This window comes from Paenibacillus sp. IHB B 3415 (genome assembly GCF_000802655.2).
GTDB lineage: Bacteria > Bacillota > Bacilli > Paenibacillales > Paenibacillaceae > Paenibacillus_AQ > Paenibacillus_AQ phytohabitans.
Map to the genome: position 1 here is coordinate 1 of NZ_JUEI01000007.1, position 115,343 is coordinate 115,343.

The 115,343-nt window shown below is 48.1% G+C and carries 124 protein-coding genes and 1 pseudogene (1 of these 125 running past the window's edge); 25 read left to right on the forward strand and 100 right to left on the reverse strand.

Annotation, left to right across the window (positions count from 1 at the left end; genetic code table 11):
• Positions 1-281 precede the first annotated feature (281 nt).
• The 8 genes and pseudogenes from QW71_RS37745 to QW71_RS04080 all read right to left on the reverse strand — a co-directional run bounded on the left by QW71_RS37745 (position 282) and on the right by QW71_RS04080 (position 7,499).
• A complete protein-coding gene (locus QW71_RS37745) occupies positions 282-1,283 on the reverse strand; it encodes a toll/interleukin-1 receptor domain-containing protein (protein ID WP_052769883.1) in 1,002 nt (333 codons plus the stop codon).
• Positions 1,284-1,504: 221 nt separating this feature from the next.
• The gene (locus tag QW71_RS38475; protein ID WP_039293663.1) at positions 1,505-2,593 is read right to left on the reverse strand and encodes a DUF1648 domain-containing protein; all 1,089 of its coding nucleotides are present in this window, start codon (positions 2,591-2,593) and stop codon (positions 1,505-1,507) included.
• Between the two features lie 92 nt (positions 2,594-2,685).
• Positions 2,686-3,375, reverse strand: coding sequence for a hypothetical protein (locus QW71_RS04060; RefSeq protein WP_152679692.1), 690 nt, complete (start codon positions 3,373-3,375; stop codon positions 2,686-2,688).
• 28 nt (positions 3,376-3,403) lie between these two features.
• Positions 3,404-3,664, reverse strand: a complete 261-nt coding sequence (locus QW71_RS04065) for a helix-turn-helix domain-containing protein (RefSeq protein WP_039293668.1) — start codon at positions 3,662-3,664, stop codon at positions 3,404-3,406.
• A gap of 13 nt (positions 3,665-3,677) precedes the next feature.
• A complete protein-coding gene (locus QW71_RS04070) occupies positions 3,678-4,670 on the reverse strand; it encodes a hypothetical protein (protein ID WP_039293669.1) in 993 nt (330 codons plus the stop codon).
• Between the two features lie 391 nt (positions 4,671-5,061).
• Positions 5,062-6,870 carry a copper amine oxidase N-terminal domain-containing protein gene (locus QW71_RS04075; protein WP_039293672.1) on the reverse strand — a complete coding sequence of 603 codons (1,809 nt, stop codon included), beginning with the start codon at positions 6,868-6,870 and terminating at the stop codon, positions 5,062-5,064.
• Positions 6,871-7,044: 174 nt separating this feature from the next.
• A pseudogene (locus QW71_RS42170) lies at positions 7,045-7,179 on the reverse strand (DUF255 domain-containing protein).
• 47 nt (positions 7,180-7,226) lie between these two features.
• Positions 7,227-7,499 carry a DUF6809 family protein gene (locus tag QW71_RS04080; protein ID WP_235441384.1) on the reverse strand — a complete coding sequence of 91 codons (273 nt, stop codon included), beginning with the start codon at positions 7,497-7,499 and terminating at the stop codon, positions 7,227-7,229.
• Positions 7,500-7,622: 123 nt separating this feature from the next.
• Here QW71_RS04080 and QW71_RS04085 point away from each other — a divergent pair, with 123 nt between their 5' ends.
• Entirely contained in the window at positions 7,623-7,847 is a 225-nt protein-coding gene (locus tag QW71_RS04085; protein WP_039293678.1) for a helix-turn-helix domain-containing protein, read from the forward strand.
• 298 nt (positions 7,848-8,145) lie between these two features.
• Here QW71_RS04085 and QW71_RS04090 read toward each other — a convergent pair whose 3' ends face one another.
• From QW71_RS04090 to QW71_RS04170, 17 genes are all read right to left on the reverse strand, one after another.
• The gene (locus QW71_RS04090; protein ID WP_039293681.1) at positions 8,146-8,679 is read right to left on the reverse strand and encodes a VanZ family protein; all 534 of its coding nucleotides are present in this window, start codon (positions 8,677-8,679) and stop codon (positions 8,146-8,148) included.
• Positions 8,680-8,702: 23 nt separating this feature from the next.
• Complete coding sequence (locus QW71_RS04095; RefSeq protein ID WP_039293684.1) at positions 8,703-10,037, reverse strand: HAMP domain-containing sensor histidine kinase; 1,335 nt, start codon at positions 10,035-10,037, stop codon at positions 8,703-8,705.
• Entirely contained in the window at positions 10,037-10,699 is a 663-nt protein-coding gene (locus tag QW71_RS04100; RefSeq protein ID WP_039293686.1) for a response regulator transcription factor, read from the reverse strand. Before QW71_RS04100 ends, QW71_RS04095 begins: the two co-directional genes overlap by 1 nt.
• 675 nt (positions 10,700-11,374) lie before the next feature.
• Entirely contained in the window at positions 11,375-11,530 is a 156-nt protein-coding gene (locus QW71_RS39710; protein WP_235441385.1) for an NUDIX domain-containing protein, read from the reverse strand.
• Positions 11,531-11,621: 91 nt separating this feature from the next.
• Positions 11,622-12,149 carry a hypothetical protein gene (locus tag QW71_RS04110; RefSeq protein ID WP_039293689.1) on the reverse strand — a complete coding sequence of 176 codons (528 nt, stop codon included), beginning with the start codon at positions 12,147-12,149 and terminating at the stop codon, positions 11,622-11,624.
• Positions 12,150-12,457: 308 nt separating this feature from the next.
• The gene (locus QW71_RS04115) at positions 12,458-12,919 is read right to left on the reverse strand and encodes a GNAT family N-acetyltransferase (protein WP_039293694.1); all 462 of its coding nucleotides are present in this window, start codon (positions 12,917-12,919) and stop codon (positions 12,458-12,460) included.
• Positions 12,920-12,934: 15 nt separating this feature from the next.
• The gene (locus tag QW71_RS04120) at positions 12,935-13,915 is read right to left on the reverse strand and encodes a MerR family transcriptional regulator (protein WP_235441393.1); all 981 of its coding nucleotides are present in this window, start codon (positions 13,913-13,915) and stop codon (positions 12,935-12,937) included.
• 204 nt (positions 13,916-14,119) lie between these two features.
• Positions 14,120-14,815: a hypothetical protein gene (locus QW71_RS04125; RefSeq protein ID WP_039293696.1), complete on the reverse strand. Its 696-nt coding sequence runs from the start codon at positions 14,813-14,815 to the stop codon at positions 14,120-14,122.
• Between the two features lie 346 nt (positions 14,816-15,161).
• The gene (locus QW71_RS39715) at positions 15,162-15,311 is read right to left on the reverse strand and encodes a hypothetical protein (protein ID WP_152679697.1); all 150 of its coding nucleotides are present in this window, start codon (positions 15,309-15,311) and stop codon (positions 15,162-15,164) included.
• A gap of 859 nt (positions 15,312-16,170) precedes the next feature.
• A complete protein-coding gene (locus QW71_RS41205) occupies positions 16,171-16,389 on the reverse strand; it encodes a hypothetical protein (RefSeq protein ID WP_039293702.1) in 219 nt (72 codons plus the stop codon).
• Between the two features lie 676 nt (positions 16,390-17,065).
• Entirely contained in the window at positions 17,066-19,642 is a 2,577-nt protein-coding gene (locus QW71_RS04140) for a glycosyl hydrolase (protein WP_039293705.1), read from the reverse strand.
• 197 nt (positions 19,643-19,839) lie between these two features.
• The gene (locus QW71_RS04145; protein WP_152679693.1) at positions 19,840-20,691 is read right to left on the reverse strand and encodes a MurR/RpiR family transcriptional regulator; all 852 of its coding nucleotides are present in this window, start codon (positions 20,689-20,691) and stop codon (positions 19,840-19,842) included.
• Between the two features lie 61 nt (positions 20,692-20,752).
• Positions 20,753-21,805 (reverse strand): DUF871 domain-containing protein, encoded by a 1,053-nt coding sequence (locus tag QW71_RS04150; RefSeq protein ID WP_039293708.1) that lies wholly within the window; start codon positions 21,803-21,805, stop codon positions 20,753-20,755.
• Between the two features lie 27 nt (positions 21,806-21,832).
• On the reverse strand, positions 21,833-23,251 hold the full coding sequence (locus QW71_RS04155) for a PTS transporter subunit EIIC (protein ID WP_039293710.1): 1,419 nt from the start codon (positions 23,249-23,251) through the stop codon (positions 21,833-21,835).
• A gap of 26 nt (positions 23,252-23,277) precedes the next feature.
• Entirely contained in the window at positions 23,278-24,165 is an 888-nt protein-coding gene (murQ, locus tag QW71_RS04160; RefSeq protein ID WP_039293714.1) for an N-acetylmuramic acid 6-phosphate etherase, read from the reverse strand.
• Between the two features lie 211 nt (positions 24,166-24,376).
• Positions 24,377-25,534, reverse strand: coding sequence for a copper amine oxidase N-terminal domain-containing protein (locus QW71_RS04165; RefSeq protein ID WP_039293717.1), 1,158 nt, complete (start codon positions 25,532-25,534; stop codon positions 24,377-24,379).
• A gap of 127 nt (positions 25,535-25,661) precedes the next feature.
• Complete coding sequence (locus tag QW71_RS04170; RefSeq protein ID WP_052769885.1) at positions 25,662-26,771, reverse strand: Gfo/Idh/MocA family protein; 1,110 nt, start codon at positions 26,769-26,771, stop codon at positions 25,662-25,664.
• Positions 26,772-26,899: 128 nt separating this feature from the next.
• On the opposite strand from QW71_RS04170, the gene QW71_RS04175 reads away from it, so the two are divergent.
• Positions 26,900-27,286, forward strand: a complete 387-nt coding sequence (locus tag QW71_RS04175) for a helix-turn-helix domain-containing protein (protein WP_047013617.1) — start codon at positions 26,900-26,902, stop codon at positions 27,284-27,286.
• A gap of 85 nt (positions 27,287-27,371) precedes the next feature.
• Here the strand turns inward: QW71_RS04175 and QW71_RS04180 are convergent, their stop codons facing one another.
• The 5 genes from QW71_RS04180 to QW71_RS04200 form a co-directional block, all read right to left on the reverse strand.
• Positions 27,372-27,731 carry a hypothetical protein gene (locus tag QW71_RS04180; RefSeq protein ID WP_039293719.1) on the reverse strand — a complete coding sequence of 120 codons (360 nt, stop codon included), beginning with the start codon at positions 27,729-27,731 and terminating at the stop codon, positions 27,372-27,374.
• A gap of 229 nt (positions 27,732-27,960) precedes the next feature.
• On the reverse strand, positions 27,961-28,878 hold the full coding sequence (locus QW71_RS04185; protein WP_039293723.1) for a hypothetical protein: 918 nt from the start codon (positions 28,876-28,878) through the stop codon (positions 27,961-27,963).
• A 41-nt stretch (positions 28,879-28,919) separates the two neighbouring features.
• Positions 28,920-29,522 carry a phosphotransferase enzyme family protein gene (locus QW71_RS04190; protein ID WP_039293725.1) on the reverse strand — a complete coding sequence of 201 codons (603 nt, stop codon included), beginning with the start codon at positions 29,520-29,522 and terminating at the stop codon, positions 28,920-28,922.
• A gap of 44 nt (positions 29,523-29,566) precedes the next feature.
• Complete coding sequence (locus QW71_RS04195) at positions 29,567-29,830, reverse strand: hypothetical protein (RefSeq protein WP_039293728.1); 264 nt, start codon at positions 29,828-29,830, stop codon at positions 29,567-29,569.
• Positions 29,831-29,854: 24 nt separating this feature from the next.
• The gene (locus QW71_RS04200; RefSeq protein ID WP_039293732.1) at positions 29,855-30,241 is read right to left on the reverse strand and encodes a hypothetical protein; all 387 of its coding nucleotides are present in this window, start codon (positions 30,239-30,241) and stop codon (positions 29,855-29,857) included.
• A gap of 161 nt (positions 30,242-30,402) precedes the next feature.
• On the opposite strand from QW71_RS04200, the gene QW71_RS04205 reads away from it, so the two are divergent.
• Entirely contained in the window at positions 30,403-30,894 is a 492-nt protein-coding gene (locus QW71_RS04205) for a GNAT family N-acetyltransferase (RefSeq protein WP_268794599.1), read from the forward strand.
• Positions 30,895-30,958: 64 nt separating this feature from the next.
• On the opposite strand, the gene QW71_RS04210 is transcribed toward QW71_RS04205, so the two are convergent.
• Positions 30,959-31,327 (reverse strand): MerR family transcriptional regulator, encoded by a 369-nt coding sequence (locus QW71_RS04210; RefSeq protein WP_039293735.1) that lies wholly within the window; start codon positions 31,325-31,327, stop codon positions 30,959-30,961.
• Positions 31,328-31,404: 77 nt separating this feature from the next.
• Here QW71_RS04210 and QW71_RS04215 point away from each other — a divergent pair, with 77 nt between their 5' ends.
• Entirely contained in the window at positions 31,405-31,686 is a 282-nt protein-coding gene (locus QW71_RS04215) for a hypothetical protein (protein WP_039293736.1), read from the forward strand.
• Between the two features lie 63 nt (positions 31,687-31,749).
• On the opposite strand, the gene QW71_RS04220 is transcribed toward QW71_RS04215, so the two are convergent.
• The 7 genes from QW71_RS04220 to QW71_RS04250 all read right to left on the reverse strand — a co-directional run bounded on the left by QW71_RS04220 (position 31,750) and on the right by QW71_RS04250 (position 36,184).
• Positions 31,750-32,520, reverse strand: a complete 771-nt coding sequence (locus tag QW71_RS04220; RefSeq protein ID WP_235441386.1) for a hypothetical protein — start codon at positions 32,518-32,520, stop codon at positions 31,750-31,752.
• Positions 32,521-32,836: 316 nt separating this feature from the next.
• Positions 32,837-33,478 (reverse strand): HAD family hydrolase, encoded by a 642-nt coding sequence (locus QW71_RS04225; RefSeq protein WP_039293739.1) that lies wholly within the window; start codon positions 33,476-33,478, stop codon positions 32,837-32,839.
• Between the two features lie 10 nt (positions 33,479-33,488).
• Positions 33,489-34,112 carry a class I SAM-dependent methyltransferase gene (locus QW71_RS04230; protein WP_039293741.1) on the reverse strand — a complete coding sequence of 208 codons (624 nt, stop codon included), beginning with the start codon at positions 34,110-34,112 and terminating at the stop codon, positions 33,489-33,491.
• Between the two features lie 20 nt (positions 34,113-34,132).
• Positions 34,133-34,765: a pyridoxamine 5'-phosphate oxidase family protein gene (locus tag QW71_RS04235; RefSeq protein ID WP_039293744.1), complete on the reverse strand. Its 633-nt coding sequence runs from the start codon at positions 34,763-34,765 to the stop codon at positions 34,133-34,135.
• 66 nt (positions 34,766-34,831) lie between these two features.
• Positions 34,832-35,224, reverse strand: a complete 393-nt coding sequence (locus QW71_RS04240) for a VOC family protein (RefSeq protein WP_039293747.1) — start codon at positions 35,222-35,224, stop codon at positions 34,832-34,834.
• A 46-nt stretch (positions 35,225-35,270) separates the two neighbouring features.
• Positions 35,271-35,735: a GNAT family N-acetyltransferase gene (locus QW71_RS04245; protein WP_039293750.1), complete on the reverse strand. Its 465-nt coding sequence runs from the start codon at positions 35,733-35,735 to the stop codon at positions 35,271-35,273.
• Complete coding sequence (locus tag QW71_RS04250) at positions 35,726-36,184, reverse strand: hypothetical protein (protein ID WP_039293753.1); 459 nt, start codon at positions 36,182-36,184, stop codon at positions 35,726-35,728. Before QW71_RS04250 ends, QW71_RS04245 begins: the two co-directional genes overlap by 10 nt.
• 207 nt (positions 36,185-36,391) lie before the next feature.
• Here QW71_RS04250 and QW71_RS04255 point away from each other — a divergent pair, with 207 nt between their 5' ends.
• Positions 36,392-36,763 carry an iron chaperone gene (locus QW71_RS04255; RefSeq protein WP_039293756.1) on the forward strand — a complete coding sequence of 124 codons (372 nt, stop codon included), beginning with the start codon at positions 36,392-36,394 and terminating at the stop codon, positions 36,761-36,763.
• A 77-nt stretch (positions 36,764-36,840) separates the two neighbouring features.
• Here the strand turns inward: QW71_RS04255 and QW71_RS04260 are convergent, their stop codons facing one another.
• The 5 genes from QW71_RS04260 to QW71_RS04280 all read right to left on the reverse strand — a co-directional run bounded on the left by QW71_RS04260 (position 36,841) and on the right by QW71_RS04280 (position 42,382).
• Entirely contained in the window at positions 36,841-37,338 is a 498-nt protein-coding gene (locus QW71_RS04260) for a YcxB family protein (RefSeq protein ID WP_039293759.1), read from the reverse strand.
• A 98-nt stretch (positions 37,339-37,436) separates the two neighbouring features.
• Positions 37,437-38,558: a PTS transporter subunit EIIC gene (locus QW71_RS04265; RefSeq protein WP_039293762.1), complete on the reverse strand. Its 1,122-nt coding sequence runs from the start codon at positions 38,556-38,558 to the stop codon at positions 37,437-37,439.
• Between the two features lie 115 nt (positions 38,559-38,673).
• Positions 38,674-40,230, reverse strand: a complete 1,557-nt coding sequence (locus QW71_RS04270) for an ABC-F family ATP-binding cassette domain-containing protein (protein ID WP_039293764.1) — start codon at positions 40,228-40,230, stop codon at positions 38,674-38,676.
• Between the two features lie 160 nt (positions 40,231-40,390).
• The gene (locus QW71_RS04275; protein WP_039293766.1) at positions 40,391-41,302 is read right to left on the reverse strand and encodes an aminoglycoside phosphotransferase family protein; all 912 of its coding nucleotides are present in this window, start codon (positions 41,300-41,302) and stop codon (positions 40,391-40,393) included.
• Between the two features lie 195 nt (positions 41,303-41,497).
• Positions 41,498-42,382, reverse strand: a complete 885-nt coding sequence (locus QW71_RS04280) for a LysR family transcriptional regulator (RefSeq protein WP_039293769.1) — start codon at positions 42,380-42,382, stop codon at positions 41,498-41,500.
• 149 nt (positions 42,383-42,531) lie between these two features.
• Between QW71_RS04280 and QW71_RS04285 the strand changes: the two genes are divergently transcribed.
• On the forward strand, positions 42,532-43,119 hold the full coding sequence (locus QW71_RS04285) for a LysE family translocator (RefSeq protein WP_039293770.1): 588 nt from the start codon (positions 42,532-42,534) through the stop codon (positions 43,117-43,119).
• Here the strand turns inward: QW71_RS04285 and QW71_RS04290 are convergent.
• The 8 genes from QW71_RS04290 to QW71_RS04325 form a co-directional block, all read right to left on the reverse strand.
• Positions 43,116-43,652, reverse strand: a complete 537-nt coding sequence (locus QW71_RS04290) for a hypothetical protein (protein ID WP_039293772.1) — start codon at positions 43,650-43,652, stop codon at positions 43,116-43,118. The genes QW71_RS04285 and QW71_RS04290 overlap by 4 nt on opposite strands.
• A gap of 134 nt (positions 43,653-43,786) precedes the next feature.
• On the reverse strand, positions 43,787-44,599 hold the full coding sequence (locus QW71_RS04295; protein ID WP_039293775.1) for an ABC transporter permease: 813 nt from the start codon (positions 44,597-44,599) through the stop codon (positions 43,787-43,789).
• Positions 44,596-45,627, reverse strand: a complete 1,032-nt coding sequence (locus QW71_RS04300; RefSeq protein WP_039293777.1) for a daunorubicin resistance protein DrrA family ABC transporter ATP-binding protein — start codon at positions 45,625-45,627, stop codon at positions 44,596-44,598. Before QW71_RS04300 ends, QW71_RS04295 begins: the two co-directional genes overlap by 4 nt.
• 181 nt (positions 45,628-45,808) lie before the next feature.
• Positions 45,809-46,333, reverse strand: a complete 525-nt coding sequence (locus QW71_RS04305) for a hypothetical protein (RefSeq protein WP_052769887.1) — start codon at positions 46,331-46,333, stop codon at positions 45,809-45,811.
• A 22-nt stretch (positions 46,334-46,355) separates the two neighbouring features.
• Positions 46,356-46,865, reverse strand: coding sequence for a hypothetical protein (locus QW71_RS04310; protein ID WP_235441387.1), 510 nt, complete (start codon positions 46,863-46,865; stop codon positions 46,356-46,358).
• A 60-nt stretch (positions 46,866-46,925) separates the two neighbouring features.
• Positions 46,926-47,798, reverse strand: coding sequence for a hypothetical protein (locus QW71_RS04315; protein ID WP_039293785.1), 873 nt, complete (start codon positions 47,796-47,798; stop codon positions 46,926-46,928).
• Positions 47,799-48,040: 242 nt separating this feature from the next.
• The gene (locus tag QW71_RS36900) at positions 48,041-48,661 is read right to left on the reverse strand and encodes a DUF2185 domain-containing protein (RefSeq protein WP_047013618.1); all 621 of its coding nucleotides are present in this window, start codon (positions 48,659-48,661) and stop codon (positions 48,041-48,043) included.
• 109 nt (positions 48,662-48,770) lie between these two features.
• Positions 48,771-49,652 (reverse strand): AraC family transcriptional regulator, encoded by an 882-nt coding sequence (locus QW71_RS04325; protein ID WP_039293788.1) that lies wholly within the window; start codon positions 49,650-49,652, stop codon positions 48,771-48,773.
• Between the two features lie 222 nt (positions 49,653-49,874).
• On the opposite strand from QW71_RS04325, the gene QW71_RS04330 reads away from it, so the two are divergent.
• Positions 49,875-50,408, forward strand: coding sequence for a CDP-alcohol phosphatidyltransferase family protein (locus QW71_RS04330; protein ID WP_039293791.1), 534 nt, complete (start codon positions 49,875-49,877; stop codon positions 50,406-50,408).
• A gap of 95 nt (positions 50,409-50,503) precedes the next feature.
• On the opposite strand, the gene QW71_RS04335 is transcribed toward QW71_RS04330, so the two are convergent.
• The 7 genes from QW71_RS04335 to QW71_RS04365 all read right to left on the reverse strand — a co-directional run bounded on the left by QW71_RS04335 (position 50,504) and on the right by QW71_RS04365 (position 55,431).
• Positions 50,504-51,028 carry a DNA topology modulation protein gene (locus QW71_RS04335; RefSeq protein WP_039293794.1) on the reverse strand — a complete coding sequence of 175 codons (525 nt, stop codon included), beginning with the start codon at positions 51,026-51,028 and terminating at the stop codon, positions 50,504-50,506.
• Between the two features lie 38 nt (positions 51,029-51,066).
• Positions 51,067-51,810 carry an N-acetylmuramoyl-L-alanine amidase gene (locus QW71_RS04340; RefSeq protein WP_235441388.1) on the reverse strand — a complete coding sequence of 248 codons (744 nt, stop codon included), beginning with the start codon at positions 51,808-51,810 and terminating at the stop codon, positions 51,067-51,069.
• Between the two features lie 164 nt (positions 51,811-51,974).
• Positions 51,975-52,328 (reverse strand): multidrug efflux SMR transporter, encoded by a 354-nt coding sequence (locus tag QW71_RS04345; protein ID WP_039293796.1) that lies wholly within the window; start codon positions 52,326-52,328, stop codon positions 51,975-51,977.
• A gap of 3 nt (positions 52,329-52,331) precedes the next feature.
• On the reverse strand, positions 52,332-52,655 hold the full coding sequence (locus QW71_RS04350) for a multidrug efflux SMR transporter (RefSeq protein WP_039293799.1): 324 nt from the start codon (positions 52,653-52,655) through the stop codon (positions 52,332-52,334).
• A 12-nt stretch (positions 52,656-52,667) separates the two neighbouring features.
• A complete protein-coding gene (locus tag QW71_RS04355) occupies positions 52,668-53,201 on the reverse strand; it encodes a TetR/AcrR family transcriptional regulator (RefSeq protein ID WP_039293802.1) in 534 nt (177 codons plus the stop codon).
• Positions 53,202-54,058: 857 nt separating this feature from the next.
• Positions 54,059-55,180, reverse strand: coding sequence for an SGNH/GDSL hydrolase family protein (locus tag QW71_RS04360; RefSeq protein WP_039293806.1), 1,122 nt, complete (start codon positions 55,178-55,180; stop codon positions 54,059-54,061).
• The gene (locus tag QW71_RS04365; protein ID WP_039293813.1) at positions 55,177-55,431 is read right to left on the reverse strand and encodes a hypothetical protein; all 255 of its coding nucleotides are present in this window, start codon (positions 55,429-55,431) and stop codon (positions 55,177-55,179) included. Before QW71_RS04365 ends, QW71_RS04360 begins: the two co-directional genes overlap by 4 nt.
• 181 nt (positions 55,432-55,612) lie before the next feature.
• On the opposite strand from QW71_RS04365, the gene QW71_RS04370 reads away from it, so the two are divergent.
• Positions 55,613-57,493, forward strand: coding sequence for an LTA synthase family protein (locus QW71_RS04370; protein ID WP_039293816.1), 1,881 nt, complete (start codon positions 55,613-55,615; stop codon positions 57,491-57,493).
• Between the two features lie 257 nt (positions 57,494-57,750).
• On the opposite strand, the gene QW71_RS04375 is transcribed toward QW71_RS04370, so the two are convergent.
• Positions 57,751-58,125 (reverse strand): MerR family transcriptional regulator, encoded by a 375-nt coding sequence (locus QW71_RS04375; protein ID WP_039293820.1) that lies wholly within the window; start codon positions 58,123-58,125, stop codon positions 57,751-57,753.
• 172 nt (positions 58,126-58,297) lie between these two features.
• Here QW71_RS04375 and QW71_RS04380 point away from each other — a divergent pair, with 172 nt between their 5' ends.
• A complete protein-coding gene (locus tag QW71_RS04380; RefSeq protein ID WP_039293822.1) occupies positions 58,298-59,239 on the forward strand; it encodes an SDR family oxidoreductase in 942 nt (313 codons plus the stop codon).
• 65 nt (positions 59,240-59,304) lie between these two features.
• On the forward strand, positions 59,305-60,102 hold the full coding sequence (locus QW71_RS04385) for a lipase family protein (RefSeq protein WP_039293825.1): 798 nt from the start codon (positions 59,305-59,307) through the stop codon (positions 60,100-60,102).
• 30 nt (positions 60,103-60,132) lie between these two features.
• Here QW71_RS04385 and QW71_RS04390 read toward each other — a convergent pair whose 3' ends face one another.
• The 19 genes from QW71_RS04390 to QW71_RS04475 all read right to left on the reverse strand — a co-directional run bounded on the left by QW71_RS04390 (position 60,133) and on the right by QW71_RS04475 (position 81,086).
• The gene (locus tag QW71_RS04390; protein ID WP_039293827.1) at positions 60,133-61,404 is read right to left on the reverse strand and encodes an ABC transporter substrate-binding protein; all 1,272 of its coding nucleotides are present in this window, start codon (positions 61,402-61,404) and stop codon (positions 60,133-60,135) included.
• A gap of 78 nt (positions 61,405-61,482) precedes the next feature.
• Entirely contained in the window at positions 61,483-63,084 is a 1,602-nt protein-coding gene (locus tag QW71_RS04395; protein WP_039293829.1) for a response regulator, read from the reverse strand.
• Between the two features lies 1 nt (position 63,085).
• Positions 63,086-64,885, reverse strand: a complete 1,800-nt coding sequence (locus tag QW71_RS37755; RefSeq protein WP_160311773.1) for a sensor histidine kinase — start codon at positions 64,883-64,885, stop codon at positions 63,086-63,088.
• Positions 64,886-64,977: 92 nt separating this feature from the next.
• A complete protein-coding gene (locus QW71_RS04405) occupies positions 64,978-65,790 on the reverse strand; it encodes a carbohydrate ABC transporter permease (protein WP_039293832.1) in 813 nt (270 codons plus the stop codon).
• Positions 65,791-65,803: 13 nt separating this feature from the next.
• Positions 65,804-66,727 (reverse strand): carbohydrate ABC transporter permease, encoded by a 924-nt coding sequence (locus tag QW71_RS04410; protein ID WP_052769889.1) that lies wholly within the window; start codon positions 66,725-66,727, stop codon positions 65,804-65,806.
• 98 nt (positions 66,728-66,825) lie between these two features.
• Positions 66,826-68,136: an ABC transporter substrate-binding protein gene (locus QW71_RS04415; protein ID WP_039293834.1), complete on the reverse strand. Its 1,311-nt coding sequence runs from the start codon at positions 68,134-68,136 to the stop codon at positions 66,826-66,828.
• A gap of 281 nt (positions 68,137-68,417) precedes the next feature.
• Positions 68,418-69,968 (reverse strand): family 16 glycoside hydrolase, encoded by a 1,551-nt coding sequence (locus QW71_RS04420; protein ID WP_160311774.1) that lies wholly within the window; start codon positions 69,966-69,968, stop codon positions 68,418-68,420.
• Entirely contained in the window at positions 69,934-70,068 is a 135-nt protein-coding gene (locus tag QW71_RS41795; RefSeq protein WP_268794600.1) for a hypothetical protein, read from the reverse strand. Before QW71_RS41795 ends, QW71_RS04420 begins: the two co-directional genes overlap by 35 nt.
• 138 nt (positions 70,069-70,206) lie before the next feature.
• Positions 70,207-71,976 (reverse strand): glycoside hydrolase family 2 protein, encoded by a 1,770-nt coding sequence (locus tag QW71_RS04425; protein WP_039293838.1) that lies wholly within the window; start codon positions 71,974-71,976, stop codon positions 70,207-70,209.
• A gap of 146 nt (positions 71,977-72,122) precedes the next feature.
• A complete protein-coding gene (locus QW71_RS04430; protein WP_306766026.1) occupies positions 72,123-73,067 on the reverse strand; it encodes a transcriptional regulator in 945 nt (314 codons plus the stop codon).
• A gap of 145 nt (positions 73,068-73,212) precedes the next feature.
• On the reverse strand, positions 73,213-73,953 hold the full coding sequence (locus QW71_RS04435) for an MOSC domain-containing protein (protein ID WP_152679694.1): 741 nt from the start codon (positions 73,951-73,953) through the stop codon (positions 73,213-73,215).
• Between the two features lie 20 nt (positions 73,954-73,973).
• The gene (locus QW71_RS04440) at positions 73,974-74,285 is read right to left on the reverse strand and encodes a hypothetical protein (RefSeq protein ID WP_039293841.1); all 312 of its coding nucleotides are present in this window, start codon (positions 74,283-74,285) and stop codon (positions 73,974-73,976) included.
• A gap of 33 nt (positions 74,286-74,318) precedes the next feature.
• Positions 74,319-74,609: a hypothetical protein gene (locus QW71_RS04445; protein WP_039293844.1), complete on the reverse strand. Its 291-nt coding sequence runs from the start codon at positions 74,607-74,609 to the stop codon at positions 74,319-74,321.
• A gap of 222 nt (positions 74,610-74,831) precedes the next feature.
• Entirely contained in the window at positions 74,832-76,778 is a 1,947-nt protein-coding gene (locus tag QW71_RS04450) for an FtsX-like permease family protein (protein WP_039293846.1), read from the reverse strand.
• Positions 76,775-77,530: an ABC transporter ATP-binding protein gene (locus QW71_RS04455; protein ID WP_039293850.1), complete on the reverse strand. Its 756-nt coding sequence runs from the start codon at positions 77,528-77,530 to the stop codon at positions 76,775-76,777. Before QW71_RS04455 ends, QW71_RS04450 begins: the two co-directional genes overlap by 4 nt.
• Before the next feature lie 100 nt (positions 77,531-77,630).
• A complete protein-coding gene (locus QW71_RS04460) occupies positions 77,631-78,635 on the reverse strand; it encodes a sensor histidine kinase (RefSeq protein ID WP_039293853.1) in 1,005 nt (334 codons plus the stop codon).
• Complete coding sequence (locus tag QW71_RS04465; RefSeq protein ID WP_039293856.1) at positions 78,632-79,321, reverse strand: response regulator transcription factor; 690 nt, start codon at positions 79,319-79,321, stop codon at positions 78,632-78,634. The genes QW71_RS04460 and QW71_RS04465 overlap by 4 nt, the downstream gene beginning before the upstream one ends.
• 32 nt (positions 79,322-79,353) lie before the next feature.
• Positions 79,354-80,034, reverse strand: a complete 681-nt coding sequence (locus QW71_RS04470; protein ID WP_152679695.1) for a hypothetical protein — start codon at positions 80,032-80,034, stop codon at positions 79,354-79,356.
• A 92-nt stretch (positions 80,035-80,126) separates the two neighbouring features.
• Positions 80,127-81,086, reverse strand: coding sequence for a LacI family DNA-binding transcriptional regulator (locus tag QW71_RS04475; RefSeq protein WP_039294048.1), 960 nt, complete (start codon positions 81,084-81,086; stop codon positions 80,127-80,129).
• Positions 81,087-81,270: 184 nt separating this feature from the next.
• Here QW71_RS04475 and QW71_RS04480 point away from each other — a divergent pair, with 184 nt between their 5' ends.
• Positions 81,271-81,768, forward strand: a complete 498-nt coding sequence (locus tag QW71_RS04480) for a hypothetical protein (protein WP_039293859.1) — start codon at positions 81,271-81,273, stop codon at positions 81,766-81,768.
• Positions 81,769-81,854: 86 nt separating this feature from the next.
• Here the strand turns inward: QW71_RS04480 and QW71_RS36905 are convergent, their stop codons facing one another.
• From QW71_RS36905 to QW71_RS04495, 3 genes are all read right to left on the reverse strand, one after another.
• Complete coding sequence (locus QW71_RS36905) at positions 81,855-82,319, reverse strand: cupin domain-containing protein (RefSeq protein ID WP_083442427.1); 465 nt, start codon at positions 82,317-82,319, stop codon at positions 81,855-81,857.
• A gap of 46 nt (positions 82,320-82,365) precedes the next feature.
• Positions 82,366-82,812, reverse strand: coding sequence for a DUF1801 domain-containing protein (locus tag QW71_RS04490; RefSeq protein ID WP_047013620.1), 447 nt, complete (start codon positions 82,810-82,812; stop codon positions 82,366-82,368).
• A 177-nt stretch (positions 82,813-82,989) separates the two neighbouring features.
• A complete protein-coding gene (locus QW71_RS04495) occupies positions 82,990-83,730 on the reverse strand; it encodes an SDR family oxidoreductase (RefSeq protein WP_039293862.1) in 741 nt (246 codons plus the stop codon).
• 160 nt (positions 83,731-83,890) lie between these two features.
• Here QW71_RS04495 and QW71_RS04500 point away from each other — a divergent pair, with 160 nt between their 5' ends.
• Both QW71_RS04500 and QW71_RS42175 read left to right on the forward strand, forming a co-directional pair.
• Positions 83,891-84,475, forward strand: a complete 585-nt coding sequence (locus tag QW71_RS04500) for a TetR/AcrR family transcriptional regulator (RefSeq protein WP_039293867.1) — start codon at positions 83,891-83,893, stop codon at positions 84,473-84,475.
• 152 nt (positions 84,476-84,627) lie between these two features.
• Positions 84,628-84,819 (forward strand): DUF6199 family natural product biosynthesis protein, encoded by a 192-nt coding sequence (locus QW71_RS42175; protein WP_373604760.1) that lies wholly within the window; start codon positions 84,628-84,630, stop codon positions 84,817-84,819.
• Between the two features lie 86 nt (positions 84,820-84,905).
• Here the strand turns inward: QW71_RS42175 and QW71_RS04505 are convergent, their stop codons facing one another.
• Complete coding sequence (locus QW71_RS04505) at positions 84,906-85,244, reverse strand: hypothetical protein (RefSeq protein WP_039293870.1); 339 nt, start codon at positions 85,242-85,244, stop codon at positions 84,906-84,908.
• A gap of 161 nt (positions 85,245-85,405) precedes the next feature.
• Between QW71_RS04505 and QW71_RS04510 the strand changes: the two genes are divergently transcribed.
• Together QW71_RS04510 and QW71_RS04515 are read left to right on the forward strand one after the other, a co-directional pair.
• A complete protein-coding gene (locus tag QW71_RS04510; protein ID WP_039293872.1) occupies positions 85,406-85,987 on the forward strand; it encodes a LysE family translocator in 582 nt (193 codons plus the stop codon).
• Between the two features lie 20 nt (positions 85,988-86,007).
• Positions 86,008-86,781 carry an AraC family transcriptional regulator gene (locus QW71_RS04515; RefSeq protein WP_039294054.1) on the forward strand — a complete coding sequence of 258 codons (774 nt, stop codon included), beginning with the start codon at positions 86,008-86,010 and terminating at the stop codon, positions 86,779-86,781.
• 50 nt (positions 86,782-86,831) lie between these two features.
• Here QW71_RS04515 and QW71_RS04520 read toward each other — a convergent pair whose 3' ends face one another.
• From QW71_RS04520 to QW71_RS04540, 5 genes are all read right to left on the reverse strand, one after another.
• The gene (locus tag QW71_RS04520) at positions 86,832-87,281 is read right to left on the reverse strand and encodes an SRPBCC domain-containing protein (protein ID WP_039293875.1); all 450 of its coding nucleotides are present in this window, start codon (positions 87,279-87,281) and stop codon (positions 86,832-86,834) included.
• A gap of 17 nt (positions 87,282-87,298) precedes the next feature.
• The gene (locus tag QW71_RS04525) at positions 87,299-88,564 is read right to left on the reverse strand and encodes a DUF5050 domain-containing protein (RefSeq protein ID WP_039293877.1); all 1,266 of its coding nucleotides are present in this window, start codon (positions 88,562-88,564) and stop codon (positions 87,299-87,301) included.
• Positions 88,565-88,867: 303 nt separating this feature from the next.
• Complete coding sequence (locus QW71_RS04530; RefSeq protein ID WP_235441389.1) at positions 88,868-89,554, reverse strand: hypothetical protein; 687 nt, start codon at positions 89,552-89,554, stop codon at positions 88,868-88,870.
• Positions 89,555-89,722: 168 nt separating this feature from the next.
• Complete coding sequence (locus QW71_RS04535; protein ID WP_039293883.1) at positions 89,723-90,283, reverse strand: polymer-forming cytoskeletal protein; 561 nt, start codon at positions 90,281-90,283, stop codon at positions 89,723-89,725.
• Positions 90,284-90,484: 201 nt separating this feature from the next.
• Positions 90,485-91,021, reverse strand: a complete 537-nt coding sequence (locus tag QW71_RS04540) for a GNAT family N-acetyltransferase (RefSeq protein WP_039293886.1) — start codon at positions 91,019-91,021, stop codon at positions 90,485-90,487.
• A 164-nt stretch (positions 91,022-91,185) separates the two neighbouring features.
• On the opposite strand from QW71_RS04540, the gene QW71_RS04545 reads away from it, so the two are divergent.
• The 3 genes from QW71_RS04545 (at position 91,186) to QW71_RS04555 (ending at position 93,795) form a co-directional block, all read left to right on the forward strand.
• Complete coding sequence (locus tag QW71_RS04545) at positions 91,186-91,680, forward strand: RNA polymerase sigma factor (RefSeq protein ID WP_039293888.1); 495 nt, start codon at positions 91,186-91,188, stop codon at positions 91,678-91,680.
• Positions 91,681-92,673 carry an anti sigma factor C-terminal domain-containing protein gene (locus QW71_RS04550; protein ID WP_039293891.1) on the forward strand — a complete coding sequence of 331 codons (993 nt, stop codon included), beginning with the start codon at positions 91,681-91,683 and terminating at the stop codon, positions 92,671-92,673. It abuts the gene before it with no gap.
• 177 nt (positions 92,674-92,850) lie between these two features.
• A complete protein-coding gene (locus tag QW71_RS04555) occupies positions 92,851-93,795 on the forward strand; it encodes a serine hydrolase (protein WP_039293894.1) in 945 nt (314 codons plus the stop codon).
• 930 nt (positions 93,796-94,725) lie between these two features.
• On the opposite strand, the gene QW71_RS04560 is transcribed toward QW71_RS04555, so the two are convergent.
• Both QW71_RS04560 and QW71_RS04565 read right to left on the reverse strand, forming a co-directional pair.
• Positions 94,726-95,484, reverse strand: a complete 759-nt coding sequence (locus QW71_RS04560; protein ID WP_039293896.1) for a CPBP family intramembrane glutamic endopeptidase — start codon at positions 95,482-95,484, stop codon at positions 94,726-94,728.
• Between the two features lie 161 nt (positions 95,485-95,645).
• Complete coding sequence (locus tag QW71_RS04565) at positions 95,646-96,134, reverse strand: AAA family ATPase (protein ID WP_039293899.1); 489 nt, start codon at positions 96,132-96,134, stop codon at positions 95,646-95,648.
• A gap of 179 nt (positions 96,135-96,313) precedes the next feature.
• On the opposite strand from QW71_RS04565, the gene QW71_RS04570 reads away from it, so the two are divergent.
• Complete coding sequence (locus QW71_RS04570; protein ID WP_039293902.1) at positions 96,314-96,682, forward strand: hypothetical protein; 369 nt, start codon at positions 96,314-96,316, stop codon at positions 96,680-96,682.
• A gap of 83 nt (positions 96,683-96,765) precedes the next feature.
• Here QW71_RS04570 and QW71_RS40875 read toward each other — a convergent pair whose 3' ends face one another.
• From QW71_RS40875 to QW71_RS04585, 4 genes are all read right to left on the reverse strand, one after another.
• On the reverse strand, positions 96,766-96,939 hold the full coding sequence (locus tag QW71_RS40875) for a hypothetical protein (RefSeq protein ID WP_171716245.1): 174 nt from the start codon (positions 96,937-96,939) through the stop codon (positions 96,766-96,768).
• Positions 96,940-97,018: 79 nt separating this feature from the next.
• Positions 97,019-99,010, reverse strand: coding sequence for a chemotaxis protein CheA (locus tag QW71_RS04575; protein ID WP_235441390.1), 1,992 nt, complete (start codon positions 99,008-99,010; stop codon positions 97,019-97,021).
• A gap of 15 nt (positions 99,011-99,025) precedes the next feature.
• A complete protein-coding gene (locus QW71_RS04580; protein ID WP_039293905.1) occupies positions 99,026-99,451 on the reverse strand; it encodes a chemotaxis protein CheW in 426 nt (141 codons plus the stop codon).
• Positions 99,452-99,474: 23 nt separating this feature from the next.
• On the reverse strand, positions 99,475-101,064 hold the full coding sequence (locus QW71_RS04585) for a methyl-accepting chemotaxis protein (RefSeq protein WP_039293908.1): 1,590 nt from the start codon (positions 101,062-101,064) through the stop codon (positions 99,475-99,477).
• A 318-nt stretch (positions 101,065-101,382) separates the two neighbouring features.
• Between QW71_RS04585 and QW71_RS04590 the strand changes: the two genes are divergently transcribed.
• Both QW71_RS04590 and QW71_RS04595 read left to right on the forward strand, forming a co-directional pair.
• Positions 101,383-102,720, forward strand: coding sequence for an MFS transporter (locus tag QW71_RS04590; protein WP_039293910.1), 1,338 nt, complete (start codon positions 101,383-101,385; stop codon positions 102,718-102,720).
• 44 nt (positions 102,721-102,764) lie between these two features.
• Complete coding sequence (locus QW71_RS04595) at positions 102,765-103,520, forward strand: PIG-L deacetylase family protein (RefSeq protein WP_039293912.1); 756 nt, start codon at positions 102,765-102,767, stop codon at positions 103,518-103,520.
• 100 nt (positions 103,521-103,620) lie between these two features.
• Here QW71_RS04595 and QW71_RS04600 read toward each other — a convergent pair whose 3' ends face one another.
• Genes QW71_RS04600 through QW71_RS04610 form a run of 3 tightly spaced genes read right to left on the reverse strand, consistent with a single transcriptional unit; the run spans position 103,621 to position 106,732 of the window.
• Positions 103,621-104,433 carry an alpha/beta hydrolase gene (locus QW71_RS04600; RefSeq protein ID WP_039293914.1) on the reverse strand — a complete coding sequence of 271 codons (813 nt, stop codon included), beginning with the start codon at positions 104,431-104,433 and terminating at the stop codon, positions 103,621-103,623.
• Positions 104,430-105,485, reverse strand: coding sequence for an ABC transporter substrate-binding protein (locus QW71_RS04605; RefSeq protein ID WP_039293917.1), 1,056 nt, complete (start codon positions 105,483-105,485; stop codon positions 104,430-104,432). Before QW71_RS04605 ends, QW71_RS04600 begins: the two co-directional genes overlap by 4 nt.
• Before the next feature lie 41 nt (positions 105,486-105,526).
• On the reverse strand, positions 105,527-106,732 hold the full coding sequence (locus QW71_RS04610; RefSeq protein ID WP_039293919.1) for a helix-turn-helix domain-containing protein: 1,206 nt from the start codon (positions 106,730-106,732) through the stop codon (positions 105,527-105,529).
• An 880-nt stretch (positions 106,733-107,612) separates the two neighbouring features.
• Between QW71_RS04610 and QW71_RS04615 the strand changes: the two genes are divergently transcribed.
• Positions 107,613-108,791, forward strand: a complete 1,179-nt coding sequence (locus tag QW71_RS04615) for a hypothetical protein (RefSeq protein WP_039293922.1) — start codon at positions 107,613-107,615, stop codon at positions 108,789-108,791.
• 341 nt (positions 108,792-109,132) lie between these two features.
• A complete protein-coding gene (locus QW71_RS04620) occupies positions 109,133-109,558 on the forward strand; it encodes a GNAT family N-acetyltransferase (RefSeq protein WP_047013621.1) in 426 nt (141 codons plus the stop codon).
• 297 nt (positions 109,559-109,855) lie between these two features.
• Here QW71_RS04620 and QW71_RS04625 read toward each other — a convergent pair whose 3' ends face one another.
• Both QW71_RS04625 and QW71_RS04630 read right to left on the reverse strand, forming a co-directional pair.
• Complete coding sequence (locus QW71_RS04625; protein ID WP_083442430.1) at positions 109,856-110,701, reverse strand: GNAT family N-acetyltransferase; 846 nt, start codon at positions 110,699-110,701, stop codon at positions 109,856-109,858.
• Between the two features lie 14 nt (positions 110,702-110,715).
• Entirely contained in the window at positions 110,716-111,639 is a 924-nt protein-coding gene (locus QW71_RS04630; RefSeq protein ID WP_052769892.1) for an MBL fold metallo-hydrolase, read from the reverse strand.
• 182 nt (positions 111,640-111,821) lie between these two features.
• On the opposite strand from QW71_RS04630, the gene QW71_RS04635 reads away from it, so the two are divergent.
• Positions 111,822-112,859, forward strand: coding sequence for an asparaginase (locus QW71_RS04635; RefSeq protein ID WP_042138440.1), 1,038 nt, complete (start codon positions 111,822-111,824; stop codon positions 112,857-112,859).
• 172 nt (positions 112,860-113,031) lie between these two features.
• Here the strand turns inward: QW71_RS04635 and QW71_RS04640 are convergent, their stop codons facing one another.
• Together QW71_RS04640 and QW71_RS04645 are read right to left on the reverse strand one after the other, a co-directional pair.
• Complete coding sequence (locus tag QW71_RS04640; protein WP_235441391.1) at positions 113,032-114,447, reverse strand: cell wall metabolism sensor histidine kinase WalK; 1,416 nt, start codon at positions 114,445-114,447, stop codon at positions 113,032-113,034.
• Complete coding sequence (locus QW71_RS04645; protein ID WP_039293929.1) at positions 114,447-115,151, reverse strand: response regulator transcription factor; 705 nt, start codon at positions 115,149-115,151, stop codon at positions 114,447-114,449. Before QW71_RS04645 ends, QW71_RS04640 begins: the two co-directional genes overlap by 1 nt.
• Positions 115,152-115,309: 158 nt before the next feature.
• On the opposite strand from QW71_RS04645, the gene QW71_RS04650 reads away from it, so the two are divergent.
• Positions 115,310-115,343 carry the 5' portion of a hypothetical protein gene (locus tag QW71_RS04650; protein ID WP_039293931.1) on the forward strand. 668 nt of this gene lie beyond the right edge of the window, so the window shows 34 of its 702 coding nt (coding positions 1-34); it begins with the start codon at positions 115,310-115,312; the stop codon falls past the right edge of the window.

Sequence of the window (115,343 nt, forward strand, 5' to 3'; positions counted from 1 at the left end):
TTCATCGGAGTTATCCACATTTTTTTGCATTGTATAATTTCCTATACAAGCACAAAAACAAGCTCAGTGGCGAATCACATGAGCTTGTTTTACGTTAGAGCCATCACTTCAATCTGATGCATTGGTTCCTCCCTATTCCAATAAGGGGTTTCCCATTTTATTGATTATAAAGGTGATCCTTATGGTCATCTGGTATTCCTTAATATATGCAAAACGGATTAACTACGAGCTTACACACATTCTACCAACTTCAAGCGCCAAGAGTATACCAGTTGTTATCTTCAAATGAGTTCTTCATTTATGCCTCTTAATTTTTTAATTAAAATATCAATAATTTCTTCGATACAATTTTCTCTCAAATCAAGATAACCAACCGTTGGCAAAATCCCTGGTATCTCAGTGTCATCCAAAATTAATGGCAGAATGTATTCTCTATTTTCTTTAAATGCCCTAGCTTGAGCAGCAAGCCTTTCATGCTTGGTCCAAAACTTTCTTGAGTAATGCTCCGAGATAATCATTAAACAATACTCTCCTTTGTCTTTATATAGCTCTGATAAATAGCTATACAAATCCTTTCCCCACAATTTGTCTTTTTCAAATTCATCGTAAAAAACTGTATATCCAGCTTGAGTAACTCGAGTTGCGATTTCTTTCGCAATTCTCCTATCTTCGCCAGCAAAAGATATAACAAGATGATACTTCTTTAAATTTCCATGAACAAATTCCCATTTAATTAAATCGTGCTTTACCCATAATCCCTCAAAATAAGTTCCAATTAAATGAGAAAGAGTATTATAACCGAAATGAAATCTTTGATCATTCCATGAAGCATTATCAAAAGGTGGAGACTCTTTGTCATGACAATTTATTAACGCGGTTAATAGAACCTCATCATCTAGTAATACACTCTTTCTATCTTGCATTACCCTGAAACACTCTATTAATAAATAGCTTCTTTCATCATTATTATTTTCATCTAAAGAATATCCATCATCTCCATAAAAATATCTAAAACCACCCTCCTTTCTAGCTTTTATATTAAGATTTCCCATTAAAAATTCAATAGATTCGAAAGAATTCCCACCGTACTTATCAATAATATTTCTAATTTTTTCAGACTCAATTAATAAAAAAGCAAATAAGTCCTTATGAAAAATAGATACATCATATTTTTCACACATTTCTTCTGCTTGCTGAAACACTCTTAAACATTGCTTTGTTATTCGGATATTATTTCCTTTTAGAATCATCAACAAATTGTGTATTACTTCTTTTGATTTCATAATTTAATAAATCACCACCATATCCTTCAGCGTTTTACCTAATGCGTAATGGTTGGGTTTGTCCTTTTTTATTACAAAGATAATATTCCCTGCTTCACCTTTGGACAGATTAGTAAGTTGCAGGTTGTCGTCATTTGCATAGCTGTATAACACTAGATAATCATAGTAGTCAGTTTTCTTATCCTTAACAATCAATCCAGCATTGAAAAGCCTTACCCTTCTTACCGCACCACAACCAACAATACAATAATTCCGACACAAATCAGCCAGACGACGGGGTGACCGAAATTTAATCCCCAGCCGACTCCGAACCTTTTCTCGACGATTAGGTTTGGATCTTTGCGATTGAAATAAATCATACCTAATCGCCATTTATCATCATCATGGACAGGTCTGACATTGGCGCTTTCGGCAGATCGCTCCAAGCGGCTTTCGCTCTGACCCGCCCAGAACGATAAGGCGAAGGCGTATAGGATGATAAAGGCTATTATGATTAGGATAACGGGGATAGCGAAATTGGTGTTAAGCAGAGATATCATGCTTAGTTGCACGACCGAGAACAGGATAACTAATAAGAAGCTTGCTGTAATCATAAAATATGACCAAGCACGGCGGAAGGTTACGTCTTGTCTGATGGAACGGTTAGGATCAGTGGGTTGAACCTGCTGCTTCACTCTGCGAATACTCCAATTCTCAAATATGAACAAAAGTGTTATGAACACTTGTATTATCGCAGGCATAAACACAAAACTATACGATTTAGCTGCATAGCGGTCTACGTCCCAACTGCTGTTGAAATGGATCGGAATCTGATCTGGAATCAGATCGTAGTGGCGTAGCACAGTTACAATACTAACAACAATAATCAAAACATGAATGAGGAACCAATAACTAGACAAGCCAATGTTTCTTTTTCGAAATCCAGTGTCCACTGCCATGATCGATGGTTCCGGAGCAATAGGTAGCATAGGTAGTAAACTTTTCATTTTGAAATGATAGCTAATGTTTATTACTAGGGAGATTACGATCATGGCGAGTGAATAAATGATAATGATCCAACTTTGTTGCTTGAAATGTTCATCACCGTACATTAGGCAGATGATACAAACAATGAATAGGATGGTGTGTAAGGTAGCACTAATCCTAGCATATGACATCCGCATCTGGCGCAGAGGCTCACTGTGGAATTGTTCAGCACTGATGGTGACACCAAAACTAATCGTCTCTCTTGTTACATAAGGCATGCTTACCATGAGTACGATGGCAGGTACAAATACAAAGATCATTACTATAACAGGCATTATCGTCATATCATTCGCCTCCTCCTATAAAACAAAAAACCCCCCACCAATATTTATTAGCAGGTGTTTTATGAATTGATTCACGCAAACAAGATATAATATTATCTTACATAATCCTCAAAAGAGATCTTATACTCAGAATATTTTTCAGGATTACTCTTTTCAAATATTTTTAAAGAAGCTGGTTCTCGAAAATCTATATCATTTACTGCGAAATAGACACTCTTAATATCTCCATCCTCATTATTTTCAGTCTTATATGACTCTATTATTTCACCATCCTGTTTCAATTCGATGGCTAACATCTTAGCCCATCCACTCATCAAATAAGCAGAAAATGAAATATGATCATAGTTGATAATGCTCGAAACTTCTTCTAGTGATGACGTCCTATCATACTTCGCGTATTGATTACTTGAATAGATTGCCACAAATCTGTAAGGTGTGTTAATAAATATATCCATGTAATCAAATGTACTATCATTGCTGGTCGATGATAATAAGGGTAATTTGAAGTCTTCACCAAAATAAGCACTATCTTTTTCCCCTTCATTGATCGCCTTCATGATTTGATCATCCGTTAAACTATAGATATATCCGTAACCAGATTTTACTTTTGCTTCTATGTCAACTTTATTTTCTGTTAATTTCAATGAATCTGCTGCCATACTTGTTTTAGGTAATTGAGTACTTCCTTTCTCAACTAAATCATATTTAGATAATCCATAAAATATCACAGCATTTATTGCTAATGAAATTGTCAATAATACAAATAGAATCTTAACCTTCATTATATAAGCCACCTTCAATTTCTTAACATTATAAAACATCTATAGCTTCTTTAATTTGCGGGATAGATAAACCGTTCGCTTTCAGCTCTTTTATCCAAATAATGCGTGCGACGGTTTCCTCTCTTCTATATCTGCGTGTTAAATTCTCTTCAGCCTGTTCAAAGGGCAGCATACCTTCTTCGGTGTAATGTTTCAATGTGCTATAACGGGAACCTGTAATTCTTACCAATTCACCTATAGACACATGCTCTGAGGCCAGTAACGCCTCCATGGAACGTTGCCTGGACATGGATACAACTCCTTTACAGTGGGCGCTTCGGAACAAGACGCACACCTTGAATCGGTACTTTCATCATCACAAAATGCGGCATCGCATCGTATAACAAATTATCTATTTGGATGGTCGCAATTGATCCTCCCTCAATCACCTTAACTTCATGTCCATAGGACTTTAGCCTTGTAAGGACCGAGTTTAGCCTTTTATTAGAATTATCGAACCAAGCCTCTGTCTCTACAAAGACAGCTTGTGACCGCTCAAGGAAAGGGAAGAAAAAATTGATACTGCTGCCCGCATATGTCTTCACAAACGTCGACTTCATTTGCAGGAACTGTTTGACCCCTAACTCAATTCCATGATGGATTTGGATCCGAAACAATGACTTTGCCCATAAGTTACTACGGTATAGATCGTGCATTGTGGTATTGATCTTCTCCAGTTCATTCCGTGAGAAGAAATCATGCATACATCCGCTTTCGCGAAGCTGCCACAGCATGCAAATGATCTCATCCGTTACCGTTCCCACTTCCAGAATTTCTGCCCGAAGGTTCTCTGTAATGCTTGTATAAACCCCATTATGGCTGTGATAGACTTTCATTTCAACACCCGCTGAATCGAAATACATGTCGCTCCCTAACAGACTCGGGATTTCTTCCAACACATTCATTGCCTTTAGATAATCTGATATCGCGATTTCAAACTTCTTTAATTTTTTGTTAGGCAGCATGGAAGCTTTTTTCAGCCACCATTCCAGATCGCCTTGTACCTCAGCATGATTATGGAGCAAGGGTAATAGAACAGTTTCTCTGTATAGCGTTGAACTGGACTTTTCAAGAACTTCTTTGCGGAAAGTTAGCTCGTTATCAGTTTGTGTAAAACATCCCTCTAAGTAGGCCTCCAAAATAACCGCAGCAGCCATAGAACGTAAAGACACTTTCTTCGCATTAGTCATGTAAAGACTACTCTGTGCATTTAATGCGATCAGCGCAAAGCTTTGTGCTAATTTCAAATCCATCATAGCCATCCACCCCTACCCATGATTTAGATAAGCCGGTTCTTAATTCGTGTGTATGAAGAACCTTTTGAAATCGTTTTACTTACTACTTACTACTTATGACTTACCGCTTACAGTACCCATTTTCAAAATATTGTCAAGGGTGTTATTCCACGCTTCGTTCAATCGAAAAAGTATTTAAACACAACAAATGCCCCACGGAAAATTCCACAGGTTCAAGTACCATTTATATGCTCCTTGGCTAATCTATTGGGTATGGTATGGTCTGTTGTCACCCACTAGCAAAAGAAAACCCATGTCTATATGACATGAGTTTATATCAAATCTTACTACTCAAACGCCGAACAAATACAACGAATCCTTACACAGGGTATCGGGCTATATTGACATCAACCTATAAATCGAAAGCGCTGATCTTCCATTGTCCGTCTTTCATCCGCTTAATTGTAAAATGATTTGTTATTTCTTTATCCATTATGGCTTGATTTTCTTGAAAATATTGTTGATTTCGTTGTACAGTTTCCACAATCATTTCATCTTTACCGACGGCTTTAACAGAGATGGATTTAACATCATATATTTGTTTAAAACTTTGGTGAGTTCCAAGAAGTTTTGTAACTTTCAAATTCAAACTATTGCTTGGAACTAAGGAATTTTTTATCTTAATCTCATCTCCCTGTTCAATTTGAAGCAAAAATCGTTCAACTGCGTTTTGAGAAAGACTAGATGTTGTGCCTAATCGAGCTTCTTTTATACTTGGGTCCCATTCCATTGCCAACCCTGATACTTCTGCAACGATTTGAAGGGGAATATAAATGGTTCCACTGTGACTCTCTGCTCCAACTGCAAGTTTTCGCTGTTTACCATTAAGATATATAGTAGTATCCCCTGGCTTAAATCGAATTTCCTTACTTGCCATTTCCGCTATGATTTCATGTGTTTTCTTGTTCTCTACCACTTTAAAGCCCAATCTTTCAAGTAAATCGCGATAGGGTACCAATACAACTCCACTTTTCACAATAGGCGAATAAGGGAGTTTGAATAATTCTCCATGAATACGCATTGAAGCTTTTCGCAGACCTATTTTGAACATACCGATATTATCTGTAATTCCGATTAAGTCATCCTCATTGTTCACAAGTAATTCAGTAAGGGTAATCTCTGAATTATTTCGTAACAAACAGAACATCTCATTTCCCATCTCGTCTAATCCATAAATATTACCGTTGCTATCCGAAAAAAACACATGTCCTTTAGAATTCGTGACAATATTTTCAGGTGGTCCATATTTTCTTAATTTATAATTCCATTTTATTTTCTTCGATAAATCCCTTGCGATGAGAACTGCACCTTCACCAGCTTCATAGGAACCGCCTTTCCATGTATCAGAAAAATCGTAATTCGTGAAAGTGCTTGGTAACTCCACCGCTTCTCCCTCGATTTTTACCGATTTTCCTTGATCATCCAATAAAATCTTCTTATTGCCTATCTCAACAAAGAGATATCCGTTTAAATCAGAAAAATAAATATTGTCCACATTTGTTGTTGTGCCTAAAAGACGATCCTGCGAAACCAAAATGTCTGTTTGATAAGTCCAATTTTTCTGTCCCTTTTTATTGTAAGAAACTATTCCTGTTTGTTCCAATACAATTAAATTCCCGTTATTATCCAACCAATAAATATCTGAGAAAGGACTATTAGGTTTAACAAAGGTTAGTGTTGCCCGAACGGTTTCATCGGAATTGTATATTTTCAAAGATCCATGTTCCGTAATCGTTTTTGATTCTTCATCAATAATCTGAAGGGTACTTGTTTGATCATAAAATGTAGAAATAAGCGTACCATCCGCAGTCCGAGACACATTTGCTCGTTCATCAAAGAACATCCAGTTTCTCTTTCCCTCTCCATCAATTGCTGTATAAATGTCATTATAGTCCTGATAATAAACCATATTGTTCGAATATTTATCAAAGCTAAAATGGTTTGCACTGCGAATCGTCCATTTCCATTCGTATGTACCGTTGGTCAGAAAATTCAACGATGTGTTTTCTTTCTTTCCATAACTATCATAAAATGTTACTGGGGGTACGATACTCTGTTCTTTGGTTAAATATTTTGATTTTGGACTGGCTTCTGAAATTCCCACCTCTGAAAAACTAATAAATATCATACAAAAAATAAGAAATCCTATTCCTTTTCTCATAACTATCGTCCCTTCAAAATGTATCTTATCACTTTATCTATTCGGGACTTTAAAACAATCCCCTCTTTTTAACATCCTTAATTATTATGAAATAATGTTCCTTGCCCGACTCGACACCAATGACAGGTACGTGTGAATCAACAACTAGCTATACTCAATAGATAAGAAGACCGGCTAGTTGTCGCGCTGGGCGATCTCAAAAGCTTCTTGCCGACCAAGAGAACCAGGTCACCGGGTGTTATGCACGTGTTGCAGCAGATACGGCGACTTTTCCTTGGCTAATTTATTGGGTAAAAACAATTCCTGCAAGGCCGTATCTAATCCCGCCCCGGTTCTGCCACGATTATTATTCACTTTCATTTCAGAGATCCGCTGTCTCCGTTTAACACCTCAATCATCATTAATGCCCCCATTCTGTAGCCTTGGATAAACGATATTGCTGATTGCAAAGAGTTCGAATCGCTTTGTAAATCGATCAGCTTTTCAACTTGCTCAAATTCCTCTTCGGAAAATTGCTCTTTGAGCATTCGTAAGGATTCGGTGATTTTCTGATTAATTTTCTGGAATTCCGGATCACTCGGCTTAACTAACTCATTCGGGCACAACCTTCCATAATAAAAATCCTCCAAAATGATTCATTAGGCCTCCCTTCGCAGATTAACAATCTTTCCATGTATAAATTTTATGCGAAAACCGCATAAATATAAATATGCAATTTTCGCATAAAGTAAACTTGGCTTGGGTGATGAGCATTGTATAAGAGAATCCGTGACTTACGCGAAGACAAAGACCTGACGCAACAACAAATGGCTGTGCTTTTACATATCACACAAGCCACTTATTCCCGCTATGAGAATGGAAATTTGGATGTCCCGAGCGCCGTTTTAATTACTCTAGCCAATTTCCATAAAGTAAGCATCGACTATATTCTAGGTCAGACAGACAACACCAAGCGTAATCCTGGTAAAAAAGAATAATCCGCAGCAAAAACAAGCACGTGTGACGAACCACATGAGCTTGTTTCCCGTTAACGCCACCGTTTCATTCTGAATGCCTGACCGATTGTGAAAATCGCATTCTACAGTGATCAGTCTATCCTCTCTATGTCCACAACCACCATATTGTGATATTCTATCCATTGCCTAAAATGCAAAAAAGCTCCCGCTAATACTAAACAGGAACTCCAATTTAATAATGAGTAGGAAGGCTAAGTGAAAAAGGCAACTCAAACCTTCAATGCGGTTTGCCTGCCAGTGATAAGTATGGATGCCTACATCAGCGATATAGAGTCCTCATGACAAAATGGCTGAGATAAAACAACTGGACGAAACGCAATACCACACAAACAGTTACTGCCAAAACAAATATATTCATAATCTTAACGGTCCTGTTTTTGAGAATCTTGAATAATATGGCACCCATACCGATGCCGATTATCCCTCCAAGCGTATTGCCAAGTATGTCGGTTACATCCGTTATTCCCATTGCAAAAATGAATTGTATAACTTCAAACGATAAGGTCAAAGCGATAACCGGAAGAACTTTTTTCCTAAAAGGCCATTCACTTTTCAACATGCGGATATAGATGCCGAGCGGAATAAAAAGAAGGATATTATAAATAATTTCATCCAAGAGTATACATCCATTTTCATCGAAAGACCCCTGAAGCGGAATCAGGCTAATGACTCGTATCCCGTTTGATATTTTGTCAGAATAAAAGGGGAGTTTGAAGAGGATAATTCCTGTCAACAGCAGTATATATACTATGAACAACGTGATTGTAAGCGTGTTTTGCTTTTGCAGTTTCATTTCCTTGTTCTCCTTATGGCTACTTACGCCTTCGGCAAGTTCATCCTGAACAGAACACCGTCCACGGTGTTTTCCAAAGTGAAGTCCATGTTCATGGCTTCCAGCGTTTTCTGCACGATGGTCAACCCCAAGCCGCTCCGCCCGCTTTTCCGGCTCCGCGCCTGATCCACCCGGTAGAAAGGGTCATATAGCTTCGGTAATACCGCATCGTCAATCCTCGCTCCCGTGTTTAGTACGCAAAGGCAATATTGTTCAGCCACAGGCTCGCTCCATATCCGAATCTCGCCGCCATTGGGCGTATTCTGCACCGCATTCAATAGAATGTTGGAAAGCGCCTTTTGGAGCATTTTGGGATCGGAAACACAGGTTTGCCCGTCAGTAATATCCATAACAATACGTTGGCCGTTTGCCTCAGTCAATACCTGAAAGTCAAGCAGTATTTCGAAAACAGTATGCCTGACATCCAGTTTTCCAGGAATGGGCACGATTTTCCCGTTGCTCAAGTTGACAATCTCCAGTATCTCGGAAATGATCTTGTCTTGCGCGTCCATCATCTTCATACATTCGCGCAAATATTTAGGGTGGTCTTTGTAATCGCCTATATTTTCCAGCATCCCCTCCAACAAGATACTCGCCGCCGCGATAGGCGTTTTTAACTCATGGGAAGCCGCAGAGAAGAAATATCGCTGTGTTTCCTCTAATTCACGCTCACGCAGGATTTCGCCCTCTAAATTGGTGATGGTTTCCTTCAGCTTGACGTACATAGAATAAACGTCGCGGGCTAATGTGCCTAGTTCATCTTTACGCTCGAGCGGTGGTGGAACTTCTTCGAGATGGGTCATTCTCCCAGCGCTGTCCGCAAGGCGTTTAATCGGTTTGGTCATCTGCCGCGCAAAGACAAAAGCGCAGACGAGACAGAGCGCAAGCATTATGGCAAACACGCCGATTGCCCGAATGATTAAATCACGATAAAACGATCCTAAACCCGTCTTATTTTGAGCAATAATGGAAAAGTCCCTATCGTTATGCACAACATATAAAAAATCGCCGTCAAAACGGTCCGTGGTGTCGGCATTCGGCGTAGCGTATATCGATCCGCCGTCTTTATCCACAATATAGAACTCATAAGATTGGTTGTTCTCGTGAAAGCGCCACGCCAATACAGCAATGTCGTAGTTATGGTTTTTTTGAATCCGTTCCACCAAAGGCTGATAGGAAGCTACGATTTGCCGAGCTTGTACCGTTCTGTAGAATGACATAAACTGTTGCGAAAATAGAGCCGCCGTCACGCCGACGAGCAACAATATTGAGATTATTGTATAAGTAAATACCTTAATAAAAATCCCGCGATTTTTCATCAGGATTCTTCCTCCAATCGGTAGCCCACCCCCCGTACCGTTTTGATGATGTTTTCCGGCAGTTTCGCCCGCAGATTCTTGATGTGGGTATGTACTGTACTACCGTCTCCGTCAAAATCATAGCCCCAAACGCGGGATAGGATAATTTCATGAGACAGCGTTCTACCCCTGTTCTGAAGCAATAACATAAGGATTTCAAATTCTTTGAGAGTCAAAACAATTTCCTCGCCGTTATATGTAACTTTGAAATCTTCCGGCAGGAGCGTCAGCTTGCCATAACGGACTTCCTTTGCCAACGCGCCGCTTCGCCGGAGCAGGGCTTCCACACGTTTCAGCAAAAGCTGAATCTTGAACGGCTTTGTCACATAGTCATCCGCTTCCGAGTCAAACGCCTTGATCTGATTCTCATCATCGGAAAGCGCGGTCATCATCAGAATAGGGGTATTGTTAATCTTGCGGAACTCCTGCAAAAGCTCATGCCCGCTCAATCCCGGCAGCATGATATCGAGAATGACAAGCTGATAGGGGTTTTCATAAAACTTGGTATGCGCTTCGTCGCCGTCCAGACAGGCATCGACCTTATATCCGGCATCGGATAAAAAGGCTTTGACTGTATGGCAGATATGCTCATCGTCCTCGACAAGCAGAATTTGAATGGCCATAATCATTCCTCCACAGAAAGGATAAAGTGGCAATCTGTATTTTCCCTGTAGTCCTAAGATTATTTCGTTCGGATTTCAGGAATCTCGCAGTGATGGAAGACGTTGGTAATAAAGCTTAGTAGTATTTTACCCAAATGGGTGGGGAAAGTCGCCATGGGATTTAGAATTGTAACTCCTGAAGAACGTTACTTCAAAAGAGCTTGGTAATTTGGATGGATTCAAGGAAAGTGTATTCATTTATGTAACCTGCCCGTTTAACAAATAAAAAACAGCTATCGAAGCAACCGCTTTCCACGTTAGTCAGTACGTTGCATTCTAGGGCAGACAGATAATCCTAAGCGCTATCCCGGAAAGAAAAAATAATTTCAGAGCAATGGCTTCCATGCTTCATTTCCTCTACTCACTATACTTCAGGTAATACTTAATCCCCGCCCGATCAACATCAGAGAAATCTAGTGGATTCGCTATATATAATTTATTTAATTCCTTAATATTAATCCATTGGATATCTGCTGTTTCGTCACCCGCTTCCAGGGGTGTGCCCTTTGCCTTACGTCTAAAATAATACCCGACGGAATCGACCGGACCTTTAACCGTTTGATACGCTGCGAATGGTTTAAGGCATTCCACCTCAAATTCCGGATTAATCCCTATGGTATCAATTCTTGTCTCATTTCAATCTATTTCGTATACATCTAATCCAGTCTCTTCTTTAACCTCTCTGATCAGTGCTTGGATCAATGACTCAAAGGGTTCAATTCTCCCCCCGGGAAGTTCGAACCCACCCTTTCTTAGATATGTGACACCTATTTTTCGAACAGCCAATAGCACTAGGCCCCATCCACAATAATACCGGATGGGTTTGACTCACACGAACATCTCACCCACGGCAAGTAAAATCGTTACGATTCTCAATAAATCATTAGCTGCCAAACTTTGCTTCCCATTGCTCTAACCAAGCTTTATAACTCATAGAATGCACTTCTTCTAATGTTCTTCCATCTAATGACCATACGCCGCCATCCATGGCCTGATCGATTACTGGATAAGAATGTCCGCCTACTGCCTGGTTATCAACGACATAGATCCAAATTGCGGTTTTCCCTTTAGATTTAACAATATTCTCCGGTTTGGCGCTTGTGGATTTCCAGTTATCCAATGGATGGTTTGTTACTATGAACTTCTGTACGTTAACCTCTTTGTCCAGATAAACACTGGGATCTTCGGTTTGCAGCCCCCAGTAATTGGAATATGGTAAATTCATTAACTTTTCTTTTGTTAAGGTGTAGACTTCACTGGAGCCTTCATTCGAAGAGACCTTGTAACCCTTAGATTTCAAATAATCTTTTGCCGCTATTCCATTTTGGTCTGATATTTTGACATTTTGTGAAGCAGAACAGCCAGTCAAGCTGAATAGAAGCGTCATTAATGTTAAGACAATTTTAACCAAAGCGTCCCCTCCTCCATTGATTTCTCGAATCTGCTCTCTAAATGGGAACCATTACTCATTGAATATAACGAAATGAATTCAGCTTTTGTTACATGTACGCAGATATATATGGAGTAGGTACTCAGGGATTGGGAGGTTTACACAGATAATATGGGGGCTTGAAGGTCTATCGTACGTAAGAGGAAATACCGAGTGGAATTCACTGGCGCGTTGTTCTATAATATCTGCGGTTATAATCAAAGCCGTATAGTTATGCAGGTCAAGTACACACCAATTATAACCGCCCATATAATACGCTTTCAATTTTATTAATTACCAGGCATACACTTCTCGTAAATGAATAAACCATGTTCTTCTTTGATTTTGACATAACCATTTTTTTCATAAAAATAATGATTACTTATACTCCAGTTTGGCGTATCCAACCACCATTTCTGCACCTCAGGGTATTTAGCTTCTATAAGCTTCATAACTTGGTGACCAATCCCCTGGTTTTGATGACTTGGGTCAATATAAATTCTGCCCAAATTGTATACTAAGCTATCAATCACATAAACTATCACACCACCAACAATTTCATTAGCCTTTAAAATTTTATAGTAATGAGCCTGTTTCATAAATTCAATTTGTGAATCTATAGAATCGTATCCCTCAGGACCACCTGGCTCATTATTGTTATACGTTCTCGACTCATCATCAAAACTGTCTCTCTGAATTTTAGCTAAAAGTTCAGCATCATCGATATTAGCTTTTTCGACAAAAACCTTCACTTTCACCCTCCTTGGTTAACCGCCAAATGATGTCTCCTTAATCGGAAACAATAAATCAAGCTGTAAATCGTCCATTTTTCCGCCTTTTTGTACGTAATTATAAAAATTCAACGTTTCTTCAAATCCTTGCCCCGCAACCGTTTCCGGCGATGTCCAGCGCGGAGAATCCCAATCATTATCATATTTATTGCTTGCGTTAACCCATTCTTTTAATAAACGCCAGTCCTCAAAGTCCCATGCCCTGAGCACATGTGCGGCATATAACCCGCCGTCAAACGTTCGTTTGACTAAAGGCGAGGGAACCTCTGTCTCGTCCGGAATGGATACCCACACCTCATATACATGGGAGGGTTCTCCGATTCCTGCTGCCCCCTTAGAGCAGTCAAAACCAAAACTCCGGGCGTCGGGTTTAATTGTTAGCAATCCGCTTTCTGTTACAAATTGCGTGATCATATCCAGCGCTTTGCCTTCGCAGCCTTCTCCCGTTGCATAAGCAGCAGCCACAGTCATGGGCGGCAGATAGACAATCCGCACATCTTTGTCCGCCAACTTGTTTAAATTTTCATTTGCCTTGTTTAATTCTTCCATTGACTTTTCCTCCTTGAAGTTGATTTTCGAGACAGTCAAGGAATCCACAACCTCCAGTAAACTTGCGTCGTCAGGCAGCGCGAATTTCGCACCTCTGAGATTCAGATATTCGACAAAGGCTTTGATGACACTGCGAATGGTGGAGAGCGCGGTGATCTCGTCCTCAATATCCGCAAGGTTACGCTCAAAAGCTTCGATTGCAACACGCGCTTCCGCGCTTTGCAGAATTTCGGCAATCTGTTTGAGCGGAATCCGCAGTTTACGCAGAACGATAATCTGACGCAGACGTGTGATGGCTTCGGGATCGTATGCGCGGTATGCGGAATCTTCCTTTTTCGCAGGAGTAATCAACCCGATTTGCTCGTAATACCTAAGGGTACGGGTGGAGACTGAAAAGTGCTTTGACACCTGACTGATGGTTTGCAGTTCGATGACTATCCCTCCTTCTGAGAGTAAATATACAGGTTTACGCGACGTTAGAGTCAAGAGAGAAACCAATAAAAACCGTTTAAAAAACGCACGAAAAACCGATTATATTAGCGTGCAGATAATATAATCTTTCGTCAAATTAGGTACTGGAAGCTTATGTAATTATCTTCAAGTATTACGATGTTACTCTACTTTCATCCATAGAGCATTCTGCCGGTCATCTGGACTTGATAAAACTATCATCCCAGATGGATAACCTTCAGGAATTAAGAATCCAACCCAACCGTGGAAAGGCTTTCCTTCGGATACGCTGGGAGAATATTTGGAGAACATAAAAGAAGGGGTTCTCTTTAAAGTTACCCCGTCAATATACTCAAACCTATAATTATTTATTGATAGCGATGCCCCAGGTTTTTCAGATGCTAAGATTTCAAGGTTCACTTTTACAAGAACATAGGTATAACCGCTTGGAGCAGTTCCTTTTTTCTCCTCAAGGTTTTTCAAAACATCCTTTCCCGTATTCGCTTCTTCGATAGAGACTGAACCAATGAATTTATCAAAATTTTCATTCATTTCGAAATATGCTTTTGAACCAAAAATTAATGGATTGGACTCATTGTACCCGCCGTACATACTTATATCTCTTCTCAAAATACTAATTGTATTCGACTCAGGCATGACATGATATGACCCTCCCATCCCTTCAATAACTGTACGCAAAGGTACATAGGTCACTCCATCAATGACTTTAGCTTCCCCTTTAATGGCAGCCCCGTTTACCCTTAAAGAGTATGCTGCAGTGGCTGCATAGACCGTAATGGATAGACATACCACTGAAAACATGATAAGAAAACTAGACACTATAAACTTTTTGTTCACTATTGGCACACTCCCTGACCGATTTGCTTCCCATTAATCTTTTTAATATTCGACAATATCCCCCTCTGCCCTTCCAAAAGAACTTCCCCCATGTGATTTTTTTCCAACAAAAAAACCGAAGCTTTATTTTCACCCCGGTTTCCATTACTAACGTACTATAGACCTTCGTAAACAGAATCTTTGTCACTAAATACATCGATCATCATTAAAGCTCCTATTTTATAGCCTTGGATAAAAGATAACGCTGAATGCAACGAGCTTGAGTCACTCTGTTTATATTTGCATCTCAATTGTAATATATCCTCTTTAAATTCAATTCTTTGTGTATCTAAAATCAATTACTCGCTCAAGTTTCTTTGCTGAGAACCAACTCCTCAACCACAATATCCTTACATCGGATAATAAGTTCAGGCATTCCTTCCCCTGCAAAAAGCACATGGACTTCAAATCCATCATCCACGCGGTGGTGTTCATTATATAACCAAATGCTCCCGATTAACCAATAATTGCACTTCCGAGAAGGACCTGTTCTTGCCCAATATCTTCATGACATTTTAGATGAGGTAAAAAAGATTTATCGCCTCATAACAGAGATACAATTTTTGCAGTAGGTCATTATGATACTAATACAACAAAGAATCTAAACATAAGATGGTCATATGATGTATTTAATTCACAAAATTATTTAGCATTTGGAGCACAAACTAAAAGTATGTACTTTTCATATACTTCCAAGTAAGATATTTACAAATAGAAACAGAGTGGAGCTTTTCTTTTTCACTCTGTTTCATTAAAGTGATTATTCATTTTTCCAAAGACTTTCAAAATTAATATCCTGAAGAGGTGGTTTAATGTTTTTCTTATTCATCTTGATTTTTCTTTTATTTTCGATAATTTTCATTATCAAGGATGAACGGAAGGAAATAATTAAAAATATTTCTTTGTTAACTACTATTTTACCTTTGATATTAGCAATTTTGTTATTAATCTCAGCTACCTATGACTCCGGCGTAGTAGGTTTTTTATACTTGGGAATATTCGATGTTAAAATATCGAGTGTTCCTGTGATAATTAAAACTCTAACAAGTGTGTCATTGATATCACTACTGCTTTATTTTTACTCGCTCATTAAGCAAAAATAAATTCCGTCAACATCCCGCCAAAGTAAGAGTGAATTAACATCTGAAAACTATATCCAAATTGTTAAGAAAACAGGCTGTTATCGCGCTTGGCGATTTACCATCAAGAACAAGTCATAAGGTTATTATTACTCCGTTTTCCTGTTCTTCTTATCAAAACAGCACTCGCAAATGCCCCAATAAGCAAAAAGATGGCAATGAACAAGCTCACGTCTTTCATTCCAGCATTGAAAGCACTAAAAACAATATGCTTAATGTCTGCAAAAGCCGGCATTTATTTGAATCCTTCAGCTTGCCATCAAAGATCTGCGAGCCGGCAAAAGCTCCGGCTTTATGGAAAACTTCCAGCATTTGATTTTTGAAGGCATACAGTCCCGCTCCTAGAACAAAAGCCGCAATGTTGGCAGCGTTAAAGGACCATCTTCTGAAAACCATAACTCGATCATGAGTTGTTTAACTGTTCTTTCCATGATAATGAAAGCAATGAATAAAATGAACGATAACCCCATTAAACCCAATTAATGCCAGTATATCCACGAATAACTTTCATGTATTTCTTTTTGAATGAGCGTAAATACCATGGTGAATATCATTGCAGTACTAAATATAAACCCTAAACTATCAATTTTCTCATTCCGGTTCGGTCACTTTCATTAATGAAGAACAGGCCAAATAGGATCGCTATAATACCAATTCTTCTGAATCTCCGGCAAGGCTACATTCACAATTGTAATATCCAGCATGGCCATAAATACGGCTAAACTAACTGTGACTAGCACCCACCATTTTCTAATTGATTGTTCCAAAATAAAAATCCCTTTCGTGTTCTCGTGCACACAAATGCATATTTATAATAAAATGAAAAGCACCCTGCTATAGCAAATTCATGAGTGCTTTCATATTATCCGCTGTCTCTTCGAAGGTATCGACAATGAAATTTTTAAGCTCTGAAAAATTCAATATCAATATTGTCTTCAATCAGTATCTTGCATTTATCCGGATCATGCTTGAGTCTCATAACTTCACCGCCTGATTATATTATATGCATCCGTGTGCACAAAAATGGCTGGACCAGGGTATCCCCCAGTCCAGCCCTTTTGCCTAACCAGTGTTAAGGCTCAATCCCCCACACCAGCTGGTCATTCATATATCCGGTCACCTGCTCATTGTTAACAAATTGACTGGCGGATGCCTTGAACGAGTAATCGTTAGACTGATTGTAATTGGACCAGTCGGTTTTGGAGAAGCGGGTCTGGATTTCTACGCTCTGGCCGGGGTTTAGCGTTCCAGCCGAACTTGTGAAGCCAATTTCCAGCGCATAATCGGCACCGGTAACCGGGGTTGCCAGCTTGATGAATTTGCTGGTGACATTCGCGCTTCCGGCACTGGACCAGTCGATCCAGAAGCTCTGGTCTTTCTCGCCGTCAATTGTATAGTAATACCGGAGCTTCACATTACTGAGCTGAACCGCCGAATTGCCGGTATTGACGACTTTGAACTTGGCAGAAATCCCGTTGGTGGAGGCACTCGTGTTGCCGTTAAAAGCCTGAATTGCCAAGCCGCCCGTTGGTAGCGGAACACTGCTATCTGCTACATTTACCGTAAGCACAGCGTTATTTCCTCCGTTAAAATGGAAGGTGATTACATTCTGGCCGAGCGGCAGCGTAGAGAGATAGGATTTCTTCAAGACAATCGTTGCGCCTGATGCCGTATAATCCTGGCCCGATACAAGCGTGTTGCTTCCATTCGTCAGGTTTGCAAGCTGATGTCCGTTTAAGGTAAGGGCTACGGAAATATCCTGCGCTTGGGCCGTTGCTTTATCAAAGGCCGCGCTCACAGGTGCAATAGATGCACTCGGTGTGGTATCGACAATTGTAACTTTCAATACGGGATCTTGTCCCTGATTGAAATCAAAGACAATCGAATGCTCGCCAACCGGGAGCGTTGCCAGGAATGACTTTTTCAGCAGCAGCGTATTTCCGCTTACAGTATAATCCTGCGTCGCGGTCAAGGCATTGCCCCCTGCCCGAAGGGCAGTTAACGTATTGCCGTTAGCATCCACGGTTATGGCTTTGTCGCTCTGAGCCGCTGCATACTTGTTAAATTCGATACTTGCAGGTGTAATGGATGCACTTGGGTTTGGATTATTGACACTTAAATCAGGCAACTCATCCAGCGTAATCACATAATTGCTCTGATACAACGTGGTCAGTGTGGCCGGATAATTAAAGGCAGAACTCATGAGATGCTCCCCATACCACGGCAGGAAATAGAGCCAGCCCGACTTCTCCTCGGTCAGATTCTGTACGCTTGGGACGGTGTCGTTCTCGGTCATGGCTACCATTTTCTTGCCGCCGGTTAGATCCACCAGCTGATAGAAAATCGAGGTAATCGCATCCTCATTGGGTACGCCGGACAAACCGTCATAGCGGTTGTAGACGGTATTGTATTTATCGTAGCCGACAATATCCACCTGATCGTCACCGGGATACCAGGCGGGAGAAGTGCTGTACACATAGCTGTTATACGTCCAGATCAGGTTGTGCAGGTCGTAGGTTTCTGTAAGCTCGGTATAGAGCTGATCCCACAGCTGCTTATATACCTCTGCGCCTGCCGATGCCCACCAGAACCACGCGCCTTGCCCGTTCAATCCGCCGTTACCCTCTGCTTCATGATAGGGTCTGAAAATAACCGGCACGTTGTTATCCTGCAGAATCTGCAGCTGCTCCGCCAAATCCGCTATAGCCAGCTGTACGTATTGATACTCTTTCGTCCCGGGAATGACTGCATTGGCTGTATTAAAATTAGTTTCCGTCGGCTTATAGGTGGCTTCCTTCCAATCCACAAATTCCCCCAGCTGATAGGCAGTGAAATCCCGGGGAACTGTGAGATGCCAGCTGTTGGTCGCGATCCCGCCCCGGTTATTCACCCAATCGATCATCCGGGCAGTTGTGCCGTCCTCCCAGCCGTACAGCGGATTGTAGTTCATCAGATCGAACCCGCGGATGGCCGGATACTTGCCGGTTAAATTGTGTATCCAGTCGAACTCCAGCTCGGAATTCCCATCATTGCCTCCCCCGTAAATCTCCTGCTGGCCGGAGAGCATATGATTTCCGTACACCTCTGTCAAATAATTCATCAGCAGCTGAGTTTCCGGGGTAGCTTGAGTATCACTGAGGACAGGCTGCACATCCAGGGGGTCCAGATCGGCAACATCCACAGTGAAGCTGTCAAAGTAAGCGAAGCCCCAGCCCGCCTTCAGCTGAATGGTGTTACTGCCCTGATTCAGCTTGTGATAGCCAAAATCGAAATCCGACCACGTGGTCGTGTAAGGCAGCATATACGAACCTTTCGTAACGCCGTTAACGTTCAACGATTGAAGCCGGCCGTCTGCGCTAAGCTCCTGCATATAACGGGTAGAGATCGTGTACATGCCAGTTTCCGGGACCGTCACATTGAAGGTAATGGTGCCTGAATTCTGCATCCAGACAAAACCGCTCCCGGTGTAGCCGGGCTTAGGTTGTCCGTAAATTTGGGTCGTCACTTGAAGATCGGAGGTGAGCTGAGCATTTTCGCTTTCAATTGTGAAAAGTGCGTTGTCTGCATGAACGGGCGGCGCTGTCATCACTCCAAGCAGCAGAGTAAATGCCAGCAGAATTGCGCTAGCCTTCTTGAGCAAATTTTTCATTTCCACCTTTCCTCCCCATGATAAAATGGTAAATACTTGATCAATCTATCAAGTCTTGGATGCGCTTTCATAGCAAAGATAACATACATTCCATATTTTGTAAATCGTTGAATATTGAAAATAATGTACCCTGATGCAGGCGCACTAAAAAACTCCCGCTAATAGATTAGCAGGAGTTCCTATAGAGAGGTTCAACATTAATCATACAAGACTTCAATCATTTGCCTTGTCTTCGCCAGCTGCTCCACCGTTAAATCATGCTGGGCAGAGGCATATACGCTAAAGACAATATCGAGCACAAATAACTGGGCGAATCTCGAGCTTGTTGCTGCACTGCGAAGCTTTGCTTCCGGCGCACGTGATGTAAATAGAGAAACATCCGCGAGCTGGGCAAGCTTGTTATTTCCGGGACGGGTAAGGCTGATCGTTTTGATCCCCTGCTCCTTGGCCCGTTTTGTTAATTGAATGACCTCTCTCGTTTCACCGCTATACGAAATCCCCCAGAAGACGGCGTTTTCTGATTTCGTAGCCATGGCTGCTGCCAATAAATGACGGTCTGAAATAGCATATACATTTTTGCCGAGCCGAAGCCATTTCTGTGCTGCATCCTCTGCAATGATAAAAGAGGCGCCTATCCCATAAACATAAATAACCTCAGCCTGTTGTAACAGACTCACGGCCTGCTCGATCGATTGCGCGTCCAGTTGACTGGCCGTATTCTGAAAGGTCAATATGGTATTGGACAGCATTTTATCAATGATAGAATGCACCGTTTCATTGGATTCAACATCAAAGTAGCCCACATAATTCGTGTTCTCTACTTCAGCGGATAAACGGATCTTCAGAGCGGGGAAACCCTCGATGCCCACAGACCGGCAAAAACGGACAACCGCCGCACTGCTTGCCTCCGCTTTGGCTGCTAACTCATGTATGGTCATATGCATCACTTCTTTAGCATTGGCAAGAATGTACTCAGCTACTTTTTTTTCTGATTCCGGCAGTTCATTTAATACCAGTTCAATTTGGGAAATCATACTTCCTGCTACCAAGTTCCAAGCTCCTCTCCTCAGTCTATTCTCCTTATTGTAACAAAATAGAGGGGAGTAATCATTAAGTAGCAGCTGTGAAGCTAAAGCGCCTTCCGCCTTGTCTCACGTAGTCCAATAGAGGAAGGTCCTCTTCTATCACATGGCCAATCACATTAACAGCTTCATGTGCCGGCAGATCTCTTAATGTGATCTGTAACTCATGTTCATAGCGGCCATACAAATAATTATCGACGGTAATCGTTCCTCTAGGCCGCTTGTTCGTATGCATAGGCGCGATACTTCGGGTCATTACAAAACGTTCCTGATCTGTCCGGGCAGTTTCTGAGCGAACTACATCACGGGCAGCGTCCAGGCGGTTCAGGTGGACCTTATCCCATAGGGCATAAGGCAATTCTTTGATTACCCGCAAAGGAATAGTCCCATCTTCATACCGCTGAAATTGAATCTGAGACCCTTCTGAAAGGGTTAAATCGCCAACGAAAATTTTGTCCACCGCGCAATCCTTCTCTAATTCCAGATAAGCTAAAAAAGAAGATTGATTCCTGTGCTTCTCTAAGGTAGGCAAGCTTTGAAATAACGGTTTTCGCTTCAGCCCGTCTCCCGGAATAAAGGCCATTGTCGTAATGCCTTCCGCCTGCAGCCATCTGTTCTTCGCTATAAATGCTTCTTTATCCAGACCTGTCTCCGGGCGGGGATAATAATTATGCCAGGCCTGGGTATTCTCAAGACAAATATGATGCTCTTTTAAGTCAGCCAAGAACTCTGGGGTTAAGGTGCTGGCATTTAAGGCAATTTTCATTTTGTGTGAGTAGGCTGCAATTTCATCGGCGCTAAATCCAAAATCCATCCGCAAACCTGTAACACCAGCTTCTAATAGAAAGGGAAATGAAAATTTCTCCAATGCTTTTCCGGAAATATCCGCCATCAGGTCCATTCCTAACCGCCGGGCAGCGTCTGCGATCTCCAGCAATTTCTCCTTCAATTGTCCGATATCATCTTCCGGCATATGAAGAGAGGTGAATATCTCCGTACAGCCTGCAGCCTTCATTTGTTCCATATACTTGACGTTGTCTTCTAACGTGCGGTCCGCCACAAAAATTGAAATTCCGAGCAATGGAATCACCTCAAAAGTTCGAATCAGTTAATCCTGTTCTGCCATAGCCTCTTTGGGTGTGCCGAAGAGATAAGTGGCAATAAATCCGCCAGCGTAAGCCGCAATTAATCCTATGACGTATTTCAGCCATAATCCATTGGCGATCAAGGGAATTAACGCAACCCCGGAAGGACCAATGGCAATCGCTCCAACGTTGCCGAATAAGCCAATAACCGCACCGCCAATCCCTCCGCCAATACAAGCTGTAATAAACGGCCGGCCCAGCGGCAAGGTAACCCCATAAATCAATGGCTCGCCGATCCCCAGAATACCAACCGGAAGTGCGCCTTTAATCATGTTTGTTAATGATTTATTCTTCTTGCAGCGAATCCATAATGCAATGGAAGCCCCAACCTGACCCGCACCAGCCATAGCCAGCATCGGAAGCAACAGCGTCATCCCTGAATCATTGATCATCTCAATATGAATCGGCGTCAATACCTGATGCAGTCCTAACATAACAAGCGGAAGGAACGCTGCTCCTAATACGAAGCCTGAGAATGCACCGCCAACCTCTAGCGTCCAGTTGATAGCTCCAATTAAATTGGTGGAAATAAATCCGGCGAATGGCATAATGAAAAATATCGTAATCAGACCCACGACTAGTAAAGCTATTGTAGGCGTAACAATAATATCAACGGCATCCGGAATCACTTTACGCAAATATTTCTCCACGATGGATAGAATCCATACGGCGATTAGAACGCCGATAACCCCACCTTGCCCTGCCGTTAAGGGTGCACCAGTAAATATATTAAAGATGGGCAGGTCAGCTGTAACCCCTGTTAAGAGCGTCACCCCGCCGATCACGCCACCAAGCGCAGGAGTAGCTCCAAATTCTTTAGCTGCATTAATACCGACATAAATCACCAGGTAACTGAAAATTGCGTTTTTGATAACATTTAAGATCGTTACATACTGCTGCCAGGTTGCAGTGTCTAAGTTGCCTGCTGTAATATTGTTAGCAAGAATCGAGCCAATACCCGCAATTAAACCGGCTCCAACAAACGCAGGGATAAGCGGTATGAAAATATTCCCGATCTTCCGTAAAAAGTTTTTGAACGGAGTATCATTCTTCTTTTTAAGCTGCGCTTTCATTTGTGCGCCTTTGGCCTGTAATTGTTCCGCCGAAGTTGAAGGATCGCCCTCAGGCCCGCTGTCTTCCAACACTTTACCGAATTCTTCAGCTACCTTGGTCACGACTCCTGGTCCGAGAATGACTTGATACGTTTCATCATCCACCACACCCAGAACCCCGTCGATTTGCTTCAACTCTGCTTCGGCGATCCGGCTGCGGTCCACAACCGTTACACGAAGACGGGTCATGCAATGGGTATAAGAGGATACATTCGCACGGCCACCGATAGCCCCTAGTATTTTGACCGCTAAATCATGATATTTACTCATGTTTTTGCCCCTTTCTTCTTATCGTATTATTGAATCGCCTGACGGACGAAGCCATGTGATTCTTCCAGCCGTTGCACAGCTTCTTCCTTAGTTAGCCCCGCAAGAATCATCACAATGGCAATTTTCGGTTTTTGATCTGCCTGCTTCAGAACACTCTCTGCCGTTTCAGCGTCACAATCTGTCGCATCCATAACAATCCGTTTGGCACGTTCAACAAGCTTTTCATTGGTTAACTGTACATCCACCATTAAATTTCCATATACTTTCCCAGTACCGATCATCGAAGCTGTAGACAGCATATTGCAGATTAATTTCTGCGAACTACCGGCCTTTAAACGTGTTGACCCGGTCAATACTTCCGGTCCGTTTACGACTTCAATCGCAATCCTGGCTATTTTACCAATCGCTGAATCCTTGTTGCAGCTCACGGCTACAGTTGGTGTACCTATAGAATTGGCATATTCTAATCCGCCGATAACATATGGAGTGCGTCCGCTGGCGGCAATTCCGACGACAACATCTTTGGCTGTCAGCTTAATATCCTGTAAATCCTGCACCCCTAATTGTTCGTTGTCCTCTGCACCTTCGACCGCTTTAATAAACGCCCTCTCTCCCCCGGCAATTAGCCCGATGACCTCCTCTGGTGTTGTTCCAAAGGTTGGCGGACATTCAACAGCATCCAATAAGCCGATACGTCCGCTTGTTCCAGCCCCCATATAAATTAAGCGTCCGCCTTGTTTGATCGCCATGGTAATCACTTCTACTGCTTTGGCAATTTGCGGAATCTCTTGTTTAACCGCTTGTGCGACCTTGTGATCTTCTTCATTCATCACTTCCAGAAGTTCAAGAGGAGTTAATTCATCCAGATTCATTGTTTTCTTATTGCGGGTCTCTGTTGTCAAATGCTCTAACATGATTTCCTCATCATCCTTTTCTGTTTATGAAATCGCTCTCTAAGTGAAGAATAACATCACTGAAATATTATTTCAATATTAATTTTATTTAGTTAAAATAAAATATCATTATGGAATATTCCGAAAAAAATGAATACGCAAAAAACAAGCCTCTGTGATGAACACAGGAGCTTGTTTCATACGCTATATATATTGTCCTTTTATCCGCCAATTAATCTGCACCCAACCGGTACATAAAAGTCTTACTTTCCTTCTTACTGCCTGTAAACTTGAACCGCAATTCTGATTTATCATCATTACTCCCTGCGAACTCAATCCCATCGTATTTAAATCCCGTCATATCCAACGGGTCAATTCCGAATTCCTTGTAGAGGAGGATTGCCCGGTTAGCTCCGATATCAATTAACGTCAGGAAGCCTTCTTGTGAGGAGCGGGCAACCAGATAATTCTCGCCTATGGCTTCAATGGCGTAGGTTTGATCCGGCGTATCTGCCAGCTTCGAAACGTTCCAGGTTTGCAGGACGGAAGCATCCGACGCAATCAGCCGGACTGTGTGGCCGTCGTTCATAACAGCGTTACCGCCATATGACTTCAGCTCCAGAGGGGAGAACTGCCAGTAATGGGCAGTCGATTGGCGCAGGATGGCCCCTTTTTTGACAAAAAGGTTGAATACCGTCAGGTTGACCGAAGGTTCACCGCTCGAATTCTGAATCGTCACCAAATCCGCATCTTCTGAAATCTTCACCGATGTCAGCCGTGTACCCGCAATATAATAAGGTTCAAGCTTGGCTGTAGAGGCGCCCATAGAGTGAACCACTCCTGCTGCATCCCGCTTATATAAAGTGCCGTCCACCCCGTTTAAGAAATACGCGTCTTTGCTGGTCTGGCCGTCGCCGACATATTCAGGATAGCTGATGAGCGCCTCCCGGCTGTCCGCATTCCATTTCAGCGAGCCGCCAATGGCATCATTCACGAATCGCAGTGGGATGTAGAGCTGCTTATTCACCTGCTGGAAGGCTGCAGAATACGTGATTTGCTTCCCGTTTACCGTTGCAATGCGGCTCCCGATCTTCATGCTGCCCTTCGTGAACAGATTCCCGATGGTGATCATTTTCGAATGTTCATCGTAACTGACCGTTGTCCCCCTGACATAGAGCATGTCCAGCGAGAGCATTACGGTTCCATTCATTAGGGTGGCTCCTCCTGCTGAGGAGGTGATCTGCGAGTTGTTCAAATAGATACGGATAGCCGGTAAGTTCGCGGTCTGTGCTGTACTAGTAGCTGCTGCTTCCATAGCGGGGGGATGAACAACACCCGTTACAAGAACACTAAGACCAATGATCTGCAGAATTTTTTTAAAAGTAATCATAAAGAGCCCGCCCCTTCCTTTCTCAGAAAATACCATATCTCAAATCATAGCATACAGCAGATAGAATACAAAAATTAAATGGTAGACTGAGAAAAGTCAGGAAAGCGGGACGGGCAGTAAGTATTAGTTATCTCACTTCTTGACGGACACCCGAAGCGCTTGCCTTACGGATCGCATCCATCAGACGATGCACGCGGACCGCCTGGGTGAAATCGGGCAATTCCACCTCTTCCCCGTCAAGCCGCTGCGCCAATCGGGCATAGAGATGAGCCACATTGTACCCGGGACCGGGAGACAGCTGATGTACCTGTGAAGCATACACATCCGGCGTTTCCAGTATCTCCGTCTCACCGGAAGTTCGGACGAGCTGAAGCTTCAGCCGGTCCATCTGAAACATCAGCTGATCCCTCGGAGTGATGACCAGTTCACCCCCGGTTCCGATGATTCGCAGCGTAAATCCAGGTGCACCGCCATTAACGAACTGGGCCGAAACAAGTGCATTCTGTGCCAGCTTCCCGTTAACGAGCACGTGATCCGGTGCATTTGCGGTCACTGATTCACCCGTCTCAAGAATGAGAACCTCAGGGTACTGCGTATCCAGCCTACCGGACACCTCAACGAACGGCGCTACCATATATTCAATTGCATCAAGCACATGTGCCGCACCAATCGTCAGTTGATCTGCCCCGTTAGCTTCATCCAGCAGATAGACATGTGCGAGATCCACTGTCCCGTTCGATGTCGGAAACACAGGCAGGGTAACGATCGTATTCACAGCCAATACACGGCCAATAGCTCCTTCAGCAACCAAGTCCCTGATGTAGCGGACAGTTGGATTGCCCCGTGCCTGAAGACCCACTACATGCTTCACTCCCCGTTCTTCCGCGAGTTCAAGCAGTTCTTCCGCCTCCGCAGTGTTCCTGGCAAGCGGCCATTCACTGTACACATGTTTGCCGGCATTCAAGGCTTCGCGGAGCAGCAGGTCATGTTCGGGCACTTTTACAGTTACCACCACTACGTCAATTCCGGCCTGCCCCGCCATCTCCGATGTACTTGTATAATAAGAGCCGATGCCGTGGAGCTCAGCCGCCGCCTGTGCACTCTCTACCCGAGTGCCGGTTACGGCCTTCACCTCATATGCCTCAAGCGCTGCGAGCGCAGGAATATGAGCCAGTCCACCCCATCCGCCTGCTCCGACGATTCCTGCTCCCCATGAATTTCTTGTCCCCATAGCCATATGTTATTACCTCCTAATTTAGCGTTGTACTGACACGATTGAATATAACCGTTATAATCAAAACAAAAAAGTACGCACTTTTTCGTGATATAGTTACCATTCGGGTACGTTGAAGGAGATCGATGATTATGACATTTGAGCCTAATGAGGGGAATCCCAACGCTATAACCGGCAATACAAAGTACCAGAACCCTACCGAAGCCACCCTGGAGCGGATCGGGGGCAAGTGGAAAACAGCGATTCTCTGCCTGCTGGCCGAGCAAGGAGCACTGCGCAACGGGGAGATGCTGCGCACGCTGTCACCGGTCACCCAAAAAATGCTCACCCAGCAGCTCAAAGAGCTTGAAGCAGACGGGCTTATTCTCCGGACCGTATTCTCGGAAGTGCCTCCTAAAGTGGTCTATGAGCTGACGGACAGCGGACGGTCACTCAGGATGGTTCTTGATCCGCTTTGTGAATGGGGCAAACGGTTTGTTAATACAGTAAAGCGGGACACCCGCACGGGGATTGAATAAATCAAAAAACCTCTGTCATCTAAAATGACAGAAGCTCCTTCAGCGGCGGATTACGCATCCTCCAGATCAGATCACTCTATGTACCTTAAGCCTTAAATAAGATAACAATTTCGGTAATCAGAATCAGCCCGGCAGCAGACAAGCCTAGTGAATTAATGATTGTCAGTGCGTCCGGGTAGTTCTCTTTCCGGAACTGTGAACAGAGCGAAACCGTCCATAATACGCTGAAAAAAAGCCCGGCCGACCCGCAGCCCTGCTCATTCAGCACCTGTCTTCTGCGTTGAAAGAACCGGCCCAGTCCGGCAAAAGTGAACACCATATAAATAATAAGCTCAGCCGATGAAATGGCAATGACCTCGCCTGCAGAAAAAAGATGCATTAATGCGTACTGAATGCTAAAACCCATAATTACTAGCATGTTAAAGGAAACCTTGTGTAAACTCAAGTCTTCTTCCTCCCTTTGCGTAATAATGTACACAGCATTTAGATAACGCTTACATTATAATTGTAAACGTTTTCCTTTTCTGTGATTAATGACGCTTCCGGCCTATAGGATACTATGCATTGTGGGTCTTATCAGCCAAAAATGCATACAAAAAAACCGGAGCTGCGTTGGAAACAGCCCGGTTTCTCTACAAATCTATAAATAGATCATGATTATTTCACCGCTCAACTCACATAGCTCCCAGAAAATCAATCACTGCCTGCGTTTTCTTATCGCCGTTCTTCTCCAGAAGCAACAGGAAATCACCAAGCTGTGTCAGCAGCCTGCTGCCATCGGTCTGCTCAGGACCGGCTTCGGAAAGGGTATTCTCATAAGCGATTACCGCTTCTTCATTGATGACCTGTGTCTTCTGCTCGAACAACGGGGTATTGGGGGTTCCGTAGAACACATACCTTTTGGATACTTCAAAAGCTTTTTTCATCGCCGCATTACGGTTAGAGTTCTTGTAGGTCTGTACAAAGGCTTCATATTGCACTGCCCGTTCCACGACTTGGTACCAGTCCACCTGTAAAGTCCCGTTAATCACAGACGGCTGCTCCGACTCTGCTGCCATCAGATCAATATAAGCCTGCAGATCTTGGCTGATGTACGGCTTGAATACTTTGAAGCTCTTGTACTGAATGAGCGGAATAAACCGGCCGCCGTCCGTTCCCAGCTTATAGTCCATGGCAATCAAGTCTTGCAGTACAACGCGTGAATCGAACAGTTTCACCTTGGAGCGCGCCAGCACCATGGTCATGCCGGAGGTGTATATGCTTTTGATATCTTGTTGAATGGCAGGCGTATTCATGCGTTTGGTGGCTGTGGGCAGATAAGCTTTCAAAGCATTTTCCAGATGCAAAACGGCCAGATTGGCCTCTGCCTGCGTCATTTGACTAATACGATTGACTAAGGTCGCCTGGGCAAGACTGAGCGTGGAAGACTTCTTCACTCTTTGCTCAAATAAGCTGAATGCTGCCGTAGGCTTCACCGCCGCTGCCTCTGTATACTGCGGGAAGGCACCAAGGACGGTAATCCCGGCACCCGTCAATAGCATTGCTGAGCCGAGCGCGGCTGCTACACTTTTCGTAAACCTGGTCTGTCTCATAAGCACACACCTTTCAGAGTTCCTCGGATATAGCTCTCATTTTACCATACATTAACAATAGGTTCGTTATGCTCAAGCCTCTCTCTGCTTTCGCTGATCCAATCCTTGAACCATTCATTATCTGATGAACTGAATGTCTCGTCACCGTCGAAATTCCGGTATGCCCCGATGTAAACAATCAGCTCTCTAAGCTTGAGGAATACAGGGGTTTGCTCCAGCCAATACTGCTCCAAGGTGTTCTCCCGGCTGTACCCCTTCATGAAATGGTCTATAAACCGAAGTGCCTGTTCCTCACGGCTGTCCCGGCCCTCTTCCCCGCCGTATACATAGACCAGATAATATAGCTGAATGGCGATATCCTCTACAAACCAGCTGTACTGCGCCTCATCGAAATCGAATAACGTGATCTTACCTTGCTCACTCACATGGAAATTCCCGAACCCCATATCCCCATGGATAAGTCCGTAAACCTCTCTGTCCTTGGGTAACTCTTGGAGAGTATCGATGATGCTGTAATAAGTCTCTCTTACGCGATGGTGCGAGGGGGGCAGGATATCTATATTTTGCAGATAATAATTAAGATTCCAGTCATGCCGCCGCACAGTGGCATCCGGATGGTCATACCGCTTGGCAAGCGCATGCATCTTCCCTGTAATCCGGCCCAGCTCCTCATAGGTTGCGTTATCGTTCAGGCATTCGGGATAGCCGATGCTGAAATTCCGTTGCGGGTCAGATACATAATCCAGTCCAGCTCGGCTCTAACCTGCTCAGCAGTCCGGTGCATCCCTGGCGTAATTCTTAGAATATACACCCCACCGCTCCGCTGATATTCATATACGAAGTTCTGAAACCCGCCTATGTAAGTTAAGTAATCAGGGTTGATTCCATAACGGCTTGCAGCAATACGCATAATATCTTTTTGATCAAAAATGTCCTTTATAGCATTTTCCATTTAAGTAGGCCTCCGGTGACTTAGTTAGACTGCAATAGCGACTATTAAACTAGTAATAAGCATCATCACACTGACCGGTGCCCAAATTCTTCTCTCCCGAACACTCCGTGTAATGATATTCAAGATGGATGAAAGTACTGAAAAACCAACTACAAACCAAATGCCCACAGCTGCAAATTCAAGCCAACCCGGAAGTATAATCCCCGCCTTGCTCAGCACAATCAGCGCCAGGAAAGCCAAGACTGCAATCTGAACCAGACAAGCCGCACGCATTGGCGCTGGAAGCTTCCCGGGGAACTTTCCACCCATCGCGAACTCTCCCCATGGCATACCAATAGCCAACGCAGCCTGAAAAAGAATGATAATACAAATCAACGCGGAAAATACTATTGCTGAGCTGAATAAGAGCATGCCTCTTTCCTCGCTTCCGATGAGTAATGTCCGGTCCATATAATAGCCAAGATTATCATAGACAACTTTAATGCCACAAAACATAATAAATGTATGTATATAGTTATTTTTGAAGAGGGGCGAAAATTCTGAAATTATCAGAACCTTTTAATACAAAACGTTTGCACTTCCGCTTGCTGAATGTAGAGGACATTGATGTAGTGTATAGACAATTCTCAGATCCGGAGATGTGCAAACATTTCAGCGAACCGCCCTGTAGCTATGAAGAAGTCATAGAAATCATTGAACATTACGCCAACCCAGAGGGAAAAGGCCATCACCGTTACGGCATGTTTGATATTGAAACGGATGCATTCATCGGGACCTGCGGCTATCATTACTGGGATCGTGAGCTTCAACAAGTCGAGATCGGCTATGATATCTGGAAAGAGTATTGGAGACAGGGGTATATGTCGGAAGCCTTACCTGTACTCATCAAAATCTGCTTCGAGCATCTTAACGTGGATTGTATTTATATCCTGACCCATCCCCAAAATGCTGCATCAATAGCCAGTGTGCGCAAGTTTGGATTTGAGGTGTGTGAACCCTGCAGAAGCGTTGATGAGGAACCCCAGGTGTGTATGAAGCTGATGCGGGGTAAGTGGAGTGATTAATGAGGAGCGGATATCTTCTAAATCTACCCCGGCAATCCGCAAGCTATGAGCATGAGTTGCACTATTATTCCACCCGCCCCAGCACCGCCTCCACCTCAGCCAGATTCACCAGAACCCCATCCCGCTGCCTGCCCAGCTCCGCTATACTGCTGTCAATGGCATGCACACGTTCCTGCAGCATGTCACGGGCGAAGCGGAGCACTCCTGCTGTCCCGCAGCCGGATCGCGCCTTATGTCTGAACAGACATTGAATCTCCTTCACCGCAAAGCCCCACTGCTTCAGCTGTGCGATGGCCTGGAAATCCCGGACTTCCTTCTCTCCAAAAGAATAACGGTTCCCCTTAAGCTCCGGTCCCAGCAAAGACAGCTCCATGTAGTAGCGCACGGTATCCGCCGTTGTCCCCATCTCTCTGACAAACGCTCCAATCTGCATCGTCCTCCGCCCCCTTGCCATGGGGTTAACCCCATGTGATTAACTCGTATTATATCCCACTGCAAGGAGGAACAAGAATGATCTATCTCCTAATTGTAATGTACGCACTACTCATGGGTGCCGCCGCCATCATCAAACGCCGGAACCTTCAATTATCACTGACAGCAGCTAACCTTCTTGGTTCATTAGCGCTGCTCTGTACACCTTTTCATCCGCTTTTTCTACCGTTTGGGCTGATCGTGTTACTTTGCTGCGCACTTCGCAACGGTTACGTGCTTCAGGGTCATACCCATCCTCTTCATGTGCTGGTCCGCTGCATACTCTCGCTATACTTATATTTCAGTTACACCCTTTTTTAAAGCAACAAGCGCCGGTACCTGCGGATACTCCCGCTTCCCGGCGCTTGATATGCTACACTCCTTTTATTGTTCCCGCCCTTTAAGCTTCTGTAATTGCTGTGACCAGAAATCCGGCTGGGCGTAGCCGATGTATGAATAATCCAATTCATCACCTTGCGGAGTGGATAATTGAATGCGCAATGCCTTCTTGAGATCAGAGGGATGCAGATCGCCTGTTTTGATAGTTGCGACTTGAACGCCAGCATGTTTAGGGGTACCTGTGACAACTACCTGATTCCCTTTGGTATACACAGCTGTAATCTCCGTTTGAAAAGCAATGATATACAGATCCAGATCCGTTTTGTTCTGAAACAGCGGGAATTGAATGCCTACATTCTGCTGGAAATCGTATTGGCTGGATAGACCAATGTCGTAGGTTGTAAATAACCGGTGGAGTGCGTATTGTATCCGCGTAGGCATGTAACTCCATCTTCCTCCACTATAAGTGCTATGCCAGTGCTTTTCATACACAGGTCTCTGATAGAGAGGGTCATTCTTTATGATAAAGTAAGGAATTCTAATACCTTCCTTAATCACTCCGGAAATGGATATTGTATCTGTAGGCTGGTGAGCCGCAGCCTCTGCTTCCTCTGGCGAGTACATAATGGTAACGGGTTCGCGCGGCTCAAGCTGCTTCAGGCGAAGCTCCAGTTGTTCCAATTGTTCCAATTGTTCAGGGGACTCGGGCAAACTTTGCGCATTAATAGCTGTAGAGGATGCAGCAAGCGTGAGTAACAGGGATAAGATTATTGCCGGACCTTTGCTTAATAATGGCATATAGACCACCTCATCCATAGCTTGTTCCTCACTCCATGGATTTATGTAGCTGAACATGAGGTAACCTATTGAAATCCTGCACACAATACAACATTTCCCTCAATTAATCGGCCCAAATCCAAAATTGTTGTACAATAGGCAGGATTTCTCCTCTTCCAAGCAGCTTAGCAGAATTATTCTTGTATTTCATACAACAATCTTTCCGAGCACCCGGGTTTCTCAGCATCAAAGTTGCAGAACGTACAACAATTTTGTTTACAGTGCTTACTAAGAGGTCTCCGTTCTGCCGGAGAGGATTCTGCCCAACCTATACTATTCAGCGTATATGTGAATTTCATCCCTTATCTCCTGAAGTAATATCAAACAACCCCAACAACCCATCCAGACGATCAATTACATGATCATACCTGCTCACTTCGCCAAATCCGTAACTCGCGTACACAAAAGGAATTCCGGCAATCCCCGCCGCCTTCATATCTCCCTCCGTATCGCCCACATAGACAGGACTGCTTAAGTGATCCCGCTCCATAACCAGCTTGATGTTCTCGCCCTTGGATAGTCCCGTTCTCCCCGGATTCTCGTAGTCTATGAAATACTTCTGCAGCTGATGATATTCATAAAAAGCCTCAATATACCCCGCCTGGCAGTTGCTCACGATGAACAGCTTATATTGAGCAGATAACGCCCTAAGTACTTCTTCCAGCCCTTTATACAGCCTTCCGCCTTGCTTCGCCAGATAAAGACACTCTACTTCACAGCATTCTCTTAGAATTCTATGCCGGGTGTCCTCATCAATATTCGGGAACAGCTTCCGGCCAGCCTCATCTACCTGGAGACCCATGATTCCCTGTAAATCTTCCTTGGTTACTCCGTTCACAACGCCTTGGTAATTGCTAAGCACACTATTCCATCCCACCACTACTACATCCGATGAATCCCATAACGTGCCATCCAGATCAAAAATAATGCTGTCCATTCCATTTCTCCTAACGTTCAGTACGTAGTTGCTGCTGCGGCCGGGCCCAGATCAGATGAATCATATTCAGCGAGTAGCTCTCTACCCTGCTGATCTGCATCCCGGACTCCCGGACCAGTCCAATAATATCCCGGGTGTGATGGCATCCATAGACACGGTACAGCAGCGGATTCAGTGCCCGTTGCAGCATTGACACCATGAAGTTAGAACTGATCCCATGCTCCAACAGCAGGATAGTCCCGTCCGGCTTACACCAGCGGTTAATCTTCTTTAGCATCTCCAGGGGATTCTGATAGCTGCAACAAGATAATGTAGAAACAATAGTATCGAAGGATTGCCCGGGGAAGCTCATTTCTTCCATATCTGCACATACAAAATTGGCGTTCACGTGGTAATGTCCTGCTGCCTGCCGCGCTTTCTCAAGCATTGCGCTGCTGAAATCCGCTGCAGTAATCCTGACCTCCCTGGGATAGTAAGGGAAGTTAGCCCCCGCCCCCACTGCCAGCTCAAGCACATCCCCCTTGGCATGACTTATAAGATTCCGGCGCCAGTGCTGCTGTTTGGGATCTTCCCTTTTGCGGTCATAGTCTGTGGCCTGTTTATCAAAAATACGGATCAGCTTCTGCCTATCCATCTGCGCCGGTCACTCCATTCTTAATAGAGTCGTTTCTCGTAGCTCTCCTGTATGCCTCGCCGGACTACTTCCACAGTAAACTCGGCAGAATTCACATGATCTGCAATGATCGCCGGAGCAGACGGAAGCGAGTTTTCTGCAGGCCAGGAGCCGCTGTCCCATAGCTGCGATCTTTTAAAAGCCTTGGCACAATGCATATAGCACTCCTCCACCTTCACACCAATTCCCAAGGCTGGCCGTTTATCCCGGGCCTTCATTCTATCCAGAATAGCCTCATCTCTGATCACGAAAGCTTGCCCGTTAATCCGCAGGGTCTCTTCAAGCCCCGGGATGATAAAGATTAGTCCTACATTGGGATTAGCGAGGATATTTAGCAAGGAATCCAATCTGCGGTTGCCCGGCCGCTCCGGAATCACCAAATGACCGTCATCCAGCACCACTACCGATCCCGGTGCATCTCCGCGTGGAGAGACATCGCAAGACCCATGTTCATCTGCGGTAGACAGGAATAACAGCGGTGACATAGCGATAAAATTGCGGCAATTGTGATCCAGATGATGGATCGATTTACGCTTCACCACCTCACTGGGATAGCCCAGGAGTTCTCTTAGCTCAGCTTCTGAAGTCAGAATTTCTGTAAAAGGATTATTCATCCAGCGTCCTCGATTCTTGTTTGGCTTCTATAAATAAATTCTACAATCCTATACCCGAAACGTTCCTCAGCGCCAGATCTCCATCCGCTCATCGAGGGTAGAAGTGTGCAGCTCTAGCTGGATTCCATCCGGATCCAAGAAATTAACGGACCAGCCTACTCCACGCTGTATCGGGCCTCTTACAATGGTTACATTACTTTGCTTCAGGATGCCCACAGCCTCATTGAAATCGTTCTCTGCGATATAAAAAGCCACATGATCCATCCCTGCGAATCCGCCTGTGTTTTCCTCAACATCCATCCGCTCGACCAGGCAGACCCAGGCACTTCCCCACTCCAGATAAGCATCCGTTCTGCCGCGGTGTCTAATGGTCATCCCGAGAATGCCATGATAGAAATCAAGGGAGGTCTGCAGGTTGCGTATATTGATTGTAATATGACTAAATCCGGTGACTTTCATTTCAGTCGCTCCTTTTGGGCTTGATTGTTTATCTTGTTAGATCATCTTAGCATTCGTACACCATGCTCATAAACTCATAAGAACTTCCGTTTGTATCCTGCATAAAAGTATGTGCTGCAGTGAATCCGACTTTTAAATACACTTTTATAGCCCTGGCATTAAAGGTTGCTACAGCCAGCGTTATCCGTTCAGGATGGAAATTCACAGTAACATTATGCAGCACCGACTTCAGGAAAGCTTGCCCTGCGCCTCGCCCGGTTAGATCGGGTCTCATGCCTAAACCTATATTACAAATGTTACCCTCAACAGGCTGAACAGTAAAATACCCTGTAAGCTCATCGTCTTGCGATACAGCGTATGTATGATCCCCACGTCCGGCCGGGTCCAGGAATTCGATTAAATCTTCCTCGTCCGCATCCATATCATAAAAAGAATATTCACCTGCATAATGCCAATGGTATGCAATATCTTCAGCTTGAAGCTGTGTTAATGGTTTAATAACTACAGCCATCGCGTAAACCGTTTGTGCAACACTTCAATCTGATGCAGATCTGCCCATTCCTTCAGGTCCTTTATCCCCTGATCTTCCTTGTCAGAGAAACAGAAACAGTACTTGTACGGCACCAACATATTAGCTTTGGGCTTAATTGCGATTACGGGTTTAAAGTATCCTTTGATAAAAATCTTCTTAACCTTACCCGCTTCTATCTCAGTATTCTTAATCTGAAGGACTTCAGGCTTAATCTCAATGCTGAACACTCTGCTACATGTCACCAAGCGAAAAATTAATATCCCCATAATAATTCCACCTGCTATGATGAGTAAATAAATTAAGAAAAGATCGAATCGTTTAGATCTATTAAATAGTATTACTAAGTTTAGCCAGGATAATATCAGTAAAGTAAAGCCTATCGCAGCCCAAATTTCAGAAGGACGTTTGCCTTGATGTGTGATCATCATTTCAATTCACTTCCCCGCTTTGTTCATAATAAAGATCTATTGGATTCTTATTATAATACAGGTAAAAGATGGTATGCAGCAGTCTGTCGTAACATTCTTTGACGGATAGGCGAATCCCTTAATTTGCGTATTCATTTTTTTGACTAACCGGGTACGAAACTATAAGATGGATGGCATGAGAGTGATTACAGATCAGGAGGGACAGCCATGGAAGTGTTTGCAGAGTATTTAGCCAAAATCGATAATCCGGTACACCGCGCTGCGACGGAAGAGGTACTGGCCTGGGTGATTCAGGAATTCCCCCAATTGACGCCGAAAATTGCCTGGAACCAGCCGATGTTCACCGATCACGGAACCTATATCATCGGCTTCAGCGTATCCAAAGCGCATCTGGCTGTTGCTCCCGAGAAGGCGGGTATGGATCATTTTGCCGATGCCATTAAGCAGGCTGGCTTAGATCACACCAAGCTGCTGGTGCGTATGAAATGGACGAGCCCGGTTGATTACACCATACTCAGACAAATGATCGAATACAATATTGCGGATAAGGCTGACTGTACAACTTTTTGGCGGGCATAGAAGACTCTGCTGAAACACGGATCGCCCATGACGAAAAGGACGTGCAGGATAGCACGTCCATAGTATGACATATCATTTTACAGGATAACTCCAGTGACAATCTTACGGTGATCCGATACATAAGCTCTGAATTTGTTCTCTTGCGCTGCATCCTCGAACGATTGCTTAGCAATGAACCAGTATTCCTGTTGACCATGGAACAGTAAGTAATAACCTTTATTCTCCCACACCCGGGTGAAGGAGCCCCATTTCATTATGGACTGATCTTCTTCCGGACTAAAGTTGATCCCTTCTGCATCAAACAGATATTCGAATTCCTTGTTGTACCTTGTATCCGCCGATAGGATCTTTGGCAGTAGCAAGGTACGCATAACCATCGACATCGCGATCGTAAGCACAAGCGTTATCGATATCCCGAGGAGTATAATTGATTCGTTCTTAACGTATAGAATCATACAAACGGCTACAAACACCGCTTGAACCCCAATGGAGAGTATGGATTTCCACGAATGGAAATATAGTGCCCGCGCAACCTTTTGAATATGTTTCCCGTAATGAAAGCTGATTTTCTCCATCTTGTCACCCTTTATCTGTTCACTTAATAACCTCTAGTAGTATAGCATTCATTACACGAAACCCATAGCGGATAAAATAGCTTGCCGCCTTCTTCAATCTACTTTGAACTAGGCTCCACCGCGGGCTCCGGTCCCAGCTTCACGAACAGCGTAGCAATCAGTGCAACCACGAAACCGGTCATGCAGGCAAGCAGAAAACCGCCAAATCCGTCCCCCAGATAAGCGGGTAAAGTCGCCAGACCCGGAAAAGCGAAAGAAATCGCCGACGAGCCGGACAGGCCGACCATTCCGCCTCCAATCGCTCCCGCGCAGCAGACAATAACCATCGGCTTGCGCAAGGGCAGGTTCACACCGAACATCGCGGGCTCGGTAACTCCGAACAAGGCTGAGATAGACGCGGACAAGCATAAGGTTTTGAACCTCTTGTCCTTGGCTTTGATGAACACGGCGAGCGCCGCTCCTGCCTGCGCGAAGGCGGCTGGTCCCATCAGCGCGAGGATGGTATCCGAGCCATGTACGCTGATATTGTTGATTGCCAGCGGTACCAGACTCCAGTGCAATCCGAAGATAACCATCGGCTGAATAATCGCGCCAAGCACCATTCCCGCCCCTACCGAACTGAGGTTGTATACAGAGCGGTATCCTTCAGCAAGCACGTCTCCGGCAAGTGAGCCAATTGGACCGAACACCAGCAGTGTCACGGCGGACACCGTCACAATCGAAATCAACGGTGTAAAAAACTCCCGGATAACCTCAGGCAATATTTTAACGCAGAATCGTTCTACATACACTAAGAGGCCTACCGCAAGGATGATCGGAATGGCGCTCGAAGGATAGTTAACGGGAGTAATACTCATCCCGAGAAAATGTATGATTTCCTTGTTGTCAAACAGCGTGGTCAGGCTCGGGTACAACAGCACCCCGGCAATCACAACAGCAGTAAAGGGGTTAGCCCCGAATTTGCGGGCGGCTGTAAAGGCAAGCAGCAGCGGAAGGTAGTAGAACAGACTGTCCGCCATCGCATTGAGCACCGTATACGTGCCTTCTGTCTTGCTGATGATCTCCAGTGCAGCCGCGCCGGCGAGTAAACCCTTCATAATGCCTGCCGCACTCAGAATATTAACGATTGGAAGAAAGATTCCGGAAATGCCGTCAATGATGACATTGACTATACTTCTCCTGACTTGCTTCACAGGTATTTCCTCATGCTTCTCTTCCATATGGTCCTCCTGCACCTATACTTAAATCTTGACATAAATGACCCGTAAGAAGGGGCACTTTGTTCAAAGCTGTCCTCTTACGGGTCACCGTTAGACCGACATTATTGCCGGCTCTTTAGAATACTTTTGTCGTCCACGATTCGCAGTTCCAGGTATCCGTCACGATATCGCGGTAAAAGTCAGGTTCATGGGAAATCAGCAGGATGCTGCCTTTATAAGCTTTGAGCGCACGCTGCAGCTCTTCCTTGGCATCTACATCGAGATGGTTGGTAGGCTCATCCAGTACAAGCAGGTTGCTATCACGGTTGATCAGCTTGCACAAACGTACTTTGGCTTTCTCGCCCCCGCTTAAGACCGCAATCTTGCTCTCGATATGCTTGGTCGTCAGGCCGCATTTGGCCAGTGCCGCCCGGATTTCAAATTGGGAGTAGGACGGGAACTCGTTCCAGATCTCTTCAATACAGGTGTTGTAATTCGATTCCTTCATTTCCTGTTCGAAATAGCCGATCTCCAGCAGATCACCGAGTCTCACCGAGCCTGAAATGGCTTGAATCTGGCCGAGAATGCTGCGCAGCAGCGTCGTTTTACCAATCCCGTTCGCACCGACAAGGGCTATTTTTTGTCCTCGCTCCATGCTCAGATCAAGAGGTCTGGACAATGGAGAATCGTAGCCGATCACCAGATCCTTGGCTTCAAAAATCACCTTGCCGGAAGTCCGGCCCTGCTTGAAGTTAAATTGCGGCTTCGGCTTCTCCTTGGCAATCTCGATGACATCCATCTTATCCAGCTTCTTCTGCCGGGACATTGCCATATTCCGGGTAGCTACGCTGGCCTTATTGCGCGCAACGAAGTCCTTCAGGTCGGCAATTTCCTGCTGCTGGCGTTTGAAGGCCGATTCCAGCTGCGATTTCTTCGCTTCATACACCTGCTGGAAATACTCATAATCGCCCACGTAACGTGACAGCGACTGATTCTCCATATGATAGATCAGGTTGATTACGCTGTTCAGGAACGGAATGTCATGCGAAATTAGAATGAAGGCATTCTCGTAATCCAGCAAGTAACGCTTCAGCCAGTTGATATGCTGTTCATCCAAATAGTTCGTAGGTTCATCGAGCAGCAGAATGTCCGGTTTCTCCAGCAGCAGCTTAGCCAGCAGAACCTTGGTCCGTTGACCGCCGCTGAGGTCATTAACGTCTTTGTCCAGACCGATGTCGGTAAGACCCAGCCCTCGGGCCGTTTCATCGATTTTGGCATCGATCATATAGAAATCCTGGCTGGTCAGCATGTCCTGAATCGTTCCGACATCCTCCAGCAGCTGCTCCAGCTCCTCCGGGGTGACCTCGCCCATCTTGCCGTACATATCGTTCATCTCTTGTTCCATATCGAACAGATATTGGAAGGCTCCTCGCAGAACATCACGGATGGATTGTCCCTGCTGAAGTACAGCATGCTGATCCAGATAACCGGCGCGCATGCGTTTCGCCCATTCCACCTTGCCTTCGTCCGGCTGCAGCTTGCCGGTAATAATGTTCATGAAGGTCGATTTACCTTCACCATTGGCACCAATCAGACCGATATGCTCACCCTTCAGCAGGCGGAAGGATACATCGGTGAATATGGCCCGGTCTCCGAACCCGTGACTCAGCTTTTCTACATTTAATATGCTCATGAAATTAACACCTTTTCCTTTATTCTATATTCTCGTCATATTATAAAGGCTAAAGCGTCACAACTCCAGACGGTTTGCAAAAAAAGCAGAAAAAACACTAACATGGAGCTAAGTCTGCTTACGCTTTGACCTCTCTTGGGACATAAGCATAGTTCTTGGCTCAATCCAGGCATTTGGCGAAAAGCTCTGTTAACTGGATGCCTCTGTGCCAATCTGTCCCTCCACCTTCAATCGTCCAGCATGCCTCAAGCACGCCTCGTACCACACCCCACATCGCGATTCGGCGAGGGTCCAAGCCAAGGCGTTCGGCCATAATCGCAATCCGGCCCCGTAGTACCTGCTCGCAATCACCACCCCGATCCATATAGTTAAGCAGATACTGGACAGTATCAAAATGAACGTCACCGATGATGCCTTTGGGATCAATAACAACCCATTGCTCTTCTCCTTGACGGAGGATGTTGTCATGATGAAGATCTCCATGCAGCAGGAGGTTCTCTCTCGTGGTCGTAATGAGATACACCAGACACTCTTCGGCATTTTCCACCCAGCTCTCAGGCAGTGGCGCTGCAGCGTTCCCATCGTCGAATCGCTCACGGTATCGCTCTATTGCCGCGAAGTGCTGCTTCATAGAAGGGTATACACTACCCGTTGGCGCAGGAAGATGAAGGCGGTGAAATACTTCGCAAAAAATATCCGTCGCTATCGCATCATCCGCAATCGCCGACAACGGTGTGCCAGGGTCAGCTCCCTCCAGCAGAGCCATTCCCCAATCCTCGTCTGCATCCAGTACACGAATCGCCCCCCGGCCCTCATAGGCACGAAGCGCACTAACTTCCCTGGAAAGCTCATCCTTCAGGAAGGAGGATTTTAGGACTGCCGGCTTCCCGTCACTGAGCTTTGCCCAGAGTACAAAGTTATAGGATAAGTTGGAAAAGGGAGCTTCCGGACTAAAGCCGAAGCGGTTAGCACACTCGGCAATTAAACTGGGCAGCGCCTCCGACCATGCTTCGCCTTGCATACCGTAGAGTTCGTGCATTCTTTTAGTGAAAGTATCCGGGATTGTAAACATGCCGCAATGGCTCCTTTCAGTGAAATCGTTTGGCCTTAAGCCGAATGAACAAGGGTTTTTTTGATAAAGTAATGCTGTGATATCCCAGCCTCTCAAATAAATAATTAATCAGCATCACCAATAATTGCGTACTGCCCCTCTATTCTGCTGGTTGAAGTAACTGTACGTCTTGCCATTCACATCCCAAGTTGAACTTTAAGCCTCCGCATTCCATATTTTCTCCACAATTGACCCGATCTCAACGAGTACGCGACTGCTCTTCTTCACTTCGGGAACTCCAAAATGCAAATCAATCTGAAGCTCAATCTCATCCCAAATCCGCAGCCTGCCCGCTTCTGCAAACCGCATGGCAATGGGTTCTGCCAGTAATGAACATCCGGCTTCGCCTTGAACCAGATTCCCGATTAGAGATTCGTCATCGGCATATATGATGGTCTGCGGGACGATGTTCTGCTTCAGGAAGTAATCTATGGATTGTTTATAGAAAGGACAGCCTTGTGTAGTCCAGATCCATGGCTTCGCGGCAAAATACTCCAGCGTAAGTCCGTTCTCAGGCACAGCCCAGCTGCCGGGATAGACCACAACCATTCTGACGGAATCGAGTCTGATGGAGTGCACGGACGGATGTGGAACTTCCCCGTAGTAGAACCCCGCATGTATCTTTGAGCTGGTCAGTTCCTGGACGAAATCCTCACTTCTTATGTCGATAAAATGCAGTTCTATCTGCGGCAAGCCATCCGAAATCCCCTGGATCAATTGCTCTATACGAAGAAGCTGTCCGTCTGTGTTCAATCCGATGCGGATATTCTCCGTAGGATTCGCCTGCAGTTCAAGCACTTTATTATGAAAATCCGCTGCGGAGGCGAGTATTTTCTGTGCTTCCACAAGCAGCTCCACTCCTTTGTCCGTAAGGGTCATTCCTCTGGGTGTCCGGTGGAAGAGAAGAAAGCCGACCTCTGTCTCCAGGGCTTTGAGATGAGCGCTTGCTGATGGTTGACTCGTGTTAAGCAGCCCTGCCGCCTCTGTTAAGTTGCCTGTCCGGGCAATTTGGACGAAGGTGGTCAATTGATACAGTTCCAATGTTTCTCCCCTCCTTAATATGTCTCCTGATTTGTCTTCAAAGTAGCCATCCGTTTTTCAGATGGAGCCGATCAGAACTTCAAATTGGACCGGTTAATGTTCCATAAATTATAGTAACTGCAGAACGAACCTATAGGAGTGTTGTATTTATGTCTATTTTTATTGCCATGTTCTTCTTTTCGTTATCTATGTCGATTTCGCCCGGACCCGTGAACCTGACGATTCTCTCTGCTGGAGTCAACTATGGTTTTAAACGCTCATTTTCTTTGGTATCCGGCGCAACGGCCGGGTTTACGATTCTACTGATTGCCGTCGGACTAGGGCTATCCAATCTCGTAGCGCAGATGCCGCTATTTTACGACATACTCAGGTATGCAGGGACAGGATATATGTGTTATATCGGTTACAAAATTATTGTCTCACGCCCGGAGATCACCTTCAAGGAGGAGCAGCTGCCGCGTTATCGTCACGGGTTTCTAATGCAATGGCTTAATCCGAAGGCTTGGATTGCCTGTCTCTCCGGTGTTTCCGCCTTTAGTCTGAATAATTCTCCTGATTTGCTGCTTAGCTTTGTGTGTATTTATTTTCTTATTTGCTATCTTTCATTGGCTGCCTGGGCTCTGTTAGGCTCGAAACTGCAATTCCTCACGAAAAGAAGGAACGGGATTAAGGCTTTTAACATTGCGATGGGAGGGACGTTAATGATTGTTGCTGTCTACCTCTTATGTTCACACTAATAGAGCCAGCTAACCCATTCCTTGAATACAAGGAAATGCAGTACTAACACGGACAGATTAAGCAGCAGTCCAAGTATAGCCCATTTATTTCTCGAAATAATCCCCAGCACACTAATGCAAATGGCGAATAGCAGGAAGAAGTATACCAGATAGATTAAAAAGTCTGCGTTAAGCTCCAAGACTTCCGAACCTGAATTATTTAACCAGATATCGTCATACAGGCTCTTGTTCTTGCTGATTGTATATATCAATAGACCGGTGATACCAACCGATGACAATAACACGGGAACAGCAGTTAAGCCTTTGATGTTCTTCTTGTGTCTTCCCGAAGTTACTGACCATAGACCATATACAACGAAGACTACAACAAGACAGACCAAGTACAGCTGATAGAAATAAAACCCTTCTTCCCGGTCCCCGGTTCCGCCGCCATCCGGACCTGAAGCGTATAAGAGCAGATTAGTAATGACCAGAATGAAATTCAGGACTCCGTATTTGATTGTGCTGCTTCCGATGCCTTCATACTTTTTCATGATTACGTCCTTTCTTGCGTACGTTGTGTCCTCAGAATAAACTTCAATAAATAACCCATCATTTCCTCTAAAAAGCAAAAAAGACGCTAACCCGATGTATTTCTACATCCGTTAACGTCTTTCAGTGAAGTGGATTACGTACGGCGCATATACGCGCGCACCGTGATCGGAGCGAAAATAGCGACAATGACTGCGGCACCGATAAGAGAGTAAACCAGGTCGCTGCCTACCGTTCCATTGTTGACCAGATTACGGACGGCGGTGACCAGATGCGAGATTGGATTGATATTTACAAACCACTGCAGCCATTTCGGCATCGTATCAACCGGCACGAACGCATTCGAGAGGAAGGTTAACGGGAACAGTACGATCATCGAGATCCCCTGCACACTGGAAGCTGTGCGGGCGATTACACCGAAGAAAGCGAAGATCCAGCTAATCGCCCATGAGCATCCGATAACAAGTACAGCTGCAAGCGCAACATTTCCGATGCCGCCTTCTGGACGCAAGCCCATGATGTAACCCATAACGAAGGTGAGCACAGTAGCAATGGTATAACGGATAGTATCTGCGAGCAGCGCGCCCGCCAGAGGAGCAATCCGTGCGATCGGCAGTGATTTGAAGCGGTCAAACACACCTTTTTCCATATCCTCCCGCAGCTGGACACCTGTGACGACAGAGGTCGTAATTACGGTCTGCACTAAGATACCCGGGATAATCACCGGCAAATAGCTTGCCACATCACCGGCAATTGCCCCGCCAAAGATATAGGTGAACATCAGCGTGAAGATAATCGGCTGGAAGGTGACGTCAAACAATTGTTCCGGTGTCCGCCGGATCTTGAGCAGCCCCCTATAGGCCATCGTTAAAGAATTGCGTACCGCCTGGCCGAAGCCTGTATGATTCTTCAGACGTCGTTCTGTCCCCGGCTTGATGAATGTACTCATGCCATTACCCCCTGCTTCTTCTTGGCTGATCCGGCTGCATATCCGGCCTCTTCCTTCACTCCATCACCGGTTAAGGTGAGGAATACTTCATCGAGCGTCGGCTTCTGCACACTCATCTCCAGCAGCGGAATTCCCGCCCCGCGAAGCGCGATCAGAAGGTCGGTTACCCGGTCAACATCGCCCATCGGCGCCATGATTTTTGCCGACTCTGACGACACATTGGACCGCACCTGAAGCACCCGCTCGACGATTAGACGGGCATTCCCCATATCCTGCGGGTTCAAGACCTTCAGATGCAGCGAGGAGTTGCCGACGGAAGCCTTCAATTCATCTACGGTGCCCTCTGCAACCACCTTCCCGGTGTCGATCACGGCAATCCGGTCAGCCAGCTGATCCGCCTCTTCCAGATACTGCGTGGTTAACAATACGGTTGACCCGGTCGATACAAGCCGCCGGATGGTGTCCCACATTTGATTGCGCGTCCGCGGATCAAGTCCGGTCGTTGGTTCATCCAGGAAAATGAGCGGCGGCTGTGCAATCAGACTGGCGGCCAGATCCAGCCGCCGGCGCATCCCGCCGGAGAAATTCTTCAGCGGTCGCTTCGCTGCCTCAGTCAAACCGAATTCCTCCAGCAACTCTGCGGCTTTGTTTCGCGACTCACTCCGTCCCAGTCCGAGCAACCGGGAGAAGATGATCAGATTCTCTGTCGCACTGAGTGACTCATCCACCGATGCATATTGACCCGTTACCCCGATTAACTGACGCACGATCTGCGGTTCTTTAACCACATCATGTCCGAAGATACGCGCCGAACCTGCGTCAGGCCGCAGTAAAGTGGCCAGCATGCGGATTACGGTTGTCTTGCCGGCCCCGTTCGGACCCAGCACGCCGTAGATCATCCCTGTGCCCACTTTGAGGTCCACACCATCGACTGCACGGTTGCTGCCGTACTTTTTGACAAGCCCTTGGGCTTCGATGGCATAGCTGCCAGTCTCCTGCGCTCTTCCTGATTGTTGTACTTGATTCATTCTTTATTCCTCCTAGACAACTGAATGTATTAGGATGGTAACCGACTTTTTTAAACTGAATATAAACGTGCAATTTATCCGCCGGATTGCTTTTCCCACGTCTTATTAAAGCAAAAATCCGATCCCTTGGGATCGGACTGAAGAAGTACGCTTGCAGACGTACACCTTAAATACAATATTATTAATCATATCCGCCCTCGGCTTCCGGTAATTCTTGATACGCATCCTTACCGGCTACGATGTCCGCGATGAAGGTCCGCAGCTCCAACAGTTGCTCGGCATCTTCTGTAAGCTCACAATTCTCACCAGACCAGCTCAAATCACGTGTAACTCCGTCTACAGTAATCTGCCAGCTATCTTCCTGATAGGGGGTGACGGCACAATTCTGCCTGGCGGGCACAAGCTCCATCGTCCCCATAATGTTGATTTCTCTCATTTGGTCATAGATGCTGCGCATTTCATCCCCGGTCAGAGTAACATTGGCTGTAGCAGTCCCGTTCATGATCAGATCCTTTACCACTATATCCTGATACGTATTGATCTCATTCTTGGTGGATTCTCCATAGCCATACCGGACCAGAAAGTCGAAATCTCCGGGCATTTGTTCCGGCATTTCCTGCTGCTCCGGAGCGGGTTCTGCTTCATTATGTGTATTACAGCCTGCTATAAGCAGTACTGCCAGCAGCAATAAGTATAATTTATTCACTGTATCCGCCTCCAGCATGTTCTTAGGTATTATTACACAATAAACAGCCGTGGCAAGACAAGTAAATATCATGAATCTCGCATTTCGGGTACCCGATAGGGATCGTAGGATTATTATCATCTTCTTCAATTTTTGACCACTCTAAATAACTGCCCATCTTAATGCTGTCTTTATCAAAAGCAAAAATCATCCGCTGAAACTTTAATAAGCATTCTATGATCCAATCTTCCCGGGGTTTATAATTCAGCCGCTCCCAACCATGACGTTCCATTGCTCCTGAAATCGTGCGTAAGATAAAATCCCTTTCCCGTTCAAACGATTCTATAGTCCACGGCATATCATCGATATCAAAACCGACAGTTCCTATGCCTACCACTGACTGGTCCCGCTGAGCTAACCAGATCACCATTTCTTTCTCGCGGTTGTTTTCTGCAAACATAGACCCGCTGAGCACCAGCACCTCAATAAAAAAGGAGGTCAGACTATTCGACATTTTTAACGACTCAATACTTTCGCCAAAGTGCTCTGGCATAGATATCCGGTTGCCTATATGTATGTCCCCTTTCCGCTTCCGTAAACTTCCGGTACAGAATTATATCGGACTCAAAGCATCCCAGAGCTGCGTAGCGAATTCGTTATCGATTTGGAAATACATTCTGGCAAATCCGTAATCAATGTAACCGCCTTTGATCATTATCAAAGTAACCTCAGTGCCATCTTTTAAATGAATTGTAATTCGTTTGTAGCGTTCATCATTGTCATAGTCGCCCAATTGTCCATCCATGCCCTCATGTACAGATAATCTGGCATCATACAACTGATCAACCAGGGTGTTGATCAATTCCAAATCAGGAACCGGGTGTAACTGATCTATACCTGTTCTCCACTCAGAGTAGCTTTGATATTGGGCACTAACCACATTGCCGGCCATTTTAAAGGGTTTAAAAAAATCTCTGCCCGCACTTAACGGCAACCCGCCCGTACACTCATAAAATACAGCTTGAACATACGAATGCTCTTCAGAATATGTCATTATTCGGAAATTCTTATTATAGCCCTTCACAGCATAGACATCTGCCTTGTCAACTGTTGAAGCTAGATTATTGTCCTTCTTCCCCTGCTGCTTCCAACCGTTAAGATTGCCTTTAGCCGTTCCAAGCTTCTTCCCTCTCAAATTTATTGCTTGTTCGGGCGGGATTTCCGTATACGTTTGAGTGTACACTTTGCCGTTATAATATATCATTCCTAACATCGTTGCATTGAGAATCCCCTCCGTCTGTGACGGCAAGGTAAAGACTGGCGATATTATTCCTCCCTTTGGGGCTACGGGTTCCTGATCTTTAACAGGGCGCAGAAAGAGTGCACCGCCAATAAGGATCACCAGCGCTGCTGCTGCGATTCCGGCTTTTAACCAGCCGTGTCTGGAGCGGAAAAAGGATACTATCATGGTTTGGAACCTCAACAAAATACTGCACTCCCTCAATTTACATTATTTAACTTTACATATAATACTAATATTTATATTAATGTTACAATTCATAATTATCAATAAGATTCAACACACCAGCTCATCTAAACAGCAACAAAGGCGCGGTAGAGAACTGTTGTCCCCTCCGCGCCTTTGCCCATGCTTATGCACTGCCTATACCTGATTCCAGCATCTGCCGGTTTCAGATTTCTATGAACCGCCAGCCCCGCATATTATGCTTACCGCCAATTCTTCACTTCTACCCATGCTGCATCCGGGCCGCTCCGTTCAAATGCCGTACCTACGGCTCCTCTAAAAGGCTCCAGTAAACCCGGGTCGCGGTCAATCAGATCGTACACATTCATGATCGCGGTATTCTTGGGATCACTCAGGTATGCTCCATCCTCATCCCCGGTGAATAGCCTCCATCCGCTGTCCTGCTCCCGTGTGGCTGCTTCACGGTACATCCAGCGAACCCCGCTGCCGGGCAGCATGCATTTCTTGGTCACCAGCGCCGCCTTCTCGCCTACCTCGACCCACGCCGGGTCTCCTTCTCGCAGAATTGTCCGGGCAATATGTCTGGGCTCGAATTCCACGGTATCTCCAGGTTGCAGTGTCTGTATCACTCCGGGCACATTCGTCAGCAGCCCCGTATAACGTCCGGTAACCGGATCTTGCCCGGTAATCTCCACCCACATCCGTTCAGCGCGGGGTTCTCCTTCTTTCGGGTTCGTCAGGATGAAATGCAGCCTAACCATTCTTCCTGGGTTCTGGGTCATCCGTTCTTGCCGGGAGGGAATAAAGAAAGAATTAGGATGCTGCCGGCTCACTTCTTCCACATCTTCCAAAGTCCATTCCATAACGTGTGCCTCCTAGTCTGTAGTGCTAGACTACCATTACCCCATTGCGGGAGACACGATTCATTTGGACGGGAAAATCCACCCATCTTAAGCTCAGGCACAGGGACAATTAAAGGAGTTTCGATTCCTGTACAGGTATCCATATTTCACTTCTGTACGCTGGCGAAGTTGTATCCTTGCTCTCATTCCAGAGGATCTCCGGCCCTTCTACCTGCTCGTAATTGGAAGAGGGGAACCATTCGGAATAAATCCGGCCCCAGATATTCTGGAGCGTATCCGGAAACGGCCCCACCGCTTCAAATACAGCCCATGTAGACGCAGGGACTTCAAGTCTGGCATAGGACGGAGGGCAGTCTAGTGTGGTAGCTACACCAATATAATGATCGAGCTCCCCCCGTTCCTCCATCCGCCCTTCGGAGAAATTCACCGATGCGCTGATCATCCCCGCTGGAACGATGTTGGACAGCTGCTTCAGTTCTGTAATGATCTCCATATTGAGACTCTGCCACATCGCCGCGATTTCCGGATTCACTCCGTTGAACTGAATAGGCACCCTTTTCTTCAGTCCGACGATGCTAAAAGCCGCTTTCTCTTCCATACGGTAATTCATTTCACTGCCTCCTCTGATCGTTAATTGAAAAGTCATCCGAGGAAAGGCCTTCAGCGGTGTCCCTGCGCTTCTTGCTTCCGACGGCGTCACGCCGTGAACCAGCTGGAAGGCCTTGGTGAAGGCATCTGGTGAACTATAACCAAATTCCAGGGCCAGATCAATAATCCGCTGCTGGCTGCCCTGCAGTTTGAATGCGGCCAGTGTGAGACGTCTGCGGCGGATGTATTCCGACAGCGGAATACCTGCCAGAAAGGAGAACATCCGCGTGAAATGATACTCCGAGCATAACGCCCGCCTCGCTGCCTCCCTGACATCCACCTCACCCTCCAGATGCTCTTCAATATAGGAGAGTGCCGCGTTCATATTTTCGAGCAGGTTCATCGTTTATCACCCTTTCCTCACAATCAGATTAACATCTATACAGAGAGCGGTTCCGACAGTTCCTGCACCAGATTGACGGGTACTGCCCACTGGCGCAGCAGTAATTCTGCCATAATATAGTTGAATATATATGAAGACAATCCGATCTATTGTATTGATAATAAAGCATAGATAATATATACAATAAATTTTTCCCGAGCGTGGGAAAGACGGAGGAACGAAATGAAGCTTGTACCGAACTGCATAACGCTCAGCCGGATCGGGCTGGCACTCCTGCTGTTATGGCTTGAGCCGCTGGGCGGGGGCTTCACTGCTGTCTATATCCTGTGCGGAATCACAGATATGCTGGACGGGCCGATTGCCAGAAAAACCGGAACAATCAGCAGTCTCGGTGCCAAGCTTGACTCCCTGGCCGACATGACGCTGGTAGGCACTGCATTATATACATTGTATCCGTTCCTTGGACTTACACCTGGGGTTCTCCTCTGGATCATGCTGATCGCCTTAATCCGGGGTGCCTCCATGCTGACCGCGCTGCGCAAATTCCGGACCTACGGGAGCATTCATACCTATGGCAACAAACTCGCCGGACTCCTGTTATTTATCACACCTCTGCTGCTTCCGTATATCCATCAAGGAGTCTGGACTGCTGTTGTATGCACCGTAGCCACTTTATCCGCAGTGGAGGAATTCATCATCCTTCTGAGCTCAAGCCAGCTGCAGCTGGACCGGAAGGGGCTGTATCGACGGCGCTAATCCTCAGTACATACACCCCAAAGAACCCATAACACACACAACGGGTTCTCCGGTAACACTGCCTATTCTTCTATAGTCCCGCACACCACGAATACTTAGCCTACCGGTCCGGCATCCGCAAAGCTCCTGATTAACGCCTTGACCTGTCGTCTGGAGGTTACGGTGATGACTTGCTGATGAGCGCCGGCCTGCCGGAGTCTCGCAATGGTGTTGTCCCGGCTTCGTGTCTTGTAGCTCCAGACCCATTTCACGAACGCAAAGTCGAGCTTCTCCGGACAGCCTTCGTTCATATCGGGTCTGGTTTGGTTATGATACATCAGACGCCGCTTCACAATCCGGTACATACATAAGAGCCTCGGCAGATCCAGAAAAATGATGACATCCGCCCGCTTGATCCTGATATCCATCGTCCTTGAGTAGTTGCCATCCATAATCCACTGCTCTTGATCCGTATATTGCCGGACCAGCCCGTCCCATTCCTCATCCGGCTTGGAGATCCAGTCCGGGTTCCAGAAATGGGCGTCCAGATGCACAACCGGAAGATGGAGCAGACCGCCGAGCTGCCGTGCCAAGGTGGATTTGCCCGAGCCTCCTGATCCGAGAATTAGAATCCGGTTCATAAGTTCTCCCTGTCCAATATGACGTAACTACTATCCCTTCAATCCAGCTGCAAGTATTCCCGGATTCCATCCGCGATGGCTAAGGCAACTGCTTCCTGAAACTCATTGGTCCACATCTTCGCCTCATCACCCGGGTTGGTCAAATACCCCAGTTCCAGCAGCACGGACGGCATCTCCGTCTCCCGCAGCACAAAGAAGTTCGCAACCTTGACTCCTCGGTCTTTGAGCCCGCTAGCCAGAATTACGTGCTTATGTATAGTCTCGGCAAAAGCCAGTGATTCGTCATGATAATAAAAGGACTCCGTACCCGATGCCGACGCATCCTCATAGGTATTACCATGGATGGAGATAAATAAATCTGCCGGGAGGTCATTCGCGAACTCCGGCCGGTACAGCTCATGCGTGGAAATGAAAGCATCCCCGGTCCGGGTAAGCTCAATCTGAAGCTGCGGATCATCCGCCAGCTTCTCTGCTATTGCCTGTGATACGCTGAGGTTGAACTCCTTCTCAAACCGTCCGCTCACAGAAGTCGCACCCGGGTCTTCACCGCCGTGCCCCGGATCGATTACGACCTTGTACACAGGTCCGGAATACACTGGATCACTGCTTCCAGGCCCGCTTGTACTATCTGGTTCATGAATTGCCCGATTACCCGCCGCCGGAGCCGCAGCCAGACTTGAGTCTGCGCTATTCCCGCCTGAACCGTTACTGACGCCATCACTGCATGCCGCAAGCAGTAGCAGACTGAGCCATGCGGCAGCTATAATGTACATCTTCTTCATTCCGGTCTCTCCTTATCGCCCACTTCAATTCGTATTCCCTTCCATTTCAGCATACCCAAGGCTGGATAGGCAAGACCTAATCTCACCTATGGATTCATATCTTCACAAAAAAAACTGATGGAGGCCTTTGTCATGGCTCCAATCAGTCTTTTGTTATTTCCATGCTATTTTGCGGGTGTATGCTCTGCTGCCTGCCCGGCATGACTAGAGGAATTCAGCAAGACGAGCCCCCCGATAATGATAAGCAGACTAATACCGGTGAGCAGGTTGAAGGGATCATTCCAGATCAGGATGCCGATGAGTGCAGTTAGCGCCGTCCCTGCCCCGGACCAGATGGCATAAGCCAAGCTTAACGGTATGGTTCTGAGACTAATGGACAAGCTGTAAAAAGCCAAACCCATTCCAATCACTACCCCGATAGACGGCAGCACACTGCTGAATCCGTCGGAGAGCTTGAGCATCGTCGTGCCAAAGATTTCCGAGATGATGGCAATACTTAGTGCAAGATAACTTTTCACAGTTCAACCCTCCGTTGAAAGCTTCAGGAGCACCACACCGCCAATGATGAGGAGCAGTCCTGCTACTTTTTTGACATTCAGACTTTCTTTATAGACCAGTACGCCAACCAATGCGGTTAATGCCGTTCCCACACCTGACCAGATGGCATAAGCCGTCCCGAGGGGGATCTCTTTCAGCGCGAGTGACAGATTGAAGAATGCCAGTCCCATGCCGGCGACCACCGCAATGGATGGAATCAGTCTTTTGAACCCGTTCGATGCCTTAAGCATGGAACTGCCGAAGACCTCACTCACAATAGCTAACGACAATAATACATAAGAATTCACTTGGGTTGCCTCCTAATTAATCATCTCCAGCAATTTGCTGACGACCTTGTCCCGCATTTCACCGCTGATTTCACCGATTCCAAATACCTCCGATAACCACAGGCCGTCTACAGCCAGCCGGACAATCGAGGAGATCACCGGATCAAGTCCATCGTTCTCAATGTTCTGCTGCCAGACAGAGTACTGTTCGCGAAGCTCCTCCAGCAGATCCCCGTTGTTAAAAAGCGCAGCGTTAAGAGCTACGTTCATGCCCTGCTCTTCCTTATCTGCTTCAACGGTGGACTTCAGATAGGCCCGGCTCCATTTCCCTTGATCCCGTGTATCCTGGGCTGCCCTATTCTGAACATCTGTTACGAAATCATTCGTTATTCCTGACACCATGCTTTGAATTAAGGCGTCCTTATTCGGAAAATGATGCAGCAGACCGCCTTTGCTCACCCCTGCTTCGGCGGCCACCGCTTCAAGCGTAAGCTTCTCAATCCCGCTATTCTTGACGACGGTTGAAGCTGCCGCCAGAATCAGACTGCGTTTGGAATTACTGTTCATGTGAATCACCTCTATATTTACTATACCGTCTGGACGGTTTTTTCGTCAAATGAATGACAGGAACAACGTCGTCCGGCAGAAGAATCCAACTGGAGTTTATGCATTATGCAGCTTATCCGGACTGAGTAACTTTGGAGATTTTAGGCCACCACATTGCTCCCTTCAGACTTCTTCTGGGACAGCTCCCTCTGTACAGTTCCCCGGGGAAATCAAGCGCAATACTGCTCCTCATTCCCGCTTCCCGCCCACTTCCGGCGGATTCAGGGGCACTTCTGCCCCTCATTCAGCTCATTTCCCCTATCGCTGGCATATTGTACTCGGTTTTTCGCATACATTCGGCTCATTTCCCCTATCGTTGGCACATTGTACTCGGTTTTTCGCATACATTCGGCTCATCTACCCTATCATGGGCACATTGTATTCGGTTTTTCGCATACATTCGGCTCCTTTCCCTTATCATTGGCACATTGTATTCGGTTTTTCGCATACATTCGATCTGTCTCTCTCGTTCTCTAAAGTCCTTAATCAAGACATACGAATCAACAGATTGCATCCAGGGCCGGCGGCTCAGATACGCTTCTAAAAACTAGCGTGCCCAAGTTCAGTTTTTGGGTATACCAGTCGCCGAATAACAACCTGACTTTCGCGTCTAAACATGGGATCATTTGACCTAACACAAAATCAAATTCATCCTTCAGACGGAGAAGGCTCTGCTCCAAATTCCAATGATACTTATCCCCAACAGACGAATATCATAATTTCCGGGCACGCCCTACACAGCAAAAAACGCCCATCCGCTGATGAGCGTCACGCAACCCTTTTGAACATGGAATTAGTCTATCGACGTTCCTATGATCCTATAACAGTCCCTTAATATAGCCGCTTAACTCTTGAGCAGTCTGCTGATGGGCCATTAACCCCGGATGGGTTCTTGCTCCCGCCGTTTCGTCCGTCATATCCGGCAATTGAAATACTGACACTTTCTTATCGCCAGTGGACTGGATATAAGCATCCACAGCACGATAAATCGCCGGCATCAGCGAAATGCCCAGCATGCCATACGCCCAGAGAATATGGGCAGTGTTGTTATACCGTCTCAGCTTGCCCAGGAATTTCACCACTGCCGCCTCAAAAGCCGCCAGATCCTCATCGTGATAACTGCCGTCTTCCCTCAGCCGCTGCTTATATCTCTGTCCGGTACCTTCATCCACCCATTCAGGGGAATGAAATGCACCGTCATCATTGGTGCCAAGATTAACGACCACGACATCCGGCTGCCAGGATTCGAAATCATTCACCTTATGCGCTCCGAGCGCTTCATTGCGCTCTCCGGTAAGCAGGCCGCAGACCTGCTCATAGATATCTGGAAGATTACCCTTCGGATTGTTATCCCAGCTGGTGAGCACACCCCATCCGCTCTGTGAGATCACCCGGTATTCTGCCTGTACTGCGTCTGCAGTCATAGCCGTATAATTATGTACTCCGCTGAACCAGGCCGGTATCCAGTCCAGCTCCTCCCGGGCTCCGATAACACCTTCACCTGAAGTGATGCTGTCGCCGATGAACTCAAGCCGGTAGGGCTTCGCTTCAACCGGCAGGAACGCTCCGTCTGTCCGGACCGCATGGAACTGCAAATAGCAGCCCGGGTCGCCGCTCATCGCCTGGACCTCTTTTACAATCCGGATATTCTTCACGGTGTCAGGGTTCATCCCGCGGAATACACAGATCCAGTGCCTTCCGGCATTCAGCATCTGTCTGCTGACCGGAACGGAGTTGATCAAGATACTGATCCATGATTCGTATTGGTCATAGCCGGATTCCACCTCAATCCACAGACCGGAAGCCTGGACATTCAACTCGATGGCACTGCCCGTCCAGAACAACGTAACCGGGTCCAGGTCGCCTGTCGTTCTGCCATGAATCTTCAAATGCTCGATTTCAGCAAGCCGCTGTACCTGTAAATGCGCGTTCCTGCTCATTCTGATCCCTCCCGCCCTGTGGCAATCGTGAAGCTGCGGACCTTCATCCATTTGCCGCCGACCCACTCGTCGATGGTTCCCTTCTTCGTCCGGACACAGAACTTATGTGCCGTCCCGCGGTCAAAGCCCGTTGCCTCATACAGCAGATCGTCGCCTTGCTGCCCTTTGAAGTAGACCTGCTTCAGTCCGAGTCTGTTCAATAATTCCAGCTTCACACTTTCGGTATATTGCCGTGAGAATTCTTTTGACATCTATGTTCCTCCTGCGCTAATTAAGTTCTTTAGTGTTTTTCCGGGTCGCTTATATGAGGATAACGTAAAAGCTGCGGATTTACATCTTTATTTTAAATCCCGCTGCCTCAAATCTAGTTGATTTTGAACTCTCCCATGTAATAAAATGAAAAGATTAAATAGAAAAGGATGCGCATACGCAATGCCGTTTAAGGAATCACGCTCGCTAAGTAAAAGATCGATTCTATTCTTCTCTCTGATCATGCTAGTAAAAAGCTATTTCGCCTGGTATTACTTGTTCGAAGACGGGCCGACCTGGACCACATGGCTGAAAGAGATTCCTTTTGTGCTGCTGCTGTTCTGCCTCATCGAATGGTTCGCCACGAAGCGGAAAATTGCCATCTATATGCTCGTCAATCTGCTTATTACCGTTTTATTCTTCTCTCTGATTGTCTATCATAATCATTTTGGCATTATTGCTACTTCTCAGGTCTTCGGCCAGGTCAAGCAGGTGGGAGCCGTCAAGAAAAGTATATTCGCCGTCGTGCACCCTCAATATATGCTTATATTCGTAGACATCATCATCATCAGCCTGGTTATGCTCAGACGCAAGAAGGCGCTGGCTTGGAAGCACTCGATGTCCCGCCCCAGTAACCGCAAGGCGGTTGCCGCCCTGTTCTGTATTTCACTCGTCATGTGTATGATGAATATTTTTCCGAACAAGGCAAGTATGAACGAGAATGTCAAAGCCGAACAAATGGGGATACTCAATTATGAAGCTTATGCCCTGCTGGGCGAACCGGAGGAAGAGCAGATTGATCAAGCGGAGATCTCACAGGCAGGCATTGATAAGACCAAAGGCATTCAGACCCTAGCCAATCCGGTTCTGTACGGGGCCGCCAAGGGCAAGAATCTGATCATCCTGCAAATGGAGTCCTTCCAGAACTTCCTGATCAACCTGTCGGTTGACGGAACGGAAATTACACCCAATTTGAACAAGCTTGCCGCCGAAAGCTACTATTTCCCCCGGTTCTTTCAACAGGTGGGTCAAGGTAACACATCGGATGCCGAGTTTATCGTAAATACTTCCTTCTATGTTCCGCCGGATGGTCCGGCGACGGAAATGTATGCACCGAAAGATCTGCCCAGCTTGCCGAAGCTGCTGCAGGCCCAAGGTTACGATACCGCAACCTTCCATACGAATGAAGTCGATTTCTGGAACCGCGGAGAACTCTACAATGCGCTTGGCTTTAACCGTTATTATGACAAAGCCTACTTCGGTGAAGAGGATACTGTCTTCTATGGTTCATCGGATGAAGTCCTGTACAACAAAACATCTGCAGAGCTGGCCCGGATGGACCAAAGTGAACAGCCCTTCTATTCACATGTGATCTCGATGTCATCGCATAACCCGTTTACCATCCCTGAGAGCAAATACAAGATGACCTTGCCGGAACGTTATGAAGGTACACTTGTTGGAAACTATATCCGTGCCGAGAACTATGCGGATTATGCACTGGGTCAATTTATGGATGAACTCAAAAGCAGCGGGGTATGGGATAACAGCGTGGTTGTACTTTATGGCGATCACCGGGGGCTTCCTATTTTCTCGCTTAAAGACGATGATAAAGCCTTAATGGAGGAAATTCTGGGCCATGAATATAATGAACGCGATCTGATTAATATCCCGCTCATCATTTCAGCTACCGGCATTACGTCTCCAAGTGTGAAGGAGCAGTTAGGCGGACAGGTTGACATTCTCCCTACCGTAGCGAATCTGCTCGGTGTGCCGCTGGACTATCATATTCATTTCGGACAGGATCTGTTGAATCAGACCCATTATAACCTGCTGCCGCAGCGCTATTATCTGCCTACGGGCTCCTTCGTTAATAACGAAGAGCTCTTCTTATCCGGCAGCGGGTTCGAAGACGGACAGCATTATACATTATCCGGTGACGGGACGGAGCTCCTGCAATCGACAGAGGATGAGTTCACCCGCGCACTTGAGCTTCTGAGGATGTCGGACAGTTATGTTACACAGCTGCCGGACCGTGAAGTTAAGGATGAGAGCAGCTCTGATTAAAAGCTAACAAAAATAGAGCCCGGCTCTGGAGAATCTTCTCCAGGACCGGGCTCTTTATCTGTGATCACAGCTGCTTATTCAGGAAATCCTTCACAGCCTGGCCTGCCGACTGCCCTATTGAAATATGTTCCTCGATCAAAATTCAAACCTCCAAGCTATGTATGATCGAAATGTTAGCGGCTGAATCTTCTTATGTTCATCTTATGTATGTATTCTGTTGGCTATCAACACTTAGAGATAACTCTAACTGCCAGCAGTTATATCTCCCGTAGCAAATCGTAATTATTGGTGTCGTAGAGAGCGACCTTCAAATCAATAATATTCAGATTTTTCTTCAATTCATCCATCTGCCGCAGTACTTCCTTACGGTGCTCGATCATAATGCTGCGCCGTGTTTCCTTGGTCGAATCGCCTTCCATAATCAATTCGATGTATTTTTTGATATCTTTAATCGGCATTCCGGTGTTTTTCAGGCAGCAAATCACTTTGACTAGTGATAAATCACCATCAGAAAATATGCGGTTTCCCGCTCCATTGCGTCCCACAAAAGGCAATAACCCCTCCTTATCGTAAAAGCGGAGCGTATGCGCCGTCACCTCGCAAATCGCAGCTACTTCATTGATACTGTACATCCTCTTTCACCTCGAAATGGGTATTTTAAAGACTGCTTGACTTCGATAAGCCTCTAAGTATTAGCATTAAGTATATCGAACGGCTAGCCAACTTACAATTCAGGCGCCGGATGTTAAGCATTCTGGTATGGGCCATAGATACAGTCAAACAGACAAAGGAGAGAAAGAAAATATGGAAAAATTCCCTAAATGGACAGCTTCAAATATTCCCTCACAGCGGGGCCGCTCGGCCATCGTTACCGGTACAGGAGGCATCGGCTACGAAACGGCGCTGGAGCTGGCAAAAAATGGGGCAGAAGTCATCCTCGCTGGCCGCAATGCCGCAAAGGGAGCAGAGTCGGTGAAAAAAATCCGCAGCAGTGTTACCTCAGCCAATATCCGTTTTGAAGAGCTGGATCTTGCCAGCCTAGAGTCGGTACAGGCGTTCGGCGCAAGGATGAATAAGGAGCGGCACAGTCTTGATCTGCTAATCAATAATGCAGGGGTAATGACACCGCCTACCCGCAAACTCACGAAAGATGGCTTTGAGCTTCAATTCGGTACGAATTACCTTGGACATTTCGCGTTGACTGCACATCTGATGCCTTTACTGCGCAAAGGAAATAAACCGCGTGTGATAAGCCTGGGCAGTGTTGCCCACCGGAGCGGCTCAATACATTTTGACGACCTGCAATTTGAACGCCGTTATCATGCCATGGAATCTTATGCGCAATCGAAAATTGCCATGATCATGTTCGCACTGGAGCTGCAGCGGCGCAGTGACGCATCGGGCTGGGGCCTATTGAGCCTTCCGGTTCATCCGGGTGTTTCACGCACAGACCTGCTTCTTAATGGGGCCGGGCCGAACAGCACAGCGGGGATTCTACGCAGGGTCCTGGGGCCAATCTTGTTCCAGCCGGCCGCGCAAGGCGCGCTTCCGACTCTGTTCGCCGCGACATCCCCGGACGCGAAGTCCGGAACTTATTACGGTCCCGGCAGACTCTCAGAAACAAGGGGCTTGCCAAAGCCCGGCAAGATCGCTCCGCAGGGACTGGATGCCGCTGTGGCGGCCAGACTGTGGGAAGTATCCAAACAATTGACGCATGTCGATTTCGATGCAATCGCGAATTCATAAAGGTATCATAGGCACCAATCCTGCCTGCTGATCATACACAGATAGAAAGAAGGGCGGGATGCGGGATGGGTAACATGCGGAATGAACAGGACTGGGCCATCTTTCTGGCTGCCGTCTGCGGACAGACCTATGCACAATTTGAACATGCAGACGGTTCGTTCGTGGTTCCGGCGGACTTCTCGGTCGTGCATAATTTCCGGGCGAAATCCATGGGCGGGATCTCCGAGCCCTTTGGTTTCATTCTGGAATCTCCGCAGGAGATTATTATTGCCTGGCGCGGAAGCAGTTCGACCACCAATTGGCTCTCGAACATGAATGCTGCACAAAAGAAGTTCAAATATATCAGGGAAGACTGCCTGACGCATAGAGGCTTCACAGATATTTATTCGTCGGCACGGGAAGAAATCCTCTCCGTACTCGGCACCTTGTCACCAGAGAAAACGGTATACGTTACAGGGCACAGCCTCGGCGGGGCTCTAGCAACCTTATGTGCTATAGATATTGCTGCTAATTCAGCCCACAGTTCTCCCTGCCTGTATACGTATGGCTCCCCGCGTGCGGGTGACCCTGCATTTGCCAAAGCTTTCAGCAGCTATGTCCGCAGCAGCTTCCGTTATGCCAATCTCTTTGATGTCGCCACCTATGTCCCTCCGACCATCTACAAGCTTCCCCGGCAGGAGAAAAAATACTATTACACCCATGTGCAGACGCTGTACTCATTATCTTTCCAGAACGGGACGGTTGAACTCAATCATGTGCTTAGAAGCTACTTCGCTGTACTGTCGAAGCAACGGCCGGAATTCACTGCAATTTTATGTTCCACGAATCCCGGCTTCTGTCCGGTGCTTGAATTGATTACCTGATCACCGGGGGGAGCCCCTGCATATTGTTAATTAATTCGCCAATATTTGATTCAGGCTCTTCTCCAGCAGTTTCAGTCCTGCTTCCGGCTGAATCCGGTGGCGGATAATATTCTGCAGTTCCTCCGACATTGCAGTGAACAGTGCCGCGTATTTATCGGTTTGCGGGGCGAACTTCACCTGATCCCTGGACTGGATAAACTGGGCGCGGTAAGGCAGCTCCCGGTAAGCCCGGCTCTCTGCGATATCAAGATTCGCCGGGACATGACCCGCCTCCCCCCAGATATGTCCGCCCACCTCTGAGAAATACTTCATGAAGTCCATCGCGCCTTCCTGCTCCTCTTCGCTGACGTAAGCCGGAACAACCAGCGTATGTGAGCTTCCCCAGTGGGCGGCGCTGCCGAAGATCGGCGGGAGAGACATAATACCAATATCAAGGTCATCATTACCCAGATGATGGCCCGCTTCCCATACTCCGCCAAACCAAAGTCCAGCTTGGCCGTTATAGAAGGAGTCCCAAGGTGTATTATCATTCAGATCACTTAATCCCTCTTCGAACAGCTGCTGGTAGAAGGTCAGGACCTTCACCGACTTCTCATTATCGACCGCTGCATGTTTCATATCGGGACTGAACAGCTCTCCGCCTGCCTCATAATACAGATCCAGGAACGATTCCTGGAAATAAGGAGTGTTGACCGCCATCGGCTGTACCCCCGGAACCCGCGCAGCGATCTGCCGCAGCATACGGATGAACCCTGCGGGAGTGTTCTCTTCGAGCTTCGGCGTTCCTTCTGGAGTTAACAATCCGGCCTTGGCCAGTATATCCTTATTGTAATAGAGCATGTGAAAATGCGTATCGAGCGGTACCGCATAATATTGTCCGCTGTAGCTGACGCTCTGCAGGTTCTGTTCACCGATTTCACTCCACTGGAATCCGTCCTGCTCAGCCAGAGCATCCAGCGGAACAATTTGCCCCGCTTTAATGAACGGCGACAACCGGTCCGCATGGACTACGGCTACATCAGGCCCTTTGCCGAAGGACAGAGCAGTGCTCAGCCTGGCATAATATTCGTTAGATTCAAGTCTGAGCTGCTTCACAAACACTTCACTCTGGGAAGCATTATAATCTTTGATAATTCTCTCTACGAATTCACCTTCGCCGCCTCCGAACGGATTCCAGAACGACACCTCGACAGGCATTGTACTCTCCAGGGGACTCTGATTCCCGGAAGAGAGCTCTGCACAGCCCGGCAGCAGGAACAGACACAGCAGCAGAACGGGCAGCATACGGCCCATGATTTTCATCTCACTCCCCCTTTCCGGAACAGGTTCACTCCAGTCATAATCTGTAAGCGTTTACACTAAATCCCACCACCCCAGCCCTCATTGGCCGCTCTTACGGACCAGCCCGCGATATTCCGACGGAGAGACACCAGTGATCTTCTTGAACACTTTGGAGAAATATTTCGGGTCCTGAATCCCGACCAGGGTACCGACATCTCCAGCCTTCAGTTCTCCGGTAAGCAGAGTCTTGGCCTTTTCAATCCTGATCCGGGTCAGATACTCCAGGAAGCTCTCGCCTACTTCCTTCCTGAACAGGTTGGCGAAATAATTCTTGCTTAAGTGTACAAGCCGGCTGATCGACTGCAGGGTAATTTCCTGATCATAGTACTGCTGAATATACTGGGTCGCCTTGATAATGCTGTTCCGGTCGCTATTATACATCTCTATCATATGCTCTACCAGCGCTTCGAAGGCCTGCAGGAACCATAGCCGGCTCTGTTCAAGCGTTTCCAGCATCGACAGCTCGTCGAAGTACTGCTTCTTGAGCTCCAGAACCTGTTCTGCATCCCTGGATACATCGGGCCACAGGGTTGTTAAGATCATCAGCAGCTCTAGGGAGATAATCTGCACGAGATCCGCATCCCGGCGTACAGCCAGCTGCCCGAACAGCTGATTCAGATACTCCTCCAGCTCTCTGGACTGGAAGGCGTACACCATAGACTGGATCTGGCGGCTGCTGATCTGAAGTGCCTCAAGCAGAGATACTTGCGCCTTCAATTCTTCGCTGCCGTGAACCAGAACACGCCCGCTTCCCATAAACAGCTTCTGCCTGGCAGCTTCCACGGCCTGGACATAAGCATTCTTCAGCTCCGCCCACTGCCCGTTCACTCCACTAAGACCAATCGTCGCAATCCAGCCGTATTGAGCAGATAAGCGGCCGATAAGCTCTTCACTACAGCTGCGCACGAAGTCTAGCCAGGCAAATCCTGCAGGCTCTGTGTTAAGCTCTGTGGTTACTATAATATTAAGCTCCCCCTGTCTGTCCGGGAACATCTCATACCCGAGGGCACGCTCAACCCAAATCTGCTCCAGCAGCCTGCGGATCACGGTCTGTCCTTGCCCATACCCCGGCTCAGCACTGCTGCCCAGGCTAATATGCAGCAAATATAGCGGCCGTGAATCCGCAAGTCCCGCCTGTGCGAGTCTACTTCTGTCTATCTGCCCCTGAACCGCCCCCCGCTCCATGAGCTCCAGCAGGAAATTCTCCTTATGCACCGGCTCCGGGTGAGCAGCCTGGGAAGAGACGGGCATATTCTTCTGCACCGCCTCCAGGCTTTCCTTCAATTTAAGCAGCACCAGCTCAAAGTCACGCGGCATCATATCCGATTTGATCATATACTCGGATACACTATGTCTGATCGCTTCCTTGGCATACTGGAAATCTTCGAGGTTGCTGAGGATAATAATCCTGATATCCGGTGAGAGCTTCCGTACCTCGGCAATTAGCTCGATGCCGTCCATCACGGGCATTTTGATATCGGTAATCAGGATATCAGGCAGTCCGGCTGACATTACCTCCAGCGCTTCCCTGCCGTTCGACGCTTCGCCTATGACCTCCATCCCGATGGACTCCCAATTAATCATCGACCGGATTCCATATCTTACGATAAATTCATCTTCTACGATAATGACCCGGTGCATCTCAGCGGTTCCCCCTTATATCCTCTGTCATGAGTGGCAGCTTGATTCGTATGGACGTTCCTGTACCAGGCTCACTGTGAATCTCGATGCCGTACATTTTTCCGCAAATCATCTTAATCCGTTCATCCACATTGGCCAGTCCAATGCCTCCCGGCTTCTCCTCCTCCGGCGCTTGCCCGGCCAGCAGACTACGCGCAAGCGCCGGGTCTATCCCCTTCCCGTTGTCCGCTACTTCGAACCATACCAGATTGCCCGGCGCTTTGCTGCACGATATGCGGATGCGGCCGCCGGACTCCCTATCTCCAAAGGCATGGATAATCGCATTCTCCACAATCGGCTGCAGAATCAGCTTGGGTGTCCGCAGGTGGCGGACTTCATCGTCCATCTCAACAACGGTCTCAATATTGAAGTTGAAGCGGAACTTCTGAATCCCCAGATAACATTGCACATGCTCGATTTCCTCTTCCACCGTAACAGTCTCTTCCCCTTTACCCAGACTGATCCGCAGCAGCCGCGACAATAAGCTGACCATCTCTGCCGCGTTATTGGCTTTCTGAATCAAGGCCGTCCATTTAATAATATCCAGGGTGTTGTAGAGAAAATGCGGGTTAATCTGCGCCTGCAATGCCTTGAGCTCCGCCATCCGTTTCTGATCCTGCTCCAAATATACCGCTTTCAAAAGCTCGTCGATCCGCACAACCATGTAGTTGAAATTATCGCCGAGAATATCGATTTCGTCATGCCGGCTTTTGGCTTTGTAGCGGACGCTGAGCTCGCCGGACATCACCTGCCGCATCAGGCGGATCATCTTCAGAATCGGATTCGTAATGGAATTGGCCAGCACCAGTGCAGCAATGACCGAGAAGACAATGCAGAGCAGCCCGACGAAGATGAAAATCTGCAGCAGACGGTTCGAATCCTGGTACAGCGCAGCCTTGGAAATCACATTCACAACCACCCAGTCATTGGTGTGGAGCTTCTTGGCATTCACAATGAGGCTGTCGCCCTTGTACGTGAGTGGAAATCTCGTCTCCTCCGGGCCGGAGCCTATGAGCTTCTCATAACCTGCCACACCCAGCACCTCAGTCACACTCCTGCCAATTAGTTCACTGTCCGGATAGGAGACCAGCATGCCGCGGCCGTCCATCACGAAGCTTTGCAGATCCCTATTGTTGCTCACCGCCTTCGAGACCAGCTCCTTAATGACATCTTCCCGGATATCCAGGACAGCCACAATCCCCAGCGGACTGTCATCGGATATTTTGTACAATTGTTTGGCTACCGAGAAGACATGGGTACTCTGCGAATTCAGACTGTCTACATAGGTCCCGTAGCGGGTCGGATACCAGCGGAAGTTGCTGCCGCCCTCAAGCGTCTGCAGGAACGGCTCTACCTCGGCGGGCGTGCGCTTGTTCCAGCGGTAGATTCCTTTGATATAGTGATTCCCGGATACAAAAGAAATCGACTGCACATCCTGATTGATCGCCACAATCGTGGACAGCTTCGTCGTCAGCGACAGACTATCCACATCATAGCTGGCCGTGTCTGTCCGATCAAGGGTCCGCAGCATCCCCACGATCTCGTTGTTGTTCAGCACCTGCATCATTATGTCCTTGTACACACCCAGCCGCGTATCCAGATTATCGGCGGTCTGGTACAGCAGATGCTCGGAATATTCGGTTACTTTGTGGTTAATCGTTGATTTGGAGATGGAAAATGAAATAATCCCCATGACCACCAGCGGTGTCAAGGAGAAGAGAACAAGAAGCAGCATCCACTTATAGCGCATGCTGCTCTTCATAATTTTGATCCAGGATATCAAGCGGAGCCGCATGGGCCTGGCAGAACTCTCAGGAGATGTAAGCATGCCCACTATCCTTTCGCGTTTAAGAATTAACCTTTGACACCGGACATCGCCACGCCCTGGACAATATGCCGCTGAAGAAGAATGAACACCAGAATCGTCGGTATCGCCGCAATGGCACTTGCCGTCATAATCAGATTGAGCGACATGTTATTATTCGACAAAAAGGTGGGCAGCCCTGCCGAAAGAATCATATTCTCTTCTGAGGTAATCGCCAGATAAGGCCACAGGAAGTTATTCCAGGAGAGGATAAAGAAGAAGATCCCCACAGAGACCATGGCTGAGCGCGTAAGCGGCAGACAGATACTCCACCATAACCGGAAGCTGCGGCTGCCGTCAATCTGCGCGGCTTCAATATAATCCCTGGGTACCCCGTCCATGAATTGCTTCAGCAGCAGAATGCCGATCGGGTTGGTCAGCCCGGGCAGGATAATCGCCCAGATGTTATCAATCAGCTGCAGATGCAGCGCCGTTTCATAGAGCGGAATCAGTATAGCTTCTGTCGGAATCAGCAGACCTGAAACGATCAGCACATAGAACATTCCCCGCGTCCGGAAAGGCAGCTTCGAGAAGGAGAATGCCGCCAGCGAGCTGAGCAGAATAGAAATGACGGTGGTTAGGACACCTATGACCAGACTGTTCCACGTCCAATGCAGAATTTGCGAGTCCCGGATGACTTTGACATAGTTATCGGTATTCAGATCTGACCAATTCACCCAATCAGCCAGCGTATATACGTTCACACCGTCAGGCTTCAGGGAGGTGAGGAACATCCAGATCAGCGGAAAAACAAACAGCAGCGCAAGCAGAACAGCAGCAATATTTAAAGCAAGCTTCTTCATGAACGTCTCCCTCCTATCCGTCTTTGCGGTCTGTGATTTTGAATTGAACCACGGCGATCAGCAGCATGATGAAGCAGAAGATCATTGATTGCGCTGCGGCCAGGCCGAACATATCCTTCTTGAACCCCGTGACATAGATATAGCGGATCATGGTATTGGTGGAATCTCCCGGCCCGCCGCCGGTCATTATCTGTACCTGTCCGAACAGCTTGAGGCAGTTGATAATCTGATAAAAGATCTGGATCTTCATCACACTGGACAGCCCCGGCAGGGTAATGCTCCAGAATCGCTGCCAGGCATTCGCGCCGTCGATCTTCGCGGCTTCATAATGATCCGTAGGGATTTCCTGCAGTCCGGCCAGGAACAGCACCATCACAAACCCGACGCTCCACCAGTCTGTCGCAATCGTAATCGCCCACCATACGAATCTGTGATCGGTGAGCCAGTTAATATCCGCGTTCATTCCAAGTGAATGCAGTACTGCATTCACCGGACCGTTCTTTGCGTCGAACAGCTTCAGCCAGATGAAGCTGACCACAGAGACGGACAGGACATAGGGCAGGAAGAACACGGAACGGATCAGGGTCCGTACCCAAATCCTCTGGTTGATGATCAGCGCGAGTACCAGTCCAAGCACCAGTACGGTTGGCGCGCACAGCAGCACAAAATAGAATGAGTTCCACAAATACGAATAGAAATCCGGATTCTCTAAGATTTTCTTATAGTTGGCCAATGCAACATACTTCTGCATCCCCTGAATGCCCCAGACATGCAGGCTCATCCAGGCTCCGTTGATTACTGGCCACAAGTAGAACACTGTAAACGGTACCAGGAAGGGGACCAGATAAAAAATAGCTTTCAGTTCCTTCAGTAGGTGTATGGGCTCTCTCCTGCGAAGAGGCGTTGCCGCTTTATTCTCTATTACACTCCGCTCCATCGGTTATTCTCTCCTTCAATTAAGTTTGCGCATGGGCTGGAAGGACAGGCCACCCGCCCTTATCGGCGGCGGGGGCCGTACCTTTCCTGCAGAGGGAGCTAGTTCTCCAGCACTTCGTTAATCTGTTTCTCCAGCTTCACCAGCCCGTCTTCCGGACTCTCGCTGCCGAAGATGATGTTCTGCAGCTCTTCGGAGATAGTGGTAATGATGGTTGTATACTTATCTGTCGGTGGAGCAAATTTCACGGTCTTCTGGGCCTCGATGAATTCGCTGCGGTAAGGCAGACTCTTGTAGACATCGCTGGTGGTTACTTTGCTGTTCGCAGGCACATGACCCGCCTGGCCCCAGGTTTCTCCGCCAATTTCAGAGAAATACTTCATGAACTTGGCTGCCGCCTCCTGCTTCTCAGGGGTTACGTAGGACGGAATTACAAGCGTATGGGAGCTGGCCCAGTGCGTCTGGCTGCCGAAAAAAGGAGGAAGCGGCATTGCGCCGATATGCAGGGATTCATCCCCGAGGAGCAGTCCCGCTTCCCATACACCGCCGAACCAGAAAGCAGCTTTGCCGTTATGGAAGGTATCCCAAGGCGTTTTATCATTGAGATCGGCATACTTATTGTTAAAGACGTCCAGATAGAATTTCAGTACATCCAGCGCCTGCGGATTATTGATGCTGGCTTTGGTCAAGTCCGAATTCAGAATATCCCCGCCGGCTTCATAATAGAGATTGAGGAACGGCTCCTGGAAATAGGGGGTGTTCACAGCCATCGCCTGCACATCCGGCACTTTGGCCTGAATATCCGCCAGTGTCTTCTCGAAGCCCGCCGGTGTCAGGTCTCCAAGCTTAGGGGTGCCGTCTTCATTCAGCAGACCGGCCTTCTGCAGAATGTCCTTATTGTAGTAGAACATATGGAAATGGGTATCCAGCGGAACAGCGTAAGGCTTACCCTCGTAGGACACACTCTGCATGTTGGAATCAGAGATCTCCTTAAGGTCAAATCCGACCTTGGAAGCCAGCTCATCTACAGGTACAATCTGCTGCGCCTTCACGAACGGGGAGATCCGGTCCACATGGGCAATGGCAATATCCGGGCCTTTGGAGGAAGACAGCGCCGTGCTAAGCTTCGCGTAATACTCATTGGATTCGAGGCGGAGCGGCTTCACGGTCACCTCTTGCTGCGAGTCATTGAAGTCCTTGATAATCTGGTCTACGAATTCCCCTTCCCCGCCGCCGAACATGTTCCAGAACGATATCTCTACCGGACTGCCGCCTGCACTCTCTGTCTTTGCCGGTTCATTCGCCTTGGCCGGCTCACCGTTCTCTTTGTTTCCGGATGAGCAACCCGGCAGAATCAGGGCCAGTGTCAGCCCGGCCGTTACCAAACCTGTGTACTTCTTATTCATCCTCATTTGAACAACCCTCTCGTCAAAAAAGTTTGTGTGCGAGAGCCCTCTCATGCATTCATGTAAGGGCTTTCTTGTCACTTACTCTACAGGGGATGCGGCAACTGTTGAACCGACAAACCGCTGCTCCTTGGTGAACAAACGACAGATGTTATTGGCGCGGGGCTGCCGCAAAGGTAGACGATCTTATGGAAGGTGGAGAATCGTAAGGTGCGGAAACGGGGCTTCCAGATTGCGCAGAATAATTAAAAAAGAAGCCCCGAAGGGCTCCAGAAAGGAATTGCGGATTAGTTCACTGTAATATTATCGAAGCTTACGCTGTTATTGAAGCCGCCGCGCACCCCGATGGTGCCCGAGGTATACACCGCGTCATTCAGGTTAATCTTTGGCACAGCCATATCACCAGCATATACCTTGATGTTACCGCTGTTCACGACAATCTTCATATGATACCAGGTGTTTACCGCAATGGGTGTGGCCACGGTCTGGAGCGGGGTCCAGTTATTGTTGAAACGTCCGAGCCATACCTGACCGGTAGAGTCAATGCCTGCGGCGTATCCCTTCTGAGAATCGGCACCGGTACCCGGACCCGTCAGATTGAAGACCAGACTGCCCTGGCCGGCATTATTCAGCCTGATATCGCCTTCGAGCGTATAGTTCATTTTAGAAGGATACGGGGTAAGCACGGATTTGTCCGCATTGACCGAGCTGAGGTTATAGGTTCCGCCGCTCACGGCCCAGGTTCCCCCATAACGGGCCCATCCGTTGTCATTCGCCGCAAAATCGTTGCTATACGAGCCGCTGAGTGTGCCGAAACGGACCTGGACATTATGCCCGCCAACACTCCGCTCGACCGAATCCACAAAAGCAATCTCATTCGCCCCGGTCTGGTACATCGCCGTCCACCACGAATTCCCGAACGCCGGAACGTCATTATCCACCCAGGTAGCCCCGTAATCATTACTTAAAGACAATACATTGGAGTTGGAGCTGAGCAGCAGACGCCCGTCGGTTAAGGAGAGGAGATAAGGCCCGCCCTGCTGATTGGTCGATACCTGAGTGCCGATACCGCTGGACCAGGTCTTGCCATCTGTACTTTTTTTGGTGAAAATCCGGCAGTTCTGCGTTCCGCACACCTCAAAGGCGACAATATACTGTCCGTTCGCCATCTTGCTCCAGACCGGCATACCCGGGCGTGCCCCGGCGTTAGTCGGATCCCAGGCCACATAAATCTCATTCCCCCAGCTGGCTCCGCCGTTGGTAGAGATTTTCTCGGAGATGATCTGGCTGTAGGAAGGGTTCTCGGTCACATGCTTCTCACTTGCATACATGACAGCTACCGAGCCGTCATTCAGCAGCTGCATATGCGGCTCATATACCCCTTTATCCGGGTTCCCCAGGGAACCGGCGATGCCGTTGTTCTCATCGATTGTGCTCAGGAAGCTCCAATCCGCGCCGCCATTCACACTCTTATACACTCTGAGCTTGTACGACTCCTGCCAGCGGACCGAGCGCATGGCCAGCAGAATATCGCCATTGGCCAGCTGCACGAACTGCCCGTTGTCCAGGTCACGGCCGTCTTCCCACAGGGTGGACATCAGCGACCAGGTACGGCAGTTGTCTGTGCTGCGGAAGACCTGCAGCCGGGTGCCGCCCCAGGAGACCTTGGTATAGCCGTTGTTGTCGTAAATAGCAGTGACCGCCAGCCAATCCCCGTTCGCCAGCTTGATCATCCGGGCATATTCCGCCCCGAAGGTTCCGGGTCTGAGCCCGCGGGCATCAGTACCCGCATCTGTGAAGGTGTTAATATCGGTAATCGTGGATGAGGTACCCCACACCACCGGGCCCCGGGCCATTCGCGGCAAATGCCGGAATGGCCGTCAGGACCAGAAGCAGACACAGGGAAGCCGACAGCGAGGTGAATAGTTTTTTTAACAAATAAGCCCCTCCTCTTCATCTTCAATTATGAAACCTGTTGACCGCACCTACATGTAAGTGCTTTCACTGAAGATTCTAAAGGGCTTCCTCTTGTCATTGAACCGATAATTCACCGCTTTTTGGGTACCAATGTTACGATTATTCCTTCAGCTGCAAATTGGCCTTCCGGATCACTTCCAGCGGAATCTTCGGCGTCCGGTCCGCAGTGAGCAGCCCGTTCACTTCCTGCTGGACATCCGTAATCTGCGTATAGCAGTAGCCGCAAATATAAGGGGTGTCCTTGATTGCCTGCGTAATCTTGCGGAACCGTTCAATGAAGGCATCGGTGCTGCTTACCTGCTCTCCATACCCCCAGCCGTCACCGGAATCAAAGGCAATGCCGCCGAACTCACTGACGATCACCGGCTGGCCGCGGTATTCATAGCCCTGAGCCATGGCATATTTCCAGTTGTTGAATGAGGCTGCCCTGCCAAGTACGCTGCCGGAGTCTGCATAACGTTCAAGCAAGACATCTCCGCTCTCTTCATAATCATGCAGGGTGATGATATCGCTGATGGTGTGCTCCCAGCCGTCATTCACAATGACCGGACGGTTCGGGTCGATGGATTTGGTCAGGTGATAGATCCCCTCGGTGAATTTCTGCTGCAGCTTGCTCGTGTAGACCTGCGGAATCCCCCAGGATTCGTTAAAAGGCACCCAGGTGATAATCGAAGGATGATTATACTGCTGCCGGACAATCTCCGTCCATTCGTTCGTGAAGTTCTCCACAGCCTCATCATTGAATTCAAAGGTCGCCGCCATCTCCGACCAGACCAGCAGGCCCTTTACATCGCACCAGTACAGGAACCTGGCATCCTCGATCTTCATATGCTTGCGCACACCGTTGTAGCCCATCGCCAGAATCGCGTCGATATCGGCAATCAGCGCTTCTTCGGACGGCGGGGTCAGATGGCTCTCCGGCCAGTAGCCCTGATCCAGAATGAGGCGCTGATACACCGGTGTATTGTTAAGCAGCACCTTGCCTTGTTCGATTGAAATTTTGCGGAGTCCGAAATAGGAATATACCCGGTCAATGACCAGATTATCTTTATAGAGAACAAACTCGACTTCGTACAGTGTCGGCGCAGCAGGTGACCAGGACTGCAGCTTCCACGGGCCGTTTGCTTCGTGAGTCAGCTCCACATCCAGCTGCAGCCAGGCCCGGTCTACATGGAGCGAGACCTGCTTGAATGTCTTCTGCCCCGTGCTGATCTTGGTCTCCAGGCGGAGATTGTCGTCCGCTGCCTGTGTCTGATATTCGAAACGGACAGAGCGGTTATCGAGATCCGGAGTGATTTTGACAGCCTTGAGATAGGAGGGCGACACATACTCTACCCACACACTTTGCCAGATACCCGTTGTCTGCACATAGAAGCACTCGAAATTCTCATCCACCCAGCGCTGCTTGCCCCGCGGCTGAGTACAGCTCTGGCTGTCTTCCGCTTTGACCACCAGCCGGTTGGCCGCTCCCGCATCCGTGTTCACATAATCCGTAATATCCAGTGAAAAGGCCGCATAACCGCCTTGATGACCTCCGGCATAGCTGCCGTTAACCCACACCTTGGCGGTATAATCCACCGCCTGGAAGTTGAGCATCACCCGCTTACCGTTCAAGTCCGCAGGTAGCTGCAGTTCCCGCTCATACCATACATAAGAGTGGAAAGCGGTCTCACCAATCCCGCTAGCCTTCGTCTCATACGTGAACGGAACCTGTATTTTCAAATCCCCGTTCAGCTGCTCATTCCACCGCTGCCGTTCTCCAACGTTGCCATCATCAAACCGGAAGCTCCATTCCCCATTTAAGCTCTGCCATTCCTTACGGACGAACTGCGGACGCGGATAATCCTTAATATAATGCTCGGTTGCCATAGTATTGCACACGCTCCTTAAGAACAATTATTTTGTTTCATTACAATAAATATGTATTAATTATTGCAGAATCTGCTGAAATGTCAATCACAGATTATACAGCAAAAAGAACCTGCGCCTAAGGCATCAGATTCTTCGCTGGTCCGTCACTTGACGGTATAAAAAATCTTCATCACCAGATCCTGCTCATAATCGCCGAACTTCCGCCCGAACAGATTCATTCCGCCCTTGAAGACCGCATTCTCCTTCACACCCAGCCGCAGATCCACATGGTTCTGCTCAGTAAGCTTCAGCTGGCTCAGATTGACGGCGGATATCTCTTTGTGGTCGATCGTGCTGCGGGTATTGTCTACGCTCCAGGTCTTGAGCGAGCCGAACTGGGTACCCGTATCGATCCACCAGGAAGGATTCAGCTTCCCGCGTCTGCCGCCGAAGTCGCCGGGCGAGGTCCAGGTGCCAACCTCCACATTGTTGATCCAGAGCGTAATATCCGAAGGCCAGTCATTCTCATAATTCGGCGCCTCGGAGCAGATCTCCATCGAGAACTGGATTAGGCGGACCGCTGCCCCCTGCGGAATTTCCAGCGGATAGCGGTATTCGAGATACCCCTTACGCAGCCAGAGCAGCTGGGCATGAACACGGTCCGGATGGAAAAAGCCCGCCGGGGAGTCCTCCACAATAATCGGCCCTGCCTCACTGACCATGCCGCAGGTAGGCGCCACTTCACAGGCTGTGAAATTGCCAATCGGCATCTCGATTTCGTAGCAATAGTCACCTTGGTCCGCCTGTGCGCGGCGCTCCGGGACATTAATGATGATCTTGATATCATCATAGATGCGGCTGCAGACCTTCATGGAGCCGCGTGAAGCCGGCAGCAGCTCGGTCTCAATCAGCCCCGCCTGCTCCAGCACCTTCACATTCGAGGCTGCAGTAGACACCGGTATCTCCAGCGCCTCGGCCAATTCCACTACATTCATTCTCCGGCTGTTGAGCAGTTCCAGCATTCTTAGTCTAAGCTCCGTGGACAGCGCATGCGTCACTTTTACCAGTTCATCAGGATGTTCCATGGATAATTCCAGAATATCGATCACCGCTTTGCTGTCATATTAAACTTCAGTCGAACAGAAGAGGGAAAATTTACTTTTGTGATTAAAAATCCTGCACATAATACAACATTCCCTCATTAAATCATCCCAAAACGAAAATTGTTGTATAAAAGGCAGCAACTTAACAAACTCACTCCGCTGCGGACGCTTCCGGCAGCAGAACCACCTGATCACCCAGCCGGATCTCCCCGGTCCGGATTACAGACGCATATACGCCAAAGTTCAGATTAAGCTCCTTATTCACTTGTTTGAGCAGCGAGCTGTCCCGCTCCAGGGTATCAGGGTTCATCGTAATCATAACACAGCGTTCACAATAGCTGTCCACCTGCAGCTCCGCACCGCCTATCGATAAACGCCTGCCGAGCCACTCCTCTTCCCCGAGCGAATCCTCACTTACTTCCACGACAAAGTTACCCCGGAAGCGGCGCTGATCAACCGGCTTGCCCCATAACCCCTCCAGCTTCTTCAGGCTCTTATTGGTCACGAGCAGGATACTGGCCCCGTCCACAGATAACAGCTGCGGGTGTTTGACCTCCGGGTGAGGGGCTTTGAACTCAGACATCGTAATTTGCGTGGAGGTCAGGCTCTGGATTTCATTCAGCAGCTCCGTATCCCAGCCGAAGACTCTGCCGTCAGCCGCCGTCACCCGGATATCCCCGTTGATAAATTGCGCTTGATAACTAAGCATATTGGGGAGCTTTCTGGCTGTAACATACTGCCACCAATCCTTTTTCGTCATATCATAAAAAGCACAATACCGGTCCCCCTGCACCCCATAAGATTCTATCTGACACGCTTCCAGCTCTTCTCCCGCAAAGGATTTCACCGGATAACGGTTAATCGCCGTAATTTCACCAACTGTAATGGACACTATATCTGCACCTCTTCTGTCTATAATATAAAGTTCCTGCCATTCTCCGATGCTTCCATTATCCTTCTGCTGTCATTAGATAATGCCTTCTGCAGCAAGGTTTCGTTGTATCCCCGGTCCTTGAACACACGGAGTATGGCTTCTACCCGTTCCGTCCTGTTTCTCCGGATATTTGACTCCAGCTGAATCTCCAGCGGCACTACCGGAACCGTATATCCCTCAAAAGGCAGCCGCCTGGCATAGTTCCAGATCGCCTGTCCGCCTTCCCAAATTCCCGCTCCATCTTCGGAATCGGGAATACCCGCCGAATCAGAGATATGTACCACTTCCACATCGAAACCTTCAATAATCCATTTCCCTTTGGTCTAGGTGAATCCTGAAGCAAAAGACTGCGTGAACAACGGTTCCTCTATTGAAGAGAACCAGCCGGGTTGTTCCCGGGACAAGGGGGATTTGACCTTCAAGCTAAAGGGTTCAAGAATAGAGGCGATAACCGCCGCATCCCTTGCGTTTTGTACATACAGATCGAGATCCCCTGGGGTCATCTCCGCACCTTGCAGTACCGAAGCAACGGAGCCTACAATGATCCATTTGCAGTCTGCGCCAGATTCAGCGTAACGCTCACATACTGCCTGTAACGCTTCACTATAATGCATAGATGCCTCCTGCAGTATAAATAGTATAGACCATACACTTTACCGTTTCGGCAAACATCTGTCCAGTTCCTTCCACTACAAAAAGTTTCGCCAAATAACCCCACAAAGTGGGGCCTTGGCTTCGGTGATGACTCAGGTACTTTGCGGGGACTCCAAAACATATAAACGCTTTTCTTGCAAAAAAGGACAGCCCACAGGCTATCCCTTGTATATTGTATATCTTTATAGCGATTCCCGGATCACACGCTTGTAATACAGCACGGACAGCAGGCCGAAGATTGAATACAGCACGGTATAGACCGCCATAACCACAAACATTGGAGTAAGCATTTCAGTACCGAACAGGAACCAGCCTGACTTTACCGCGAAGTAGCTGTGGCAGAGACCGACAACCAGCGGAATGCCGAAATTGAACAGCTGCTTGAACTGGATGCCGCGCAGCAGATCTCCCTGAGTGAAGCCCAGCTTGCGCAGAATGGTATATCCGTCTTTCTCCTCCTCGCCTTCATCCATCTGCTTGAAATAGAGGATGCAGCCGGAGGTAATAAGGAAGGTCAAGCCGAGGAACCCGACAATGAACATAATTAAGCCCATGCTGGTCCGCTGGTTGAGCTCAAATTCATATTGCGAGAAGCTCGGAAATTCCGGCTTCTGGTCCAGATAGATCTCATAGGCCTGTTTGGCCTGTGATTGATCGGTCAGATTAATCCCGTAATATAAGTCGCTGTCTGATGTTTTCTTCTGAGCTTTCAGATCTTTATGCTTAACCAGTTCCTTAAAGACCGTATCATCGACCACAGCCACTCCCATTAGCCCGGCTCCATAATAATAGGGCAGGACAGATTTGTCAGATAAACCGGTGAGCTGCTGCGTGATGGTGCTGTCCTTGGTAATAAACCCGATTTCACCACTGTCTTTAAAGGTTACCATGCTTTTGAGCGTATTGTTGTAACCCGTCATCAGTACCTCACCCGGGCGCAAATCCATTCCCTTCAAGCTGCTGTCACTGATTACGGTAGTAGTGATGTTCGTTAATGCGTCTTCCTTAAAATTATATCTCTCTATAATATCCCCAACATTTAGATAGACCGCGATGCTTGGAATCTCCAGCACTTCATAACCTATCTTCTCCTTATCCAGTGCCTGAAGGAACTTAGCCTCAGCCTCCTGCCGGATAAAGCCGAAATCATGCGGCGAGCTCTCCCTTGCTGAGGTTTCCACCGAATAATAAGAAATGTAGCTCAGTGACAACAGGCCGATCGCGAGTGCGGACACCGTCGTAATAATGGTAAGCAGCAGGGCATTTGACTTCATGCGGAACATAATCGACGAGAGTGACAGCACCTCATTGATTGACAGGTAACCTTTCTTGCTCTTACGGATCATATTAAAAATAAAGCTTACCGAACCTTTATAGAATAGATAAGTACCGATGATGACCAGTGCCAGGATCACGATCATCGCGATCATAAGCTCAGTCATATCTGTATATTTCCCGCCAAACAGCTGGCTGGAAATATAATAACCTCCGCCGATGCAGGCAATGCCGAGCAGTCCCATAACAATCTCCCACAGCGGCATTTTACGGATACGCTGCTGGGTAGTGGATGTCGCCTTGAAGAGGGACAGGATGCTTTGCGCTTTGATGAAGGTGTAGTTCATGATCATAATCAGCACGTACACGGCGGCAAAGACCAGAATCGTCCGCACCAGCGCCTCCGGGGAGAAGCGCAGCTTGGCTAGATTCTGGATGGCTAGAATTTTAAACAGAATCATCAGAACCAGCCGGGACATGACGAACCCTGCACCAATGCCGATAAACATGGACCCGAAATACAGAATCAGATTCTCTGCACTCAGCAGCGTGAAGATCTTCCCCTTCGTCAGCCCGATCAGCTGGAACAGCCCGATCTCCTTACTGCGCCGCTTGATGAAAATCGTATTCGCATAGAGCAGGAAGATGGCGACAATAGCAATCAGCAGGACAGAGGAGGCACCGATAGCTGCACCGCCTTTGATCGAAGCACCCACCTCATCCATCGCCGGATCAAATTGCAGCGTTACGAACGAGAAATATAGAGCAACACTGAAAATAAGCGCGAAGACGTACAGATAATAGTTCTTGATATTCTTCTTCAAATTGCGCAGGATGATGTAATTCAGGCTCACTCGGCAGCACCGCCAAGCACCCCTTGAGTATTGATAATATCGTTGAAGAAGGACTGCCGTGATTCATCGCCTTTGTTCAGCTGGGTGTAAATTTGCCCGTCACGGATGAACACCACCCGGGTGCAGTAGCTTGCGGCAGCGGCATCATGCGTGACCATCACTATAGTGGCCTCACGTTTGCTGTTCATGGCGGAGAGCTTGTTCAGCAGGTCGGAAGCTGATTTGGAATCCAGTGCGCCCGTAGGCTCATCAGCAAAAATAATACTCGGATCATGCACAAATGCCCGCGCTGCCGACGTACGCTGCTTCTGCCCGCCGGAGATTTCCGCCGGATATTTGTCCTTCAGCTCATAGATTCCCAGCTCGCTGGACACCTGCTCGAATTTCTGATGCGCCTCTTTCTTGGACATGCCTGTGATGGAGAGCGGCAGCATCACATTCTCTTTGACGGTCAGCGTATCCAGCAGATTGTAGTCCTGAAAAATAAACCCGAGATGAGATTTGCGGAACTCCGCCAGCTGCTTCTCCTTCATTCCCGTGAACATCTTGCCCTCAATCTCAATGGTCCCCTGGCTCACCCGGTCGATGGAGGACAGGACATTCAGCAGTGTCGTTTTGCCGGAACCGGAAGGACCCATGATCCCCACGAACTCGCCTTTATTTACCTGAAGATCGATCCCCTTTAATACTTCCTGCTTATTAAATTTGTTGCCATAGGTTTTATGGATTTTGTTAGCCTGCATGATAATCATCTTGTTCACCCACTCCTTTTCTATAACTCAATCATAAGCGGGCTCCGGTTTATTTTCCTGCGCTTCGCCGAACAATGTGAAGAAGCATGTGACATTATTGTCACATGCCAGTCACTCTCTGAAAGTCGTTCTCCCGGGGAAAAGTCAGCGTAAATATACTCCCTTCCCCGGGTACGGATGCCGCGTGAATGCTGATCAGCAGTGGCTCCGCCACCTGCCGGGTCAGATAGAGGCCCATTCCGGTGGCTGCGCCATCCTGACGCTCGCGCGATGACGTGAACCCTTTGTCATAGATCCGCGGCAGATCCCTGGGATCAATACCCTGGCCGCTGTCTTCGATGGTGAGCACGACATGACCGTCCGTTTCCCCGCTCCTGATCAGGATATCCGAGGCTGCGCTGTATTTCACCGCATTCGTCAGCAGCTGTCTGAGCATGAAGGCCAGCCATTTACCGTCGGTCAGCACGTCTTCCACCTCAAGGTCTACATCAAATCCGATTCCTTTGGAGATACACCATGATTTCAGCGCCCGGATCTCCTGATTAAGAATCGGCTCCAGCCTTACATTCTCAATGAATAGATCATTGCGCATGAAAGGAATCCGTTTCTGATGAAGCTGCTGGTCGAGCAGATGATGAATCCGCAGCCATTCGTACATCAGCTGTCTTTGCAGGGTTTCATCCGGCAGCCGCTCAATCATCAGCTGCATGGCAGTGAGCGGCGTTTTGACCTCATGAATCCAGGACAGCAGCTCGTCCTTCTCAGACTCCAGCAGGTGGTAATTGACGGAGGATTCCGTCTTGTACCTGTCAGTCTGGGCGATAACCGCCTCATGGACGATCCGCTCCAGCGGACTGCCGGGCTCAATCACAGCATGAAGGTCATAGATCTGATCCCAGGCTTCCAGGCTTCTGTAGAACCTCGTCTCCTTGGAATACCGCAGAAATACGAAGCCCAGACAGAGCAGTGTATTAAGCAGCACAATGTACAGCACCGGCAGCAGTGGAATGGCAGAATCAACATAAGCCACGAAAATAATGATCAGCTGCAAGGCAGCAAGCAGCTGCAGCCAGCTCCGCTTCTCAGTTATGTATTTCCTTATCATTCTGCCGCCTCTTCGGTCGCCATATACCCTTGCCCGACCTTGGTCTCAATGAAAGAATCCAGTCCCAGCGGTTCGAGCTTTTTGCGCAGCCGGTTTACGTTCACCGTAAGGGTATTGTCACTCACGAAATGCTCATTGTCCCATAAGCTCTTAATCATCTCTTCGCGGTCCACAATCTGATCTTTGTACTCGGTGAGTATTTTCAGGATCAGCATCTCATTCTTGGTCAGAAGAGCCGCTCCCTGGCTGTTAGTTACCGTATTCTTTACGAATTCAATTGCTGCGCCGCGCCAGGTCTTCAGCTCTGTACGTTCGGAGCTATAGTTGTAGACCCGGCGTAGTGTGGCCTGGATTTTGGCAATCAGCACTTCGAAGTGAAACGGCTTCTGAATGAAGTCATCCGCTCCCAGCTGCATGGACATCACCATATCACTCGGATGATCGCGGGAGGAGAGGAAGATAATCGGCACGTTGGAGTGAGCCCGCAGAATCCGGCACCAGTGGAATCCGTCGAACTGCGGCAGCTGAATATCAATCACCACCAGATCTGGCTTCACCTCCGTAAATTCCTGCAGGACCTTGCCGAAATTCGTGATCCCGTATACCTCATACGACCACTGGGACAGTCTTTCCTTAATTTCCCCGAACAGGGTGATGTCGTCTTCAATCAGCATAATTTTAAACAATAGAGACTCTCCTTCTGCAGTAATGCTATTCATTAATCCAATTGGAAACTGATTAGCTGATTCGGCAAAACACTTTTGATAACTTCAGAGTTACTGGAGTACAGCGCTGTCATATACTTGTCGAAGGTTAACCCGCTGTCATTCGTCAATAAAGTAACTGTTGTGTCTCTTGAAGGATTTCCGAATTTGCCCCTCAAGGTTAATAAATAAGAAAAGGGTGTTGGTTCACCGCTCTCATCAGCACTCTCAAATATATAATATTTGCCATCCTGAAAGAATAAGTCAGAATAAGAAGAAGAAATGCCCTCTTCATTATCATAAAAAGTGGCCAGCCGAATCCCGTTATCCAAACCTTGCGCAGACGCTTTAACAAACCGGTCCCATACTGCCCCGCCTGCAACCACCTCTAAATTGTGCATAACCACATATCCGCGGACTGCGGCATCCATCATTGTATAATCCCCGGGCAGTCCGGTGAATCCTGTATAGAAACCTCTCATGTCCAGCATTAGGGAAACGGTTGTATCTGTATTTCTTCCTGTTGCATCACCTGTAGTTACACTCGTTGTATTCCCCGTAGTATTACCTGCTGGGTTCCTTGCAGAATTACCAGCAGCATTGTTAGGAGTATTCCCCTCCTTACTGCAGCCTGCCAGCACACCCGCAGCACACAGGACCACCAGCACACTTGCCTTCATCCTAAGCCTCTTCATCCCCATTACTCCCCGTTGGAAATTGTAATTATTGGATAATTATACTTCACATTGATGAATTGACAAAGGCTTGGGCAAGTTTTAGCCCTCACTTATACTGTCTGCCGCTCAATCATGTTCAAATGAATCTCTTCATGGGCCCGGCCTCCGTCCACCGCCTGCAGAAAAGCCCTCCGGCCGATCTCCACCAGCGGAATCTCGAAGGTCGTGATATGCATCATTCTGGCGATCGGCTGATTGTCGAACCCTACAATGGCAAGCTGTCCCGGCACCTCAATCCCATTCTCCCGGCAAAAGGCCAGAATTCCCGCCGCTACCTGATCACTGGTAACCAGCAGTGCAGTTGGAGGGTCGTCCATCTTCAGAATCCGCTGCATAATCCACTCCCCGTCTTCCAGCTGCACACAATCATAGAACATATAGTCATGGTTATAAGCTTCATGCCGGTTCATATAGAAATCCCGGTAGGCCGCCTCCCGTAAATTGCTGTTAGGACTGGACTGTCTGGCCAGGCAATAGCCGATCTTGTAATGGCCTTTGCTCCGCAAATAGGTAAGTGCACGGGTGAAACTCTGATAATGATCCATAAATATGGATGACACATGATGTCCCCTGCCGTCCTCCAGGACAATTATAGGCCCGTACTGCGTATACTCGTCAACAATCTCCCAGCTGCAGGTTCGCGAACAGATAATCAGCGCATCAATTTGTTTCAGCTTCAGCATCATCAGTGCATCCAGCTCCCGCTCCACTTCATAGTTGGACTGAATCAGCACCAGCTTATAATTATCCTTGATAGCCTCATCCGCTATTCCTTCAACGACCATCCCGAAATACGGCCGCGTGATATAGGGAACGACCACCCCAATCAGATTCGTCCTGCCCCTGCTTAGATGTACTGCATTAATATTACGTTCATAATCAGCCGTCTCCATGGCCTGCAGAACGGCTTCCCTCTTCGCCTTGCTTACATAAGGATGACCGTTAAGAACACGGGATACCGTTGTGACCGAGACTCCGGCCAGCTTCGCAATATCTTTGATATTCGCCATAATTCCACCTTCCCATGCTTGCTGCATACAGCCTGTACTCCTCTTAATATTACCTCAAACCGCCGGAATGCGTTACATTCAGACCACAAATAAAGCATTTGACATGGAAGGCGTTTCATAGATTACAGTGGTTCTGAAATAGGGCGGAATCAGGGCTAAGTATTGTCAAAGAGGTGAGTAGAAGATGTACAACGAGGATGACGGGGCTGATCCAAAGAATCACTACCGGGACTTATGGGATACGTATGAGGCTCTGGCAGGATTCATGGGTGCGCAGCTGATCGAATACCCTTTTCCGCAGACTATGGGGTCTCTTGTTTCGCTTGAGCTGATGACCAAATTCCATACGTCATTGCTGGCAGAACGCCTGCTGCTGAATTCAGGCTTCTGCCACGAGGCTTATTGCATACTGCGCCTGATGCTAGAATACACGATTACCTTGAAATTCATTCTGCTCCTGCCTGAAGAAAGGGCTGTGCTCTATTTGGATGACACCGATGCAGCTTCCCGGCTGTTTGATTTCGACATTCCGCTAATGGCAGACGAAACCAATATGCAGGAGTGGCTGCCTGTCATTGAACACCCCCTTTCCGGCTGCTCCAGCCCGTTTGAAGCCGGTGATTTGCTGGCGAAATCCTGTGAGCTGACGGCCCTTATGCTGGAAACCGGCCGGAATAAATAAGAGCCGGGCAGGCAGTTCAAGAGTTCATCCTGAATACTGCCTAGCCCGGCTCAATGTGGAAGCGGTACCTTGTGCTTAGTTCAAACCTAATTCTGGTAAATCGCAATCAGGAGCTGCTGCAGTGCTGTCTTCGCGGCAAATTCATAGCCCGGCAGCTTGGCATTCCAGCCTTCAGCCAGTTTGCTGAAGATCTCTTCAATCTGATAATAATCCTTCAGATCCTGAGCAGTGTGCAGCGGGAGCGTCTCCGGCTGTTCTCCCAGAGTCCACTGTCCCTCCATCAGATGTACCTGCGCATAACTGAAATGTACAGTCAGGAAGCAGAGCGGGTCATCCAGATCAAACTCTATCGAATGAAATACACCGGGGCGGATGTAGAACAGCATCCCTGCCCTGAACTGATGCTTCTTATGGTCCACCGTCACACTGCCTCGTCCCCCGATGACCAGGATCAGCTCATGATGCTCAAGGGTCCGGGCGATTCTGTTCGTATAGGTCCGGGTATCCTTGAATCTTCTAAAAGTTACAGTAATGGATATGAAAAAAAAGATTGTTGAGGTTCACGTTTCCCTCCGTATGTCCGTACAAGAAGTGTAGTCAGCTTTGAATAGTCTCTTTCATCCATCTGGCGACCAGAGCGGCCAATTCCGCCCGCTTGAGCTCCAAATCCGTACTATCCGTAATCTTCACAACGGCCCTATCTCCCGTGATCCACTCCAGCAGTCCGGAAGTATCCGTGAACAAGGGTACCGTTGCAGCTGCTTCCTTCACTTTCACACCGGTATGGAAGATCAGCCGGAAGAAGCCTTTCCCCTGCAAGTTCATGGTTACACGGTCTTGCTGGTTGTAGCAGAAACTCGGCGCGTTCCACTTTATCTGCTCCGTGATGTCATCAGCTGCACTCAGGATTATCTTCCGCACTTCTTCGATCTCATCTTTGAGCGGATGCTCCAGCTCCTTCAGAAATAGGGCTACCTGTTCCGGTCCGGTCAGTTTCACGGTCTTGCTGCGCCCAGCTGCGTTTCCTTTAGAGCTTGAGGACATGGTTAGGCTCACCCTTTCATTATGGTTACCCTGAAACAATTCGCTTCACACCCTATAATTCCTTTATAGAACTCACCCTGTAAATATAGCAAAAAGCAGCGCCTCCCGCTAACAGGAGCTGCGCTGCTTGTATCATTCCCCCGCTGGCCGGCTTCTACTGATTGTCTCAGCGCAGCCTTAAGGCAGGATCGTCGGTCTAATCACAATCTCATTCACACTGGTATCCTCAGGTTCATAAATCGCATATACGATCGCTCTGGCAATACTGTAAGGAGATATTGCCATGCTATTCATCTGGCCCGCCATCGCCCGGATTTCCGGACTGCTGATCGTGTGGGTCAGCTCTGTATCCGTCATCCCCGGCGAGATAATGGTCGAGCGGATATGTGAGGTAGGGGATTCTTCCTGCCTTAATCCCTCGGAGATGGCGCGGACGGCATATTTGGTGGCGCTGTATACCGCTGATGACGGACTTACGCTATAACCCGCTACCGAGGACAGGTTGATGATATGCCCCGACTGCTGCTCCCTCATAACCGGCAGAACGGCAGCGATGCCATACAGCACGCCTTTGATATTGACATCGATCATCTGATCCCATTCATGTACCTTTAGCTCCTGCAGCATGGATGCGGGCATTACCCCGGCATTATTCACCAGTACATCGATCCGTCCGTATTGCTGCAGGGCGAACCTTGCCAGCTTCTCCATCTCCTCCGCAGAAGTTACATCGGTCTGCAGATACACGGCATCACCGCCTTCCTGCACAATTTCACTGACGATGGTCTGCAGGCGCTCTGTTCTTCTGGCTGCCAAGACGAGCTTTGCGCCTGTTTGAGCCAGCAGCCGGGCTGCAGCTTCGCCTATACCGCTTGAAGCTCCCGTAATGATGATTACTTTGGATTGTTTATTTTCCACTTGTGACCTCTCCTTTATTCAACTTGTGTTGATTATCTGACTGGTGTTGATTATTATTATATAGAGAAGAGATAGCAATTCAATCGCTAATGTAGGCGGAAATGTCCTATATGCAACAAGCACAGGCCATGTGTTCATTAACTGAAGGAGGTTCATCATCATGGGTACCGGAATCAAGACAGACAGACGGATTCTGAGAACAAGAGAAGCGATTAACAGAGCTTTTCTGGAGCTTTTTGCCGAGAAGGAGCTGGAACAAATCACGATTAACGATATCGCGGAACGGGCGAATGTAAACCGGGGGACCGTCTATCTCCACTACACTGACAAATATGATCTGCTCAACAGATGCATTGAGGACCACCTGAGCAAAATGTTCCTATCCTGCAATATGACCCGCACTCCGGACGGAGATGTTGGACTCATCAGCGAAATGAAGCCGGTATTTCGCTATTTCGAACAGAACTTCCTGTTCTTCTCCGCTATGCTTGCCAACCAGAGAACCACAATCTTCCGTGAACGCCTGCTGGAGATTGTCTCGGCGAATGTAATTCATAAGCTGGAGATGGAGAAGTCTGTTCCTGAAGGAATGGATAAGCAGCTCATCGCCCATTTCATGGCCTCCGCCTTCGTGGGCACTGTCGAGTGGTGGATTCAGAACCGGATGCCGCATTCTCCGGAAGAGATGGCGCAGCAGGTACGGAGCTTGTTTGAGGGTAATACAATGTATAGGGGACATCAATAATCCCGCACCCCTTCCACTTGGGAAAGATGCGGGATTCGCAGCCACCTCCCATAAGACAAGTAACGTATTAGTTAATAACTACTGACTTTGTATATACAGAGGAGCTGATTATCATCGGAACTTTTGCAGGAATCATCATCTTATTATTCGGAATTGCCATCAACGCATTTGGTTTATATGTACGCAGACATCCCACCTTCAGCTGGCGTATGAGTGAGGGCTGGAAAACAAAGGGGGATTCTGAACCCAGTGACGCCTATATCAGCTCCATGCGCTTCTCCGGGGCCGTAACCCTATGGATCGGATCATTCGTTATGGTGATGGGAATATTGAACCTGCTGTAAAATCTCAAGGCCAGCTTATTCGCTGACGACGATGAACTGGCGTTTCTTCCATTCGAAATCCGGCTCCGCCACGCATTTCCTGCCTGTTACAGCAGCACCGGGATAGGGCTCAGCCACTTTGGGGAACATTTGGAAGCTTCAGGATTCACCTGATAGATCAGAGGTTTCTTGAACAGATGCGACGATTCCTCCTGTGTCAGCGGGCCGTATACATACAGACCGGCAGCATCCTCCGCCGTCTCAAAGACCTCAATCATTTCCCCTTCCAGCGTACCGCTCTCCCTCATACCCTTCACTGGAAATTTGTCCAGGGCAGCAGGATCATTCTGCATCAAGTAATCCTTGAGCTTCATCATGGTCCCCCGCTGTCCGAAGGAGCCGGCAGGAAGCTCATGGTCAGCGGCGATATAATAAAACAAGGTCAACAGTGTTCTCTCCCCTCTTCCCGCAAGCAGCCAGGTTCACACTGACTAGTATACCGGAGCTCCGGATTACAATGCTTCTCACACAGGCAGCTGCAATAATGTACTATAGCCATTTCCCTGCCGGGTGTATATTCATGTGACTACTTCACCTGGAGGTCATCATGAATATCGTTTCTTTTATCATCTATTGTATTGTGGTAACCTTCACACCCGGCCCTACCAATATTGTGATTCTATCTTCCGTGCAGCATCATGGGGCCAGAAAAACAATGGGATACGTCGGCGGAGCCACTCTGGCGTTTGGACTGCTGCTTGCCGCCTCCGCCCTGCTGAACCGCATGCTTGCGGACATCATCCCGCATATTCTCGGCGTCATGCAGATCATCGGCAGCCTGTACATGCTCTACCTGGCTTACCAGGTCTACACTATGGGCCGTACCGAAGAGGAGTCCCGGCACTCCTCCGGATTTGTCTCGGGTCTGGTGACGCAATTCGCGAATCCCAAAGTGCTGCTATTCACGCTCACCGTCATACCAGGCTATGTCATGCCTTATTACACTTCATCTATGGCCGCCTTCATGTTCGTTATGCTTATTACCTTCATAGGATTTCTGGCCTTCACAACCTGGGTCGTATTTGGCTCTATTTTCCGGAGCTTTCTGCAGCAGCATCAGCGGCTGATGAATAGTATAATGGCACTTTTTCTAGTATACTCTGCAGTACTGGTATCGGGAATTCTATAGAGAGGAGAAGGTGAATGAGCTTGGAAATGTTCAATTATAAAAAGTCTGCAGACATCCTTGCGCTATCGGCCAGCATGACGGACTTCACCTACAAAAAACATTGCCATGAAGAATACGCCGTCGGCGTTACCCTGCGCGGCATTCAGCAATATACATTGGATGGCAGCTTTCAAGCCTCGCACAAGAATGGTGTCATGCTGTTTAACCCGGAGCAGATTCATGACGGCAGCTCTTATGACCGGGCAGGCATTGATTATGTCATGCTCTATATCAAGCCGGCCCTGATGGCGGAGATCCTGGGCAAGCAGGAGCTGCGCTTCACGTCCCCCATCGTCTATGACAGGGAGCTGGCGCATTGCATCTGTTCCCTGAGTCAAGCTGTCCAGAACGGGACGGATGAGTCTCGAAGCAGCGAGCTGCTGCTTCAGCTGGTGCAGCTCTTGTCCCATACGGAAATACAGACTACCCGGCGGACTAACAATGCTTTTGTCACCAAAGCCAAAGAAATGATGTACTGCAGCCTGGACCATGTGCTGAAGCTCGACGACCTCGCCAGAGAGTTCAATCTGTCCAAATACCAGTTCATCCGCGAGTTCAAGGCCCAAACCGGGACATCCCCCTATCAATTCTTCCTAAACTGCAAGGTTGAACATGCCAAACAATCCATCGAGAAGAACAAGGATATCTATTCCGCTGTAGCCGATTACGGCTTCACGGACCTGACCCACCTGAACCGGCATTTCAAAAGTGTCTTCGGTATCACAGCCTATGAATACATGTCACAGCTGGCCTAATCTGTACAAACCTCATTGTTCATCAGTGCCCAGCTGCAGAATCCGCACTGTTACTCTGCCGCCAGCACCTTCTCAAGCTGCTCCAGGACCATCGGCCACGCCTGCTCATGCTGGTCTCTGGAGTCCGCATCCGGGAAACCGGCATGCGTCAAGCGAAGCAGGGTATCAGAACCCCGAGTCTCTAATTCAACCCGTACCACGGTTTCCGCCCCTTTCGTCCCTCCTGCACCGGTAACCCAGGTCATTTCCACCAGGCAGTCCTGCTCCAGACTCAGGAATCGCCCGTAATGCGGATAACGCTGGCCTTCATGGCGTGTCTCGAAGAAGAACGGAGTATTCACGCCTCCCTCCATGGACACCGTTCCCGGCGCTGCAAACCAGCGGTCAAACTGCTTCGTCCAAGCCTTGTACAGGTCTTCTGGTGAGGCTGACATCAGGCGTTCCACACTCAGGTTATACGGCCTGGATGAAAGATCAGATGCATTTACGGTCATAGCCATTCGAATCATCCCTCCCTCTATTCGATGTCAAGTTCTACAAAACGGTTTGTTACGGCATTCAAATAATACAGCTTATTATCCACGATGTGGATATATAAGGTCTTGTCATCGCCCAGCTTCTCACTGGTATAATCGGTTAGATTAAGCCGGTACAGCTTCTTGCTGTACTCTGAGTAATTGCTGAAGTACAGATAGTTTCCGCTCAGATTTATCTCTTTGCCATTCAAACCGGAAATTCGGGTTAATCCGGTTCCATCTAAGTTCATAGTATATAAATTCTCTTTGAAATTGAAGTACATAATATCGTCTTTCATCACTATATTAGTGATGTATCCGCCATCCAGCAGCTTCTTTTTGTGGCTGCCGTTCAGATCCATAACAAACAGCTTACTGAAGTCAATCGTGTAGTAGATCTTGCCGCCATACACCGCCAGGCTGGATACCCCGTACTGTTCAAGCACCGTTCTGGAGCTGCCGTCGGTCTTCATCCGGTAGAGCGGCTTGTTCATCGAAGAGTTTCCCTGCGTGAAGTAGATCCAATCATCAGCAACCGACACCAGGTTCTTCCCGATGGCAAAATCTCTAAGCATCGTCCGGTCCGAGCCGTCCGTATTCATGCTGAACAGCTTGTTGTTGTCGCCCGTATAATACAGCTTTCCGTCTACAAGATTAATATAAGCCGCATATTCGTCATCGCTGAGCTTCTGAAGTTCAGTACCATCCTTCTTCTGTTTATAGAGCCTCCCCGAGTCTTGCGGATTATTGAAATATACCCATTCATTGTCCGCAGCATACAAGCCCCAATTGTTCAGATTTCCCACCGAATTCCCGGTTATACCAGGACCTGCGGGTTGTACGGATTCTTCCTGCTTGATTGCTACCTGCCCGTTGGCATAGGTAACCATTGCATCAAAAACCTCAGAAAGCACCCGGAGCGGCACCAGCATTCTTCCATTCACCAGTCTCGGAGCTGCTGCCAGCGTGAACGGCTGCTGATTCTTATAGGCTGCGGTCGAGCCCGCCGTTAGACTCAGCGTAATGGTTCCTTTGGAGATTATGATTGCTTTATTATTCCCCGGAACAATCATCCCGCCCAGCTCATCCGCCACGAAGCGGAGGGGAACATACACCGTACCCTGATCATTCACTGGTTGCACATCAAAATTCACCAGCCTACCATTTACTGTAACCGTAACCCCCGGCTGATCCGCCGGAGCTGCGAAGCCTGTCCCCGTCCCCGTTAAACTCAGCAGCAGAGGGGCAATAACGAACCATTTTCTCAATGAACACACCTCTTTGAACTCAATTTAAGAATAGACAACCTTATTTATCCTACACCCAGAAAGTTCACCTGCATCAACAGGCAAAATAGAAATGTTGTACGTTTTGCAACTCGGGCAAATAAATCACTGGGTGTTTGGGAGGAATGTTGTATGAAATACAGGAATTATCCCATTTAACGGCTTGATGACGGAGGAATGCTGCATTTTGTACAACAATTCGCGATTAGGGCTGATATTACAAGGGAATTGTTGTATTTCGTGCAACACTTCCGCCATTGAAGGTTGTGCGAAGCCCCTACATTTTTATTTTGAACCACCAAGCGGAATCGCCCCGCTGTCTCTGGCGTCTGTTATGATTTTGGAAGCGGCCACTTCCCCGTCCTCATCAAACCCTTCAATCTCAAACGGGACACCCGCCGTAACCGGCTGAAAAGCGAACCAAATCGTCCGGTCTGATCCGACTTTAATCAGCTTCGCTTCGGATGTATCCGTTCCTGCCTCCTTCTGCTCGACTGTAATATGCTGAATGGACGGGTTCAGAACATCTCCGATCACCATGGGAAATGGAGTCGAAATATGCTCCAGTTCAGGAAAACACATATAATTTATTGCAGAGCTCTCCGGACCTCCGCCCATTCCGTAGCCGCCTCCCCATACCCACTTCCATCCGAGCCAGGTTTTGCGGACATACTCTACTTGAAGATTACTGCTACCTTGCTGCCCCGGCCGGGTAAGAAATACCAGCTCCCCTCTGGCTGCAGGCTCCTGATGAATTACTGTCATCGAGTCGGAGCTGCGGAACAGCCGGACTGCTTCTTCCGGACTTTTGCCAAGTGGAATCTGGAGGGTCTGCTCCATTCCGAGTGAACGGGACATCCGCTGGTCAGACCATCCGCCTGGTCTTTCATACATATACAAAAGTAAATAGAGTACGGCTACGGAAGCTAGAATCACTCCGGCAGCCATTCCCAATCTCCGGCTATTCTTCATGAATAATTGCATCCCCTGTCCCATCTGTTTGCGCTTACAATACCTTCCATAATACTATAGAATATTTCAGCGCAGAATACAAAAAAGCCCATAGAGCAAGCCCCAAAGGGCCTGTCTACAGGCTGTTTGCAATACATTATACTATTATAGCTGTTATATTAGTTTGAATTATTTAACTTCATTTGCTCCGGTTACTTTGCCTTCGATCACAGCAGTAGCCTTCACATCTTCACTTGCATAGTACAGGTTACCGTCGATAGTAGCATCCTTGTACAGGTTGAATCCGTTAGCTTCTACATATACGTCACCTTTGATTGTACCGCCTTGAACGCGGAAGTTCTCGCTCTGTACAGTTACTTTAGGTGCTGTCAGTGTGTAGGTAGCTGTAACCTTGTGATCTGCATCTTGTGCATACAGGGCAAGCTTACGGTAGATCGCTGCACTTGCATCGCCTTTGTCATGGAATTCACCGGCTACAACAACATCTTTGTCAACAGTCAGATCGTTCAGGACCGCTACAATCCAGTTGCCGCTTTCGCTTACAGCAGCAGTGAAGGCATCTGCCTGGTTAACGATCGAAGCCGTGCTTTTTGCATCAGTCTGCTCTGTGGCCGGGGCTGTTGTTGCTGCTGTACCTGCATTATTAGCTGCGTTATTATTATTCGATCCACAACCCGACAACAATGCTGCTGATACCCCTGCTACTACTAGAACTTTGAATAATTTCATTTTTAATTCCCCCTGTTTCTTTTAATTAACTTTATTATATATTAAAATTTTACGATAAACAACGTGATAGTTTTCACAATATTGTGTCTTTTTTCACAAACAAGCATTTTGATTATTTCATATCGTGCAAAATGCAGGCATTTCATGCTTATTTGTCTAAATTTGTTCGCAAACCTCAGCGGCTTCAGCAGCTGATCTTTTCTATCCTAAGACCTCCCACTCCTCTCTAAGCAGCCCCATTCGAATAGAATCGTAGAACTGCCCGTTATAATAACGGCATTTCCGGAGTCTTGCTTCCATCGTCATGCCTAATTTCACCCCGGTCCTGATCATCCGCTCATTCCCGGACCATGTGGTATAGCCTACACGGACCAGCGGATACGCATTGAACAGATGACCGATCCACAGTCTGAGAGCTTTTGTCCCGTAACCGCTGCTCCAATATGCCGGATCATAGATGATAATACCCATTTCCAGCCAAAGGGATGGCTCATGCTCCCAATAGTAACTGACATCGCCTATAACCTCGCCCTCTACTTCTATTACCCAATTATTTCCGCATCCAACAATCTCCGCTCTGTTCCCATAATACTCTTCCCACGGAATCCGCTTGTGTTCGTAGTATGGCGCATCCCATTTCTTCCACTCCGGTGCTTCCTCTTTATGTGAGAGCTCCCACAGTCTGAATAGATCCCCTTCAGCTATCGGCCGAATCTGCAATTCATTATCCTGATACATAGATCTCCTCCGTTGCAGCTAATATTTTACATACTGATATTATATTAACTGAACTGCTGAAGCTGCTGCTGGTAGTGAACATTTATAATTAAGGAATACTGAATGTACCGGCTGCTGTAAACTTTTCACGGAGCCTAGCGTTGTATAGGGGAAGGGGGCAGGACATGGCCAAAGAAACCATTCATCACTTTCTGCAGCAAGCCGGAACTTTGCTATACCGGTATTTGAGGAAACGCGGACTCGCCCGCGAGGATGCTGAAGATATCGTTCAGGACACCTGTTACAAATACTTAATCTATCAGGATGGTATCGGCCCGAAACAAGTCATGGGCTGGATGTTCCGTGTCGCCACCAATCAGTTCTATGATCTCAAACGTAAAGACAAACGCCATCCGGCGGTCGATGTTGACGATATCCAGCTTCTTTCTTTAACCCATCTGCCGGAGATCCAGCTGCTGAGGCGGGAAACCGCACAGAATATCCGCGACACCCTTGCTTTACTCTCTGAGCAGCATCAGGAGCTGCTGATTCTCAAATATGAGCTGAACCTTACTTACAAGGATCTGTCGTCCCTGTACGGTATGAATGAGAACACGCTCAAGACTCACGTCACACGCGCCAAAAACCAATTCATCAAACTTTATGGGGAGGACTATTAAATGGAACAGAATCATGAACAGGACCCGTTTATTTTCGGAGGGAAAGGCGCTCAGCAGATGATCAAAAAAGCCAGACTCCGCTCCACCCTGAAGACCATTGGCATCATTGTTATCGTAACCCCGGTTATTCTCGCCGTTATCTGGTATGGCCTCTACCACTTGAGACTGAATCAGGGCAGCAAGGTACAATCTGAGATTCTCTGGAAAAATGAAATCAGTGCACCCAATGTGCACATCAGCAACCAGTCGGTGAAATTAGATAGCTTTGGAGGCGAAACCTACAATCAGACTTACAAATGGCTGGGCAATAAACCTTATATCTGGCAGCCCATCGAGGAATCCTATAATCTGCTGGGCCACTCGACCGGAAGGTATGGGGCATTCGGAGCGATCTCTCTCCCTGAACAGCTGAGAACAGCGTCTACACACCGTTACAATTCTGCCACCGGGGACCGTGAAATGATCTTTTATCATCCGGAGATTGATTATGATTCCTATGAGGACAGCATCAGCCTGCTGAAGCAGCTGGGTGACGATACACTTGTGGAGATGGCGTTGTCTTTTGACCAGGCCTATACCTTGGATGAGACGCAGAAGCTTCTGCCTGCCGGGGTGCAGCCTGTCTGGTTATGGACGGATGCATATACTCCCTCTTATAAAAAATACCTGAAAGAAACGCGCCAGACCATCGCAGCCGATTCGATGATCATCTACGGATTTCATGGAGAGCAGTTTGCCCCCTACGGCGGTGTAAACTCCTTCATTAATAGTGTCGAACAGCTGCGGAAGCACGGCAAGAACTTCACCTGGGAAGCAGATCAGGTCCACGAGAGCCTGGCCGGGGATAATAATATTCTTGAACCGGATGATATCACAATCATTGGTGTAGTCGTAACCGGCACCGCTAAACAGCTGGAAGCTCTGCAGAATCAGGCTTATATCCAAGGATCAACCTTCGGCGTGGTCTCTGATTCCATTGTGCTTCCTAATTAAGCTGTCGTTACAAGGAATCTTTCCAGCCGGACGGGTGAATTGGACTTCTTCACTACAGATTGAGATAATTAAGCCGAATCCATCCAAGATCACTGCAGATCCATATAGCAAAGAAGGCAGCATCATGGGCAGCATGATATATGAGATGCCCGGACGACATACCGAAAGGACACAACTATGAACCTGTCAGCACTTTCCGACTCCCTAAAGCCGCTGAATCTGCGGAGCTGTCTGATCCAGCAGCAGGGCCGTCTGATCTTTGACCATTATAGAGATCAGCGCACTTCTTCCGAGATTGCCAAGATCAACTCCTGCACCAAAAGCATTCTCTCCGCGCTGGTCTGTATCGCGATGGACCAAGGCCTGCTTTCCGGTCCTTCGGCTCCTATCAGCGAATTCTTCCCGCAGCTCAGCCGCGACGCTGATACACGTAAACCGAAAATTACAATCGGACAGCTGTTAACCATGTCAGCCGGCTTCCGCTGGACCGAATTCGGCGGAGCGAATTCCTTCCCTAAGATGACCCGCTCCCCCCATTGGGTGAACTATGTACTGGAGCAGCCGCTCGCGGATGAACCGGGAACCCGGATGGAGTATAACTCGGGGATCTCGCAATTGCTGTCGTCGATTCTGGTACAGGCTTCAGGACAGAGCACTGCAAGCTTTGCCGAGCAGTATTTGTTCGGACCTCTTGGCATCAGGGAGTATCACTGGGAAACCGATCCCCAGGGCATCCATACGGGCGGCTTCGGGCTGAAGCTGCGGCCTGCTGACCTGCTGAAATTCGGACAGCTCTATCTGCAGCAGGGAGTATGGGAGAATTCGCAGATTATATCCGGCGAACGGGTCGCATGTTCGGCACAGCCGGCTCTGCCGGCTGAACCGCCCCGGCATGGGGGATACGGCTGGCACTGGTGGACTGATTCTTTATCTTCCGGTTCAAGAACGGTTGCCGATTATTACTATGCACGCGGGTACGCCGGGCAATTTGTGTATGTACTGCCGGAGCTTCAGGCTGTTGCCGTGGTGACCCAGGATAACAGACGCGGCAAAAACAACCCTCCGCCAGACGTCTTCCGCGAGTATATTGTACCGCAGCTTATGAATCCAAGCGGACTTTAGCAGCCTGCAAATAAGCCGTTTCTCCGGTGAATCCAAGCAGCTTCCCGCCTTCTTCCCGTACGCTGAAGAAATCCAAACAACTCCATTTCAGCCGCACTGGCGAAATGGAGTACCTTATGTATATACGCATAAATCCCCGCTGCCTGATTGCTTGAGGCACGGGGATTTATGTGTTAATTCCTGTATTCACTTCAATCTTTTCCTCCTGGTAACAAAGCCATATCCCTGACATGGTGATTGTTCAAATTTCATGTTTCCGTGTTGCCCGTTCGCTCCTGTCCGGAGTGTTGCTCCATGCCCTGCATATGGGGTGGATTCCCGCGTACACGATTTCACGAAAAACGTTTTCACGGACGTTTTTCCTGCTGTGAAGAATCGTTTTAGTACGCTTCGCTAACCTTTTTCAACGGAATCACGCTCTTTCTTCCGCAAGATTACTCTTGCTTGAATGAATAGCTTTGGTTCATCTTCAAAGATTTGCTCTTGGGTTCCCGCATACCCACGATCTGCCAGAAGATGTTATCATCCACCTTCTTGATCAGCAGCCGATTCCGGCACGCTTCGCTAACGCTAGTACATCGGGATTCTCTCCTTTCCTTCATTCATTGCTAAATTTAGGAATGAGGCAATCACCTGTAGTTACCACCTGTGGATTGTTGCTGTGGTTCCTTTGGTGATGTCTACATTATATACCGGAAACGATAAAATTTAAAACTTCAAAAACCTGCATATCCCGTCATAATCCCTGAAATTCCCTGCTATTTATAAGCAGAATGCCCATGCCTAACGATTACTCTTTTTAGTGATTATTTGCTCCTGCTTACTGGTTTCATGTCATGTATGCGTTATCATTGCAGATTGTCTAATGATTCTTGGGACCCCAAAGAAAGCCGGAAAGCCGCATTGCTGCCTGCTTACCGGCCGCTTCTTTTACATGGACAGACTGTGATTGTTCTTCCTGCGGGTCAATACAATCAGCAAATAGATACCAAATATTAAATAGAGAATATTCAGAATGGACACCATCAGAACCTCATGCTCCACATTGTCATTGCTGACCATCGCCAGTGCATCATAGATGAAATGGAAGCCGATCAGCGGAATAATATTGTTGCCTGCCTCAATCAGCAGTGCGAGGACGAAGCCCAGCAGCAGCGCATTGGCTACCTGGAGAAGTGTGCTTATGATATCTTTTCCGCCAAGCGCGTTGGCCATATGTAGAACACCAAAAAATACGGACGAGAAAACAATATAAAAAACAGGCCCTTTATGCTTCAGCTTATCTCTGATAATCCCTCTGAAGATTGATTCCTCCGTGTATCCCACCAGAAACGTCATGATTACGATACTGATCACCTCAGCCGCCGTCAGCTCCACGTTGATTCCACTCATAAGCGGCTGGGCCACTGCAAGAATCAGCATGGGTATGTAGAACAGCACAGGCCTGGCCTGCTTGGCCTCAAGCTTGCGGAAGCCGAAGCTTATAAGCGAGGAATCCTTTCTTTTCATATATACCGTAACGATAATAGCCATTACCAGAAAGGCACAGGCCTGGGCATTCCGGACCCCCATATCCCCGAACTCCTGAATGCTAGCTACTGCGGATGCTACGGATACGAGCAGGGTCAGGACAACCCCAAGCATCAGCGAGAATATAACCGGATGTCCTTTTGCAGCGGTGTTCTTCATTTGTTAGCTCCTTTATGTAATTGGTTTCATCATTGCCATTCAAGGACAATAATGGATTTATTGTAAACGATCGCTTGGAAATATACTACAATTTTCACTGCGGTTTTCATTCCTCTACTAGGCGAACACATGAATGGATTCATCCGCTGACTTGCCGTCTTCTACAACAATCTGTTTTTAATCAGCAGAACTGCTTCATCCAGCCCCATCTCACTTGTATCCACCGTATGTGAATGCATTCCTGCATAAGTTCTTATCCGTTCCAGACTCCGATTGATCTGCTCCTCCGTTCTATGATCTTCCTGCATCCGCTGCCTGAGTGCTGATTCCGAACATGTCAGTGTAATTACCTGAAGTTCAAATTCCAGATCTGCCAGCCTAGCGAGCAACCGGTCAATCATCTCTTTACGGTGAAGAACCCAACTGAAGATTACGTAATCGAACGACGTATTCGTTAAGAAGCTGTGCAGTAAGTAGTTAATGTTATTCTCAACCATAATGATATTTTCCTCATTCACAGTCCACGGCTGCATCATCCAGCACCAGTCTCCATCCAGCCATACGGACCGGTCCAGTGTCTTGCATAACAGTTTACATACTGAACTCTTGCCAACGCCCATTGTACCGTTTACGATGATGAGCTTTTTCATTACAATCTCTCCTTAAAATAACCGTATTGTCATATCCTACATTGTAATAGCTACTGCAATATATCACATCACTTTACCTAATATTCCAGTGGGAAATACGGCTGACGCATGCTATAATCTCTGAGTCCTATAGTGAGAATTGAACATAAGTATGGGGGTTGCAGGAGGTTTCGCTCAACATGAACAGTCCTATTAAAATCTTTAAAGTGACCGTACAGCTGGAGAAGGATGAATATGATGTCGATGTCAGTCATTGGAGACTGCTGGCGGAAACGAACCGCTACTATGAAATCAAACCCGAAAGCGGCCCTGTAAAGCGGATTTACAAAGAAAAATTGAATACGGTAGTGGATGATACCAAATCCTATACTGATGGATATCTGGCTTGTTCGGCATTCTGTATTGAAGACCGAATTCATGATATGCATATTGAAATGCTGCACAAGCTGCAAATGAAGGTCAAAGCCTATATGGATGAGCTGCAGCTGAATCAGCAGGCCATCGAGCTGCAGATCAAGAGCCCCAAGGCTGTTCCGCACAAGAAGTAACCCTATTCAGCTGGCGGCACGCAAAAAACCGGAAGAATCGCAGTGTGCTGCGGATCTTCCGGTTTTTTGTGTATCTGATTCAATTACAGCAATCCGGCGTTCTTCACGGCATGTTCCCAGCTCGGAAAATAATGCAGCGCACTGCGCATTAACTCCGGATCCTGCTGCTTGACCTGTTTCTTGTTTACGGTACCTCCACCAGACTGAAGCTGCTTGATCCGACTGATAACTTCATCTGAAGCCAGCGTAATATCCAACTCTCCACCCCTTTCTGGTACGTCTTTCCATATTTTTCACAATTATCGCGTGTTCTATACAAACCCTGCAGCAATGAAATTAATGGCTGACCAGATAGGAGGCATCCAGAATCAGTGCAACCCGCCCGTTCCCCAGAATTGTTGCCCCTGAGAGATGATTCATCGTCCCCAAATAAGCACCCAGCGACTTAATGACCACCTCCTGATTACCAATGATCTCATCGACGGCAAAGGCGGCAATCCGGTCCACAGACCGGACAATCACCAGCGGGATGGTCTTGGAGCTGCGCTCAGTCCGCGGGTAATGCAGCTTGTCTCGAAGCCAGGAGAGCGGCACAATGCGCCCGTGGTTAATAATCGCCTGTTCGCCTTGAACGATCTGAATGTCTTCGGGGGAGATCCGCACTATTTCTGCTACATTATACATAGGAAGGATCAGCACCCGGCCGGATACATTCACCAGCAGACCCTTAATGATAGCCAGTGTAAGCGGAAGGCGGATAGTGAACACAGTCCCTTGGCCCGGTACCGTTTCAATATCAATGATGCCGTTAAGCCGTCCAATCTGACTGCGTACGATATCCATCCCCACCCCCCGGCCCGACACCTCACTTACTTCGGCAGCCGTTGAGAAGCCGGGCTCAAAGATCAGATGGATGGCTTCTTGAGCCGTCAAGAACCCGGCCTGTTCTTCAGTGATGATGCCTTTGCTAAGTGCAGAGGCTTTGATTTTGCCGGCATCTATGCCCTGCCCGTCGTCCTCCAGGCGGATAACCACCTGATTCTCCTCATGAAAAGAGGTGAGCGTAATCATACCCTTGGGGGATTTCCCGCGTTCTGCGCGGACCTCCGGACTTTCAATCCCGTGATCGGTGCTGTTGCGGATCAAATGGATCAACGGATCACTCAGCTCTTCGATAATCATCCGGTCGAGCTCGGTCTCGCCTCCCTGGATCAGGAGTTCAATCTCCTTCCCCAGCTTGTGGGCCAGATCCCGGACCAGGCGAGGAAACCGGTTGAACAATTGATCCATCGGCAGCATCCGGGTCTTCATTACACCTTCCTGCAGCTCCTTGATAATAGTGCCCATATGATCCGACACTCCGCCTATACCCGGCAATACCTTAGCCGGATCATTCCGCTGGCCGGCTGCGCTCAGATCGGCCAGCGAGGTCTGCTCGATCAACAGCTCACCTACCAGATTCATCAGATGATCCAGGCGTTCCACGCTGACCCGTACCGTCGGCTGGGCACCGTTCCCCCGTTCCTTGTTCGGGGAAGACGGAGGCCCCGCCAGTGACGGTTCAACCGCCGCCGCTGCGCCAGTAACCGTTGCCGGACCGGGCACGAATGGAGTGATGGCAATACTCTGGACATCAGAATCACCCGCCAGCTGTTCTGATATCTGCTGAATTTCTTTGCCGGCAGCGGCCACTACAGCAAACCGGCTGTAACGCGAGTCTTCATCTGCTCCGGCGGCCGCCGCTGCCGGCAGCGCGACAGCAATGACCTTTCCGCATACATCTTCGATACGCTGCAGCAGCATATAATGCCGTGCCGCCTTCATCAGGCACTCCTCTTTGAGCGTTACCGCGAGGGACAGCAGCGAGTACCCGGCAGCCACGGCTTCTTCGGCCAGGAGCATCTCCGCCGGACTTAGGACGGGCAACCGGACCGGTTGTGGTTCAGCCGGCATATTAATCAATGCCTTGATCTCCGCAACGACGGCGCTGCAGTCGGCGTAATCCCCGCCGCTGATATATTGGGTGCGCAGCAGCTTCATGGCGTCGAGCGCCCGGAAGAGCGTATCAATCAGCTTTCCGGTAATCTCCGGTTTCTTCTCCCGGACCCATTCAAGGGCATATTCAACCTCATGCGTCAGATCGCTCATTTCACGGAAGCCCATGGTTGAGGCTGAGCCCTTGATCGTATGGGCTGCGCGGAATATCGTCTGGACCAGCTCAGGTGCCGGGGCATGCTCCAACGTGAGCAGAGATTGGTCGATCCGCTCCAATTGCTCATTCAGCTCTTCTATGAAAATATCGCGGTAGGCAGACAATTCCATCATCATTACTTGTTCCCCTTCCTAACCGCCTAATATTTCCTCGAGCTTGAGAATGCCAATCAGCTGATCATCCCGTTGGCCAATCCCGTGGAAGACTGCTTCGCGGCTGCGGTTATGCCCGCCCGCAGGAGGGTGGATCTCGACATACGTAGTCACTTTATTGACCTTATCCACAATGAGACCCACGAATTCCTCCCGGTAGTTGACCACAATAATTCTTGTATTCCGGGTGTACGGCTCATCCGCCATCCCCAGCAAATTGCGCAGGCTCATTACGCAGACCACTTTACCGCGCAGATTGACCACACCCTTCACTTCATTCCGGGTGAACGGGATATCTGTAATACTGAGCATTTTAATAATTTCATGAATTTCTTCGATACGGATCGCACAGGTTTCGGCTCCTACAGCAAGCTCGATATACTGTTCCTTCTGTAAGGATGACATGGCTTCACCTTCAGTCTGTAGAATTAATGAGTCTTGAACGCGGCAGCGGACTGGGCTAAATCCTCAGATAACAGGGCCAGAGCCTGGCAGGTAGCTGCCGTTTCCTCTGAAGCCGCTGCGGATTCCTCGCTGGAGGCGGCGATGGACTGTACCGAGCTCATCACCTCGGCTGCCTGGGCGGATTCCTCTTCACAGGCGGCAGCAATTTCATTAACTTTGAGTGAAGAATTATTAACCATACTGATAATCTGTTCAAAAGCCTGGCTGGTCATCGAAGACTGCTCCACGCTTTCTGCTACTGCCCGGACGCTTTGCTTCGTATTCTCCTGCATGGCCTTGATGATCTTCGTGATTTCCTTCGTGGCATCACTGCTGCGCTCGGCAAGCTTGCGGACCTCATCCGCCACCACTGCGAAGCCGCGGCCCTGCTCTCCGGCACGAGCAGCTTCAATCGCCGCATTCAAAGCCAGCAGATTGGTCTGCTCGGCAATATCATCAATCACTTCGATGATGTCTCCGATTTTGCCGGAATCCTCTTCGAGCTGTTTCATCTGGTGATTGACGGTCTGCATTCCCTGCAGCGAGGTCTCAACCACATATCCGCCTTCCCGGGCCGTGCGCACCGTCTCATTCGACAGCTCCGCCGCTTCCTCAGCACTGGAGGCTACGGAATCAATAGCCAGCGACAGCTCCTTGAACAGTTCGGTAATGTTCGTTGCCGCAGCAGACTGGTTCGTGCTGGTGCCGGCGATTTCCTGGGTACTTGCCGAGATTTGCTCGGAAGACGCAGCTACACTCTGTGAATTCATAACAATCCCGTTGATCAGGTCCTTCAGGTTATGAACCATCCGGTTCAGGGCAGCAGCCAGCTGGCCTACTTCATCCTTGGTGGAAATATCGGATTGCTGGGTCAGATCACCGTTCGCCACCTCTGAGGCCAGCCGCAGCATCTGCATAAGCGGTTTGGAGATGGATCTTGCGATCAGGTAACCTATAAGAATACTGATGATGACAGCAGCCGAGACAACTGAAATGGTGAGCACCAGCGCGGAGGAATAGGCCGATTGTGAGTGGCGGTTCGCTTCATCGGCCAGCTCCACGTTAAATTCGATCAGACCATCCAGGTTCTCAAGTACTTTCTCTCCCTGCATAGTCAATTGGGTGGTCAGGAATGTATTAAATTGAGCTGGATCATCCTGTTCAGCCAGAACAAGTGCTTCCTCAAACAGCTTCAGATAAAGCTCATACTCTTTGTCAAAATCGTTCAGCAGCTCTTTCTCCGTGACGGTCGTGGCCAGCGGACGGTAATTGTCCAACTTCTGGATCAGATCCTGCCGGGTGGATGCAATCTTGTCCTGATAACCGGCAATTTGGGTTGTATCCGTGGTGTTGCTCATATCGCGCATATATACCCGGATGACCTGATAATTGATTTTGGCCGCAGACAGATCTCTGACCGAAATCAGATTGTTGTTATACATGGCTTTCATATTCTGATTACTGCTGCTCAGCGAGAAAATGGAATACACCCCGAGTCCCGCCAGAATTAAAGAGACCACCATAAAAGCTGAGATAATTTTTGTTGCTGTTTTCATGTTTCCGAACCATTTCATGTGATTTCCCCCCGTGGTTAACTTCTTAGTGTCCATCCTGCCGTAATCCTGTTGTATTCTCCCATAACACTCTCCCATCAGCCGGACACATCAGCTATATTTCGACATTTTTCGTTAAATAGTTAATATAATTATTTTGCATTAATAATTTTTTAATTTATTTTCTGTAATGCGCTTCCACATTGTCTATATGTAACGGTTATCCAGCTGGCAGCGGTAGCCATATTCAGCTTGACAGAACATCAAAAAGAGTTATAAATAAACATAATTAGCAAATGGTACAATCCTACATATACACAACGAAAAGAGGACTGCCCATTGACAACAAAAGTACCTTTGGCTGAGAAAATGGTGTTCTCCGGCGGCTTGCTGGGCCAGAATATGCTGTACAGCTTCATGTCGATGTATATTCTGTTCTTCTACACGGATCTGCTGGGCATTCCGGCGACTACCGCAAGCGTCATACTGGTAGTAGCGAGCATCTTCGATGCTTGTCTTGATCCGCTGATGGGCATGATTACCGACAAAACACGCTCCAGGTGGGGCAAATTCAGGCCTTATCTGCTGTTCTCCCCCTTCCTGATTGCGCTGGCAACCATCGTCTGCTTCTGGGACTTCGGCGGTTCCTCTACGACGACGCTGGTAATCGCCACCGTATCGTATCTGCTCTGGGGTATGCTGTATACGGTCTGTGATACGCCACTTTGGGCCTTATCGTCCGTCATCTCTACAGATCCGGGTGAACGGACATTGTTCGTCACTTTAGGCAAAATCGGCGGAACCCTCGGTGCGGTCGTGATCACAGTCGGCGGCATCCAGCTGCTGCTGGCCTTCGGCGGTGAACGGAGCACGCAAGCTTATCTGTATTCTGCAATTATTATAGGAATCATTGCCGCTTTATCTATTTTGCTGACCGGAATTCTTACCAGGGAAAGAGTCGCCCCTTCACCCGTGAAGATCTCCTTCCGGCAAAATCTGCAAACGGTGTATAAAAACAAACCGCTGCTCACCCTGCTTGCCTCGCTGCTGATTATCAACCTGGTCAACGGCATCCGGCAGAGCATCCAGCTGTATTATGTGGTCTATGTCTGGGGAGATGCCGGTTATGCAACCCAGGTCGGGATTAGCCTTGTTGTAGGCATGCTGCTGGGCATGACGGCTACGCCGCCGCTTTTGCGCCGCTTCTCCAAGAAGAAGGTATTCATCCTATCCTGCATTCTGGGGAGCTTGTCCTGCATCCTGCCTTACCTTCTCGGTGACCACAATGTTATGACCACACTGGTGTTCTTCGCGGTCAGCTTCTTCTTCTCGGGCATGACAACCATTGTGAGCACGTCCATGCTGCTGGATACCATTGATTATTCGGAGTGGAAGCTGGGCTTCCGGGGCGAGGGGATTGTGTTCTCCACGAACACCTTTGTCACTAAATTCAGCGGGGCATTGTCACGGCTCATTATCGGTGCAAGTCTGGGCCTGCTCAGCTATGTAGAGAATCAGGAATCGACTCTAAGGCTTCAGCAGGGGCTCAGCTTCGTGATGTTTCTGCTGCCCGCGCTGTGTTTCCTGGCCGCAATTCTGCCGATTCTGTTCTACAATATCAGTGATAAGCAGAGGCTGCAGATGCTGAGTGATTTGGAGAATACCCGGTCCGTATAGAAAGGGACAAAAGCATTTATCTGATATAAGGAGTGATCATGAACATGGATATATCCACAATGGCAGCACTGATGTCCCCTCCCGATCTGATTGGCTGCCGCAGAATATTATGCGTACAGCCGCACCCGGATGATAATGAGGTGGGCATCGGCGGGACAATCGCCTCTTTGGCGGAGCGGGGCTGCGAGATTCATTATTTGACTGTGACGAACGGGGATCTTGGTGCGGTGGACGAGCATTTGTCTTCTGCCGAGATTGCAGCCGTCCGCGCACGTGAGCTGGAGGCCGCAGGGCGGTCGCTGGGTGCCACAGTGTTCCATCAGCTGGCCCACGGCGACGGCACCCTGGAGCATATTCCGGCGCTGGCAGAAGAGATTGCCGAGATCATCCGTACCGTGCAGCCGGATGTTATCCTCTGTCCTGATCCGTGGCTGAGCTATGAGGCACATTATGATCATATCGTTACAGGCAGAGCCGCAGCCCAGGCCTTCCTGTCGTCCGGGCTTCCGCTGTATCCCCGAGGGACAAGCACCCGCCCCTGGCAGCCGAAGGCCATTGGTTTCTATTTCACCTCGGAGCCTAATACGGTGATTGACATTACAGACCACTTCGAGCGGAAGTTCGCAGCCTTAGCCCTGCACAGAAGCCAATTCAGTGAGGAGACTCTGGCGATGTACCGGATCTATTTCCGCGAGAAAGGCCGCCAGCTCGCTGAAGGCAAAGACTTCGAGCTTGGTGAAGGCCTGAAGGTGCTGTCCCCGCTGCATCTGCATTGCTTCGTGGATGCCCGGCTGATCTAAAGTGTACTAACATAAAGAAGAGCAGCACTTCTCACCTTAACGGGAGAATTGCTGCTCTTCTTTGCGTGGAATCTATGAACTTTAGGCTTGTTTCAGGATCTCACTCCTTCTCCAAGGTGAATCTCAGCAGCCGGCTCAGCGCCGCAGGCAGTACGCTGACATGGCTCTCACCGGCGAATTCATTAAGACTCGTCTGCAGGCCATGCTCCGCCAGAGATGCCAGCCGTCCGGGAAGCTTCCCGGCATCCTCGACCATATGCTCCAGCTCGTCGGCACCGATCGTAATCAGCAGCTTACGCTTCAGACCCTTAGAAACGTATGCAGCCAAGAACTGCTCCAGTTCAGCCAGCAGGGCATAATCATTCCACCATACCGAAGGACTGCCAGCCGTATAATGGGTTACCAGCTCCGGACGCGTGAACAGTGCGTGCAGAACAAGCAGGCCGCCAAGGGAATGGCCGAACAGTGCCTGCCGCTGTGAGTCCACGGGGAACAGGCTTGCGATCATCGGCATAATCTCCTGCTGCAGAAGATCGAGGAATTCGTCTGCCCCTCCGCTCTCCGGCCACTGGCTGCCATCCGGCCGCTTGGGCAGCTGCTGCTCCTCAGCCGGCATGGTGAAATCATAGCAGCGGCGCTTCATGTCGAAGGGCTCTCCGGATGGATAGCCGATTCCGACTACTACCACGGGATCATAACCATGCGGTTTGCGGGTCTGCAGCCGTGCGGATTCGGCCAGGGTATGGAATACGGCATGACCATCCAGTGCATAGATGACCGGATACCCCTCCGGCGGGGCTTCTCCTGTTGGATGCGAGATCAGAATCCGGTACTCTTGGCGTCTTGCTCCAGCATAAATGACATGTTCCTCGCAGCCAAGATGCGGGTAGCTCCGTTCATTCGTTATAGTCATGGCGCGATGATCTCCAGAACATCGTCAATGACATTGCTGTAGGCAACGATACCGCCGCCCAGCCAATTACGGTCATCCACATCATAGACCCTGCCGGCCTGGACGGCAGGGATGCTTTTCCAGAGCGCGCTCTCTGTCAGTTCCTTATAGAAGGACTCACCGGTGTTGGCTGTATCGTTGGCCAGGAAGATGTAATCGGCATCGATCTGCGGCAAAACCTCAAGCGACAGCTCTACACTGTTCTCTGTAGCGACAAGATCGCTCTTGGTAATTCCCAGCTCTTCCGCCAGTACAAACCCGCCGTAAACACCGCCCATCAGGAACATCCCGCGCGAATTGAACCGGATAATCAGCGCCTTTTTGCCTTGAATATGCGGAGCCAGGGTTGTCTTGGCTTCCTCTACTTTCTTGCGGTAATCTGCAAGGCCTTTAGCCGCTTCCTCCTGCTTGCCGAGGAGATCACCCAATATTGTTACGGAGCTGTCCAGGTCACCTGCCGCTTGCTGAAAGACATAGGTGGGGGCAATTTTGGAGTATTGCTCATAGACACCATTCTCTGCATAGTAGGAGTTATGCAGCACAATGAGATCAGGCTGCATTGCCATGACAACCTCCGGCGAAGGCAAGCCGCTGGTGAAATCAACAAGCGGAACCCCGGCAAGCCGATCCTGAAGATACTGCTGTCCCTGGCCTTTATTGGACCACTGTCCCACCGGCTTGACGCCGAGCACTATCAGAGAGTCTTCCATATATGGAGCAAATACTTTCGTTGGAGCAGTGTTTAATGTAACCTCATGTCCCAGTTCGTCCTGAACCACTAGCGGATAGCTGGTTGCCTCTGCAGCTTCAGCCACTGCCGGCTCCACTTCAGGAGACGGTGACGGTGTCGCTTCTGCGGCGTTTGCCTGAGCGGCTCCATTCCCGGTCCCGCTGTCAGCCGCCGAATTGTTGTTGCCGCAGCCCGCCAGCAGCATAATCACGAATATTAGCACTAAAATCGCCGGGATTCCTGACTTCCTTCTCTTGGTTGAATTGACCTTATGATCTTGCATGTTTATCTCCCCCTAGTGATAATCATTCTCATTACTAGGGATTATAGAGGATAAACAGAAGGGTAACCATGGACTGTATCCTGTTCCGGGCTTGGACTATTTCCTGTAAACATCAGAACGGCCTCCTCCAGCATCCGGTCCAGTGCTACCGCCGAGTACTCGAACCAGGGATCTGAGGGGAGCAGGTCCAGTTTGCCTGACTGTACTGCCGGCAGATTACGCCAGCTCTCACTGTGCTGCAGGGACAGCCAATGCCGCCTCGTGGCAAAATCAGGACAGATGATCAGCATTAGCCGCTGCGGATTCAATAAGCTGACTTCCGCAAGCGAAATCGGCTCATTATACAGCGTACCGGAGTCGGTATATGCCGGCTTCAAGGCAAGTTCGCCATAGATCACATCACGGATTCCCCTGTTGCAGTAAGCATGCAATTGATCTTCGTAAAGGCGGGGCACCATACAGCTCTCCTCACCCGCGGCGGCGGCCACCTGCTCTCTGGCATGGCGAGCTTTGTATTCAAAGCGCTGCAGCCACAGTCCGCACTGACATTCCCTGCCGAGAAAGGCAGCGATCTCCCGGAGCTGGACATCCCAGCGGTCCTGTTCCCGGGGGATGAAGAGGTTCTGGCTATTGCGCTGCAGATGCTCCTCCCATGCCGAATCCCAGGCATCGTGGCCGATAATTGCCTCCGTCCGGGCATTGATCAGCTTAGCCCGCTCAAGCTCCTGGTCCATCAGGTCTACCCTAAGATGTGTTTCAATCCGGTCGTAATACTTGTTGAAATAATAGGAAGTCCATTTGGAATCCAGCGGAGCGGCCACCGGGATGATATCCAGGGCCAGCAGTTGCCCGATCGCAGCTGCAGAGCAGGCGGCAACCCGCCGTTTATGTTGACGGATGTACGACGAAGGAGGAACTCCGGTTTCCTTTTTGAATTTGCGGCTGAAATAGAATTCATCGCTGTAGCCGACTTTATGTGCGATCTCACGGAGCAGATAATCCGACTCCTGCAAGTATTGCTTGGCCCGGCTGATTCTCAGCTCTGTCAGATAGTCCATCGTGCTCTGTCCGAACGTTTTTTTGAACAATTCGCCAAAATACTTCGGCCGCAGTCCGGCCATACCTGCCAGCTGATCAATGGACAGCGGTTCATGATAATGCTCCGCTATGTATTCCCGGACAGCCGCCAGGTTAAACCACCCGCCTTCCGGATGAAGACTGCCCTCCAGCAGCTGTTCCCGCTCCATACGTATTCCTCCGTTCTTATATAGTGTCATATTGTAATGCAGACCGCAGCAAATGCGGCTGGCTGCAGAATATCAGCTCTACAGCGATAATGATAATCATTATCTGTGAAAAACTCAATAAAAAAGAACGCCACCGGGTACTCTTCTCTGGATTGATGTCAAAAATCAATAAAATTCTAGACTGAAAAATAAAGTGTTAGATTCACAAGACTTCATTAAACTAAAGGGCAGGATAGCTTAATCTTAATTAATTGAATATTCGTTAGTAAACCGCCATGTGCGAGTCTTCTTTTCAGTCAAACGGGCTGCCTCCACCTATGCGTAATTAATAAGATGCTCCTGCCTAAAAACCCGGCTTTCTGCAATGAGATTTCTATCTGAACAGGCCTTGCTGATGGAGTGTCTTGGTAAAGTGATATTGCTTCATAGATGTGTCATGCTGGCTGTGGAATGTCGGTGATTCGGATGACTAAAGCGCTGCTGCATCAAAGCGGATTAGCGCCTCTAAACAGTATGCTACGAAGAATGAAATATGTCGCTGTTAGGTATTTTCAAAAAATGTCATCTTATATTCCTTAATAATAGTGAAATAATGTCGATAATATTATGTAGTCCAATGGGAGAGGGGAAAACAATGCAAGTTTATAAGGGGCAAACCCTATTGAATCCTACTCCGGTTATGAAGTCCGCTACTGTAAAAGGACGGTACGTTTCTTATGGATGTTGGTCAAGAAGAGTTCAAGTTGATCCACCGGTTGATCATTCAGTGTTATGAAAGTAGTTTTGACTGCGATAGATCGGTCCGTGGGCAGAGTGAATCATCAAAAGCCTACTTCATCATAAGTAGCATCAATTTAAAAAGGAAAGTTGAGGTTTTCGTGTGAAAAAGAAGTTAATCAGTTTCATGGTTGCTGCTCTGGTTTTTGCAAATGTTGGTGGAGTGGTGGCTGCTAAGAATTATGAATCCCTGCCACAAGCGGTTTGGACTCAAACACCGAATGAAGATTACATACCGATTCAACCAGAGAGTTTTTATGTGCCAGGAAAAGAAACGCTGTACTTACATGTTGGAGAACAAAGATTCTCTGAGACAAAAGTTTGGTCACCCGATACACTTCGAGCCGTAGATCCCAAAACAGGAAAGGTTAAATGGGTATTCTCGTTTGCAAAGGCAGGATACGGATGGCCAAGTACAGAATATCCTTTTGCTTATGCACCAGACGGTACGGTATACGCCTATTTCTCGTTTCCAGGAGTTCTTTATTCTGTGAGCCCTGCAGGGAAGGAAAATTGGAGTAAGCTCGTAGGACAAGATTTAGGGGCATTTGACGGCAAGTTATATCGCATGAGTGACGGAAACTTAATTATTGCAGGTCAGAAATCGAATAAAATCGGTGCAGAAACGGTACAACTACTATCTTTCGATAAAAATGGTAAGCAGAAAGCAAGTAAGGTGGTATCCGGAAAGTTAACTACTGTGTCGAAGAACCAAATCGCCATAGAGATGTTAAAAAAGCAGGGCAATGCTCAAAAAGTTGAAGTGTACAACTCTTCCTTACAGCGCTCATTCCAATACACATTCCCAAAGGGAGCAGGAGTCAACTTTTATACTGCTTTTGCACTCGATGATGGTACTTTTGTGTTTTCAGTACATCAAGCAAACACGCATAAACTTATAGCTTTATCTCCAAAAGGTTCCGCTATCTGGGGAAGAACAATCGATCAACTTGGGTTTGCTTTCCAAGCTGGGGATGATTATATGGTGTTTAATCCCAAAACCAAAAAATTAAGTTTGTTCAATCAGAAGGGTTTAGTAAAGGATAGAGTACTATCGAATTTTAATATGCCTGAGGGAGACGGTCTGCCAACAGCAAAGAAAACGGTAGAAGGAGACCTATATGTAGATTTGCTTACCACCCAGTATATTTTAGATGTAAAAACTTTGGCCTCTATTCACGAATTTAATCGAATAAAAGGGTCTATATTGGACTACCGTGAGAATAGTGTCTTAGTATACGACTGGAATGAGAATAGGATCTCAAAGCATTTATTGAAATAAGTTTTTAACAAATTGGACATAATTTTCAAGCCGCTTTCAGAATATTTATCTGTTAGCGGCTTTTTTGGTGAACTATGAGAGTTATAGGGCGGCGAACACTGTCGGGTGTCTAACGGAAACAAAGTTCTTGACTGAAAAATAAACTCCGTAAAATAAAGTTGTAGACTGAGGTATTAGACTTACAATGCCTCATTAATCTAACGGGAAACGTTAGCTCAATAACGTAACAATAAACCACACCTGCATTGAAATAGTCATACCGTGGTTCTAGTAAATCCGCTAATATAATGCCAAGATTATCGTGCACCCTATAAAATGGGAAATGAGCGGAGATGAAATTTATGATTAGAGTTGCAAAACTGGAGGATAGGAAAGATATATCCAAACTTTTGACGCAATTAGGTTACCCGGATACCGAATTTTTTATTAAAGAGAACATGGAAAGACTTCTAGCTGACCCCAACGATGAATTAATGGTATATGAAGATGAAGGACGTATTATTGCCTGTATTTCCATTCATTATATACCTCAGTTAGGAATTAGAGGTGATATCGCTTCTATTAGTTACCTTGTTGTAGACTCCTCAATTAGAAGTAAAGGAATTGGAAAGGAATTAGAGGAATTTGCCTCTGCCTCTGCCAGAAAAAGGGGATGTGACCGTATCCAAGTTCATTGTCATTCCAGAAGAATAGATGCTCATAAATTTTATGAGAGACAAGGCTTTAAGGAGGCTCCTAAGTACTTTTCAAAAATGTTAAACAAATGACGGACTAAACTCTCACTAGCCTTTATTGAAACGAAAGCAAGCATATTAATATTTAACTAACGGGAAACGTTTATTTAACAACAACAGCGGCAGTCTAAGACTTTATTTATCAAGTCTTAGACTGCCGCTGCTTCTTTTGATTGATCGGTTAAAAACTTATTTTTCAAAAGCTAACGATTCATCAGTTCAAGTTATTCTGCTGAATCTGCCCGCTGCTTCTTTTGATTGATCGGTTAAAAACTTATTTTTCAAAAGCTAACGATTCATCAGTTCAAGTTATTCTGCTGAATCTGTTATTCACTCGGCCAACCGGTAATAAGGGATGTACAGCGACGGCTTGAAGCCCAGCTTCTGAGCCAGTCTGTAAGAACCCTCATTCTCCTGACGGCAGCCCCACACCGGCTCCAGCCCGTGCTCCAGGCAGTAATCAATCAGTGCAGCACATACGGAGAAGGCAAAATGCTTCCCCCGGTGGCCCGCTGCCGATTCAATCCCAATCTCCAGCTGATCCGCTGTACGGTACGCCGAGAACGCACTCGAGGCGCTCTCCCCCTCCCAGAGCAGGGTGTATCCTATGCCTGTACTTAGGAAATGCTCTGCATCTCTCCAGAAATAGCGCGGAATCACAGCACCTGATTGCCCGTCAAACAGCCCGGCAGTCATCTGAACAATTACTGCATCCTGCCGGAACCATTGCTCCTTCGCACTGTGGTAGACTTCCGGGTCAAAGGTGAAATTCACTCTGGTATGGGTGTACATCCTCCGTGTATCAGCCATTTCAGGACCGGGCTCGACCGCATTTAACAGTGCGTTATGCTCAGTAATTATTGACTCCACCAGCGGAGACCAGCCTCCTGCCGGATCACCCTGCAGCCATTCCGGGGACTGCCTGTCCCCTGACTTGTTGGTAATATAATCATATAAGCTCCGGTTAAACACCTCATTGCCCGAATCCCCATAGACCAGTGACATCCCATAATCATGAGCCACATAAAAGGTGCGGGGGTTCTGCACATTATCCACATAAACAGTGCCGGTAGTCTGGCCCTTGAGCACTGCTTCGGCGAACAGGGTGTTGATCTTCACTTGGCTTAACAGCGGCAGAGCCAGGGCATAGTCACGGCTATCCAGCTTCAGCATCATTTTCTCCTCTTTTCTCAGGATTGATTATATGTATTGTACAGCCAGCGGAAATTCCACTCAAAGATATGGGAGCCCTCCCATGTATCAAACGGTGCCGGAATCCCCTTGGCGAGCCAGAAATCCGCGCTCTCCCCGCTCCGGACAGCCGCTGCGGCAAACGCCTGAATCTCTTGGAGATAACTTAACATTTCAGCGATGCTCTCACGCCCGGCAACCCCTCCATGACCGGGAATCAGCCGGGTGAAATCCATCTCCAGGCCAATCCGCTCCACAATACCGGCCCAGGCTTCAGGGAAACCATGCAGCATGGCCGGATGAGATTGGCTCAGCACCAGATCCCCGGCGATCAGCACCTTCACGTCAGCAATATATACCATGGCATCGCTGCAGGTATGCCCGCCGCCATAGGTGAACAGCTGTATGGACCGCTCTGACCCGTGAATATCAAGCGTATCCTTGAATGTCACAGCAGCTGTTACTCTGCGGATCGCAGGCGTTGCCTCCAGCAGGGCCTGCTTTTCCGATATTTCATATCCCAGCGCTGCCTGCAGGCGGGTGTCCGCAGCAGTACTATGAGCCTCCTGCAGCGCTGCAATCTGCTTCTGCAGCCCTTCCTGCCATTCCCCAAGCTCAGGCGGACCCGTCGTTGTCAGCACTTCACGGGTAAGCTCTGTGGAAATGATAAGACTATCCGCAAATTCCTGATTCCCGTAATGATGATCCCCGTGATAATGGGTATTCACTATGTATTGGACCGGGTTCCCTGTCAGCTGCTCAGCCGTCTCCCGCAGGAGCTTCGCTGCCCCGGGCAGGCTGAAGGTATCCACCACGACTGTGGTATCCCCAAGATCTATAATCGAGGCATTGCCTACCGCTCCCCGGCCCGGAGTTACAATTGCCGCCCATACTCCATGTGCTACTTCCTCTAGCGTGAACATACATATCCTCCCATTTATATTTTTACTTATTATACCTTAATATGGCATGCACTTACTGACTAATTATTTGCAGGGAAAAACAGGAGTAAAAACAGATCATTGTCCCCGGAAATCGTATGTTATAATACATTCAATGTAATTCTATAGCCTTCATTCTGATTCGACCTGAAAGGAAACGATCTATGATTATTCCAGCACCTGAAGTGAACTTCACAGCTTCCCCTTTTTATAATCCCAGTCTCAAAAATGTAGTTATTCTGGCCACCGGCGGCACCATTGCCGGCAGCGGCGAAGCGCATAAAACCTTGAACTACGAACCCGGTGCTCTGCCCGTGCAGGATCTGCTGGATAGTGTGCCCCATCTGGAACGGCTTGCCAATTGTGCCGGCGTGCAGGTCAGCAATCTGTGCAGTGCAGATATTACCAGCGAACACTGGCTTACACTGGCTGCGTACATCAATACACTCGCCCTCCGGGAGGATGTGCACGGCTTCGTAATTACCCACGGCACCGACACCCTGGATGAGACCTCCTATTTCCTGAACCTGGTGATCAAGACCGACAAACCGGTGATCATTACCGGCTCCATGCGCCCGGCTACCGCCATCAGTGCCGACGGACCACTGAATCTGTATCAGTCCGTTGCGCTGGCAGCGAATCCGGATGCATCCGGACAGGGCGTTATGGTTGTCTTCGCCGAGGGCATCTACAGCGGGCGGGATGTGCAGAAGGTGAATACCTTCAAGGCCAATGCCTTCGATGAGCGTGATTTCGGCTGCCTGGGCTACATGCGCGACAGTCATGCCTTCTTCTATACCCGGACGCTCAAAAGACATACGACTGCTTCACAATTCGATGTATCGGCCATGACCGGACTGCCGGAAGTATCCGTAGCCTACTTCCATGTCGACGCCGATCCCGGCATCCTGGATTATCTCGCCACGATCTCCAAGGGCATTGTGATTGCCGGAGCAGGCGGAGGCATCTACAGCAAGCCGTGGATAGATAAAGTCGGCGAGCTTAAGAACAATAACATCCCTGTGGTCCGCTGCTCGCGGATCTCAAGCGGGATCACGCTCAAGGACTCCTACATTGACCTGTCCGCCAATTCCATTCCCTGCAACAGTCTGGTGCCGCAAAAAGCACGAATCCTGCTCTCTCTGGCGCTGACACAAACAACCGGCTACGACGAAATTGCCGCAATGTTCAACGAATATTAAAACATTAGATATCACTCTAAGGGGTGTCCCGTAAGCCTTATAATGGCTTCCGGGACACCCCCTTTTTTTTGAGTAAGATCAACGTGTGCACTTGAATGGACGCTCCGCGAATGGAACATTGTTTGGGTATTTGTCTCTACTCATTAGAAATCTGCTTTTGAGTTAGCCCCTGTCAGCCCGCTGCGGATGGAAATTCAAACGTGAGGACGGCACCGCCTTCCGGGCAGTTCCGGGCGGTAATCTTACCGCCGCAGCGCTCCACGATGGCGCGCGAGATGGCCAGACCCAGCCCGGAATCACCATTTTTCCCTTTGACGAACCTGTGAAACAGACTGGGCAGCAGCTCCTGCGGAATGCCGGGGCCGTCATCCGAAACCGTTAATGTAATCAGCCCCTTGCCTACATAGCCATGGATATCAATCTTCCTGTCCGCATATCGTGCAGCATTGGATAATACGTTCAGCAGTGCCTGCAGCAGCTTATCACGGTCAGCCCTCAGCATCAGCCCGCTGTCTCCGGAGATTTCAGTCTTGAGCGACAGCTTTCTTGCAGCCAGCTGCGGATTGATCCGTTCTACCGCCTCTGAGAGCAGCTCTTCCAGATCGCATTCTACCGCCCGGAATATATCCTCTTCGCTGTCCAGCTTGGCCAGCAGCGTCATTTCGCCCACCAGGTCCCGCAGCCGTCCGCTCTCGCCCAGGATAATATCCAGCCCTCTACGGACATCCTCACCTTCAAATATCCCGTCCCTGATGCCCTCCGCATAACCGGATATCGACATCAGCGGTGATTTCAGCTCATGCGAGGCATTCTGGAAGAATTGCTTCTGTACCCGGTTGAACCTGTGTAATTCCCCGGCCATTTCGTATACGGTCTGGGCCACAGAACCGATCTCCCCACCCGCCCGGATCAGATTCACCTCGGCAAACCGGCGGTTTTTCACTTTTTTGAGTTCCCCGCGCAGGCTGATCAGCGGATCAATCAGCTTCCTCGTGATAAACAGGCTGAACAGGAACATCACGGCTGCACCGGCGGCAAAGACAAGAATCAGACGTTTGAGCAGTGCCTGCTCGATCGCTTTGATTCTGCTGACAGGGGTCAGCAGAGTCAGCTTGCCTTGGGGAAGCGCATTTACCTGCACCAGATAGCGCGGGTCGCTGCCGTCCCATAAGCTCTGCAGGCTGCCTGTCTCTAATGCCGCTATGCCGGTAACCGCCTGCGCCTGTCCCGGCGCCAGTCCGGGTACAGCCGGGAGGGTTCCCGACACCACATTCCCCTGCTGATCCGTTACAATGGCCTGTACTCCGCTGGAAAGCGTAGCATATTGAACCGGGAACAACTCATTTTCTTCAATTGGGACTGCACTTATTGCTGCGGCGGGCAGCTGCTGCATGCTGGCGGTCAGTGTAGCGCCTAGCGTCCGCAATCCCTCCTGTTCCTTACCGATGAAATGATCCATCAGTACCAAATGAATCATCACTCCCGTGATGGACAGGACAAGCAGCAGAGACAATCCGAAGGCGAAGTTGATCTGATGCACCAGCTTCAGCTTCTTCATCTGCCCGTTTAGCTTCATACGCATATTCATCAGTCCTGCCCTTCTCTCATCCGGTAGCCATGTCCCCAGACCGATTCCAGCGGTAAGCCGTCCATTTTTTTGCGGATGCGTTTGATCAGATGGTCCACTGCGCGGTCACTGCCGAAGTAATCATCACCCCAGACATAACCCAGCAGCTCTTCCCGCGTAAACGCCCGGTTCGGATGTCCGGCAAACACCTTCAGCATCAGGAACTCCTTACTCGTCAGCTCCACCTCTGATCCGTGCCAGAAGGACCTCCTTTCTTCCAGAAGCAGCAGCAGTCCGCCCAGCTCTATGCCTGTAGGGGGAGGCAGCTCAGCTGCGGGCAGAGGCTGATGGAGCCGTTCCCACCTTTCCAGTTGCCGTTTGATCCGGGCCACCAGCTCAGGGGGACTGAACGGCTTGACCAGATAATCGTCACTGCCCAGCTCAAGACCCAGTATTTTATCGACTTCATCATCTTTGGCTGAGATCATAATGATCGGCACCTCTGCTTCATCACGGATGCGCCTGCATAGTTCATACCCGTCCATCCCCGGAAGCATGATATCGAGCACCCACATGCCGGGAGGATCGCTTGTCCACAGGGCCCAGGCTTCTTCGGCACTTCCCAGGCCAATGGTGCGGAAATTCTCCTTATGTAAATAAGCCTCGACCAGCTTGCGTATATTCTCGTCATCGTCCACAACGGCAATGACCGTTTGATTGTTCATCCGGAACCCTCCACAGTTTTGTCTGCTCCATTATAACAAGCTGCCGGAGGCGGTAGGGTCCTGCCATTGTTTTTCCACAAAGCTACCAACTTCCTGCCACAGTAGAACGCTATATTGGGAGCTGTAAGACAAACCTCACCCATAAGGAGTGTTAGTTCATGAACCGTTTAATCTTGAGAAGAATGGCCCTCT

Coding starts and splice junctions, on each gene's coding strand:
- QW71_RS37745 (WP_052769883.1), bottom strand. CDS start 1,283: ATGAAATCAAAAGAAGTAATACACAATTTGTTGATGATTCTAAAAGGA.
- QW71_RS38475 (WP_039293663.1), bottom strand. CDS start 2,593: ATGACGATAATGCCTGTTATAGTAATGATCTTTGTATTTGTACCTGCC.
- QW71_RS04060 (WP_152679692.1), bottom strand. CDS start 3,375: ATGAAGGTTAAGATTCTATTTGTATTATTGACAATTTCATTAGCAATA.
- QW71_RS04065 (WP_039293668.1), bottom strand. CDS start 3,664: ATGTCCAGGCAACGTTCCATGGAGGCGTTACTGGCCTCAGAGCATGTG.
- QW71_RS04070 (WP_039293669.1), bottom strand. CDS start 4,670: ATGATGGATTTGAAATTAGCACAAAGCTTTGCGCTGATCGCATTAAAT.
- QW71_RS04075 (WP_039293672.1), bottom strand. CDS start 6,870: ATGAGAAAAGGAATAGGATTTCTTATTTTTTGTATGATATTTATTAGT.
- QW71_RS04090 (WP_039293681.1), bottom strand. CDS start 8,679: ATGAAACTGCAAAAGCAAAACACGCTTACAATCACGTTGTTCATAGTA.
- QW71_RS04095 (WP_039293684.1), bottom strand. CDS start 10,037: ATGAAAAATCGCGGGATTTTTATTAAGGTATTTACTTATACAATAATC.
- QW71_RS04100 (WP_039293686.1), bottom strand. CDS start 10,699: ATGGCCATTCAAATTCTGCTTGTCGAGGACGATGAGCATATCTGCCAT.
- QW71_RS41205 (WP_039293702.1), bottom strand. CDS start 16,389: ATGGTTTTCAGAAGATGGTCCTTTAACGCTGCCAACATTGCGGCTTTT.
- QW71_RS04140 (WP_039293705.1), bottom strand. CDS start 19,642: ATGAAAAATTTGCTCAAGAAGGCTAGCGCAATTCTGCTGGCATTTACT.
- QW71_RS04155 (WP_039293710.1), bottom strand. CDS start 23,251: ATGAGTAAATATCATGATTTAGCGGTCAAAATACTAGGGGCTATCGGT.
- murQ (WP_039293714.1), bottom strand. CDS start 24,165: ATGTTAGAGCATTTGACAACAGAGACCCGCAATAAGAAAACAATGAAT.
- QW71_RS04165 (WP_039293717.1), bottom strand. CDS start 25,534: ATGATTACTTTTAAAAAAATTCTGCAGATCATTGGTCTTAGTGTTCTT.
- QW71_RS04170 (WP_052769885.1), bottom strand. CDS start 26,771: ATGGCTATGGGGACAAGAAATTCATGGGGAGCAGGAATCGTCGGAGCA.
- QW71_RS04175 (WP_047013617.1), top strand. CDS start 26,900: ATGACATTTGAGCCTAATGAGGGGAATCCCAACGCTATAACCGGCAAT.
- QW71_RS04185 (WP_039293723.1), bottom strand. CDS start 28,878: ATGAGACAGACCAGGTTTACGAAAAGTGTAGCAGCCGCGCTCGGCTCA.
- QW71_RS04190 (WP_039293725.1), bottom strand. CDS start 29,522: ATGCATGCGCTTGCCAAGCGGTATGACCATCCGGATGCCACTGTGCGG.
- QW71_RS04195 (WP_039293728.1), bottom strand. CDS start 29,830: ATGGAAAATGCTATAAAGGACATTTTTGATCAAAAAGATATTATGCGT.
- QW71_RS04200 (WP_039293732.1), bottom strand. CDS start 30,241: ATGCTCTTATTCAGCTCAGCAATAGTATTTTCCGCGTTGATTTGTATT.
- QW71_RS04210 (WP_039293735.1), bottom strand. CDS start 31,327: ATGCAGATTGGAGCGTTTGTCAGAGAGATGGGGACAACGGCGGATACC.
- QW71_RS04215 (WP_039293736.1), top strand. CDS start 31,405: ATGATCTATCTCCTAATTGTAATGTACGCACTACTCATGGGTGCCGCC.
- QW71_RS04220 (WP_235441386.1), bottom strand. CDS start 32,520: ATGGATGAGGTGGTCTATATGCCATTATTAAGCAAAGGTCCGGCAATA.
- QW71_RS04225 (WP_039293739.1), bottom strand. CDS start 33,478: ATGGACAGCATTATTTTTGATCTGGATGGCACGTTATGGGATTCATCG.
- QW71_RS04230 (WP_039293741.1), bottom strand. CDS start 34,112: ATGGATAGGCAGAAGCTGATCCGTATTTTTGATAAACAGGCCACAGAC.
- QW71_RS04235 (WP_039293744.1), bottom strand. CDS start 34,765: ATGAATAATCCTTTTACAGAAATTCTGACTTCAGAAGCTGAGCTAAGA.
- QW71_RS04240 (WP_039293747.1), bottom strand. CDS start 35,224: ATGAAAGTCACCGGATTTAGTCATATTACAATCAATATACGCAACCTG.
- QW71_RS04245 (WP_039293750.1), bottom strand. CDS start 35,735: ATGGCTGTAGTTATTAAACCATTAACACAGCTTCAAGCTGAAGATATT.
- QW71_RS04250 (WP_039293753.1), bottom strand. CDS start 36,184: ATGATGATCACACATCAAGGCAAACGTCCTTCTGAAATTTGGGCTGCG.
- QW71_RS04255 (WP_039293756.1), top strand. CDS start 36,392: ATGGAAGTGTTTGCAGAGTATTTAGCCAAAATCGATAATCCGGTACAC.
- QW71_RS04260 (WP_039293759.1), bottom strand. CDS start 37,338: ATGGAGAAAATCAGCTTTCATTACGGGAAACATATTCAAAAGGTTGCG.
- QW71_RS04265 (WP_039293762.1), bottom strand. CDS start 38,558: ATGGAAGAGAAGCATGAGGAAATACCTGTGAAGCAAGTCAGGAGAAGT.
- QW71_RS04270 (WP_039293764.1), bottom strand. CDS start 40,230: ATGAGCATATTAAATGTAGAAAAGCTGAGTCACGGGTTCGGAGACCGG.
- QW71_RS04275 (WP_039293766.1), bottom strand. CDS start 41,302: ATGTTTACAATCCCGGATACTTTCACTAAAAGAATGCACGAACTCTAC.
- QW71_RS04285 (WP_039293770.1), top strand. CDS start 42,532: ATGTCTATTTTTATTGCCATGTTCTTCTTTTCGTTATCTATGTCGATT.
- QW71_RS04290 (WP_039293772.1), bottom strand. CDS start 43,652: ATGAAAAAGTATGAAGGCATCGGAAGCAGCACAATCAAATACGGAGTC.
- QW71_RS04295 (WP_039293775.1), bottom strand. CDS start 44,599: ATGAGTACATTCATCAAGCCGGGGACAGAACGACGTCTGAAGAATCAT.
- QW71_RS04300 (WP_039293777.1), bottom strand. CDS start 45,627: ATGAATCAAGTACAACAATCAGGAAGAGCGCAGGAGACTGGCAGCTAT.
- QW71_RS04310 (WP_235441387.1), bottom strand. CDS start 46,865: ATGCCAGAGCACTTTGGCGAAAGTATTGAGTCGTTAAAAATGTCGAAT.
- QW71_RS36900 (WP_047013618.1), bottom strand. CDS start 48,661: ATGGAATGGACTTTGGAAGATGTGGAAGAAGTGAGCCGGCAGCATCCT.
- QW71_RS04325 (WP_039293788.1), bottom strand. CDS start 49,652: ATGAACCTGCTCGAAAATATGAACGCGGCACTCTCCTATATTGAAGAG.
- QW71_RS04330 (WP_039293791.1), top strand. CDS start 49,875: ATGAAGCTTGTACCGAACTGCATAACGCTCAGCCGGATCGGGCTGGCA.
- QW71_RS04335 (WP_039293794.1), bottom strand. CDS start 51,028: ATGAACCGGATTCTAATTCTCGGATCAGGAGGCTCGGGCAAATCCACC.
- QW71_RS04340 (WP_235441388.1), bottom strand. CDS start 51,810: ATGAAGAAGATGTACATTATAGCTGCCGCATGGCTCAGTCTGCTACTG.
- QW71_RS04355 (WP_039293802.1), bottom strand. CDS start 53,201: ATGAACAGTAATTCCAAACGCAGTCTGATTCTGGCGGCAGCTTCAACC.
- QW71_RS04360 (WP_039293806.1), bottom strand. CDS start 55,180: ATGAGCAGGAACGCGCATTTACAGGTACAGCGGCTTGCTGAAATCGAG.
- QW71_RS04365 (WP_039293813.1), bottom strand. CDS start 55,431: ATGTCAAAAGAATTCTCACGGCAATATACCGAAAGTGTGAAGCTGGAA.
- QW71_RS04370 (WP_039293816.1), top strand. CDS start 55,613: ATGCCGTTTAAGGAATCACGCTCGCTAAGTAAAAGATCGATTCTATTC.
- QW71_RS04375 (WP_039293820.1), bottom strand. CDS start 58,125: ATGTACAGTATCAATGAAGTAGCTGCGATTTGCGAGGTGACGGCGCAT.
- QW71_RS04380 (WP_039293822.1), top strand. CDS start 58,298: ATGGAAAAATTCCCTAAATGGACAGCTTCAAATATTCCCTCACAGCGG.
- QW71_RS04385 (WP_039293825.1), top strand. CDS start 59,305: ATGGGTAACATGCGGAATGAACAGGACTGGGCCATCTTTCTGGCTGCC.
- QW71_RS04390 (WP_039293827.1), bottom strand. CDS start 61,404: ATGAAAATCATGGGCCGTATGCTGCCCGTTCTGCTGCTGTGTCTGTTC.
- QW71_RS04395 (WP_039293829.1), bottom strand. CDS start 63,084: ATGCACCGGGTCATTATCGTAGAAGATGAATTTATCGTAAGATATGGA.
- QW71_RS37755 (WP_160311773.1), bottom strand. CDS start 64,885: ATGAAGAGCAGCATGCGCTATAAGTGGATGCTGCTTCTTGTTCTCTTC.
- QW71_RS04405 (WP_039293832.1), bottom strand. CDS start 65,790: ATGAAGAAGCTTGCTTTAAATATTGCTGCTGTTCTGCTTGCGCTGCTG.
- QW71_RS04410 (WP_052769889.1), bottom strand. CDS start 66,727: ATGGAGCGGAGTGTAATAGAGAATAAAGCGGCAACGCCTCTTCGCAGG.
- QW71_RS04415 (WP_039293834.1), bottom strand. CDS start 68,136: ATGAGGATGAATAAGAAGTACACAGGTTTGGTAACGGCCGGGCTGACA.
- QW71_RS04425 (WP_039293838.1), bottom strand. CDS start 71,976: ATGGCAACCGAGCATTATATTAAGGATTATCCGCGTCCGCAGTTCGTC.
- QW71_RS04445 (WP_039293844.1), bottom strand. CDS start 74,609: ATGCATTATAGTGAAGCGTTACAGGCAGTATGTGAGCGTTACGCTGAA.
- QW71_RS04455 (WP_039293850.1), bottom strand. CDS start 77,530: ATGATTATCATGCAGGCTAACAAAATCCATAAAACCTATGGCAACAAA.
- QW71_RS04460 (WP_039293853.1), bottom strand. CDS start 78,635: ATGATAAGGAAATACATAACTGAGAAGCGGAGCTGGCTGCAGCTGCTT.
- QW71_RS04470 (WP_152679695.1), bottom strand. CDS start 80,034: ATGAAGAGGCTTAGGATGAAGGCAAGTGTGCTGGTGGTCCTGTGTGCT.
- QW71_RS04475 (WP_039294048.1), bottom strand. CDS start 81,086: ATGGCGAATATCAAAGATATTGCGAAGCTGGCCGGAGTCTCGGTCACA.
- QW71_RS04480 (WP_039293859.1), top strand. CDS start 81,271: ATGTACAACGAGGATGACGGGGCTGATCCAAAGAATCACTACCGGGAC.
- QW71_RS04490 (WP_047013620.1), bottom strand. CDS start 82,812: ATGTCCTCAAGCTCTAAAGGAAACGCAGCTGGGCGCAGCAAGACCGTG.
- QW71_RS04500 (WP_039293867.1), top strand. CDS start 83,891: ATGGGTACCGGAATCAAGACAGACAGACGGATTCTGAGAACAAGAGAA.
- QW71_RS04510 (WP_039293872.1), top strand. CDS start 85,406: ATGAATATCGTTTCTTTTATCATCTATTGTATTGTGGTAACCTTCACA.
- QW71_RS04520 (WP_039293875.1), bottom strand. CDS start 87,281: ATGGCTATGACCGTAAATGCATCTGATCTTTCATCCAGGCCGTATAAC.
- QW71_RS04530 (WP_235441389.1), bottom strand. CDS start 89,554: ATGAAGAATAGCCGGAGATTGGGAATGGCTGCCGGAGTGATTCTAGCT.
- QW71_RS04535 (WP_039293883.1), bottom strand. CDS start 90,283: ATGAAATTATTCAAAGTTCTAGTAGTAGCAGGGGTATCAGCAGCATTG.
- QW71_RS04540 (WP_039293886.1), bottom strand. CDS start 91,021: ATGTATCAGGATAATGAATTGCAGATTCGGCCGATAGCTGAAGGGGAT.
- QW71_RS04545 (WP_039293888.1), top strand. CDS start 91,186: ATGGCCAAAGAAACCATTCATCACTTTCTGCAGCAAGCCGGAACTTTG.
- QW71_RS04550 (WP_039293891.1), top strand. CDS start 91,681: ATGGAACAGAATCATGAACAGGACCCGTTTATTTTCGGAGGGAAAGGC.
- QW71_RS04555 (WP_039293894.1), top strand. CDS start 92,851: ATGAACCTGTCAGCACTTTCCGACTCCCTAAAGCCGCTGAATCTGCGG.
- QW71_RS04560 (WP_039293896.1), bottom strand. CDS start 95,484: ATGAAGAACACCGCTGCAAAAGGACATCCGGTTATATTCTCGCTGATG.
- QW71_RS04565 (WP_039293899.1), bottom strand. CDS start 96,134: ATGAAAAAGCTCATCATCGTAAACGGTACAATGGGCGTTGGCAAGAGT.
- QW71_RS04570 (WP_039293902.1), top strand. CDS start 96,314: ATGAACAGTCCTATTAAAATCTTTAAAGTGACCGTACAGCTGGAGAAG.
- QW71_RS04575 (WP_235441390.1), bottom strand. CDS start 99,010: ATGATGATGGAATTGTCTGCCTACCGCGATATTTTCATAGAAGAGCTG.
- QW71_RS04580 (WP_039293905.1), bottom strand. CDS start 99,451: ATGTCATCCTTACAGAAGGAACAGTATATCGAGCTTGCTGTAGGAGCC.
- QW71_RS04585 (WP_039293908.1), bottom strand. CDS start 101,064: ATGAAATGGTTCGGAAACATGAAAACAGCAACAAAAATTATCTCAGCT.
- QW71_RS04595 (WP_039293912.1), top strand. CDS start 102,765: ATGGATATATCCACAATGGCAGCACTGATGTCCCCTCCCGATCTGATT.
- QW71_RS04600 (WP_039293914.1), bottom strand. CDS start 104,433: ATGACTATAACGAATGAACGGAGCTACCCGCATCTTGGCTGCGAGGAA.
- QW71_RS04605 (WP_039293917.1), bottom strand. CDS start 105,485: ATGCAAGATCATAAGGTCAATTCAACCAAGAGAAGGAAGTCAGGAATC.
- QW71_RS04610 (WP_039293919.1), bottom strand. CDS start 106,732: ATGGAGCGGGAACAGCTGCTGGAGGGCAGTCTTCATCCGGAAGGCGGG.
- QW71_RS04620 (WP_047013621.1), top strand. CDS start 109,133: ATGATTAGAGTTGCAAAACTGGAGGATAGGAAAGATATATCCAAACTT.
- QW71_RS04625 (WP_083442430.1), bottom strand. CDS start 110,701: ATGATGCTGAAGCTGGATAGCCGTGACTATGCCCTGGCTCTGCCGCTG.
- QW71_RS04630 (WP_052769892.1), bottom strand. CDS start 111,639: ATGTTCACGCTAGAGGAAGTAGCACATGGAGTATGGGCGGCAATTGTA.
- QW71_RS04635 (WP_042138440.1), top strand. CDS start 111,822: ATGATTATTCCAGCACCTGAAGTGAACTTCACAGCTTCCCCTTTTTAT.
- QW71_RS04640 (WP_235441391.1), bottom strand. CDS start 114,447: ATGAATATGCGTATGAAGCTAAACGGGCAGATGAAGAAGCTGAAGCTG.
- QW71_RS04645 (WP_039293929.1), bottom strand. CDS start 115,151: ATGAACAATCAAACGGTCATTGCCGTTGTGGACGATGACGAGAATATA.